This window comes from Escherichia sp. E4702 (genome assembly GCF_963883545.1).
GTDB lineage: Bacteria > Pseudomonadota > Gammaproteobacteria > Enterobacterales > Enterobacteriaceae > Escherichia.
The window spans coordinates 1-102651 of the sequence record NZ_CAWORF010000024.1 but is presented as its reverse complement, the minus strand read 5'-3'; the positions used below and the strand labels follow the sequence as shown (position 1 = coordinate 102651).

At 50.2% G+C, this 102651-nt stretch carries 80 protein-coding genes, 1 tRNA gene and 14 pseudogenes; 65 read left to right on the top strand and 30 right to left on the bottom strand.

From position 1 onward, the window contains the following. Nucleotides 1–355 precede the first annotated feature (355 nt). The 12 genes and pseudogenes from fliD to prfH all read left to right on the top strand — a co-directional run bounded on the left by fliD (nucleotide 356) and on the right by prfH (nucleotide 10045). A complete protein-coding gene (gene fliD, locus AACU94_RS16640) occupies nucleotides 356–1672 on the top strand; it encodes a flagellar filament capping protein FliD (RefSeq protein WP_135489822.1) in 1317 nt (438 codons plus the stop codon). A 22-nt stretch (nucleotides 1673–1694) separates the two neighbouring features. Beyond that, nucleotides 1695–2087: a flagellar export chaperone FliS gene (fliS, locus tag AACU94_RS16635; RefSeq protein WP_000285319.1), complete on the top strand. Its 393-nt coding sequence runs from the start codon at nucleotides 1695–1697 to the stop codon at nucleotides 2085–2087. Nucleotides 2088–2091: 4 nt separating this feature from the next. Continuing rightward, the gene (locus tag AACU94_RS16630; protein ID WP_024042302.1) at nucleotides 2092–2403 is read left to right on the top strand and encodes a hypothetical protein; all 312 of its coding nucleotides are present in this window, start codon (nucleotides 2092–2094) and stop codon (nucleotides 2401–2403) included. Next, nucleotides 2400–3461 carry a flagellar hook-length control protein FliK gene (locus AACU94_RS16625; protein WP_062883168.1) on the top strand — a complete coding sequence of 354 codons (1062 nt, stop codon included), beginning with the start codon at nucleotides 2400–2402 and terminating at the stop codon, nucleotides 3459–3461. The genes AACU94_RS16630 and AACU94_RS16625 overlap by 4 nt, the downstream gene beginning before the upstream one ends. A gap of 7 nt (nucleotides 3462–3468) precedes the next feature. Further along, nucleotides 3469–3937, top strand: a pseudogene (locus tag AACU94_RS16620) (flagellar basal body-associated FliL family protein). A gap of 19 nt (nucleotides 3938–3956) precedes the next feature. Then, nucleotides 3957–4673 (top strand): FliA/WhiG family RNA polymerase sigma factor, encoded by a 717-nt coding sequence (locus AACU94_RS16615; RefSeq protein WP_021563571.1) that lies wholly within the window; start codon nucleotides 3957–3959, stop codon nucleotides 4671–4673. Nucleotides 4674–4685: 12 nt separating this feature from the next. Beyond that, nucleotides 4686–5549, top strand: a complete 864-nt coding sequence (gene motA / locus AACU94_RS16610) for a flagellar motor stator protein MotA (protein ID WP_001169518.1) — start codon at nucleotides 4686–4688, stop codon at nucleotides 5547–5549. A gap of 2 nt (nucleotides 5550–5551) precedes the next feature. Next, nucleotides 5552–6474: pseudogene (gene lafU / locus AACU94_RS16605) on the top strand (putative lateral flagellar export/assembly protein LafU). Nucleotides 6475–6544: 70 nt separating this feature from the next. Further along, nucleotides 6545–7600 (top strand): DNA polymerase IV, encoded by a 1056-nt coding sequence (gene dinB, locus AACU94_RS16600; protein ID WP_001226182.1) that lies wholly within the window; start codon nucleotides 6545–6547, stop codon nucleotides 7598–7600. After that, nucleotides 7597–8049: a GNAT family N-acetyltransferase gene (locus tag AACU94_RS16595; RefSeq protein ID WP_135489819.1), complete on the top strand. Its 453-nt coding sequence runs from the start codon at nucleotides 7597–7599 to the stop codon at nucleotides 8047–8049. The genes dinB and AACU94_RS16595 overlap by 4 nt, the downstream gene beginning before the upstream one ends. Before the next feature lie 245 nt (nucleotides 8050–8294). Beyond that, nucleotides 8295–9434: an RNA ligase RtcB family protein gene (locus tag AACU94_RS16590; RefSeq protein WP_167856192.1), complete on the top strand. Its 1140-nt coding sequence runs from the start codon at nucleotides 8295–8297 to the stop codon at nucleotides 9432–9434. Further along, a complete protein-coding gene (gene prfH, locus AACU94_RS16585; protein WP_135489815.1) occupies nucleotides 9431–10045 on the top strand; it encodes a peptide chain release factor H in 615 nt (204 codons plus the stop codon). Before AACU94_RS16590 ends, prfH begins: the two co-directional genes overlap by 4 nt. Nucleotides 10046–10101: 56 nt before the next feature. Here prfH and pepD read toward each other — a convergent pair whose 3' ends face one another. After that, entirely contained in the window at nucleotides 10102–11559 is a 1458-nt protein-coding gene (gene pepD, locus AACU94_RS16580; RefSeq protein ID WP_135489814.1) for a cytosol nonspecific dipeptidase, read from the bottom strand. A 260-nt stretch (nucleotides 11560–11819) separates the two neighbouring features. On the opposite strand from pepD, the gene gpt reads away from it, so the two are divergent. The 3 genes from gpt to crl all read left to right on the top strand — a co-directional run bounded on the left by gpt (nucleotide 11820) and on the right by crl (nucleotide 14074). After that, nucleotides 11820–12278, top strand: coding sequence for a xanthine phosphoribosyltransferase (gene gpt, locus AACU94_RS16575; protein WP_001291990.1), 459 nt, complete (start codon nucleotides 11820–11822; stop codon nucleotides 12276–12278). 92 nt (nucleotides 12279–12370) lie between these two features. Continuing rightward, entirely contained in the window at nucleotides 12371–13615 is a 1245-nt protein-coding gene (frsA, locus tag AACU94_RS16570) for an esterase FrsA (RefSeq protein WP_135489812.1), read from the top strand. Between the two features lie 57 nt (nucleotides 13616–13672). Continuing rightward, the gene (crl, locus tag AACU94_RS16565) at nucleotides 13673–14074 is read left to right on the top strand and encodes a sigma factor-binding protein Crl (protein WP_130209675.1); all 402 of its coding nucleotides are present in this window, start codon (nucleotides 13673–13675) and stop codon (nucleotides 14072–14074) included. A gap of 38 nt (nucleotides 14075–14112) precedes the next feature. Here crl and phoE read toward each other — a convergent pair whose 3' ends face one another. Then, nucleotides 14113–15168, bottom strand: coding sequence for a phosphoporin PhoE (phoE, locus tag AACU94_RS16560; protein WP_130218396.1), 1056 nt, complete (start codon nucleotides 15166–15168; stop codon nucleotides 14113–14115). Between the two features lie 287 nt (nucleotides 15169–15455). Here phoE and proB point away from each other — a divergent pair, with 287 nt between their 5' ends. The 3 genes from proB (at nucleotide 15456) to AACU94_RS16545 (ending at nucleotide 18014) form a co-directional block, all read left to right on the top strand. Then, complete coding sequence (gene proB / locus AACU94_RS16555; protein ID WP_135489810.1) at nucleotides 15456–16559, top strand: glutamate 5-kinase; 1104 nt, start codon at nucleotides 15456–15458, stop codon at nucleotides 16557–16559. 11 nt (nucleotides 16560–16570) lie between these two features. Further along, nucleotides 16571–17824 (top strand): glutamate-5-semialdehyde dehydrogenase, encoded by a 1254-nt coding sequence (proA, locus tag AACU94_RS16550; RefSeq protein ID WP_135489808.1) that lies wholly within the window; start codon nucleotides 16571–16573, stop codon nucleotides 17822–17824. Nucleotides 17825–17938: 114 nt separating this feature from the next. Then, nucleotides 17939–18014 (top strand) — tRNA-Thr (locus tag AACU94_RS16545). A 14-nt stretch (nucleotides 18015–18028) separates the two neighbouring features. Here AACU94_RS16545 and AACU94_RS16540 read toward each other — a convergent pair. After that, nucleotides 18029–18508 (bottom strand): annotated as a pseudogene (locus AACU94_RS16540) (tyrosine-type recombinase/integrase); the annotation flags it as partial. Here AACU94_RS16540 and AACU94_RS16535 point away from each other — a divergent pair. The 7 genes and pseudogenes from AACU94_RS16535 to AACU94_RS16505 all read left to right on the top strand — a co-directional run. Then, nucleotides 18509–19339, top strand: a pseudogene (locus AACU94_RS16535) (phage baseplate assembly protein); the annotation flags it as partial. Next, nucleotides 19339–19887, top strand: a complete 549-nt coding sequence (locus AACU94_RS16530) for a phage baseplate assembly protein V (RefSeq protein WP_135489805.1) — start codon at nucleotides 19339–19341, stop codon at nucleotides 19885–19887. The pseudogene AACU94_RS16535 and the gene AACU94_RS16530, both read left to right, overlap by 1 nt. Further along, nucleotides 19887–20312 carry a phage GP46 family protein gene (locus AACU94_RS16525; RefSeq protein ID WP_135489824.1) on the top strand — a complete coding sequence of 142 codons (426 nt, stop codon included), beginning with the start codon at nucleotides 19887–19889 and terminating at the stop codon, nucleotides 20310–20312. Before AACU94_RS16530 ends, AACU94_RS16525 begins: the two co-directional genes overlap by 1 nt. Continuing rightward, the gene (locus AACU94_RS16520; protein WP_135489803.1) at nucleotides 20299–21357 is read left to right on the top strand and encodes a baseplate J/gp47 family protein; all 1059 of its coding nucleotides are present in this window, start codon (nucleotides 20299–20301) and stop codon (nucleotides 21355–21357) included. Before AACU94_RS16525 ends, AACU94_RS16520 begins: the two co-directional genes overlap by 14 nt. Next, nucleotides 21348–21932, top strand: a complete 585-nt coding sequence (locus AACU94_RS16515) for a YmfQ family protein (protein ID WP_135489801.1) — start codon at nucleotides 21348–21350, stop codon at nucleotides 21930–21932. The genes AACU94_RS16520 and AACU94_RS16515 overlap by 10 nt, the downstream gene beginning before the upstream one ends. Nucleotides 21933–21935: 3 nt before the next feature. Beyond that, complete coding sequence (locus tag AACU94_RS16510; protein ID WP_135489799.1) at nucleotides 21936–22586, top strand: gp53-like domain-containing protein; 651 nt, start codon at nucleotides 21936–21938, stop codon at nucleotides 22584–22586. Further along, complete coding sequence (locus AACU94_RS16505; RefSeq protein WP_032144283.1) at nucleotides 22558–22992, top strand: tail fiber assembly protein; 435 nt, start codon at nucleotides 22558–22560, stop codon at nucleotides 22990–22992. Before AACU94_RS16510 ends, AACU94_RS16505 begins: the two co-directional genes overlap by 29 nt. Before the next feature lie 772 nt (nucleotides 22993–23764). Here the strand turns inward: AACU94_RS16505 and AACU94_RS16500 are convergent. The 5 genes and pseudogenes from AACU94_RS16500 to AACU94_RS16480 form a co-directional block, all read right to left on the bottom strand. Further along, the gene (locus AACU94_RS16500) at nucleotides 23765–24814 is read right to left on the bottom strand and encodes an acyltransferase family protein (protein ID WP_135489797.1); all 1050 of its coding nucleotides are present in this window, start codon (nucleotides 24812–24814) and stop codon (nucleotides 23765–23767) included. Nucleotides 24815–25138: 324 nt separating this feature from the next. Beyond that, nucleotides 25139–25233, bottom strand: a pseudogene (locus AACU94_RS16495) (IS5/IS1182 family transposase); the annotation flags it as partial. 303 nt (nucleotides 25234–25536) lie between these two features. Beyond that, nucleotides 25537–26998 (bottom strand): annotated as a pseudogene (gtrII, locus tag AACU94_RS16490) (glucosyltransferase GtrII). Beyond that, nucleotides 26995–27924 (bottom strand): glycosyltransferase family 2 protein, encoded by a 930-nt coding sequence (locus AACU94_RS16485; RefSeq protein ID WP_135489795.1) that lies wholly within the window; start codon nucleotides 27922–27924, stop codon nucleotides 26995–26997. Before AACU94_RS16485 ends, gtrII begins: the two are co-directional and overlap by 4 nt. Further along, nucleotides 27921–28283, bottom strand: a complete 363-nt coding sequence (locus tag AACU94_RS16480) for a GtrA family protein (protein ID WP_135384951.1) — start codon at nucleotides 28281–28283, stop codon at nucleotides 27921–27923. Before AACU94_RS16480 ends, AACU94_RS16485 begins: the two co-directional genes overlap by 4 nt. A gap of 290 nt (nucleotides 28284–28573) precedes the next feature. On the opposite strand from AACU94_RS16480, the pseudogene AACU94_RS16475 reads away from it, so the two are divergent. Beyond that, nucleotides 28574–28922, top strand: a pseudogene (locus tag AACU94_RS16475) (tyrosine-type recombinase/integrase); the annotation flags it as partial. Between the two features lie 48 nt (nucleotides 28923–28970). Here AACU94_RS16475 and AACU94_RS16470 read toward each other — a convergent pair. Continuing rightward, nucleotides 28971–29309 (bottom strand): DUF1294 domain-containing protein, encoded by a 339-nt coding sequence (locus AACU94_RS16470; RefSeq protein WP_135384950.1) that lies wholly within the window; start codon nucleotides 29307–29309, stop codon nucleotides 28971–28973. A 116-nt stretch (nucleotides 29310–29425) separates the two neighbouring features. Then, nucleotides 29426–30124 (bottom strand): TetR/AcrR family transcriptional regulator, encoded by a 699-nt coding sequence (locus AACU94_RS16465; protein WP_135489793.1) that lies wholly within the window; start codon nucleotides 30122–30124, stop codon nucleotides 29426–29428. 186 nt (nucleotides 30125–30310) lie between these two features. Between AACU94_RS16465 and AACU94_RS16460 the strand changes: the two genes are divergently transcribed. The 3 genes from AACU94_RS16460 (at nucleotide 30311) to AACU94_RS16450 (ending at nucleotide 33027) form a co-directional block, all read left to right on the top strand. Beyond that, nucleotides 30311–30892, top strand: a complete 582-nt coding sequence (locus tag AACU94_RS16460; protein ID WP_240726494.1) for an O-methyltransferase — start codon at nucleotides 30311–30313, stop codon at nucleotides 30890–30892. Between the two features lie 90 nt (nucleotides 30893–30982). Further along, complete coding sequence (locus AACU94_RS16455) at nucleotides 30983–32278, top strand: PHB depolymerase family esterase (RefSeq protein WP_135489792.1); 1296 nt, start codon at nucleotides 30983–30985, stop codon at nucleotides 32276–32278. Nucleotides 32279–32337: 59 nt separating this feature from the next. After that, nucleotides 32338–33027 (top strand): tetratricopeptide repeat protein, encoded by a 690-nt coding sequence (locus tag AACU94_RS16450; RefSeq protein ID WP_130224183.1) that lies wholly within the window; start codon nucleotides 32338–32340, stop codon nucleotides 33025–33027. A gap of 113 nt (nucleotides 33028–33140) precedes the next feature. On the opposite strand, the pseudogene rpmJ reads toward AACU94_RS16450, so the two are convergent. The 4 genes and pseudogenes from rpmJ to AACU94_RS16430 all read right to left on the bottom strand — a co-directional run. Further along, a pseudogene (gene rpmJ, locus AACU94_RS16445) lies at nucleotides 33141–33242 on the bottom strand (50S ribosomal protein L36); the annotation flags it as partial. A 387-nt stretch (nucleotides 33243–33629) separates the two neighbouring features. Next, nucleotides 33630–33731, bottom strand: coding sequence for a small membrane protein YkgR (gene ykgR, locus AACU94_RS16440; protein ID WP_064530486.1), 102 nt, complete (start codon nucleotides 33729–33731; stop codon nucleotides 33630–33632). A 329-nt stretch (nucleotides 33732–34060) separates the two neighbouring features. Beyond that, nucleotides 34061–34312 carry a YdgH/BhsA/McbA family protein gene (locus AACU94_RS16435; protein ID WP_130210792.1) on the bottom strand — a complete coding sequence of 84 codons (252 nt, stop codon included), beginning with the start codon at nucleotides 34310–34312 and terminating at the stop codon, nucleotides 34061–34063. 133 nt (nucleotides 34313–34445) lie between these two features. Beyond that, nucleotides 34446–34664 (bottom strand): annotated as a pseudogene (locus tag AACU94_RS16430) (SDR family oxidoreductase); the annotation flags it as partial. Nucleotides 34665–34870: 206 nt separating this feature from the next. On the opposite strand from AACU94_RS16430, the pseudogene AACU94_RS16425 reads away from it, so the two are divergent. Then, a pseudogene (locus tag AACU94_RS16425) lies at nucleotides 34871–35317 on the top strand (LysR substrate-binding domain-containing protein); the annotation flags it as partial. 34 nt (nucleotides 35318–35351) lie between these two features. Here the strand turns inward: AACU94_RS16425 and AACU94_RS16420 are convergent. Next, nucleotides 35352–36341: an aldo/keto reductase gene (locus AACU94_RS16420; RefSeq protein WP_135489790.1), complete on the bottom strand. Its 990-nt coding sequence runs from the start codon at nucleotides 36339–36341 to the stop codon at nucleotides 35352–35354. Nucleotides 36342–36367: 26 nt separating this feature from the next. Continuing rightward, a complete protein-coding gene (locus AACU94_RS16415; RefSeq protein WP_135489788.1) occupies nucleotides 36368–37219 on the bottom strand; it encodes an aldo/keto reductase in 852 nt (283 codons plus the stop codon). A 565-nt stretch (nucleotides 37220–37784) separates the two neighbouring features. Between AACU94_RS16415 and fdeC the strand changes: the two are divergent. Next, nucleotides 37785–42037: pseudogene (fdeC, locus tag AACU94_RS16410) on the top strand (inverse autotransporter adhesin FdeC). A 139-nt stretch (nucleotides 42038–42176) separates the two neighbouring features. On the opposite strand, the gene AACU94_RS16405 reads toward fdeC, so the two are convergent. After that, complete coding sequence (locus tag AACU94_RS16405; RefSeq protein WP_135489786.1) at nucleotides 42177–43028, bottom strand: helix-turn-helix domain-containing protein; 852 nt, start codon at nucleotides 43026–43028, stop codon at nucleotides 42177–42179. A 394-nt stretch (nucleotides 43029–43422) separates the two neighbouring features. Here AACU94_RS16405 and AACU94_RS16400 point away from each other — a divergent pair, with 394 nt between their 5' ends. From AACU94_RS16400 to AACU94_RS16385, 4 genes are all read left to right on the top strand, one after another. Then, entirely contained in the window at nucleotides 43423–44292 is an 870-nt protein-coding gene (locus tag AACU94_RS16400) for an aldo/keto reductase (RefSeq protein ID WP_135489783.1), read from the top strand. Between the two features lie 516 nt (nucleotides 44293–44808). Then, nucleotides 44809–45528 carry a (Fe-S)-binding protein gene (locus AACU94_RS16395; RefSeq protein ID WP_130218352.1) on the top strand — a complete coding sequence of 240 codons (720 nt, stop codon included), beginning with the start codon at nucleotides 44809–44811 and terminating at the stop codon, nucleotides 45526–45528. A gap of 10 nt (nucleotides 45529–45538) precedes the next feature. Next, nucleotides 45539–46966, top strand: coding sequence for a LutB/LldF family L-lactate oxidation iron-sulfur protein (locus tag AACU94_RS16390; protein ID WP_135489782.1), 1428 nt, complete (start codon nucleotides 45539–45541; stop codon nucleotides 46964–46966). Further along, nucleotides 46959–47654, top strand: coding sequence for a LutC/YkgG family protein (locus AACU94_RS16385; RefSeq protein WP_135489780.1), 696 nt, complete (start codon nucleotides 46959–46961; stop codon nucleotides 47652–47654). Before AACU94_RS16390 ends, AACU94_RS16385 begins: the two co-directional genes overlap by 8 nt. A 170-nt stretch (nucleotides 47655–47824) precedes the next feature. On the opposite strand, the pseudogene AACU94_RS24775 reads toward AACU94_RS16385, so the two are convergent. Continuing rightward, nucleotides 47825–47978: pseudogene (locus tag AACU94_RS24775) on the bottom strand (hypothetical protein); the annotation flags it as partial. Between the two features lie 597 nt (nucleotides 47979–48575). On the opposite strand from AACU94_RS24775, the gene AACU94_RS16375 reads away from it, so the two are divergent. Continuing rightward, on the top strand, nucleotides 48576–52583 hold the full coding sequence (locus AACU94_RS16375; protein WP_135489778.1) for an autotransporter outer membrane beta-barrel domain-containing protein: 4008 nt from the start codon (nucleotides 48576–48578) through the stop codon (nucleotides 52581–52583). 139 nt (nucleotides 52584–52722) lie between these two features. Next, nucleotides 52723–53811, top strand: coding sequence for an EAL domain-containing protein (locus AACU94_RS16370; protein WP_135489776.1), 1089 nt, complete (start codon nucleotides 52723–52725; stop codon nucleotides 53809–53811). Between the two features lie 41 nt (nucleotides 53812–53852). On the opposite strand, the gene AACU94_RS16365 is transcribed toward AACU94_RS16370, so the two are convergent. Further along, the gene (locus AACU94_RS16365) at nucleotides 53853–54785 is read right to left on the bottom strand and encodes a LysR substrate-binding domain-containing protein (protein ID WP_063069923.1); all 933 of its coding nucleotides are present in this window, start codon (nucleotides 54783–54785) and stop codon (nucleotides 53853–53855) included. Between the two features lie 91 nt (nucleotides 54786–54876). Continuing rightward, a complete protein-coding gene (locus AACU94_RS16360) occupies nucleotides 54877–55374 on the bottom strand; it encodes a DUF1097 domain-containing protein (protein WP_130209780.1) in 498 nt (165 codons plus the stop codon). Nucleotides 55375–55631: 257 nt separating this feature from the next. On the opposite strand from AACU94_RS16360, the gene AACU94_RS16355 reads away from it, so the two are divergent. From AACU94_RS16355 to AACU94_RS24770, 10 genes and pseudogenes are all read left to right on the top strand, one after another. After that, complete coding sequence (locus tag AACU94_RS16355; protein WP_135489774.1) at nucleotides 55632–56237, top strand: ankyrin repeat domain-containing protein; 606 nt, start codon at nucleotides 55632–55634, stop codon at nucleotides 56235–56237. Nucleotides 56238–56276: 39 nt separating this feature from the next. Beyond that, a complete protein-coding gene (locus AACU94_RS16350) occupies nucleotides 56277–57140 on the top strand; it encodes a DUF2877 domain-containing protein (RefSeq protein WP_135489772.1) in 864 nt (287 codons plus the stop codon). Then, nucleotides 57130–58677 (top strand): acyl-CoA synthetase FdrA, encoded by a 1548-nt coding sequence (gene fdrA, locus AACU94_RS16345; RefSeq protein WP_135489770.1) that lies wholly within the window; start codon nucleotides 57130–57132, stop codon nucleotides 58675–58677. The genes AACU94_RS16350 and fdrA overlap by 11 nt, the downstream gene beginning before the upstream one ends. Further along, the gene (locus AACU94_RS16340) at nucleotides 58677–60095 is read left to right on the top strand and encodes a YlbE family protein (RefSeq protein WP_135489768.1); all 1419 of its coding nucleotides are present in this window, start codon (nucleotides 58677–58679) and stop codon (nucleotides 60093–60095) included. The genes fdrA and AACU94_RS16340 overlap by 1 nt, the downstream gene beginning before the upstream one ends. Nucleotides 60096–60248: 153 nt before the next feature. Continuing rightward, nucleotides 60249–61199, top strand: a complete 951-nt coding sequence (locus AACU94_RS16335) for a carbamate kinase family protein (protein ID WP_135489766.1) — start codon at nucleotides 60249–60251, stop codon at nucleotides 61197–61199. A gap of 9 nt (nucleotides 61200–61208) precedes the next feature. Beyond that, nucleotides 61209–62591 (top strand): amidohydrolase family protein, encoded by a 1383-nt coding sequence (locus tag AACU94_RS16330; RefSeq protein ID WP_135489764.1) that lies wholly within the window; start codon nucleotides 61209–61211, stop codon nucleotides 62589–62591. A 319-nt stretch (nucleotides 62592–62910) separates the two neighbouring features. Continuing rightward, a complete protein-coding gene (locus AACU94_RS16325; protein WP_135384943.1) occupies nucleotides 62911–63321 on the top strand; it encodes an ASCH domain-containing protein in 411 nt (136 codons plus the stop codon). A gap of 83 nt (nucleotides 63322–63404) precedes the next feature. Then, nucleotides 63405–63485: pseudogene (locus AACU94_RS16320) on the top strand (hypothetical protein); the annotation flags it as partial. An 86-nt stretch (nucleotides 63486–63571) separates the two neighbouring features. Beyond that, nucleotides 63572–64621: an NADPH-dependent aldehyde reductase YahK gene (gene yahK, locus AACU94_RS16315; protein WP_130218319.1), complete on the top strand. Its 1050-nt coding sequence runs from the start codon at nucleotides 63572–63574 to the stop codon at nucleotides 64619–64621. Between the two features lie 228 nt (nucleotides 64622–64849). Beyond that, a pseudogene (locus tag AACU94_RS24770) lies at nucleotides 64850–64997 on the top strand (hypothetical protein); the annotation flags it as partial. 24 nt (nucleotides 64998–65021) lie between these two features. Here the strand turns inward: AACU94_RS24770 and AACU94_RS16310 are convergent. The 3 genes from AACU94_RS16310 to AACU94_RS16300 form a co-directional block, all read right to left on the bottom strand. Beyond that, nucleotides 65022–65654 (bottom strand): LysE family transporter, encoded by a 633-nt coding sequence (locus AACU94_RS16310; RefSeq protein WP_130218317.1) that lies wholly within the window; start codon nucleotides 65652–65654, stop codon nucleotides 65022–65024. A gap of 133 nt (nucleotides 65655–65787) precedes the next feature. Continuing rightward, complete coding sequence (locus AACU94_RS16305; RefSeq protein ID WP_167856191.1) at nucleotides 65788–68424, bottom strand: autotransporter outer membrane beta-barrel domain-containing protein; 2637 nt, start codon at nucleotides 68422–68424, stop codon at nucleotides 65788–65790. 557 nt (nucleotides 68425–68981) lie between these two features. Continuing rightward, nucleotides 68982–71615, bottom strand: a complete 2634-nt coding sequence (locus AACU94_RS16300) for an autotransporter outer membrane beta-barrel domain-containing protein (RefSeq protein WP_445298353.1) — start codon at nucleotides 71613–71615, stop codon at nucleotides 68982–68984. Between the two features lie 581 nt (nucleotides 71616–72196). On the opposite strand from AACU94_RS16300, the gene yahO reads away from it, so the two are divergent. Further along, nucleotides 72197–72472, top strand: a complete 276-nt coding sequence (yahO, locus tag AACU94_RS16295; RefSeq protein WP_130206111.1) for a DUF1471 family periplasmic protein YahO — start codon at nucleotides 72197–72199, stop codon at nucleotides 72470–72472. A 110-nt stretch (nucleotides 72473–72582) separates the two neighbouring features. On the opposite strand, the gene prpR is transcribed toward yahO, so the two are convergent. Beyond that, on the bottom strand, nucleotides 72583–74169 hold the full coding sequence (prpR, locus tag AACU94_RS16290) for a propionate catabolism operon regulatory protein PrpR (RefSeq protein ID WP_135489759.1): 1587 nt from the start codon (nucleotides 74167–74169) through the stop codon (nucleotides 72583–72585). 238 nt (nucleotides 74170–74407) lie between these two features. Between prpR and prpB the strand changes: the two genes are divergently transcribed. From prpB to codA, 6 genes are all read left to right on the top strand, one after another. Further along, entirely contained in the window at nucleotides 74408–75298 is an 891-nt protein-coding gene (gene prpB / locus AACU94_RS16285; RefSeq protein WP_135489758.1) for a methylisocitrate lyase, read from the top strand. Between the two features lie 254 nt (nucleotides 75299–75552). Further along, on the top strand, nucleotides 75553–76722 hold the full coding sequence (prpC, locus tag AACU94_RS16280) for a bifunctional 2-methylcitrate synthase/citrate synthase (protein ID WP_001285909.1): 1170 nt from the start codon (nucleotides 75553–75555) through the stop codon (nucleotides 76720–76722). Nucleotides 76723–76755: 33 nt separating this feature from the next. Then, nucleotides 76756–78207, top strand: a complete 1452-nt coding sequence (prpD, locus tag AACU94_RS16275) for a 2-methylcitrate dehydratase (protein ID WP_135489757.1) — start codon at nucleotides 76756–76758, stop codon at nucleotides 78205–78207. Nucleotides 78208–78246: 39 nt separating this feature from the next. Next, a complete protein-coding gene (prpE, locus tag AACU94_RS16270; protein ID WP_135489755.1) occupies nucleotides 78247–80133 on the top strand; it encodes a propionate--CoA ligase in 1887 nt (628 codons plus the stop codon). A gap of 422 nt (nucleotides 80134–80555) precedes the next feature. Next, nucleotides 80556–81815: a cytosine permease gene (gene codB, locus AACU94_RS16265; RefSeq protein WP_000076233.1), complete on the top strand. Its 1260-nt coding sequence runs from the start codon at nucleotides 80556–80558 to the stop codon at nucleotides 81813–81815. Next, nucleotides 81805–83088, top strand: a complete 1284-nt coding sequence (gene codA / locus AACU94_RS16260; RefSeq protein ID WP_024232109.1) for a cytosine/isoguanine deaminase — start codon at nucleotides 81805–81807, stop codon at nucleotides 83086–83088. Before codB ends, codA begins: the two co-directional genes overlap by 11 nt. Before the next feature lie 136 nt (nucleotides 83089–83224). On the opposite strand, the gene cynR is transcribed toward codA, so the two are convergent. After that, nucleotides 83225–84124 carry a transcriptional regulator CynR gene (gene cynR, locus AACU94_RS16255; protein ID WP_135489753.1) on the bottom strand — a complete coding sequence of 300 codons (900 nt, stop codon included), beginning with the start codon at nucleotides 84122–84124 and terminating at the stop codon, nucleotides 83225–83227. 109 nt (nucleotides 84125–84233) lie between these two features. Between cynR and cynT the strand changes: the two genes are divergently transcribed. From cynT to cynX, 3 genes are read left to right on the top strand one after another with little or no spacing between them, the layout of a single operon-like run. Continuing rightward, a complete protein-coding gene (gene cynT, locus AACU94_RS16250) occupies nucleotides 84234–84893 on the top strand; it encodes a carbonic anhydrase CynT (RefSeq protein WP_135489751.1) in 660 nt (219 codons plus the stop codon). Between the two features lie 30 nt (nucleotides 84894–84923). After that, complete coding sequence (gene cynS / locus AACU94_RS16245; RefSeq protein WP_000616241.1) at nucleotides 84924–85394, top strand: cyanase; 471 nt, start codon at nucleotides 84924–84926, stop codon at nucleotides 85392–85394. 5 nt (nucleotides 85395–85399) lie between these two features. Further along, entirely contained in the window at nucleotides 85400–86581 is a 1182-nt protein-coding gene (gene cynX, locus AACU94_RS16240; protein WP_135489749.1) for a cyanate transporter CynX, read from the top strand. A gap of 102 nt (nucleotides 86582–86683) precedes the next feature. On the opposite strand, the gene lacA is transcribed toward cynX, so the two are convergent. From lacA to AACU94_RS16215, 5 genes are all read right to left on the bottom strand, one after another. Then, nucleotides 86684–87295: a galactoside O-acetyltransferase gene (gene lacA, locus AACU94_RS16235; protein ID WP_135489747.1), complete on the bottom strand. Its 612-nt coding sequence runs from the start codon at nucleotides 87293–87295 to the stop codon at nucleotides 86684–86686. 65 nt (nucleotides 87296–87360) lie between these two features. Continuing rightward, entirely contained in the window at nucleotides 87361–88614 is a 1254-nt protein-coding gene (lacY, locus tag AACU94_RS16230; RefSeq protein ID WP_135489746.1) for a lactose permease, read from the bottom strand. 51 nt (nucleotides 88615–88665) lie between these two features. Then, nucleotides 88666–91740, bottom strand: a complete 3075-nt coding sequence (gene lacZ, locus AACU94_RS16225) for a beta-galactosidase (protein WP_135489745.1) — start codon at nucleotides 91738–91740, stop codon at nucleotides 88666–88668. 122 nt (nucleotides 91741–91862) lie between these two features. Continuing rightward, complete coding sequence (gene lacI, locus AACU94_RS16220; RefSeq protein WP_130215356.1) at nucleotides 91863–92945, bottom strand: DNA-binding transcriptional repressor LacI; 1083 nt, start codon at nucleotides 92943–92945, stop codon at nucleotides 91863–91865. A 76-nt stretch (nucleotides 92946–93021) separates the two neighbouring features. Beyond that, nucleotides 93022–93855 carry a DNA-binding transcriptional regulator gene (locus AACU94_RS16215; RefSeq protein WP_240726497.1) on the bottom strand — a complete coding sequence of 278 codons (834 nt, stop codon included), beginning with the start codon at nucleotides 93853–93855 and terminating at the stop codon, nucleotides 93022–93024. A 190-nt stretch (nucleotides 93856–94045) separates the two neighbouring features. On the opposite strand from AACU94_RS16215, the gene AACU94_RS16210 reads away from it, so the two are divergent. From AACU94_RS16210 to AACU94_RS16170, 8 genes are all read left to right on the top strand, one after another. After that, the gene (locus AACU94_RS16210; protein ID WP_135489741.1) at nucleotides 94046–95710 is read left to right on the top strand and encodes a bifunctional 3-(3-hydroxy-phenyl)propionate/3-hydroxycinnamic acid hydroxylase; all 1665 of its coding nucleotides are present in this window, start codon (nucleotides 94046–94048) and stop codon (nucleotides 95708–95710) included. 1 nt (nucleotide 95711) lies between these two features. Continuing rightward, complete coding sequence (gene mhpB / locus AACU94_RS16205) at nucleotides 95712–96656, top strand: 2,3-dihydroxyphenylpropionate/2,3-dihydroxicinnamic acid 1,2-dioxygenase (protein WP_130215362.1); 945 nt, start codon at nucleotides 95712–95714, stop codon at nucleotides 96654–96656. A 17-nt stretch (nucleotides 96657–96673) separates the two neighbouring features. After that, the gene (mhpC, locus tag AACU94_RS16200; protein ID WP_001492795.1) at nucleotides 96674–97540 is read left to right on the top strand and encodes a 2-hydroxy-6-oxonona-2,4-dienedioate hydrolase; all 867 of its coding nucleotides are present in this window, start codon (nucleotides 96674–96676) and stop codon (nucleotides 97538–97540) included. A gap of 9 nt (nucleotides 97541–97549) precedes the next feature. Next, entirely contained in the window at nucleotides 97550–98359 is an 810-nt protein-coding gene (gene mhpD / locus AACU94_RS16195; RefSeq protein ID WP_135486608.1) for a 2-keto-4-pentenoate hydratase, read from the top strand. Continuing rightward, nucleotides 98356–99306, top strand: a complete 951-nt coding sequence (gene mhpF, locus AACU94_RS16190; protein ID WP_135489739.1) for an acetaldehyde dehydrogenase — start codon at nucleotides 98356–98358, stop codon at nucleotides 99304–99306. Before mhpD ends, mhpF begins: the two co-directional genes overlap by 4 nt. Further along, nucleotides 99303–100316: a 4-hydroxy-2-oxovalerate aldolase gene (gene mhpE, locus AACU94_RS16185; RefSeq protein WP_001013507.1), complete on the top strand. Its 1014-nt coding sequence runs from the start codon at nucleotides 99303–99305 to the stop codon at nucleotides 100314–100316. Before mhpF ends, mhpE begins: the two co-directional genes overlap by 4 nt. Before the next feature lie 314 nt (nucleotides 100317–100630). Next, nucleotides 100631–101842, top strand: a complete 1212-nt coding sequence (gene mhpT / locus AACU94_RS16175; RefSeq protein WP_135489737.1) for a 3-(3-hydroxy-phenyl)propionate transporter MhpT — start codon at nucleotides 100631–100633, stop codon at nucleotides 101840–101842. A gap of 101 nt (nucleotides 101843–101943) precedes the next feature. Then, the gene (locus tag AACU94_RS16170) at nucleotides 101944–102483 is read left to right on the top strand and encodes a DUF2058 domain-containing protein (RefSeq protein ID WP_130206149.1); all 540 of its coding nucleotides are present in this window, start codon (nucleotides 101944–101946) and stop codon (nucleotides 102481–102483) included. Nucleotides 102484–102651: the final 168 nt, after the last annotated feature.

Here is a 102651-nt window from a genome sequence, read left to right as displayed (position 1 = left end):
GATAAGACGCGTCAGCGTCGCATCAGGCATCGTGCACCGATTGCCGGATGCGGCGTGAACGCCTTATCCGGCCTACGAACGGGTACAAGCATAAAAATATGTGCGGACTCGTAAACCTGATAAGACGCGTCAGCGTCGCATCAGGCGTTGTGCACCGATTGCCGGATGCGGCGTAAACGCCTTGTCCGGCCACGAACAACACCGCCTGCGGGCGGTGTTGTTCTTTCTGCGGCAGGCGTATTTCCGCCAGACCGGAAAAGCCATTTCCGCCCCTTTTTCAATCTATTGATTATTCACATAAAAAATATTGGCACGCCTTTTGCCAATAACCTGACATCGTTACCCGGAGTCATCAATGATCAACCCAAGAACCATTGCGCAAGAAATCGCGTATGCGGATGTTGCCACTCAGGCGGCAAACTTGCAGGAGAAGCAAACAGAGCTGGATGCTGAAAGCAGCGGCCTGGACTCGCTCAGCTCAGCGTTAAGCGATTTCCAGAGCGCCGTTGACGCGCTGAACAGCGATACCGACGGCCCGGTGACGTTTGCCGCCACCAGCAATAATGACTCGGCGACCGTTTCCGCTAACTCGCAGGCGCAGGCGGGAAGCTACTCGTTTTTCGTTGAGCAACTGGCGCAGGGGCAGCAGACCACATTCAGTATGGGCGACGACGCCTTTTCCGCCACCGGCACCTTCGAACTGACGATGGGCGACAGCACCATGGATATCGATCTGTCGGCGGCGGATCAGAACGGTGACGGCGACGGTTTTATCGACGCCAGTGAACTGGTGAATGCGATTAACGACTCCGATGACAATCCGGGCGTGTCGGCGGCGCTGGTAAAAACCGACGGCACCACCACGATTATGCTCACCTCGGATAGCACCGGGGCGCAGAGCGCGTTTTCGGTGAGCGTAACGGGGCATGACGCCAGCAACGATAGCACCAGCGCGCCCGTTGCCACGGATGTTTCCTCCGCTCAGGACGCGATTATTCATCTCGGCAGCGCTACGGGGCCAGCCATCACCAACAGCAGCAACACTTTTGATGATGTGATCCCCGGCGTCACCATGACTTTCACCGAAGTCAGCGATTCTGACAGCGATCTCATCACCTTTAACATCAGCGAAGATTCCAGCGCCAGCCAGGAGAAAGTACAGACTTTTGTCGATGCCTATAACACCTTGATTGATACGGTTGATTCGCTAACCACTCACGGTGATGACAGTACCAGCGCCGGGGTATTTGCAGGCGACGCCGGACTCAGTTCACTGGCGAATCAGCTCGATGACATCGCCCATGCCAGCTACAACGGCGTGTCGATTGTTGACTATGGCATCACCCTCGATTCTCACGGCCACTTACAGATTGACTCCGACCAGTTCAACGACGAAATGGCGAAAAACCCTGACGGTCTGACCTCTATTTTCGTTGGCGACAACAGCATGGTGGCACAGATGGACGACCTGATTAACACCTACACGGACTCCAGCAACGGCATCATCACCCTGCGCCAGCAGAACATTGACGATCAGATGAGCAAAATTCAGGACGAAGGCGATCAGCTTACTGATACCTATAACGCCAACTACGACCGTTATCTCGAGGAGTACACCAACACGCTGGTCGAGGTATACACCATGAAAGCCAGCATGGCGGCATTCGCGTAACTCAGAAGGAATATCCCTAAAGATGTACCAAGTACAGGACGGCTATTCGCAATATAAAGAGATCGATCTCGCGGCGCGTACTGCGGCGGCATCGCCTCTGGAACTGGTGCTGGTGCTGTTTTCTGGCCTGATGGATGAGCTGGAACGCGCCAAAAGCCATATTGAAGGGCGGCGTTTCGAGAAGAAAGCCCAGAGCATCAATAAATGCATCGACATTCTCAATGCGCTCACCAGTTCGCTGGAGTTTGAAACTGGCGGCGAGCTGGTGGTCAACCTTTCGCGCCTCTATGACCACTGCGTTTACCGATTGTATGAGGCCAGCGGCGAACTGTCGGCAGAGAAAATCGATGAAGTGATGCTGATCTTAAGCAACCTGCGCGAAGGCTGGGAAGGGCTTTCGGGCAAGCTGGGTTAAGACGATGGAAAAACAACGCAGGCAACTTTTCGCACTGGTCGAGGCGATGAATGAAGCCCTCGACAAGCAACGCTGGCGACGCCTTCCGGCACTGCATCAGCAGTTGATGCGCCAGTTTCACGATTACGCGGCGGCGGAAACCGACGCGGCGCAGTTGGATGCGGTGAAGGCACAGCTGTACGGCGCGTTTAATGCCCTGATTAAACGGCGCGAGCAGCGCGCAGAAGTGTTGAAAGCGCGTATGGAACAGCATCAGCGGCATCAGGAAGGTGTGCTCGCCTACTCAATTGTTAATTTACTTTCGGAGAAGTCATGAATCCGGCATTGCTTGCCTCGCTCGGAACGCTTGCGGAAACGGCGTCGCTGAAAGCGGATATTTTACCGCCGGTGAGCGGTGAAAACGCGCCCGCGTTTACCTTGCCGAAAATGGCGGTGGCGGCGGTGGCGGAGCGCGTTCATAGCGCTAAAACCAGTCAGCAACAGGCGACGCGCCCGCAGGAGAACGATCCGGTGGCGATGCAGGCGCTAATGGCGCTGTTACTTCCACAACCTGCCGCGCCGCATCAGGACACGCCGCAGCCGCGAAACGTCGCAACATCGCCGGTTATCCAGCAATTGACGAAAGCGGTGGTGCAAAACGCGCCGCAACGCCAGACGCAACAGCAGGAACTCACGCCGTTGCCGCCGCAGTTGCAGGAACTGATCAGTCAGTTGCCGCAGGCGAAGCCCGAACAGCAGGCCAGACTGGCGACTTACGCCAGTGAAGATTTACATGCCATTGCGCCGACGCAGCCGCGCGTCTCAACACAGCCAGCTCGCCCGAAACCTGAACTAACCCGTGTGACCGCGCGCCCGCAGGTCGAGCGTAAAACGGAAAAAGTGCCGGACAGCGAACCGGTTATTGCGCGTGCGGTGTTGCAGGTTAAGACGCCGGAGCTGCTCAGCGATCATCAGGAGATTGTTGCCAAACCAGCCACGCTTTCGATGGACGAACTGGGCGAAAAACTGACGACGCTTTTGAAAGATCAGATCCACTTTCAGCTCAACAAACAACAGCAGATCTCCACCATCCGTCTCGATCCACCGTCGCTTGGCAAGCTTGAGATCGCCGTACAACTCGACAACGGCAAACTGATGGTGCACATCGGCGCGAACCAAAGTGAAGTTTGCCGCGCGTTACAGCAGTTTAGCGACGATCTCCGCCAGCATCTGACGGCGCAAAATTTTATGGAGGTGAACGTACAGGTTTCCTCCGAAGGGCAGTCGCAGCAACAACAACAGTCGGGCCATCAGCAGGAAGAGGTGAGTGCCGCCTTACAGCTTGATGATGCGCCTCAATTTCAACAGAACGAATCCGTTTTGATCAAAGTGTAAAGGCAATATGAAGAAAATCGTGGTGGCGGGCGTGGTCAGCGCCGTTCTGGCGTTGGTGGTGGGGGGCCGGAGCTGGATGGGGTGTCTGGCATCATTATGCCGGAAAAGGAAAACCGACTGCCGCCGCGCAGACGGAAACGGTGGAAACCCTGGATGAAAGCAAAAGCGTGTTTGTGACGTTACCGGAAACCATCGTCACGCTGCATGACAACAACGGTGCGGACCATTATTTGTCGGCGGAATTAGTGATGGTGGTCACCAGTGACAAAGAAGCGGAAAAAATAAAACATCAGGAGCCGCTGTATCAAAGTATTGCGGTTGAATGCCTGACGGAAATGAAATTTGAAGATTTGCGTGGCATGAAAATATCTGCCATCCGCAAACTGATTTCGGATGCGTTAAAGAAAGATCTTCAGCGTCGCAAAATGAGCGCACCGTATAAGGATTTGCTGGTGAAAAAAGTGGTCTTCCAGTAATCACCAGGCGGATATAAATATGCTACAGGATGTATTCGAGTCGGAAGAATTTGCTGCCGCGCCGGTATTAACCCCGCAGCAGGAGAGCCACTACTTGCAGGCCTATTTACCGTTGGTGCGTAAAGTGGTGCGGCAACTTGCCCCGCAGTGTAATTGCATTATTGACCGTCAGGATATGGAACAAACGGCGTTAATGGGGCTGCTTAACGCCATCCGCCGCTACGGGCTGCCGGACGAAGGTTTTGCGGGCTATGCCGTGCACCGTATTCGCGGCGCGATCCTGGATGAGCTGCGCGCTCTCGACTGGCGACCGCGCCAGCTGCGACAGAAATATCATCAGATGAAAGATCTGATTCGCGAAACGCGCAAAAAACTGGGGCACGAACCGGAGTGGTCAGAACTGGCCGTGGAAGGGATCTCGCATGAAGATTATCTCGAATATCAGCAACTGGAAGGGGCGGAAACGCTCGCCAGCCTGGACGAACTGCTGAACGGCGAAGGGCCAGGCATTCCGCTTGCTGGCAGGGAACTGGAAGATCAGTTTGTCACCCAGCAAATGTTGCAACAGGCGCTTTCACAATTAAGCGAAAAAGAGCAACTGATCCTCTCCATGTATTACCAGCATGAGATGAATCTCAAAGAGATTGCGCTGGTATTAGGGCTAACCGAGGCCCGAATTTGTCAACTGAATAAACAGATCGCGCAGAAAATTCGTGATTTTGTCTATCCGAATTAAAGTGAAGAAATCATGCAAAAAATATTAGGTTTACTGGTGGTGCTCGGCTGTGTATTTGGCGGTTATTTTGAAGCGGGCGGGCAATTAGTGGCTATCTGGCAACCGGCGGAGATGATCATTATTTTGGGTGCCGGTTTCGGGGCGATGATTATTGGTAACCCGAAACATGTGCTGAAAGAGATTGCCCATCAAATTAAAGGCGTGATCAGTAAAAAACAGCTCGGGCCGGAGTTTCAGCGCCAGCTATTAATGTGCCTGTATGAGTTGCTCGAAATGGTGCAAAACGGCGGCCTGCGCATGCTGGATCAACATATTGAGCAACCGGAAGAGAGCACCATTTTCCAGAAATACCCGCTGGTGTTAACCCAGAAGCGGCTGGTGACCTTTATTGCCGATAACTTTCGCCTGATGGCGATGGGTAAAATCGACGCCCATGAACTGGAAGGCATTCTCGATCAGGAGCTGGACACCGCGGAAGAGTCGCTGCTAACGCCGTCGCGCTCGCTGCAACGTACCGCCGAAGCAATGCCGGGGTTTGGCATTTGTGCGGCGGTGTTGGGCATCATCATCACCATGCAGTCGATTGACGGTTCTATCGCCTTGATTGGCCTGAAAGTGGCGGCTGCGCTGGTGGGGACGTTTTTAGGCGTCTTCATTTGCTACTGCCTGATGGACCCGCTTGCCAACGCCATGGAACAACAGGCGCGGGCGGAACATTCTTTACTGGAATGTGTGCGCACCGTGCTGGTGGCGCAGGCGGGCGGTAAACCGACGCTGCTGGCGGTGGACGCCGGGCGTAAGCTGCTGCATCTGGCGTCCAAACCGACCTTCGCCAACCTCGACGCGTGGGTGAATGCGATGCTGGAGCAAGAATAAGCATGAGAAAGACGGGCAACCGCCGCGAGCGTGGGGCAAAAACCACCATCGTCCGGCGGCAGATCAAAAAGAATCATGCCGGGCACCACGGCGGGGCGTGGAAGGTGGCGTTCGCCGACTTTACTTTGGCAATGATGGCGCTGTTTATGACGCTGTGGATTGTCAACAGCGTCAGTAAATCCGAGCGTGAAAGCATTATCGCCGCGCTGCACGGGCAGTCGATTTTTAACGGTGGTGGCTGTCGCCGTTAAATAAAATCAGCCCGTCTCATCCGCCAAAACCTGCCACCGTGGCGGTGCCGGAAGAGACGGAGAAAAAAGCGCGTGATGTGAATGAGAAAACGGCGCTGCTGAAGAAGAAATCCGCCACCGAGCTTGGCGAGTTGGCAACCAGTATCAACACCATTGCCCGTGATGCGCATATGGAAGCGAATCTGGAGATGGAGATTGTCCCGCAGGGATTACGCGTGCTGATTAAAGACGACCAGAATCGCAATATGTTCGAACGCGGCAGCGCGAAGATTATGCCGTTCTTTAAAACGCTGCTGGTGGAGCTCGCGCCAGTGTTCGACTCGCTCGATAACAAAATTATTATTACCGGGCATACCGATGCGATGGCCTACAAAAACAATATCTACAACAACTGGAACCTTTCGGGCGATCGCGCGCTTTCAGCTCGTCGGGTGCTGGAAGAGGCCGGAATGCCGGAAGATAAAGTGATGCAGGTAAGCGCAATGGCTGACCAGATGCTGCTGGATGCCAAAAATCCGCAAAGCGCGGGCAATCGGCGTATTGAGATTATGGTGCTGACCAAAAGTGCGTCCGATACGCTGTATCAATACTTTGGTCAGCATGGGGATAAAGTGGTGCAGCCGCTGGTGCAAAAGCTGGATAAGCAGCAGGTGCTTTCGCAGCGAACGCGCTAAATGCTGAATCTTTACGCATTTCTCAAACCCTGAAATCACTGTATACTTTACCAGTGTTGAGAGGTGAGTAATGCGTAAAATCATTCATGTGGATATGGACTGCTTTTTCGCCGCAGTGGAGATGCGCGACAATCCCGCCCTGCGCGATATCCCTATTGCTATTGGCGGCAGCCGCGAACGTCGGGGGGTGATCAGCACCGCCAATTATCCCGCGCGTAAATTTGGCGTACGCAGCGCTATGCCGACAGGGATGGCGCTCAAATTATGCCCACATCTCACCTTGCTTCCGGGGCGCTTTGACGCCTACAAAGAAGCCTCAAATCATATCCGTGAAATCTTCTCGCGCTACACCTCGCGCATTGAGCCGTTGTCACTGGATGAGGCTTATCTCGATGTCACCGACAGCGTCCATTGCCACGGTTCTGCGACCCTCATCGCCCAGGAAATCCGCCAGACGATTTTCAGCGAGCTGCAACTGACGGCGTCTGCGGGCGTGGCACCAGTAAAGTTTCTCGCCAAAATCGCCTCCGACATGAATAAACCCAACGGCCAGTTTGTGATTACTCCGGCAGAAGTTCCGGCATTTCTGCAAACCTTACCGCTGGCAAAAATTCCCGGCGTCGGCAAAGTCTCGGCGGCAAAACTGGAAGCGATGGGGCTGCGGACCTGCGGTGATGTACAAAAGTGTGATCTGGTGATTCTGCTTAAACGCTTTGGCAAATTTGGCCGCATTTTGTGGGAGCGTAGTCAGGGGATTGACGAGCGCGACGTTAACAGCGAACGGTTGCGAAAATCCGTCGGCGTGGAACGCACGATGGCGGAAGATATTCATCACTGGTCTGAATGTGAAGCGATTATCGAGCGGCTGTATCCGGAACTTGAACGCCGTCTGGCAAAGGTGAAACCTGATTTACTGATCGCCCGTCAGGGAGTGAAATTAAAGTTTGATGATTTTCAGCAAACCACTCAGGAGCACGTCTGGCCGCGGCTGAATAAAGCTGACTTAATCGCCACCGCGCGTAAAACCTGGGATGAACGTCGCGGCGGGCGCGGTGTGCGGCTGGTGGGGCTGCATGTGACGTTGCTTGACCCTCAAATGGAAAGACAACTGGTGCTGGGATTATGAATAACATACAAATAAGAAACTATCAGCCTGGCGATTTTCAGCAACTATGCGCTATTTTCCTTAGAGCGGTTACGATGACTGCCAGTCAGCATTATTCTCCACAACAAATTGCCGCATGGGCGCAGATTGACGAATCTCGCTGGAAAGAGAAACTCGCGAAATCACAAGTGCGGGTTGCAATCATTAATGCACAACCGGTTGGTTTTATTTCCCGCATTGAACGTCATATCGATATGTTATTTGTTGACCCTGAATACACCCGCCGTGGGGTTGCCAGCGCTTTGTTAAAACCTTTGATTAAGTCTGAATCCGAACTTACGGTGGACGCAAGCATAACCGCAAAACCCTTTTTTGAACGTTATGGTTTTCAGACAGTTAAGCAGCAACGCGTTGAATGTCGGGGAGAGTGGTTTATTAATTTTTATATGCGTTATAAACAGCAACATTAAATCCAGCTTGCAATGAAAATAACGCAAGCCTAGTATGTGCGCGTTTTCTTATTCCACAAACTGCAAGGAGGTAAATCATGACAAAACCTTTATCAATGACTCTTTGCAGACCTTTCCAGGATTAATTCTTTTTTTCTTGCCCTGGATTCGTCTGCCATTTCCTGATTTTTAAATTGTTACTCTCAATAATTCGAGTCGCAGCACATGCAACTTGAAGTATGACGAGTCTATTTACGGAATGGTACATGGGCAATTATATTCGTCCCTTATCCGATGCGGTATTTACCATCGCATCTGATGACTTGTGGATCGAGAGTTCAGCGATCCAACAATTACACACCACGGCAAAACTTCCCGATATGCAACGCGTTGTGGGAATGCCTGATTTACACCCCGGACGCGGCTATCCGATTGGCGCAGCGTTCTTTTCCGTAGGCCGTTTTTACCCGGCACTGGTCGGCAATGATATCGGCTGCGGCATGGCGCTATGGCAAACAGATATTCTCGCTCGCAAATACAACGCCGATAAGTTTGAAAAGCGATTATCAGATCTGGATGACGTTGCTGAAGAAAGCTGGCTGGAGGAAAACCTGCCGTCAGCATTTGCACAGCATCCCTGGCGCAGCTCGCTTGGCTCCATCGGTGGCGGTAACCACTTCGCAGAACTGCAACAAGTTGATCAAATCATCGACGCTGAACTGTTTGCACTGGCAGGTCTGGATGCGCAGCATCTGCAACTGTTGGTTCATAGCGGCTCGCGTGGTTTAGGGCAGTCTATTTTACAGCGGCATATTGCCTCGTTTTCGCATCATGGTTTGCCTGAAGGCAGTGATGACGCGCTACGTTATATTGCGGAACATGACGATGCGCTGGCGTTTGCGTGTATTAATCGCCAGGTGATCGCTTTGCGCATAATGCAACAGGTGAAGGCCACCGGAAATTCGGTTCTGGATGTGGCGCATAACTTTGTTAGCGCGTGTCAAATCGGCGATCAACAGGGTTGGTTGCATCGTAAAGGGGCAACGCCAGATGACAATGGGCTGGTGATTATTCCCGGTTCACGCGGTGATTACTCCTGGCTTGTACAGCCTGTTGCGAACGAAAAAACGCTCCACTCGCTGGCGCATGGGGCAGGGCGTAAATGGGGGCGCACCGAGTGTAAAGGGCGTCTGGCAGCGAAATACACGGCGACGCAACTCTCGCGTACTGAACTTGGCAGTCGGGTAATTTGTCGCGATAAGCAACTCATCTTCGAAGAAGCGCCACAAGCCTATAAATCGGCTGAAAGCGTGGTGCAATGTCTGGTGCAGGCCGGCTTAATTATTCCTGTCGCGCGGCTGCGTCCGGTGTTAACGCTCAAAAACAATGGAGGGAAAAAAGGATGATCTTGCTACAACTCTCCTCAGCTCAGGGGCCGGAAGAATGTTGTCTCGCAGTGAAAAAAGCGCTGGACAGGCTAATTAAAGAAGCTACCCGACAAGACGTCGCGGTAACGGTGCTGGAAACCGAAGCCGGGCGTTATCCTGACACGGTGCGTTCGGCGCTGATTTCTCTGGATGGCGACAACGCATGGGCATTAAGCGAAAGCTGGTGCGGCACTATTCAGTGGATTTGCCCGAGCCCGTATCGCCCACATCACGGGCGTAAAAACTGGTTTCTGGGCATTGGGCGTTTTACCGCTGATGAGCAGGAACAATCGGATGCGATCCGGTATGAGACGCTGCGTTCGTCGGGGCCGGGCGGTCAACATGTCAATAAAACCGACTCGGCGGTACGCGCCACGCATCTGGCATCCGGAATTAGCGTGAAGGTTCAGTCAGAGCGCAGCCAGCATGCTAACAAACGGCTGGCGCGATTGCTGATTGCCTGGAGGCTGGAGCAGCAGCAACAGGAAAATAGCGCGGCGCTGAAATCGCAGCGGCGAATGTTCCATCACCAGATTGAACGTGGCAACCCACGACGAACGTTCACAGGGATGGCATTTATCGAAGGATAATGAAGGATGAAACTGCCGGAAGGCGATTAAACGCCATCCGGCAGCAAATCAAATAATTACTTCGCCGGAATTTCTTTCAGCAGTTCAGTCAGCAGTGTCCAGTAGTGACCTACGCTTTCGATGTGAACTTGCTCATCCGGAGAGTGTGGACCGGTGATTGTTGGCCCGATAGAAACCATGTCCATTTCCGGATACGGTTTTTTAAACAGACCACATTCCAGACCCGCATGGATAATCTGGATGTTCGGCGTCTTGTTGAACAGACGCTGATAGGTTTCACGTACCAGATGCATCACCGGAGAATTAGCGTCCGGCTGCCAGCCAGGATATGCGCCTTTCGCTTCGGTTTTCGCGCCAGCCAGTTTACCCAGCGAATCCAGCATGCTCACCACGTAGTCTTTACCGCTGTCGATAAGAGAACGGATCAGGCAGTGAATTTCTACGTTATTGTCAGTCATGGTCACCACACCGACGTTCAGGGAGGTTTCAACCACACCTTTGGCTACATCGGAGTTACGAATCACACCGTTCGGGGTGGCGTTCAGCAGACGAATAAAGGTATCGCGAGATTGCGCAACCAGGGCAGCTTTATCGTTCGCAACAGGGTCCAGCAACAAGGCCAGGTTTTTCTCTTTCTCTGCCAGTTCGTTTTTCAGGATGTCCTGATAGGTATTCACCAGAGATTTCAGTGCGTCGACTTTATCAGCTGCGACAGCAATGGTCGCAAAGGCTTCACGCGGGATGGCGTTACGCAGTGTGCCGCCGTTGAAGTCGATAAGGCGCAGGTCCAGTTCTTCTGCATGACCCGCCAGGAAGCGAACCAGCAGTTTGTTCGCGTTACCCAAGCCAACGTGGATTTCGCCACCAGAGTGACCGCCTTTCAGACCTTTTAAGGTTAACTTGAAGGTTTCAAAGCCAGCTGGAACCGCTTCACGATCTAAATGCAGGTTGGAGGTGAAGTCGATACCCCCCGCACAACCCATGTAGATTTCACCTTCTTCTTCGGAGTCGGTGTTAATCAGAATGTCAGCCTGCAACCAGTTGCTTTGTAAACCGAATGCGCCGTCCATACCGGCTTCTTCGGTCATAGTCAGCAGCACTTCCAGCGGGCCGTGAACCACGTTTTCGTCAGCCAGAACCGCCAGCGCAGACGCCATACCAATGCCGTTATCTGCACCCAGCGTGGTGCCGCGCGCTTTAACCCATTCGCCATCAATATAAGGCTGGATAGGATCTTTGGTGAAGTCGTGCACGGTGTCGTTGTTTTTTTGCGGCACCATATCGAGGTGAGCCTGCAGGACAACCGGTTTACGGTTTTCCATACCTGCGGTGGCAGGTTTACGAATCAGGATATTCCCCACTTGATCGCGTTCGACGTGGAAACCTTTTTCTTTTGCCCAACCTACAATGTATTCAGCGAGTTGCTCTTCATGATAGGACGGGTGAGGAATAGAACAGATTTTTGCAAAAATATCCCACAGCGGCTGTGGAGATAATTGAGACAGTTCAGACACGTTAAGTCTCCTTGTCGATCACCCGCAAAACAGTATTGCAGGTCACAGGGTTAGCAGAAAATGTTGTCAGCACAAGTCAGGCTTGCGAGATATGTTTGAGAATACCACTTTATCTAGCGACAGGTAGTAGCAGTGCGTAAAAAGACGCGGACTTATGTGAAATACTGGTTTTTAGTGCGCCAGATCTCTATAATCTCGCGCAACCTATTTTCCCCTCGAACACTTTTTAAGCCGTAGATAAACAGGCTGGGACACTTCACATGAGCGAAAAATACATCGTCACCTGGGACATGTTGCAGATCCATGCACGTAAACTCGCAAGCCGACTGATGCCTTCTGAACAATGGAAAGGCATTATTGCCGTAAGCCGTGGCGGTCTGGTACCGGGTGCGTTACTGGCGCGTGAACTGGGTATTCGTCATGTCGATACCGTATGTATTTCCAGCTACGATCACGACAACCAGCGCGAACTGAAAGTACTGAAACGCGCAGAAGGCGATGGCGAAGGCTTCATAGTCATTGATGACCTGGTAGATACCGGTGGTACTGCGGTTGCGATTCGTGAAATGTATCCTAAAGCACACTTTGTGACTATCTTCGCGAAACCGGCTGGTCGTCCTCTGGTAGATGATTATGTGGTTGATATCCCACAAGATACCTGGATTGAGCAACCGTGGGATATGGGCGTTGTGTTCGTCCCGCCTATCTCTGGTCGCTAATCTTTTCAACGCCTGGCACTGCCGGGCGTTGTTCTTTTTAACGTCAGGCAGGTTACAATAGCTTCCAGTAAGTATTCCTGGAGGTTGCATCCATGACACAGGCTAACCTGAGCGAAACCCTGTTCAAACCCCGCTTTAAACATCCTGAAACCTCGACGCTAGTCCGCCGTTTTAACCACGGTGCGCAACCGTCGGTGCAGTCGGCCCTCGATGGCAAAAATATTCCTCATTGGTATCGCATGATTAACCGCCTGATGTGGATCTGGCGCGGTGTTGATCCGCGTGAAATCCTCGACGTCCAGGCGCGCATTGTGATGAGCGATGCTGAACGCACCGACAATGATTTATACGATACGGTGATTGGCTACCGCGGCGGCAACTGGATTTACGAGTGGGCCACCCAGGCGATGGTGTGGCAACAGAAAGCCTGTGCGGAAGAAGATCCGCAACTCAGCGGGCGTCACTGGCTGCACGCAGCTACGTTGTACAATATTGCCGCCTATCCGCACTTGAAGGGCGATGATCTGGCTGAACAGGTACAGGCGTTGTCAAATCGCGCGTATGAAGAAGCTGCGCAACGTCTGCCTGGAACAATGCGGCAAATGGAGTTTACCGTTCCGGGGGGCGCGCCCATCACTGGCTTTTTGCATATGCCAAAAGGTGATGGTCCATTCCCGACAGTATTAATGTGTGGTGGTCTGGATGCGATGCAAACCGACTATTACTCCCTTTATGAGCGCTATTTTGCACCGCGCGGCATTGCGATGCTGACTATTGATATGCCTTCAGTCGGTTTTTCCTCAAAATGGAAACTCACCCAGGATTCCAGCCTGCTGCACCAACATGTCTTAAAGGCGCTGCCTAACGTTCCATGGGTAGATCACACGCGCGTCGCAGCCTTTGGTTTCCGTTTCGGTGCTAACGTTGCTGTACGCCTGGCTTATCTCGAGGCATCACGTTTGAAAGCGGTGGCCTGTCTTGGCCCGGTGGTTCACACCTTGCTGAGTGATTTTAAGTGCCAGCAACAAGTGCCGGAAATGTATCTTGACGTTCTGGCGAGCCGACTGGGAATGCATGATGCTTCTGATGAAGCGTTGCGTGTTGAGCTGAATCGCTACTCATTAAAAGTGCAAGGATTGCTGGGGCGTCGTTGCCCAACGCCAATGTTATCAGGGTACTGGAAGAACGATCCGTTCAGCCCGGAAGAGGATTCACGCTTAATCACGTCGTCATCTGCTGATGGTAAATTGTTAGAGATTCCGTTTAACCCCGTGTATCGGAATTTTGACAAGGCGCTTCAGGAAATCACCAACTGGATCGAAAGGCGATTGTGTTAAAAATTTGCTAAATTTTGTCAATTTGGTAAAACAGTTGCATCACAACAGGAGATCGCAATGACGTTACCGAGTGGACACCCGAAAAGCAGATTGATCAAAAAATTTACCGCACTAGGCCCGTATATTCGTGAAGGTAAGTGCGAAGATAATCGATTCTTTTTCGATTGTCTGGCTGTATGCGTCAACGTGAAACCCGCGCCGGAAGTGCGTGAGTTCTGGGGCTGGTGGATGGAACTGGAAGCGCAGGAATCCCGTTTTACCTACAGTTACCAGTTCGGTCTGTTCGATAAAGCAGGCGACTGGACGAGTGTTCCGGTAAAAGATGCCGAAGTGGTAGAGCGGCTGGAGTATACCTTGCGTGAGTTTCACGAGAAGCTGCGTGAACTGTTGGTGACGTTGAATCTGAAACTGGAACCGGCGGATGATTTTCGTGACGAGCCGGTGAAGTTAACGGCGTGAATGAAATGTGCCGGATGCATCGCATCCGGCAATATTCATTAAAACTGATACGTCATCCCAACCGCGACAATATCATCATTGTTGATATTCAGCTTATTATCACTATCCAGTTGATTGATTTTATAATCAACAAACGCTGACATATTTTTGTTGAAATAATACGTAGCACCGACATCGATGTAATTGACCAGATCTTCATCGCCGATTCCTTCAATATCTTTCCCTTTCGATAGCACATAACCTAGCGATGGACGCAGACCAAAGTCGAATTGATATTGTGCGACCGCTTCAAAGTTCTGCGTCTTATTGGCAAAGCCGCCAGAGATTGGCGTCATTTTGCGTGTTTCAGAATAGAAGGTGGCCAGATAAATATTATTAGCATCGTATTTCAGGCCCGTTGCCCACGCTTCTGCGCGCTTGCCCGTGCCACGGCTTTGCTGGTTTTGCTCGTTGGTGCGATCAGAGTTGGTATAGGCCCCACTGATGGCGAAATCGCTGCCGCCGAAGTCATAGGTTAACGAGGTGCCGAAGCCATCGCCGTTCTGCTTTTTCACATCGCGGTTTTCGTTTTTCCCTTGATATTGCAAGGTTAAATTCAAGCCATCGATAACACCGAAGAAGTCGGTGTTACGATAAGTCGCCAGCCCGCTGGCGCGTTTGGTCATAAAGTTATCGGTCTGCGCCGAGGAGTCGCCACCAAATTCCGGGAACATATCGGTCCAGGCTTCCACGTCATACAACGCGCCCAGGTTACGACCATAATCGAAAGAACCCAAATCTTTATATTTCAATCCGGCAAAAGCGAGACGTGTTTTTTGCTGTGCGGTATCGCTCTCTGCTTTATTACCAGCAAATTCTGCTTCCCAACGACCATAACCAGTCAGTTGATCGTTAATTTGTGTTTCACCTTTAAAACCAAAGCGGATATAACTCTGGTCGCCATCTTTACTGTCATTATCACTCATATAATGCATGGCTTTAACTTTGCCATAAATATCAAGTTTATTACCGTCTTTGTTATATACTTCTGCGGCCTGTACGGATGCAGATGCCACAATGCCCATCACCACTAATGCCAGAGTGCTCTTTTTCATTTTCATTCCTGATTTTAATTAACGCGCGAATATTCTTCGGGAGAGTCCCGTTGAAAACAGGAAAGTTTTTAACGTGAAATTGTTAAAGATATATTACAGCTTAATAATATTCTTAAAATGTGCTAATTTATTAAATCTGTAATAAAAGCGTAAACAACTGCCGTTACGCTTGCTGATCCCGCGCAACAAAACGCTATGCTTTGCTCGCAGATGGTTGGCAACCGGCGACAGTCCTGCTAAAACGTTCGTTTGATATCATTTTTCCTAAAATTGAATGGCAGAGAATCATGAGTGACAGCCAGACGCTGGTGGTAAAACTCGGCACCAGTGTGCTAACAGGCGGATCGCGCCGCCTGAACCGTGCCCATATCGTTGAACTTGTTCGCCAGTGCGCGCAGTTACATGCCGCCGGGCATCGGATAGTCATTGTGACGTCGGGCGCGATTGCCGCCGGACGTGAGCACCTGGGTTACCCGGAACTGCCAGCGACTATCGCCTCAAAACAACTGCTGGCGGCGGTAGGGCAGAGTCGACTGATTCAACTGTGGGAACAGCTGTTTTCGATTTATGGCATTCACGTCGGGCAGATGCTGCTGACTCGTGCTGATATGGAAGACCGTGAACGCTTCCTGGACGCCCGCGATACGCTGCGTGCGCTGCTCGATAACAACATCGTTCCAGTAATCAATGAGAACGATGCTGTCGCTACGGCAGAAATTAAAGTTGGTGACAACGACAACCTTTCTGCGCTGGCGGCGATTCTGGCGGGTGCCGATAAACTGCTGCTGCTGACCGATCAAAAAGGTTTGTATACCGCTGACCCGCGCAGCAATCCGCAGGCAGAACTGATTAAAGATGTTTACGGCATTGATGACGCACTGCGCGCGATCGCCGGTGACAGCGTTTCAGGTCTTGGAACCGGCGGCATGAGCACTAAATTGCAGGCCGCGGACGTGGCTTGCCGTGCGGGCATCGACACCATTATTGCCGCGGGCAGCAAGCCGGGCGTTATTGGTGATGTGATGGAAGGCATTTCCGTCGGTACGCTGTTCCATGCCCAGGCAACGCCATTAGAAAACCGTAAACGCTGGATTTTCGGTGCGCCGCCGGCGGGTGAAATCACGGTAGATGAAGGGGCAACCGCCGCCATTCTGGAACGCGGCAGCTCCCTGTTGCCGAAAGGCATTAAAAGCGTGACTGGCAATTTCTCGCGTGGTGAAGTCATCCGCATTTGCAACCTCGAAGGTCGCGATATCGCCCACGGCGTCAGTCGTTATAACAGCGATGCATTACGCCGTATTGCCGGACACCACTCGCAAGAAATTGATGCAATACTGGGATATGAATACGGCCCGGTTGCCGTTCACCGTGATGACATGATTACCCGTTAAGGAGCAGGCCGATGCTGGAACAAATGGGCATTGCCGCGAAGCAAGCCTCGTATAAATTAGCGCAACTCTCCAGCCGCGAAAAAAATCGCGTGCTGGAAAAAATCGCCGATGAACTGGAAGCACAAAGCGAAATCATCCTCAACGCTAACGCCCAGGATGTTGCTGACGCGCGTGCCAATGGCCTTAGCGAAGCGATGCTTGACCGTCTGGCTCTGACGCCCGCACGGCTGAAAGGCATTGCCGATGATGTGCGCCAGGTGTGTAACCTCGCCGATCCGGTGGGGCAGGTGATTGACGGCGGTGTGCTGGACAGCGGCCTGCGTCTGGAGCGTCGTCGCGTACCGTTGGGCGTGATTGGCGTGATTTATGAAGCGCGGCCGAACGTGACGGTTGATGTCGCTTCGCTGTGCCTGAAAACGGGTAACGCGGTGATCCTGCGTGGCGGCAAAGAAACCTGTCGCACTAACGCTGCAACGGTGGCGGTGATTCAGGACGCCCTGAAATCCTGCGGTTTACCGGCAGGTGCAGTACAGGCAATTGATAATCCTGACCGCGCGTTGGTCAGTGAAATGCTGCGTATGGATAAATATATCGACATGCTGATCCCGCGCGGTGGCGCTGGTTTGCATACGCTGTGCCGCGAACAGTCGACAATCCCGGTGATCACAGGCGGTATAGGCGTATGCCATATTTACGTTGATGAAAGTGCAGAGATCGCTGAAGCCCTGAAAGTCATCGTCAACGCGAAAACTCAGCGTCCGAGCACATGTAATACGGTAGAAACGTTGCTGGTGAATAAAAACATCGCAGATAGCTTCCTGCCCGCATTTAGCAAACAAATGGCGGAAAGCGGCGTGACGTTACACGCAGATGCTGGCGCAATGGCGCAGTTGCAGGCAGGCCCCGCGAAGGTGGTTGCTGTTAAAGCCGAAGAGTATGACGATGAGTTTCTGTCATTAGATTTGAACGTCAAAATCGTCAGCGATCTTGACGATGCCATCGCCCATATTCGTGAACACGGCACGCAACACTCCGATGCGATCCTGACCCGCGATATGCGCAACGCCCAGCGTTTTGTCAACGAAGTTGATTCGTCCGCTGTTTACGTTAACGCCTCTACGCGTTTTACCGACGGCGGCCAGTTTGGTCTGGGTGCGGAAGTCGCGGTAAGCACACAAAAACTTCACGCGCGTGGCCCAATGGGGCTGGAAGCACTGACCACTTACAAGTGGATCGGCATTGGTGATTACACCATTCGTGCGTAAATAAAACCGGGTGATGCAAAAGTAGCCATTTGATTCACAAGGCCATTGACGCATCGCCCGGTTAGTTTTAACCTTGTCCACCGTGATTCACGTTCGTGAACATGTCCTTTCAGGGCCGATATAGCTCAGTTGGTAGAGCAGCGCATTCGTAATGCGAAGGTCGTAGGTTCGACTCCTATTATCGGCACCATTTAAATCAATAAGTTACACATCATTAGTACCTTCCTTATTTTTTGACTGGGACAAATTTGGGACCGATGGGTTCAGGATCGAGTCTATTTGCCGTGCGTGTTCGGTAAGGTGATTAGGTGCAAGGTGAGCATATCGACGAACCATTTCGATAGACTCCCAGCCTCCCATTTCCTGTAACACTGACAATGGGACTCCGGCTTGAACCAACCAACTTGCCCAGGTGTGTCTCAAGTCGTGAAGTCTGAAATCATCAATACCAGCTCGTCTCAGCGCCGCTTTCCAGGCTGTGTTTGCGTCATACCGCATCTTCCTGACTGTTGGCGCTTTCGTTCCGTCTGGTTTGGTACAGCTTTCCTTGTACACAAATACCCAACGGTGATGATTCCCGATTTGTTTTTTCAATACTCGACATGCAGTATCGTTTAGCGCAACGCCAATAGCGCGGTTTGATTTACTCTCTTCCGGGTTTATCCATGCCACCCGGCGCTGCACCGTTCGGTCAGCACTGGTATTGCCGGACGCAGTCTGACCGCTGACCTGATTGACTGTGCAGCCGAACCGACACAGTTTAACGGACGATCGCTGGTACAGATTGCGCAGGCACTTGCTGCGCCTTTCGGCATTGAGGTGGTGAACAACGGTGCGCCGTCGGGTGTTATTCCTGATGTCCAGCCTGATCACGGTGAAACGGTGATCGAGGTAATCAACAAAATACTCGGTCAGCAGCAGGCGCTGGCTTATGACGACCCGCACGGCAGGCTGGTGATTGGCGGTATTGGCTCAACGCGGGCACATACCGCGCTGGTACTCGGGGAAAACATCCTTTCCTGTGATACGGAGAAGAGTATCCGGGAGCGGTTTTCAGTTTACCAGGTGGCGGGGCTGCGTGCCGGAAACGACGATGATTTCGGTGAGGCCACCACCACCGCGCTGCGGGCCCGTACAGAGGACGCATTTATTGCCCGTTACCGTCCGATGTATATCAGGCAGACAGGGCAGGCCACGGGGGCAGGCTGTATTGCGCGTGCTGACTTTGAAGCCCGACAACGGGCGGCGCGGACGGATGAAACCACCTATGTGGTGCAGGGCTGGCGACAGGGTAACGGTACGCTGTGGCAGCCCAACCAGCGGGTGATTGTCTTCGATCCGGTCTGTGGTTTCGACAATACCGAACTGCTTGTCTCGGAAGTCACGTTTACTCAGGACCAGAACGGCACCCTGACGGAAATCCGTGTCGGCCCACCTGATGCTTATCTGCCTGAACCCGAAGCCCCCGGCGCGCGGAAAAAGAAAAAAGCCAGAGTACAGGAGGATCCGTTCTGATGAGGACGATTGAAGCCATGCAGCGACAACTCCTCGGCCTGATTGGGCGGGCCGTGGTGAAAAGCATCAGTGCCGCCACGAAATGTCAGACCGTGGATGTGTCCCTGATTGCCGGTGAACCCAAAGCCGGGATTGAACATCTTGAACCCTACGGTTTTACCGCAAGGGCAAACAGCGGTGCGGAAGCGGTGGTGTTGTTTCCGGATGGCGACCGTTCTCATGCGGTGGTTGTTACGGTGTCGGACCGGCGCTACCGCCTGAAAGGGCTGCAGACGGGGGAGGTGGCTGTCTATGACGATCAGGGGCAGTCCGTGACGCTGACCCGGGCGGGGATCGTGGTGGACGGTGCAGGTAAAACGATTACGTTTCGCAATGCGCCTAAAGCACGTTTTGAAATGGACCTGGAAGTGACCGGACAGGTGAAAGACCTGTGCGACTCCGGCGGCACCACCATGTCAGCGATGCGGCTTGCCTATAACGGGCATCGTCACAGAGAGAACGGTCAGGGCAGTAACACCGACAAACCTGATAAAGCGATGGAGGCATGATGGAACTGTGGCTGACGGTGAACGGTAAACGCACCTGCGCCAGCGCACCGCTGGATCCACTGACCCGCGCTGTGGTGATTTCCCTGTTTACCTGGCGGCGGGCGGAGCCTGATGACAATGCCGACGTCCCGATGGGATGGTGGGGGGATACCTGGCCTGCGGTACAGAATGACCGTTACGGCTCCCGACTGTGGCTGCTTCAGCGCAGCAAACTGACCAATCAGCTGGTGCAGACGGTAAGGGGGTATATCCGCGAATGCCTGCAATGGATGATTGATGACGGCGTGGTGTCCCGTATTGATCTGGATATCCGCCGCACCGGGATTAATGAGCTGGGTAACAGTGTCACCCTCTGGCGTCGTGACGGACCGATAATGGTTTCTTTTGATGATCTGTGGAGTGCGATAACGCATGGCGGACAGTGAATTTCAGCGCCCGACGCTGGCAGAAAATATCAGTATGCTCCGTAACGATTTATTCGCCAGGCTGGACGTCAGCGACACGCTCCGGCGCATGGATGAAGACGTGCGGGCAAAGGTGTATGCGGCGGCGCTGCATACGGTTTACGGTTACATCGATTATCTGGCAATGAACATGCTGCCTGACCTGTGCGATGAGTCCTGGCTGGCGCGACATGCTGCGATGAAACGGTGTCCGCGCAAGGGGGCCACGGCTGCCAGCGGGTATATGCGCTGGGAAGGTGTCAGCGATGGCCTGAAGGTGACCGCCGGGAGTGTTATTCAGCGCGATGACCTGGTTCAGTACACGGCAACTGCCGATGCAACCAGCTCCGGTGGTGTCCTGCGTGTGCCGATCGCCTGCTCAAGTGCAGGTGCGGTCGGTAACGCTGACGACGGTACGGCATTAATCCTGGTCTCCCCGGTGAATGGTCTGCCGTCTTCCGGCGTGTCAGACACCCTGACAGGTGGATTTGATACTGAAGAGCTGGAAACGTGGCGCGCCCGCGTCATTGAGCGGTATTACTGGACGCCGCAGGGCGGGGCTGACGGGGACTATGTCGTCTGGGCTAAAGAAGTTCCCGGCATTACCCGCGCATGGACATACCGACACTGGATGGGAACGGGGACTGTCGGTGTGATGATTGCCAGCAGCGACCTGATTAATCCCATTCCGGAAGAATCAACGGAAACGGCGGCAAGGCAACATATCGAGCCACTGGCCCCGGTGGCAGGCTCTGATTTGTATGTGTTCAGGCCGGTGGCGCATACGGTGGATTTTCATATCCGTGTGACGCCGGATACACCAGAAATACGGGCTGCCATCACCGCCGAGTTGCGTTCGTTCCTGCTGCGTGATGGTTATCCGCAGGGAGAACTGAAGGTATCGCGTATCAGTGAGGCGATTTCCGGTGCGAACGGGGAATACAGCCATCAGTTGCTTGCACCGGCAGACAATATCACCATTGCAAAAAATGAACTGGCGGTACTGGGGACGATTTCATGGATGTGACAAACGATGATTACATCCGTCTGTTGTCGGCACTGTTGCCCCCCGGTCCGGCGTGGTCAGCCAGCGATCCGTCGATTGCCGGTGCGGCACCGTCATTAACCCGCGTTCATCAGCGTGCGGATGCCCTGATGCGGGAGCTGGATCCACGCACCACCACTGAACTGATAAACCGCTGGGAGCGTCTGTGCGGTCTGCCGGATGAATGTATTCCGGCGGGAACGCAGCCCCTTCGCCAGCGTCAGCAACGGCTGGATGCGAAGGTTAACCTGGCGGGCGGCATCAACGAGAATTTTTATCTTGCACAGCTTGCTGCCCTGGGCAGACCAGATGCTACCATCACGCGATACGACAAAAGCACGTTCACCTGCTCATCGGCCTGTACTGACGCTGTGAACGCGCCTGAATGGCGGTATTACTGGCAGGTCAACATGCCAGCCGCCACCAACACCACCTGGATGACATGTGGTGATCCCTGTGATTCCGCGCTGCGCTTCTGGGGGGACACCGTTGTCGAGTGTGTTCTTAACAAACTCTGCCCGTCGCATACCTATGTGATTTTTAAATATCCGGAGTAATCCATGCATCGTATAGACACGAAAACCGCGCAGAAGGATAAGTTCGGCGCGGGTAAGAACGGTTTTACCCGTGGTAACCCCCAGACCGGCACGCCTGCCACCGATCTGGATGATGACTACTTTGACATGTTGCAGGAAGAGCTTTGTGGCGTGGTGGAGGCATCCGGTGCCAGCCTGGAGAAGGGACGGTATGACCAGCTGCTTACCGCGCTTCGTGCGCTGCTGTTAAGCCGCAAGAATCCGTTTGGCGATATCAAATCGGATGGCACGGTACCAACGGCTCTCGCAAACCTTGGTTTGGGAGAAGCGGCTAAAAGGAATGTAGGTACAGGGGCGAATCAGATACCTGATATGAGCCTGTTCGCGTCAATTAATACCGTAACGGCTGCTGCGCAAAAATTTCCGTCTGGATTAATTTTACAGTGCGGTCAGTTGAATGGTGCCCCGAATGTATCTTCAACATACGGGATGAGGTTTCCGATGACGTTCTCAAGAGTCATTGCTGTCGTAGTTACATTGAACGTTACTGGCGCGGCAGGGCAGCCGACTGTATCGGCGACAAGTGTCCAGAACACTGGATTTAATATTACGGTGTCGCCCGGTTCAGGATATGGTTCATCTGCTGATGCGTATTACATTGCAATGGGATATTAACGAAATGTCATATTTTTATTCTGCATCGACAAACGGATTTTATTCGACTGAATTTCACGGCACCAATATTCCTGATGATGCAGTGGAAATCTCGGAATCAGAGTGGAAAACACTGATTAATTCACAGAGTGTAACAAAAATGATTACCTGTGGTGAGAACGGTCACCCTGTCATTGTTGACCGTCCTTCTCCAACACCAGAACAATTAGCCTTAATAAATAATGAAAAGAAATCTGCACTGATAGCAGAGGCAACGAATGTAATAGCGCCGCTTCAGGATGCGGTTGATTTAGATATGGCAACAGATGATGAAACGAAACTGTTACTGGCATGGAAAAAATATCGGGTGCTGCTTATGCGTGTTAATGTAGTAAAACCCGAGTGGCCTATGCATCCAAATAAATAGACTTGTTAATCTAGGGTGATTGTTGGAATAATACGCATTTTTCAGTAGGTCCAGATAGCCTGGGTATAATGCTCACTTCTACAATGATTTCAACTTATTTTATTTAATTGATATTACGAAACTTAACTCATACATAAACAATATGACTCAATACTGTACTAAATAGCTGCGCAGAAAAGTGCTCCACTTATCGCTCAGCCCTTGCAGGGCGAGGCATCAGGACGGTGTTCTCAGCTAGGTTGTGTTATATCTGGCTTGAGTTTTGTTGCCCATACGCAACACATCACCCATCAGTAAACGATAAGTGTGACAGAATTAGGTGCAGCTATTTAGACTATATCGACGCAGTAACGATAATAGATATCGAAACTGTACTAGATATTAGCTACTTATGATTACCGGGGGGCTTTTGAGCACTGGTGTTATCAATCGACTTCAAATAATTTACCAATAAATTATATTGCGATAGCTCATCACCTTCCAGGCTTTTTATAGCCAGTTTATCAGCGTCACCACCTACTGTTCATGCTTTTATTTCTTTGATTAATAAGTATATGATATTTTAATTCATCTGGTGTATTTCTATCTCATGTGTTGGCCGGCTGAATATCTGTTCAGTGAAGGGGTAATTTTGTGTTTGCACTTCGAACATTCTCTTCAGTTGCCAGGAAAGAAAAACCCGTAACATTTGCGCATTAATTTTAACAGTATAATCTGAGCATAAATATGCGCTATATATCTATAAAAAGGCGCAATTAATTGCGCCTTTTTATCATTTTATCAAAAATGGCCCACCGACTGTCCTCGATAGCCAATGGCCAATTTTATCTGATACATATACACAAATACAGGTATATATGATTGCGCAGATAGGATTTGGAATGGTCACGCTGAAGCCTATGATTGCTAAAGCCATAGGGATAAATAATTTGGTGATATACTCCATTCCACATATGTTAAGAGTATTTCTTCCAGCTCTTACAATAAAGTCATTCCCACAAATTATTTTTGCTATAAAAATATTAAAGATTATCAAGCCTACCGTGGTGATAATAGTATTAATAGCTTGAATATAACTACTTGATATTATGTCTGCATTGAATATTGAGATAATCTTAAAAAGCAAAGGTTTCTGGTTAAGGAGTTGATACGCACTCATTATCGCGGTAATTGAGAAGACAATGAAACCAATTTTAGATTTTCCAAAAAACCTGTCACGTGTTAATTCTAAAAACATACATCTACCGAGAGGCAATAACCACCAGTATGCCATAGCGGAGTCTATGTTCCAAAACCATTGAGGATCTAGTAATGGGTTATGATTGAGCACTGTTTGTGACAACATGAACGATAATAGTGATATGATTAAAACCACTATATTGTTCTTGACTATTTCTTTAAAGATTGCATCAATTGCTATTATAACAAAAAGGCAGTTTATAAACCATATTGTTCCTACAAATTGGTTGTTTCTAACACCATATATTATATCATAAATGTGGCTATATATATAATCAATCGTCTCACCTGAGTTAATTGTGTTTATTATTAATATAGTAAATGCAAAAGTGAAATATGGAATCATTAATCTGTAAAACTTTGACTTGATATAATCGAAAATAGATAAGTCATTTTTTTTGATAGTAAAAAAACCAGCAGCGAAAAAGAATAGTGGGACGTGATAACTAAAAACAAAAGGATACAATTTGCCAGCCCCCAAACCAAGGTGACCTAAATATATAGCAAAAATACCGAGAAATTTTAAAGCATCAACCCAATCATGTCTTATTTTTCTGTTGCTGTCGATTTTGTTATTATACATTTAAAGTAGGATCTCCAGTTTTGTGTGGTTTTCAAACACTCATTGTAAATATGAATGCCTGAAAGTTTATGATTTTAATCAACGACTTCAATATTAATTTATTATTTTTCAAAGTCGCACTATTTAGGCATTTACTTCCGCAGTACCACCGATAGTATTGATTTCAAATCAGCCTGTGGTCGCGATAACTTTCGTAACATCCTGCCAGCGGCTTTGTTGAATAAATCAGGTTCAAGACAATCGTCTCTGCATCAGGTTAGAGTCTCAGGCAATACACACTCTTTCTGGCATAGCTGCCACTCTCGCACCATGGCCATAGCCTGTACGATCTGCATACTCACCAGACCAGAGCCCGCTCCCTTTCGGGGAGGAATGAGGGCTCTGATATTCTTTTGCCGTAGTTCATCGTGAAACCGTCGGATGTTATTTGGCCTGAGTGACCCATGCCTCCCAAAAGCAGAGTCGCTAGTGTTATGTAATTAGGCGGTTAAACTTCAATTCTCAGTGTTAAGTTTGGGTAAGCGCTTGTAAATGGTATTGCTAATTCTTTAATTGACTAATATTAGAAACGGTTAGTGTGATTGTATATAGATATTTGAGTGTAAGGCATTGAAAGGGGCATTCAGCCCCTCCGTCTATTTGTGATTGCATCCATTGATGTGTGTATTATTTTGAGCTTGAAAAAGGGAGGCGCTCTTTAATAATAAATAAATCTATCAAAGCTAAATATTAAATGGAAGCCACCCTTTTTTCTCTGATAGTTTTATTATCACCAAACCATTTATTTCAGTTATCGAATCTGGATTCGGCCAGGAAGGTAAACTCTTCACAATTGGATAAATCTTCTCTATTTGTTCTTTATTTGCTGGTTTGCAATTACAGATTCCATAGTAATTCATAAATGCAACCATCCTAAAATAGTTGCCACCATCCCACCAAAAAAAAGATTTACCAAAAGTGTCTGCGCTCATGGAGAGCATGTTTCCTGAGTCGTTTGAACCATGTATATATATTTTTTTTTCCGTTAAGGGAAATGCCTTTTGTTTGAGATGTGTATGATATTTCTTTAGCTAAAGAGATATCTTTCTGTCTTGCGAGAGTATCATTCAAAAATAGATTTTTGGATATTGAAACGCCATTAAATATAATAAATAAAAAAAACATGCAGTTTAGGTATTTTATAGAGCGAAAATTGCTTAAGCAAGAAAACAAAATTACTGCTACTATTGGCATTAAAACAAACAGGCGAGGTGGTGCCCCTGAGCCAATAACAACGATAAATATAACCGGAAGTATATAAATGAAAATGATTGATGAAATCAAATAAATTGATCTTGTTTTTAATTTATATGTTAGGGTAAATATCAGAATTAATAAAGGAATTAGTAACCACTTGTATAGGTTTAAACCAGTGGGAGGATTGTTATAGAAATTATATATATTATCTATGGCTGATTTAACAAGCCATTTAATATCGCTTGCATTTTGTATATAATTTGAGATGTACTCGTTCGATTCAAGCGAAAAATAATGCTTGATAGCTTTGGTTAATAGCAGGTAAATTAAGGTAGATAAAGCTATGAGGGATAGAGATAAACATGAACTATAAAAAGACTCACGAATATTTTTCTCATTTCGTATTATCGAATTTATCTGCAACCCAATGACGAATGCAATAATATATGTTACGAATGTTTGGTAGATTGCCATTGAAAGAATGGACAGTACTATACCAGAAAATATCACAATCCTATTTTTTTGCGAGTGAAAAATAATTGCTGATATCGCTGCCAGTAGAAAAGCAATTCCCACAGTATCAGCTTGGTTAAGAAACTCTAATTGATAGGAGATCTGAGGGAAGGTAATAAATACTAACATACCTATCAATAATTCATAAGATTCTAGCTTTAGCGATCTGCAGATTATAAATGCTGAAATGATGATAAAAGATAAGGCTATTAATGGTGTTATATAAAGTGAAAAAGGCTCAGGGAGAAAATAATGTCGCAAAAAAGTGTGAAACCACCGTCCAAGCGTGATTGTTTGATAAAAATTATTTGTGAACTCGCCATCAATATTAAGTGTTCCATCGTACAACCACCCCCAATAACAATAAATTGATATTGCAAAACATGATATGAAGGCAAGGAGATTTGCATTTTTAAATAAATTAATTTTAATCATGGGTTACCTCGATGAGATTTTTTTATGATGTATTTGGGTCTATTTTTTACTTCAATATAGATTCTGCCTATATATTCACCGAGAACACCAATCCCGATCAACTGCACTCCACCCAAGAAAAGTATTGATACAAGAAGGGAGGGATACCCGCGTACTGGGTTACCAAAGATAAGAGTGTCTATAATCATCCATGCACCATATAAAAATGAAATGCTTGCAACAAACAAGCCTATATAAGTCCATACGCGAAGAGGAAAGGTTGAAAAACTTGTGATACCTTCCAGTGCCAGATTCCATAATTTCCAGCCATTAAATTTTGATATGCCAGCAACGCGCTCTGCTCGTACATATTCAACGACATCCGTCTGACCACCCACCCAGCTCAGTATGCCTTTCATGAAAAGATTGCGCTCAGGCAACAGTTTAATGTTCTCCACAACCTCACGAGACATGAGTCGAAAATCTCCGACATTTTCCTCGATCTTTGGGGTGCTTATTTTGTTGTGTAATTTATAGAACCACTCAGCTGTCTTACGTTTCAGTCGTCCATCAGTTGAGCGGTCTGAACGTTTAGCAAGCACCATGTCAGCACCAGCCTGCCACTTTTCAATAAGATGAGGGATAACCTCAATAGGGTCTTGCAGATCGACATCAATAGGAATTACAGCATCGCCGCTTGCATGGTCTAACCCTGCAAATAAGGCTGGTTCTTTACCAAAGTTGCGTGTAAATGACAGCGGAACAACTAGCGGGTCTGAAACAGCCAGCGCGTTAATAATTGACTCTGTGGCATCTTTACTTCCGTCATTTATGAATACAATTTCTACTTCATATGGCTTCAACTCTTGGAATTCACGTACCGTTTTATAGAAAACAGGTATCGCTTCTTCTTCATTGAAGACAGGAACGACAAGAGATATTTTCATTTCGCATCCCTAAAGACAATGAACTTTGAATAGACGAAACCGCACACCAGACTGATGGCGGAGAAGGTGATAAGAGTGACTATTGGAGGAAGTGAGCATTTATCAGCTGCCCAACCAACAATCACACTCAATATTCCCATGAATCCCACGTATAACATGTAGCGCATCGCTGTAGTCGATGCTTTGAATGTGAATCTTGCATTCGCGAAGAAGCTAAAGCTCACAGCCACTACGAAACCTGTGAAGTTTGCCAGGGCCTGACTGGTATGCGCGGCATAGATACATACACCAAAAATAACCCAGTGTATAAGTGTGTTCAGCACACCTATAGATGTGTACTTTACAAACAACTCTAACATTTATTTAACCAATGAGTTCCAAAAGACACGAAGTCTATCATCCAAGTCTCAATTGATCGATACTTGGTGTGGCTGATGAGACAAAACTGGGACACATAAGGCCTCACAATGGCTTGCAAGGCTTTACATGTTTTGATGTGGTGGGACGTGTGAGCGCAGTGTTGATGTGGTAATGCTTTGAATTAGAAGCGGATTCTTATAATTCGTAATGCGAAGGTCGTAGGTTCGACTCCTATTATCGGCACCATTTCAAACTCTTCCCAAGTCTATCTAAGTCAATTGACCCCGCACATACTACAGCTCACTGCCCGTTCCTTATCTTCCATTATCAACCGTATTTTCTTTAATGCGTTATCTGGTTACACAGGTAGTCCGCTGGTTGTTTTGGTGGCGAGATTGTTGATTATTACAGGTGTTCGAACCGGAGAGTGGAGAGCGGCGCTCTGGAGCGAATTCAACCTCGATAAAGCGATATGGGAGATCCCTGGGCAACGGATGAAAATGAGGCGACCACATATTGTTCCGCTTTCAATTCAGGCAATTACAATACTCAAAACGCTTCAGATAATGACAGGAAATTATCCTCTAGTGTTTCCTGGTCGTAAGGATCCAAATAAGTGCATGAGTAAAGCGCCGGTGAAATAACATGGAGCTACTGCCTGTAACTCCCGGAGCGGATACCGGGTTTTATGGTTGATACAATCCATATATCACAACTGACAGGATCATCACGTTCAATACGACGCTGATTGCGAAGTAGGTTCTGAATGGCTGTTTCTGTGTTTTATGTCGAAAGACCTGTTGACCAATAATTGCACCAACCCAACCTCCGACAAAGCCAAACACCAGCAGAGTAGCTTCTGGCACTCTGCGCCAGCCTCTACGTGCAGCCAGCTTATCAGTACCATAAATTACCAGGGTGAGCAGGTTTACGCATGTAACCCACGCAGCAAACGGCTCCGCCAGTAACACACTGCTGGCAGCCGTTAAAAGGAGGAGCAAATAGCAAAAACGATTCAGATTCATGGCGTATTTTAGTCATACCAGGCATGCGCTTGCTATCATTTTTGTATATCTCCCTAAACGGAATGGACTCAATTTTGGGGATTATGATGTTGTGTAAGTATCCCGCATAATCGTGGCTAGTTTTTGTTGACCACTTCAATCCCTTGTATAACAGTTTCGATACGCTCTTTTATTTCCTCAAGTTGTTGCTGACGACCTTCAGGTGTTAATGTCTGATCTTCGTTAACATCCAAAACCCATCGACGAGGAAGCAATGCGCCAAAAACAATATCCATTAGCATTCCAGCACAATTACCCGTATTTTTAACAGCAATACGCCCTTGAGATTGCTGAAGATCCAGCCATTCGATTAACAGTTCTCTTGAGCGAAGCGTTTTAGTGGCATATAAATAGTCTGAAAGCTCTGGAAAGAGAATTGATTCACGTGTCATTAATTTTAAGAGTGCTTCTCTCTCTTTAGCTTCTTCTTGACTTATATCTAATCGGAATATACGAAACAGAGTTTCATTAATGGGGAGCATCTCGTTTTCCGGTCTTGGGAGATCGAGGAACAGGGCTTTATATTCTTTAATTACTTCAGAAAAAATTTCCTTCTTATTACTGAATACCTCATAAATTGTTCTTTTTGATACTTTTGCCCGACGAGCAATTTCTGTGGTTGAGGTTTGGGCAAAACCAAGCTCAATGAAGGCACTATACGCGCCAATAACTATCGCTTTCTTACGCTCATCAAGCCCCGCACTTTTAGGTCTTCCCCGTCGCACCTGTGTCCTCACTTCGCTCTTGTTCTTCAAAATATTTACTCCTGCATTCATTTTTGGTACTTGACCAGTACCAAAAATGGTATCACTATACCAACAACATAAGCAATGATCATAACATGGTGTATGAAAACAACCAGGTAACATCACTTCATAAAATACAGGTCCTTATTTATGAGTCGATTAAATAATAGTATCTGCCCCATTCGTGATCCCCAGGTTATACGTGTTCTGGAACGCATGAATAATGAACGCAAACATCCCCCGCAGGAACTGTTTCGCGAAGCTCCGGCACTTGATCCTGAAAAATTTTCCAGTTATGGCTTTTCCATAGCCCCAGAACAGGGGGAACTTATCTACTTACTGTGCCGGGCAATGAAAGCCACTCGCGTTGTGGACTTTGCAACTTCTGTAGGTATGTCAGCGCTCTATTTTGCCGCTGCGATGAAAGATAATGGTGGCGGACTGGTGATTGGTTCTGAAATGGTACGGGAAAAGGCTGAAGTCGCGTCTCGAAATCTGGCAGAGGCAGGTCTTACGTCTTTTGTTGATATTCGTGTCGGTGATGCGAGAGAAACGCTGAAAGATCTCGGTGGTCCTGTCGATTTTATTCTTATTGATGGTTTCCCTCTTGCGGATGGCCCAAGCCTCGCTCGTAAGGTTACTGAGATCGTTGCGCCACAGTTACGAGTAGGAGGATATATATTAAATGATAACGCAGAACCGGATTTTTTATCTTATGTTCGTGATCCACAGAATGGTTTTATTTCTATAACATTGCCGATAAAACGAGGTACAGAGTTAGCACTGAAGATAAGTTAAATACAAGCACGAATGATAAAGTTGAAAAAATATAGTCCTGGTATCATGCTGATATTTATTTAATTTTTATCAAAAGTAAAGAGGGCATTTATGCCGACGCGCAGAGAGTTTTTAATTAAAAGTGTTGCGGGTGCTTTAGTTGTTTCAATGCCTCGCATTGTATTCGCAAACACAAACAACAAGGCAATAAAGGCTACAGCTATTACACAAGTTTTTGGTGACGGAGTTCGACTTATTGCGATAGCTGTAGAATTTGAAAAGCCTATAAATAAGGAAGAACTTTCGTCAACAGAGTTTAGCGTAAAAAATTATCATATCAATAAAGTGTTTATCAGTCAGTCAACAGCTTTGGTTGAGGCAAAATCAGGTAAGTACGCGATTCTTGAACTGGACCACAGCAAACCACAAAATGAATGGCAAGAAACTATAACGGACCCAACAATACAAAAAGCAGTTCCCAAACAAGGGCAAGGTAAACCCTCCTGGGTTGCAGGAGAAAAACTAAACCAAACTATTAGATATAAAGATGCATCTACAACTGTGATTACACAAAATACCACGCTGGAAACTAACGCCGTTTCAAATCTGGTGGTTGATAGTTTTAGATATGGTAAATATAAAGACAATGAAAGCGGAAAAATACTAGAATATAATTTCTTTATTCCTGAAGAACAAAATAAAGCATTACCATTGGTTCTTTTTATGCATGATGCAGGGGCTACCAGTGCACAAATAACAACGACTCTGTTTCAGGGGCTAGGTGCAGTAATTTGGGCAGAACCGGAAGAACAACTGAAACGTCCCTGCTATGTTTTAGCTCCTCAGTATAATGAAATCATTGCTGATGATGACTGGCGTACATCTACATTGCTTGATACAACAATAAATCTTGTTCAGTCTTTGATGAAAGAATATAAAATAGATCCTGAACGTATTTATGTTACTGGTCAGTCAGGGGGATGTATGCTGGCCATCGCTATGAATATCAAATATCCTGACTTTTTCACAGCGAGTTACCTGGTTGCAGGAAAATGGGATGCGGAACAGGTTGCTCCAATAGCTAAAAACAAATTGTGGTTTATGGCCTCAGAAGATGATGCAGGGGCTTTTCCTAGCTTCAACGCGATTACTGAACGTCTTGAGCAGTTTGGGGGAAAAGTTTCTCGTGCAGCATGGAATGGTCAATGGGACCCTGAACAATATCGATTTGCTGCCGACACATTGTTTGAAGAACAAAGTAATATCCGTTATACCGTTTTTATAAAAGACAGTGTATTTGATGAATACTCTTCGCGAGAAGGTGCCAGCGGGCATCGTAACACATGGCGTATTGCTTACAGCATAGAACCAGTTCGTGAATGGTTATTTAACCAACGCAAACAATAAAGTGTAGGCCAGACTGTCATCAGGTATCGTGTTGGCAGTCATTTTTACCGAGAGACAGAATGAAGGCGTTATTATTTGTAATTCTATTTTTTTCTGCATCTGTATATGCAGATACTCCACCAAAAATGAATTTTGATGAAATAATAACGCGCTCTGCTCAGGGAGATGCAGAAGCGCAAGCCAGATTGGGGGAAGCATACCTGAATGGAAACTACAATCAAACGGTGAATTATACTGAGTCTTTTAAATGGTTGACGAAATCAGCAGCCAGCGGAAACCCCCGCGCGAAACTGGATTTAGGGATTTTATATCTTAATGGATATGGCGTACCGTTTGATTATGCAAAAGCCTTAAGCCTTTTTGAGCAAGCTGACTTGGCGGGAGAAATGAAAGCTGCACGTTATCTTGGGATTATTTATGAAAGAGGATTAGGCGTTCCTCAGGATTATAATAAAGCGGCGAAATATTATAAGAAAGGCGATAAAAATAATGATATTACAGCGCAGTATCGTCTGGCTAAACTTTATGAACAAGGTAATGGCGTAAAACGCGATTATCAAAAAGCGATAAACCTTTATCTTAAACATATCAGCAGAATGGATCATATCACTGCTCCCAGTTTTGTGGCTTTAGGTGATATTTATTCTTTGGGATTGGGCGTAGAGAAAAATCCACAACTGGCTAAAAAATGGTATCAAAAAGCGGTTGATGCGGCTCATACACAGCATCAGCAGGTAGCAAGCCATTAATGAGTAAGAAGATACGTTTGCAGGAAAGTTAATGCTGGCGTACTGAATACACCAGCGTTAATCAGGCATGATTATGCAGCCAGCCTGGTGTCGTTGAACCTTCAAACTCAGAGTTAACGCTTTTTCTTGCGCCTCTGAACAGCCTTAAAGCGGGGATTAGATTTGCAAATGACATATAGCCGTCCTTTTCGCTTCACAATCTGACAGTCTGGATATGTGGGATTCCCGCAGCTAACTGAACGTGCCGGAAGTGAGAGATGTTGTTGGCTATCGTTGGTGACGGCACTATTCAGTAGCCGAACTGCTGATTTATGTCACTACCCGCTGATCGGTATGAACGCATTGAGAATGTGGGTGAGCCTTGCTTTACCGGCTGATTATTTATCACGCAGCCAAAGTAACAATTTGGTAAACCAACATGCGCATTGGGTAACTAAAATGCTGACTCAATGCGCAATCTCTTTTAGTGCGGCACAAATACGGTTTCTTTAAACTTCCCTTCGAAACCGTACGAATATCCTTCCCCCCTGGCATAACTCTTACAAAGTAGGTGGAGGATACATATTTTAAATATCACCTAAGGGAATTGTTTTTAGATGTAATTAATAGTAATGGAGGAATAAATAAGCATATTCTACAACTGCAACCAAAACAACAATATTAATCAGCTTATTACTGATTTCTTGTATCTTATTCTCTTTCATTGGTATTTCCTCGCTTTAAAAAAGAGCGCACCTCATAAGCGCCTCTTATATAGATAACGAGTTTGGTCAACCAATTTTTTGAACTGTATCACAAATTTGGAAAGATGTATTACATCAATTATTACTAATCGCACACAAGTGATCCATAGTTTACGCTGAGATTGGCCCTGAGGATTACGCTGCTCTCCTTGTATGATCCCCGCATAATTGTGCTATTCACACTTAGAAATGTACCGTGTTTACAATCTGCTGAGACTGCATTTTCGTCGTAAGGACAAGCCATGGAACCGATGCTCATGATAAACAGTCCATGGCACATCATTTACTATTTACTTATAGATTTCAGCAACTCCGTGCAGTTTGTTATTCCCCGTGGTAGACAGGATTTTGAACGACGTTGCTCCTTGCTCATCAGCCTTACGAGAAAGCGCATTCGATAACTCATCAAGCGTCAAGGCATTGCTGGCTGAGATTACACCAATCTTTTCTTTGCCATCTGTATGATTAATTTCTTGCGCTGCAAATGCAACATTCACCGAAATAAAGCCCATGACTAATGTAGTAACAAGTAGTGTTTTCATAACTAATACCTAATCTAAGTTATATGTTTGAAAATGAATTAATATAGGAGAGAACGTCTCTTTCCTGATAATTGTACAGATTAAAGCTGTCATAATACTGACCGCTATATGATAAAATTGTCATATTTTAAAATTAGTTAACCTTGGTGTGCAGATTCAGGTCATTAATAATACATTCAGGTTCTTCATGCAGAGGCATATTGTCTATATCGAAAACCCCATCGTTTTTTTGAGGATTATCACTCTGCAGGTTTGCAAACAGAGGGGGCAGATCCTGCTGCGCTTCTCCTCGTTCTGCGACCAGTTCGAATGTTTTATTTTTAGCGGCGTCGTTGCTCAGGGTACTGACCAGATCCACGGGCTGATGACCCATTGCAATAGCGGTATTTACTACATGAATACCGATGCATCCTGTTGCTCCTGCAACGAGTATTTTCATGGTAAACCTCATGATAATTAATCTTTATTTTCGATACATACAGATTATCAATTATCATAATTGTCAGTAATGTGGCTAAAATAATTGTATCTATGAACGCCCTTCATGAGTGCGCATTGAAAAGTGTGGATAAGGATATGATTGCAGTGCGGATTGGACCAGATATGTGGATGGCCGTGGTGGGGGCACCGGAGTATTTTGCCGCTAACGCCTTACCTGAAACGCCTCACGAGCTACAAAATCATCGCTGCATCAATATGCGTTTGCCAACCGCCGGTGGGCTTTACCACTGGGAGTTCGAGCGAGAAGGGAAACCACTTCGCGTCAAGGTTGAGGGGCAACTGACGTGTAGCCCATTGCCAGTAAGAATTGATGCCGCGTTATCAGGGTTTGGGATCGCTTTCCCTGAAGACATGGTTCAGAAGTATGTAAAGTCAGGCAAGCTTATTCAGGTGTTGCAGGAGCGGTGTCCAACTTTTCCCGGATATTACCTTTACTACCCCAGCCGCAAGCAGCATCCGCCTGCTTTTGCGCTGCTGATTGATGCACTTCGCTATTCAGAGTAACGGGTCCACATTTTGTTGTGGACCCGTTTGGGCATTAACGGCCTACGCGTGCCTGGTGCTCAGGCGAGTAACGTTCACCGACGATTTTAATTGTTTCCAGTGCCTCGGTTATCTGCTGCGTATCATTGCGCGAAAGAACAATGTCGACGGCACCCAGGTTTTCTTCCAGCCGGTGCAGTTTAGTGGTGCCAGGGATGGGAACAATCCACGGCTTTTGTGCTAACAGCCATGCCAGTGCGATTTGTGCAGACGTTACCCCTTTCTCCGCAGCCAGTTCACCTAACAAGGTGACCAGTTTTTCATTGGCTTCAATGGCTTGTGTCGCGAAACGCGGTACGGTGCTGCGGTAATCATCTTTGCCGAAAGTGGTTCCCGGCTTAATCGCCCCTGTCAGGAAACCTTTACCTAGTGGGCTGAAGGGGACAAAACCAATTCCCAGTTCCTCCAGCAACGGCAGAATTTCCTGTTCAGGCTCACGCCACCACATGGAATATTCGCTTTGCAGGGCGGTGACAGGTTGTACCGCATGTGCACGACGAATGGTTTGTGCTCCCGCTTCAGACAGGCCGAAATGTTTGACCTTACCTTCTGCAATTAGGTCTTTCACCGTTCCTGCAACATCTTCAATAGGAACATCCGGATCAACACGGTGTTGATACAGAAGGTCAATAACATCTGTCTTAAGGCGGCGTAATGAGCCTTCAACGGCTTCACGGATATGCTCCGGGCGGCTGTTTAAAATCTGCTGCTTATTATCATCGCCGAAGGTAAAACCGAATTTAGTGGCAATCATCACACGGTCACGAAACGGTTTTAAGGCTTCGCCGACCACTTCTTCATTCAGATACGGACCATACACTTCGGCGGTATCGAAGAAGGTGACGCCACGTTCAACCGCAGCACGAATAAGTTCGATAGCCTGACGGGTATCGGTCGCCGGGCCGTAGCCGTGGCTTAAGCCCATGCAACCGAGCCCAAGGGCGGAGACTTCGAGTCCGGATTTACCCAGATAACGTTTTTGCATTGAATGAATACCTCTTTTATCGCGGCTTAAACATCAAGTTTGCGGCCAGTCAGCCATTCCACCATTGCGGGATCGCGGTGAGAGAAGAACGCACTGGTTGCGGTATCCAGGGCGGTAATTTGCAGCATATCTTCAGGGCTGAGTTCAAAATCGAGAATGTTGATGTTCTCTTCTATGCGTTCTTTTCGCACTGATTTTGCCAGTGAAACAATGCCTCGTTGGTAGATCCAGCGCAGAACAACCTGGCCCACGCTTTTGCCATACTTCTCGCCAATTGCCGTGAGAACAGGATGCTGGAACAGACCATTTTTCCCTTCCGCAAACGGTGCCCAGGCTTCTGGCTGAATACCACGACTTTGCATCCACGGAACGGCCTGTAATTGCTGGTTGAAGGGGTTAACTTCAATCTGGTTTACCGCCGGAACGACGTTATTAAAGGCGATAAGGTCAGCCAGTCGGTCAGGATGGAAGTTACTGACGCCAATAGCGCGGATCTTGCCTGCCTGTTGCAGTTCTTCCATGGCGCGCCAGGCACCGTGGACATCACCGTAAGGCTGATGAATCAAATACAGGTCAACGTAATCAAGTTGCAGTCGATTCAGAGAGCGTTCGAACTGGGCTTTGGCCCCTTCGTAACTGGTATCCTGCAACCAGAGTTTGGTGGTGACAAAGAGCTCGTTACGCGCAATGCCGCTTTGTTTCAGTGCGTTCCCGACCTGGGTTTCATTTTGATAGGAGGCGGCGGTGTCAATCAGTCGATAACCGGTGTTAATAGCGTCAATGACCGCTCTTTCGCATTCGGCGGCATCGGTCATCTGAAATACACCAAAGCCCAGCAGGGGCATTTCAATACCGTTGTTCAGTTTTACTTTTTGCATGGTGTTATCCTTCCGTTATCGTTCATGAGAAGCATAACCTAAAGGGAAGAGCTCGATTAGACGGCAGGATTTGTCAGGGGTTATGAACGAAATTCATAAATCTGTTTGAGTGTTGAGATGAGCAGTGCAAGTTCGATATCCCCGGAATTTACAGTCCGATGAAGGAAAATGAATATCCATAAAAAATATATTGGTTTATCCTGGCGTATATACCTACTTCGACGTATTGCCAATCGTGGTAAATTAAAGACAGGTCATTATTATTCACTCTGAATAACGAATTATTCACTGTCCGCAGAGTAAGAAATATAACTTAGGTATCTATTTAATGACTTGCACAAAAAGCTAAATTTTCACCCATAAATAAAAATATAATCCCGCGCCCAACCACCTGATGAGTGGCTACAGGCACTGGATATATTAGGTGGCGGTGTACTTTCTTACATAAAGGTATTTCCTTTTCTGCGGAAAAGGAAACCGGGAAATCCCCGGTTTTTCTGACAAGCAGACGCCATTATTTGTGTCTGCCTATGTTCGTTAATTCGTTCATCAGGAAATTATCTCAATGTCACGTTATAAAACAGGTCATAAACAACCACGATTTCGTTATTCAGTTCTGGCCCGCTGCGTGGCGTGGGCAAATATCTCTGTTCAGGTTCTTTTTCCACTTGCAGTCACCTTTACGCCAGTAATGGCGGCACGTGCGCAGAATGCGGTTCAGCCACGGTTGAGCATGGAAAATACTACGGTAACTGCTGATAATAATGTGGAGAAAAATGTCGCGTCGTTTGCCGCAAATGCCGGGACATTTTTAAGCAGTCAGCCAGATAGCGATGCGACACGTAATTTTATTACCGGAATGGCCACCGCTAAAGCTAATCAGGAAATACAGGAGTGGCTCGGGAAATATGGTACTGCGCGCGTCAAACTGAATGTCGATAAAGATTTCTCGCTGAAGGATTCTTCGCTGGAAATGCTTTATCCGATTTATGATACACCGACAAATATGTTGTTCACTCAGGGGGCAATACATCGTACAGACGATCGTACTCAGTCAAATATTGGTTTTGGCTGGCGTCATTTTTCAGGAAATGACTGGATGGCGGGGGTGAACACCTTTATCGACCATGATTTATCCCGTAGTCATACCCGCATTGGTGTTGGTGCGGAATACTGGCGCGATTATCTGAAACTGAGCGCCAATGGTTATATCCGCGCTTCTGGCTGGAAAACATCGCCGGATATTGAGGATTATCAGGAACGCCCGGCGAATGGTTGGGATATCCGCGCAGAGGGCTATTTACCTGCCTGGCCGCAGCTTGGCGCAAGCCTGATGTATGAACAGTATTATGGCGATGAAGTCGGGCTGTTTGGTAAAGATAAGCGCCAGAAAGATCCGCATGCTATTTCTGCCGAGGTGACCTATACACCAGTGCCTCTTCTGACACTGAGCGCCGGGCATAAGCAGGGCAAGAGCGGTGAGAATGACACTCGCTTTGGCCTGGAAGTTAACTACCGAATTGGCGAACCTTTGGCGAAACAACTCGATACGGATAGCATTCGCGAGCGTCGGGTACTGGCAGGCAGCCGCTATGACCTGGTTGAGCGTAATAACAACATCGTTCTTGAGTATCGCAAATCTGAAGTGATCCGTATTGCTCTGCCTGAGCGTATTGCAGGTAAGGGCGGGCAGACGGTTTCCCTGGGGCTTGTGGTGAGTAAAGCAACTCACGGTCTGAAAAATGTTCAATGGGAAGCGCCGTCTTTGCTGGCCGCAGGCGGAAAAATTACGGGGCAGGGTAATCAGTGGCAAGTGACGCTCCCGGCTTACCAGGCAGGCAAAGACAATTATTATGCGATTTCTGCGGTTGCCTACGATAACAAAGGCAATGCCTCAAAACGCGTGCAGACAGAAGTGGTCATTACCGGAGCAGGTATGAGTGCCGAGCGCACGGCGTTAACGCTTGACGGTCAGAGCCGTATCCAAATGCTTGCTAACGGTAGTGAGCAAAAGCCACTGGTGCTTTCTCTGCGCGACGCCGAGGGGCAGCCAGTCACGGGTATGAAAGATCAGATCAAGTCTGAGCTGACGTTCAAGCCAGCTGGAAATATTGTGACTCGTACCCTGAAGGCCACTAAATCACAGGCACAGCCAACACTGAGTGAGTTCACCGAAACTGAAGCTGGGGTGTACCAGTCTGTCTTTACTACCGGAACGCAATCAGGTGAGGCAACGATTACGGTTAGCGTTGATGGTATGAGCAAAACCGTCACTGCAGAATTGCGCGCTACGATGATGGATGTGTCGAAGTCTACTCTGAGCGTGACTGAATCTTCAGGAGACGTGGTTGCCGATGGTCAGCAATCCCACACGCTGATGCTGACTGCGGTGGATACTGATGGCAACCCGGTGACGGGAGAGGCCAGCCGCTTGCGATTTGTTCCGCAGGATAGCAATGGTGTCACCATTGGTACCATTTCGGAGGTAAAACCAGGCGTTTACAGCGCTACGGTTTCTTCGACCCGTGCCGGAAACGTTGTTGTGCGTGCCTTTAGCGAGCAGTATCAGTTGGGCTCATTACAACAAACGCTGAAGTTTGTCGCCGGGCCGCTTGATGCAGCACATTCGACCATCGCCCTGAATCCGGATAAACCGGTGGTTGGCGGTACAGTTACGGCAATCTGGTCGGCAAAAGATGCTAATGACAACCCTGTAACTGGCCTCAATCCGGATGCACCGTCATTATCGGGCGCAGCCGCTGCAGGTTCTAAGGCCTCAGGCTGGACGGATAATGGCGACGGGACCTGGACTGCGCAGATTTCTCTCGGCACTACGGCGGGTGAATTAGAGGTTATGCCGAAGCTCAATGGGCAGAACGCGGCAGCGAATGCAGCTAAAGTGACCGTGGTGGCTGATGCGATATCTTCAGGCCAGTCGACAGTCTCTGTAGCCGCAGATCGCGTAAAAGCAGGCGAAAGCACAACCGTGACGCTTATTGCAAAAGATGCACATGGCAACGCTATCAGTGGTCTTTCCCTGTCGGCAAGCCTGACGGGTGCTGCGTCTGAAGGGGCGACTGTATCCAACTGGACCGAGCAAGGCGATGGTTCCTATGTCGCTACGCTGACCACAGGCGGAAAGACAGGTGAGCTTCTCGTTATGCCGCTATTCAACGGTCAGCCAGCAGCCACCGAGCTGCGCGGTTGACTGTCGTTGCGGGGGAGATGTCATCAGCGAACTCTACGCTTGTTGCTGACAATGAGGCTCCGACCGTCAAAGCGACGACGGAACTCACCTTCACCGCGAAGGATGCGTACGGGAACCTTGTCACCGGGCTGAAGCCAGATGCCCCGCAGTTTAGTGGTGCCGCCAGCACGGGGACAGAGCGACCTTCAACAGGAGACTGGACAGAAACAAGTAATGGGGTCTACGTGGCGACCTTGACTCTGGGATCTGCCGCGGGCCAGTTGTCTGTGATGCCGCGAGTGAACGGCCAAAATGCCGTTGCTCAGCCACTGGTGCTGAATGTTGCAGGCGATGCTTCCCAGGCAGTGATCAGTGATATGACGGTGAAGGTTGATAACCAGCTGGCAAATGGACAGTCGACTAACCAGGTAACCCTGACCGTTGTGGACACCTATGGTAACCCGTTGCAGGGACAAAATGTGACGCTGACTCTGCCGAAAGGTGTGACCAGCAAGACGGGGAATACGGTAACAACCGATGCGGCAGGTAAAGCCGACATTGAGCTGATGTCAACGGTTGCCGGGGAACACAGCATCGCGGCCTCAGTGAATAATACTCAGAAGACGGTTTCGGTAAAATTCAAGGCGGATTTCAGTACCGGTCAGGCGACCCTGGAGGTTGATGGCAGCACGCCAAAAGTGGCAAACGACAAAGATGCCTTTACGCTGACGGCAACGGTTAAGGATCAATACGGCAACCTTCTTCCTGGCGCTGTGGTCGTCTTTAATCTGCCTCGGGGCGTCAAACCGCTTGCAGACGGTAATATCATGGTGAACGCCGACAAGGAGGGTAAAGCGGAACTGAAAGTGGTTTCCGTGACTGCCGGAACGTATGAGGTCACGGCGTCGGCAGGAAATGACAAGCCTTCGGATGCGCAGACTATAACGTTTGTGGCCGATAAGGCTACCGCAACCGTCTCCGGTATTGAGGTGATTGGCAACTATGCATTGGCGGATGGCAAAGCCAAACAGACGTATAAAGTTACGGTGACTGATGCCAATAACAACCTGTTGAAAGATAGCGACGTGACGCTGACTGCCAGCCCGGCAAATTTAGTTCTTGATCCGTCTGGCACAGCGAAAACTAATGAGCAAGGACAGGCTATTTTCACCGCCACGACCACTGTCGCAGCGAAATATACACTCACGGCGCAAGTGGAACAGGCCGACGGTCAGGTATCGACGAAAACTGCCGAATCTAAATTCGTCGCGGATGATAAAAACGCGGAGCTCGTCGCAACATCTAATGTAGATTCTCTGGTGGCGGATGGGGTACAGACCGCAACAATGACGGTTACCCTGTTCTCGGCAAATAACCCTGTTGGGGGGAATGTGTGGGTCGACATTGAGGCTCCGGAAGGAGTGACGGAGAAGGATTATAAATTCCTGCCGTCGAAGGCCGACCATTTCTCGGGTGGGAAAATCACGCGTACATTTAGTACCAGCAAGCCAGGTGTCTATAAGTTCACATACAACGCACTGACGTATGGCGGGTACGAAATGAAGCCTGTGAAGGTGACAATTAACGCCGTTGCTGCAGAGACTGAAAAGGGCGAGGAGGAGATGCCATAATTTGAATAGTATGAAAGTTACGATCTAATAAAGAATAATGGTGTTGAAATATTCAACGCCATTATTCACTGAATACCTTGCCTGATACTGATTAAATAGTATCAGGCAAGGATAAAACTCAATAAGAGATAGCGACAAACTAAACCGGACGAACGGGAATAAAAATTTCGCAAACAACATCATTGCCATCCTTTTCTACGAAATCTTCATTGTAATAAAAGCGCTCAATATCGCTGCCGTTCACTCTGGCTAACCCCCTGGCAGGCAACGCTATCAGATAGATGTTCCGAACCCAGTCAGAGTAATGTTCCCAATTTCCTTCATAACGGAAAGAGGCATAAAGTCCTCGGGTCGTTGTCCACTCTTTCGGCATGTCAGCATATTCACATACCGTACCAGCAAAGGTTTCAACTGTGAGTAAATCGACCGACTTTGTTGATGGTTTAAACGTTGAGACGAAATAGATATCCGTCTTAAAATCCTTCATGCACCTGGCTAAATGATGACGCCGCAATTTGACTTCTTCATCCGGTGATTTATTCGATATTTCAGTATCATACTTAAATGAATTGCCAAAAATACGTGTTTCAGGGAAATGAATTAATGTGCAATCAGTTTTTGTATGTTGGCGTGCTAAAAATGGAGGGAAGATATTTTCCAGATCCCAATAATCACGGAGCCGGTATTCTCGGGGAGAGCATCCGAACAACTTTTTAAATTCGCGACTGAATGACTGCTGTGAATCAAAATGCAAAGATAGTGCAATATCAAGCATAGATTTCGCTGTAAGTCGGACAAGAATAGCTGCCCGGCAAAGTCTTCGTTTGCGAATGTATTCTCCCAGCGGCACATGCATGAAGTTTCTGAACAGGAGCTGGATATTGCGTCTACTGTAGCCAGATTTCTGTGCGATATCTTCGATTGAGATAGGGTTACCGAGATTGCACTCAATCCACTCCAGGAGTTGCTGCAAAATCTTCTGCCTGATCATAACATTCTCCATTTACCCTTCGCCATTTCGTACATTTTTCGTATGACAAAGGCTATTAGTGTATCAAAAACAGAAAGGTCCGAGGCCAGGCGACTGACAGTATCTCAGATTGTTGACAAATGCTTGTTGTGTATGCCGGAACTTATCCAGCCTACAAAATAGCGTAGATTCAATAAATTGCGATTCTCTGGTAGGCATGATAATCATAGCGCATCAGGCAATTTTGTGCTTGTCATCAATCTCATCGTATCTGCTTCATTTTTCCCATAATAGAGAAATTACAGTCCCCTATTATTAATGAAATTTTTACATAAGTGATATCAAAATCCACATACTAATCTGCGGTCATGTTTTAACGTAGACTGATGATTCATACGTAATGGAGGGACTGCTAGTGGAATTTTCCGTATTAAGCAACAATCTGAAAATGCCGATGATGGGATTTGGTGTTTTTCAGGTTACCGATAAAGAAGTATGTAAACAATCAGTGTTGAATGCTATCCGAACCGGTTATCGACTCATCGACACTGCAGCGGTATATGGTAATGAAGACGCCGTCGGCGACGCTATTCGTGAAGCCATTTCGGAAGGTTTCTGTACCCGCGAGGAGTTATTTATTACGTCTAAACTGTGGGTGCAGGACATGGTTGATCAGGATACGGCAAAAGCTGGTATTGAAGCGTCATTAAAAAAATCGGGACTTGAATACTTTGATCTCTATTTATTGCACCAGGCAATGCGCGATTATTTCAGTGCATGGCGTGCACTGGAAGAGGCCTATGAAGAGGGCAAACTGAAAGCGATTGGGGTTTCCAATTTCTATCCTCATGTTCTGGCAAACTTTTGTGAAACAGTCAGAATTAAGCCAATGGTCAACCAGGTTGAGTTGCATCCCTATTTTGCCCAACCAGAAGCGTTGGCAACCATGAAGTACTACAACGTGCAGCCTGAAGCATGGGCACCATTAGGCGGTGGAAGACATAAACCATTTGAAAACAGCCTGCTTCAGGGTATTGCAAATGCACACCAAAAATCGATTTCTCAGGTAATTCTACGCTGGAATATTCAACGGGGAGTGGTTGTTATTCCAAAATCGACTCATCAGCATCGTATTGAAGAGAACTTCGCTATCTGGGATTTTTCACTGACAGAGAAAGAAATAGCGCAAATAAGCTCACTTGATCTGGGGTATGTTGGCGAATCCGTAAAACATTTTAATCCTGAGTTTGTTCGTGGCTGTCTTGGCGTAAAAATACATAACTAATTAGACTTATCAGGATGCTACCTGACCCGCACTCTGAAAATATAACTTATAGCAGATGTTATTATATATTTTCCGAAGGCGGGATCTCATTATAAAAGTAAAAATACACACTGAATCGCTTCAGTAAGATAAAATTACAGTTATTAATGGTTGTGAAATTATTGTTAATAATTTCATTTATACTCATTTGGGGGACTGTTTTAATAGATACCAAATGAGTATCTCTAAATAGGCATTCAAGATAAATCCAATGAAATTCAATACGTTATTTTATCGAATGCATGATTCCGTGTTGTTAGTGGCGATCACTATAAAAATGTGAGCGACGCCGAAAGAAATAGAATTAGCTATTGCATCCAGGTATCCAATGATGGATTATTGATTTGTCATACAAATCAGTTTGAATTTGTATTCTGCTACCCAATAAAAAAGCCGCCATTTTTATTGATGTCTGATAACCCGGAAGGAGTGGTTGCGATCAGGCATAAGTAGAAATGAAGCAATGGAGTATTGGTTGTGAATGTAAATTTCTTTGTTACCTGTATTGGTGATGCCCTGAAATCAAGGATGGCACGCGACTCCGTGCTGCTCTTGGAAAAACTCGGCTGTCGCGTAAATTTTCCTGAGAAACAGGGATGCTGCGGTCAGCCTGCGATCAATAGTGGTTATATCAAAGAAGCGATCCCAGGAATGAAAAATCTGATCGCTGCACTTGAAGATAACGACGATCCCATTATTTCTCCCGCCGGTTCCTGCACTTACGCCGTAAAAAGTTACCCAACATATCTGGCTGACGAACCAGAATGGGCATCACGTGCAGAAAAGGTCGCCGCACGTATGCAGGATCTCACTTCTTTTATTGTCAATACATTAGGGGTAGTCGATGTAGGCGCCAGCTTGCAAGGGAGGGCGGTATATCATCCATCCTGTAGTCTGGCCCGTAAGCTGGGTGTGAAGGATGAACCACTTACGCTGCTAAAAAATGTACGTGGACTGGAGCTGTTGCCCTTTGCCGAACAGGATACTTGCTGCGGGTTTGGCGGTACGTTCTCGGTCAAAATGGCCGAAATTTCCGGCGAGATGGTGAAAGAAAAGGTTTCACACCTGATGGAGGTTTGTCCTGAGTATTTAATTGGTGCCGACATTAGTTGCTTGCTGAATATAAGTGGGCGATTACAACGGGAAGGGCAGAAAGTCAAAGTGATGCATATTGCTGAAGTGCTGATGAGCCGCTGAGGGTATAAAGATGTCGATCAAAACCAGTAATACAGAATTCAAGACACGCATCCGTCAGCAAATTGAAGATCCGATCATGCGCAAAGCGGTGGCAAACGCGCAGCAGCGTATTGGAGCAAATCGGCAAAAAATGGTCGATGAATTAGGTCACTGGGAGGAGTGGCGCGATCGTGCCAGCCAGATACGTGATCATGTTCTGAGTAATCTCGACGCTTATCTGTACCAGCTCTCCGAAAAAGTGACGCAAAACGGCGGTCACGTCTGGTTTGCAAAAACCAAAGAAGACGCTACCCGCTACATTTTACAGGTCGCCCAACGCAAAAATGCCCGGAAGGTGGTGAAATCTAAATCGATGGTGACCGAAGAGATTGGTGTCAATCATGTGTTGCAGGATGCTGGCATTCAGGTGATTGAAACCGATCTGGGTGAATACATTCTTCAGTTGGATCAAGATCCGCCATCTCATGTTGTGGTCCCGGCTATCCATAAAGATCGCCACCAGATCCGCCGGGTGCTACACGAACGTCTGGGCTATGATGGCCCGGAGACGCCTGAAGCGATGACCTTATTCATTCGTCAAAAGATCCGTGAAGATTTCCTCAGTGCCGAAATCGGTATAACCGGCTGTAATTTCGCGGTAGCAGAAACCGGTTCGGTATGCCTGGTGACCAATGAAGGCAATGCGCGAATGTGTACCACGCTACCTAAAACGCACATCGCGGTGATGGGGATGGAGCGTATTGCCCCCACGTTTGCCGAGGTTGATGTATTGATCACCATGCTGGCGCGTAGTGCCGTTGGCGCACGTTTGACGGGATACAACACCTGGCTGACAGGGCCGCGCGAAGCGGGGCATGTGGACGGGCCTGAAGAGTTTCATCTGGTTATTGTTGATAACGGGCGTTCTGAAGTGCTGGCCTCTGAATTTCGGGATGTGCTGCGTTGTATTCGTTGCGGAGCCTGTATGAATACTTGTCCGGCATATCGCCACATTGGAGGTCACGGATACGGCTCAATTTACCCAGGGCCAATCGGCGCGGTGATTTCTCCGCTACTTGGCGGCTATAAAGATTTTAAAGATTTACCTTACGCCTGCTCTTTATGCACGGCCTGTGACAGCGTGTGTCCGGTGCGTATTCCTCTGTCGAAACTGATTTTGCGTCATCGTCGGGTGATGGCTGAAAAAGGGAACACCGCAAAAGCAGAGCAACGGGCGATCAAAATGTTCGCTTATGCCAATAGCCATCCGGGATTGTGGAAAGTCGGGATGATGGCAGGCGCTCATGCGGCAAGCTGGTTTATCAGTGGTGGCAAAACACCACTCAGGATCGGTGCGATTAGCGACTGGATGGAAGCCCGCGATCTTCCTGAAGCTGACGGCGAGAGTTTCCGTAGTTGGTTTAAGAAACATCAGGCGCAGGAGAAAAAAAATGGATAATCGAAGCGAATTCTTGCAAAACGTTGCTCAGGCACTGGGCCGCCCGCTGCGACTCGAACCGCAAACGGAAGATGTGCCGCTTAACAACTATGCTAACGAGCGTCTTACTGAACTTAACCAGCAACAGCGCTGTGACGCGTTTATCCAGTTTGCCAGTGATGTCATGTTGACGCGTTGTGAACTGACCAGCGAGGCGAAGGCGGCAGATGCTGCATTACGCCTGTGTAAAGAGCTGGGAGAGCAGCCGGTGATGATTAGCGGTGACAGGCGACTGGAAGAACTGGGGATCCATGAACGTTTACAACAGGAATGCAATGCCGCCGTGTGGGATCCGCTGAAAGGTGCCGAGAATATCTCGCAGGCAGAGCAGGCTAAAGTTGGCGTAGTGTATGCTGAATATGGCTTAACAGAATCGGGAGGCGTGGTGCTTTTTTCCGCTGCTGAGCGTGGGCGCTCGTTGAGTTTGCTCCCTGAGTCCTCAATTTTTATCCTGCGCAAAAGCACCATCCTGCCACGTGTGGCGCAACTCGCAGAAAAATTGCATCAGAAAGCGCTGTCTGGTGAGCGTATGCCGTCCTGCATTAACATCATTAGCGGCCCTAGTTCAACGGCGGATATTGAGCTTATCAAAGTCGTCGGGGTTCATGGCCCGGTGAAAGCGGTATACCTGATTATTGAGGATTGCTGAGAGAGAGTAACATGAGAGTTACCTCACGTTTTTATAGCAGGATTCGGTCCCGTATCAAAACGGTAACTCTCAACCTTGCAAAGCCTACAGTCAAATCAAGTCGCGACTGAATTTTTAGCTCTAGCAGTATTCTATTCGCCACAAAATACGCAGCCGTGCTTCTCACCAATCATAATTGATGCATCCACCACGCGCAGGCCTTCCGGTTCGTATACGGCCCGCCGTCTCGTCGTAGTCTGTTCTGTACGCATCGCCCGGGGGAAAGGCGGTTTCGGTGCAATTACGCACAAGTTCGTTGAGCTGTTCATCGGTCTGACAATCGACACACAGGGAATAGTGTGATGTTCCAGGACGTGCATAAAACTGCACCATCTCTGCATATGGTACGGGAATCATTGACCCACTGTAGAATTTTATGCATATATTATATATAGTTGTAACTTCATATCTTGTAATTCCTCTTAGTCACTTGGAAATCTTATATTCTATTAATTAACGGTTTTATATGAATGAAAGCTGAATGGATTCAGTCTTATGCGCATATATATTTATTAATAAGACAATTCTTATAATTAAATACCTAATAAGAGTTATCACCTTTGTCGGTTATATATTAAATGTGTAACGCCTGCTTCTTGTTTATATTTTGAGTTGATTTGAGCTCTTAGATACATATAATGCGCATATGTTCGAGACTGGGTGCTAATGTAAGGATAAAGTTAAGATTGTTAATTTGAAATAGGTATCCGGTAGTAAGTTAATCTATTATTACTCTCTGAACTGCATACCCAGGTATGTGGTTATCAATGTTATGCGATTTTTTTGAATTTATATATGCCATGAGCAGCAACCGGGATGGCATTTTATACGTTGCTGTTTATGCAATCTTGGTTTTATTTGGATGTATTGCTGGAGATTGTGATGAATAAAATATATCGGCTAAAGTGGAACAGGTCCCGTAACTGTTGGAGCGTCTGCTCTGAACTGGGAAGCAAAATAAAAGGCAAAAAATCCCGGGCTGTTTTAATTAGCGCGATAAGTTTATATTCATCTCTGGCGTTCTCTGGTGATGTCATCGTGAATAAGGATGAGACTTATGCTTTTGGCAAAACTGACCAGCTCATCGATTACCGTATTACAGTGACCAATAATGCCAATCTGGTAATCGATGCGACAGACTCATCGCGTCCTCGTATGACTCTCGCTTCTGGTGGTGGACTGGATATCACCGGAGGGAAGGTGCGTATCAATGGCCCACTTAACTTTTTGCTGAAAGGTACAGGTTTCCTGAACGTCTCCAATGCTGGCAGCGAGTTATATGCTGATGATTTGTATGAGTCAAACTCAGGCATGAGACATGATAAAGGCTATTTTAACGTCTCCAACGGCGGCAAAATCCATGTTAAGGGCACCAGTCGTCTGACTTATACGCAGGGAAATGTCAGTGGTGAAGGTAGCCAGGTAAATTCCGAAACCTTCTTTATGGGCGTTTACAGCAGTTACGGTGGTGATCAGTACCTGTCAGTTAATAACGGCGGTGAAGTTAATGCCAGGAAGCAAATTAGCCTGGGCTATTATAATCAAAACTCCGATACCACACTTGCCGTTTCGGAAGGTGGTAAAATTTCTGCGCCGACTATTAGTTTAAGTACCAACTCTGAGTTAGCGTTAGGTGCACAGGAAGGAAGTACTGCGAAGGCAGCAGGGATTATTGATGCCGAAAAAATTGAGTTTGTGTGGGCTTCGACATCCGATAAGAAAATCACCTTAAACCACACGGATAAAGATGCGACTATTTCCGCGGATATTGTTAGTGGCAGCGAGGGCCTGGGCTATATCAATGCGCTCAATGGCACGACTTACTTAACCGGTGATAACTCTGCCTTTAGCGGTAAAGTCAAAATTGAGCAAAATGGCGCTTTAGGGATCACCCAAAATATAGGTACAGCAGAAATCACTAACCGCGGGAAATTACACCTGAAGGCTGACGATAGCATGACCTTTGCCAATAAGATTTCCGGCAACGGTACAATAAGTATCGACGGTGGGACGGTGGAGTTGACCGGCAATAACTATGCATTCAGCGGATATATTGATGTTGCTTCCGATGCTGTCGCGGTTATTTCTGAAGAAAAAAACATTGGCAACGCGGATCTGGATGTTGATGGCAAATTGCAAATTAATGCCAACAAAGATTGGGTATTTGATAACGATCTTGAAGGTAGAGGCATTGTTGAAATAAACATGGGGAATCACGAATTCTCCTTCGATGAGTTTGCTTATACAGACTGGTTCCAGGGTTCACTGGCGTTCCAGAACACGACATTTAACCTGGAAAAGAATGCTGAGTTTCTGCAGAAAGGCGGGATCACTGCGGGTCAGGGAAGCCTGGTAACAGTGGGTAAGGGCGCTCACTCCATTAGCACTTTGGGATTCTCCGGCGGAACCGTTGATTTTGGTGCCCTGACAGCGGGTGCACAGATGACAGAAGGGACAGTCAACGTTAGTAAAACGCTGGATTTGCGCGGCGAGGGTGTGATTCAGGTTTCTGACAGTGACGTTGTCCGCTCAGTATCTCGTGATATTGACTCCGCGTTATCGCTTACTGAAGTTGATGATGGTAACAGCGCCATTAAGCTGGTTGATGCGCAAGGTGCGGAAGTTCTGGGGGATGCGGGCAATCTGCAATTGCAGGATAAAAATGGGCAAATCCTCTCCAGCAGCGCCCAACGTGATATTCAGCAGAATGGGAAAAAAGCCGCCGTCGGCACTTACGACTATCGTCTGACGAGTGGGGTAAACAATGACGGTCTGTATATCGGTTACGGCCTGACCCAGCTTGATTTACACGCTACTGACAGCGATGCTCTGGTGCTGAGCTCTAACGGTAAAAGCGAGAATGCCGCCGATCTCAGCGCAAAGATTACCGGCAGTGGTGACCTGGCATTCAGCAGCCAGAAAGGTCAGACCGTATCGCTTTCTAACAAAGACAACGACTATACCGGTATTACCGATCTGCGCAGCGGGACGCTCTTGTTGAATAACGATAACGTGTTGGGTAATACCCAGGAACTGCGTCTGGCGGCGGAGACTGAACTGGATATGAATGGCCACAGCCAGACCGTGGGTACGCTCAATGGCGGCGCCGATTCGCTGCTGAACTTAAACGGCGGCAGTCTGACTCTTGCCAACGGGGGGACTTCAGCAGGTTCGTTAACGGGGAACGGAGAGCTGAATATTCAGAGCGGCACGCTGGACGTCGCGGGCGATAACAGCAACCTGACGGCTAATATGAATATTGCCAGCTCGGCTAAAGTGCTGGTAAGTCATGCACAGGGATTGGGTGGCGCAAACGTTGAGAACAACGGTACCCTGGTGTTGAATAATAGCGCTGAAAAAAGAGCGGCTGTGCCTGTGAATTACACCCTGGGCGGCAACCTGACTAACAACGGTACGCTGATGACCGGAGAGTCTGGACAGCAAGCGGGCAACGCGTTAGTGGTGAAGGGGAACTACCATGGTGATAACGGCCGACTGGTGATGAATACGGCACTGAATGGCGATGATTCAGTGACGGATAAACTGGTTGTTGAGGGCGATACCAGCGGCACGACCTCCGTTACGGTGAATAACGCTGGTGGTACAGGTGCTAAAACGCTTAACGGCATTGAACTTATCCATGTTGATGGTAAGTCTGAGGGGGAATTTGTTCAGGCGGGACGTATCGTTGCGGGCGCATATGACTACACTCTCGCGCGTGGTAAGGGGGCAAACAGCGGAAACTGGTATCTGACCAGTGGTGGTGATTCAGCTGAACCGCAACCGGAGCCAGAGCCGATGCCAAACCCGAACCCGGAGCCAAACCCGAATCCAGAGCCAAACCCGAATCCAGAGCCGACCCCTAACCCGACACCTACGCCGGGTCCGGATCTGAATGTGGATAATGACCTGCGACCGGAGGCGGGTAGCTACATCGCGAACCTTGCAGCAGCGAATACCATGTTCACCACGCGTCTGCATGAGCGTCTGGGTAATACGTACTATACCGACATGGTGACGGGTGAGCAGAAACAAACCACTATGTGGATGCGACATGAAGGTGGTCATAATAAATGGCGCGATGGCAGCGGCCAGCTGAAAACCCAAAGCAATCGCTATGTTCTGCAACTGGGAGGCGATATCGCGCAGTGGAGCCAAAACGGCAGCGACCGCTGGCATGTTGGGGTCATGGCGGGATATGGCAACAGCGACAGCAAAACCATTTCTTCGCGAACCGGTTATCGTGCAAAAGCGAGTGTGAACGGATATAGCACCGGCCTGTATGCCACCTGGTATGCCGATGACGAATCGCATAATGGCGCGTATCTCGACAGTTGGGCGCAGTACAGCTGGTTTGATAACACAGTGAAAGGTGATGATTTACAAAGTGAATCCTATAAATCAAAAGGATTTACCGCTTCACTGGAAGCTGGATACAAACACAAATTAGCTGAATTTAATGGCAGCCGGGGAACGCGTAATGAATGGTATGTTCAGCCACAAGCACAGGTTACCTGGATGGGAGTCAAAGCCGATAAGCACCGCGAAAGCAATGGGACTCTCGTTGATAGCAGCGGTGATGGCAACATTCAGACTCGACTTGGTGTAAAAACCTGGTTGAAGAGTCATCATAAAATGGACGACGGTAAATCCCGCGAGTTCCAGCCGTTTGTAGAAGTGAACTGGCTGCATAACAGTAAGGATTTCAGCACCAGCATGGATGGCGTGTCAGTCACTCAGGATGGAGCCCGAAATATTGCCGAGATAAAAACGGGTGTGGAAGGACAGCTAAATGCCAACCTGAATGTCTGGGGAAATGTGGGCGTTCAGGTTGCCGATAAGGGATATAATGACACCTCTGCAATGATTGGCGTTAAGTGGCAATTCTGATCTGAATAATAAGTAAAAGGAGAGAGCTGAATAGGTGCTAATTCGGCTCTCTGTGTCATTTTCTTGCAGCCAGCTTTTCCTGCCAGAGTGAAGACAAGCAGATTAAGCTGGCGCACAAGATTTAATCAAGGTGTGTTAAATGGCTTCGCATGATTTGAGTGTTTTTTTGGAAGAGTTCGGCGCAACGGTGAATTTGACGTTGCCTGGTATCGTGTCCGAAAAAGAACGGCTTTTACTCAAGCTGCTAATGGAGGGAATGTCGGTTACAGAAATCTCACAGTACAGAAATCGCAGTGCAAAGACAATTTCACATCAAAAGAAGCAGCTGTATGAAAAACTAGGCATCCAGAGTGATATTACCTTCTGGCGGGATATCTTTTTTCAGTATCACCCGCAGGTAACCACTGCCACGGGAAATAAAAATAAAATTTATCTTCCTGACAACCGTTGTCACCATATTGTCACACCTGAAGCCATCAGTCTGGCGCTGGAAAACCATGAATTCAAACCATGGATCCAACCGGTATTTTGTGCTCAGACAGGAGTACTGACAGGTTGTGAAGTGCTTGTTCGCTGGGAACATCCGCAAACGGGAATCATCCCGCCGGATCAATTTATTCCTCTGGCGGAGTCATCTGGTCTTATCGTCATAATGACCCGCCAGTTGATGAAACAGACTGCGGATATTCTGATGCCGGTAAAACATTTGCTGCCGGACAACTTCCATATTGGTATCAACGTCTCGGCGGGCTGTTTTTTGGCTGCGGGATTTGAAAAAGAGTGTCTGAACCTGGTTAAGAAATTAGGTAACGATAAAATCAAACTGGTTCTTGAGCTGACGGAACGTAACCCCATTCCGGTAACGCCAGAAGCCAGAGCGATATTTGATAGCCTTCATCAGCACAATATTACCTTTGCGCTGGATGACTTTGGTACGGGTTATGCGACCTATCGTTACTTGCAGGCGTTCCCGGTCGATTTTATTAAGATCGATAAGTCATTTGTGCAAATGGCGAGCGTGGACGAAATCTCCGGTCATATTGTCGACAATATTGTCGAACTGGCGCGTAAGCCTGGTCTGAGTATCGTAGCGGAAGGGGTAGAAACCCAGGAGCAGGCGGATTTAATGATCGGTAAAGGCGTTCACTTTTTGCAGGGCTATTTGTACTCCCCGCCAGTTCCGGGTAATAAATTTATCACTGAATGGGTAATGAAAGCAGGTGGTTGATGTAAACCGCTATTCACAGCGCATCGGGAGGTTGGCAGCGATTAATTCTCCCGATGCAGTAAATCCTGATAGATCCCCGTTAATATGCCATTTGGCGCAAATTGTTTTTTAATCCACTGCGTCACCTGACCCGTAGCAGAATGCTGAGTCGCCAGTAACATGCGCGAATCCTGGCGCGGATTATGGATTTGTCGGGTAACCAGCAGGGATTGCGTCATCGCCTCACGGACCATGTAATCCGGCAAAAAACCAATCCCTTCACCTAAAATCTGGCACTGACATTTGGTGTTGAAATCTGGCACCAGAATTGACTCCTGCCCGTGCAGCAACCAGCCCACTTTTTTATTAATCGTATGCGCGGTGTCCTCCACCATAATATTAGGGTAGAGACGCAGTTGGCTTTCGGCGATCGGCTCCGGCACAAAGGCTAACGGGTGATCCGGCGCGATAGCAAAAGCCCAGCGAATCGCGCCAATTTCAGTGTAATCAATGCCGCCACCGTCCAGCAGTGTATCGGGTGCGCCGATGGCGATATTTGCCTGATTATTAATAATTGCATCCCAGACGCCGTTATACACTTCGGTCGTCACGGTAATCTGGCAGGTAGGAAACTGCTTTTTCAGCACCTGTAATAAGCGCGCGGTGTGTTTGGGCGTATAAAGCAGCTGATTAATACAAATGCGCACCCGTGCTTCTATGCCCTGCGAAATAGTATCGATACTGCGTTTAATGGCGTGAAAATCATTCAGCAGGTCGGTAGCTTTGCGGAAAAAATAACGCCCGGACTCGGTTAACTCAATGCTGCGGGTGTTGCGAGTGAACAGCACCACATCCAGGCCCGTCTCCATACGCTTGATGGTGTAGCTAATGGCGGAAGTGGTTAAACCCAACTCTTCTGCGGCTTTACTGAAACTGCCAAAACGCGCAGCGGTAGTAAATGCCAACAGATTCTCTTCGGTAAAAATTGAGTTCATTAAACCATTCCCGCCATTATCTACTATGAATTTCTCCAGCTATGACTGTAGAGGTATCGGTTAAAGATAGATAATCATTTTTGAATAACTTTTAATACCCGTCGCGTTTAGTCGTCGCTTCGCTTAATTTTTGTCCGCCATATTCTGAAATTATCCCCACGCAGTTACCCGCCAGAAAACCCAGTAACGTTACCGTCCAGTTCATCCCGCTGGCAAAAAACAGCGTCATGCCGAGAAAGCCACCGGGAATAAATGACAGTAACCAGAAACGCCCTTGCCAGACCACCACCGCCGAGAAGGGTACGGTAGTAATTACGCTCGCCCAGAACGCGGACAGTCCACTTACAGAGGCCAGCCAACCGGCAGCCAGTGCGGCGAAAAACGCCCACACCATCCCGGAATAATTAACCGCCAGACTTCTGATAAACCCCGATTTACCGCCGCCTGCGGCATAAAAACTGCAAAAGGCGACGAACCCAATGGTACCTAATAATTCCCATCCCTGAGAAAGCCCAACATGTGAAGACACTAACTGCCAAAGCCCTGCACAAACACCGACGGTTATACCCGTTGCAGTGAGTCCGTTCATCTTGTTCCCCTCTGGTTAGACATGGACGAAAGCTGCGCTTACATGTGCAGACTATAGAGAAATAAAACCTGATTGAGTGAAAGGGTATCGGGTCAAAGAAACAAATATTGCACTACCGCACACTGCGAAAAGATTGTTGAACATCATTCAACAAAAAGGCGAAATACGGCGAATTAAATTTAAGCGGGTTCTTTTATCAGATTATCGTTGCTATTCTCAATTCATCGAAAACAGCCACAAAAACCAGGGGAATGTGAATGAGTATAAAAAATCTACCTGCCGACTATTTATTGGCTGCACAACAGGGCGATATCGATAAAGTAAAAACCTGTCTTGCGCTGGGTGTCGATATAAATACCTGCGATCGCCAGGGGAAAACGGCAATTACGCTGGCAAGTTTATATCAGCAATATGCTTGCGTTCAGGCATTAATTGATGCCGGGGCGGATATTAATAAACAAGACCTGACATGTTTAAATCCTTTTTTAATGAGCTGCCTGAACGGTGATTTAACGCTGCTACGAATTATTTTACCGGCTAAACCAGACCTTAATTGCGTCACCCGTTTTGGCGGTGTCGGCCTGACGCCTGCCTGTGAAAAAGGCCATTTAAGTATTGTAAAAGAGCTTTTGGCGCATACGGAAATTAACGTTAACCAGACCAACCATGTTGGCTGGACGCCACTACTGGAAGCGATTGTGCTTAACGATGGCGGGATTAAACAGCAGGCGATTGTCCAGCTATTGCTGGAACACGGTGCCAGTCCGCACATGACGGATAAATATGGCAAAACGCCGCTGGAACTGGCGCGGGAACGGGGCTTTGAAGAGATTGCGCAGTTACTGATTGCCGCAGGTGCATAAACCGGGAGGCTTGCTATCAACACACCAGAAAAACGGTGTGTGTGGGCGCTAACTGCGGATGCGGATTTTCTGGCGCAGCGGGGGCAAGGACAGGTTGAACAGGTCTTTGCCAGAGCGGTAAATATCGTACTCCCGGCCTGCCAGCAGTTGCTGACGCTGCTTTGTGAAGAGTACGACAATGCGCCAAACAGTTGTCGGTTGGCACTCACTCACTTTGATGGTCTGTTCCGGCATGGTGATAAGGTTCAGTTTGACGATCAAGGCATTACGGTTGGTCAACATCTTCATATAGAGATGAGTCGTTGTCGGCGTTGGCTGTCCCCAACCTTGCAAATGACCGCTGTGAATTTTCACCTTATCGCCTGGCAACAGTGGCACGACATTATTCATCAGCACCTGGGGGGAAATGAAACCCTGTTTAATTATCGCGGCGATAATCCGTTTTATCAGGCGTTAAATAAAGAACTACATATTAAACGACAAGCAGTTATTCAGGCAGTAAACGATAAACAAAATATCGCCTTAGCAGTCGCCAGTATGATGGGCTTAGGGATTGGCCTTACGCCATCAGCTGACGATTATTTAACAGGACTGGCGCTTATTTTATTTATATCCGGGCATCCGGCGGAAAAATACAAAGAGGAATTTTATCTCGGTCTGCAACGCGGCAAAAATAATACCACGTTATTAAGTGCCATAACGCTGGAAGCCGCATTACAACAACGCCGCCGGGAAAATATTCATCGTTTTATACACGACATTATTTATGACATCCCTGGGAACGCAACTCAGGCAATAGAAAAAATTAAACATATTGGCTCCAGTTCCGGCTGCGACATGCTGTATGGCATGGCCGATGGTTGTGCGCTGAGCCAAACCTACGGAGGGAATTATGTCAGTTAAAATAGTCATTAAACCGAATACCTATTTTGATTCTGTCTCGCTGATGTCTATCTCCACGCGTGCAAATAAACTCGACGGCGTCGAGCAGGCATTTGTGGCGATGGCGACCGAAATGAACAAAGGCGTGCTGAAGAATTTAGGGCTGCTGACGCCGGAGCTGGAGCAGGCGAAAAATGGCGACCTGATGATTGTCATCAACGGCAAAGCAGGCGCGGACAACGAGCAGTTGCTGGTGGAGATTGAAGAGCTGTTCAACACCAAAGCGCAAAGCGGCTCGCACGAGGCGCGTTACGCCACTATTGCCAGCGCCAAAAAGCATATCCCGGAAAGTAACCTGGCGGTGATTTCGGTCAACGGCCTGTTTGCCGCTCGTGAAGCGCGTCAGGCGCTGCAAAACGATCTTAACGTGATGTTGTTTTCCGATAACGTCTCAGTTGAAGATGAACTGGCGCTCAAACAGTTGGCCCACGAAAAAGGGCTGCTGATGATGGGGCCAGACTGCGGCACGGCGATTATTAACGGCGCGGCGCTCTGTTTTGGTAACGCCGTGCGTCGTGGCAACATCGGTATTGTTGGCGCATCTGGCACCGGCAGCCAGGAACTGAGCGTCCGTATCCATGAATTTGGCGGCGGCGTTTCGCAACTGATTGGCACCGGCGGGCGCGACCTGAGCGAGAAAATCGGCGGCCTGATGATGCTCGACGCTATCGGGATGCTGGAAAACGATCCGCAAACTGAAATCATTGTGCTTATCTCCAAACCGCCAGCGCCTGCGGTGGCCCGCAAAGTGCTGGAACGTGCGCGCGCCTGCCGCAAGCCGGTAGTGGTCTGCTTCCTCGGTCGTGGCGAAACGCCAGTGGATGAGCAGGGGCTACAGTTTGCCCGTGGTACCAAAGAAGCGGCGCTGAAAGCAGTGATGCTCTCCGGCGTGAAACAGGAACATCTCGACCTGCATACGCTGAACCAGCCGTTGATTGCTGATGTGCGTGCGCGTCTGCAACCGCAGCAGAAGTACATTCGTGGCCTGTTCTGCGGCGGCACGCTGTGTGACGAAACCATGTTCGCGGTGATGGAAAAACACGGCGATGTCTACAGCAACATTCAGCCCGATCCTGAATTCCGCCTGAAAGATATCAACCGCAGCATCAAACACACCTTCCTCGACTTTGGCGATGACGACTTCACCAACGGCAAGCCGCACCCGATGATTGACCCGACCAACCGTATCAGCCGCTTGATCGAAGAAGCGCGCGATCCAGAAGTAGCGGTGATCGTGATGGATTTTGTGCTCGGGTTTGGATCGCATGAAGATCCGGTCGGCTCCACCATTGAGGCGATCAAAGAAGCGAAAGCGATCGCCGCAGCCGAAGGACGCGAGTTGATCATTCTCGCCTATGTTCTGGGTACCGATCTCGATACGCCATCGTTAGAACAACAAAGCCAGATGCTGCTTGATGCCGGAGTGATTCTGGCGAGCAGCAGCACCAATACCGGATTGCTGGCGCGTGAATTTATCTGCAAAGGGGAGGAAGCCTGATGAGCCAGTCACTGTTTAGCCAACCGTTGAATGTTATTAACGTCGGCATCGCCATGTTTAGCGATGACCTGAAAAAGCAGCATGTAGAAGTGACCCAACTTGACTGGACGCCGCCGGGGCAGGGCAATATGCAGGTGGTGCAGGCACTGGACAACATTGCCGATTCACCGCTGACAGACAAAATCGCCGCCGCTAACCAGCAGGCGCTGGAACGCATTATTCAGTCGCATCCGGTGCTAATCGGATTTGATCAGGCGATTAACGTGGTGCCGGGCATGACGCCGAAAACCATTCTTCACGCCGGGCCGCCCACCACCTGGGAAAAAATGTGCGGCGCGATGAAAGGCGCGGTCACCGGAGCGCTGGTGTTCGAAGGGCTGGCGAAAGATCTCGATGAGGCGGCTGAACTGGCGGCCTCCGGGGAGATCACCTTCTCGCCGTGCCACGAGCACGACTGCGTGGGATCGATGGCGGGCGTTACCTCTGCCTCGATGTTTATGCACATCGTGAAAAACAAAACCTACGGCAACATCGCTTATACCAATATGAGCGAGCAGATGGCGAAGATTTTGCGTATGGGCGCTAACGACCAGAGCGTGATTGACCGCCTGAACTGGATGCGCGATGTGCAGGGGCCAATGCTGCGCGACGCGATGAAAATTATCGGCGAGATCGATCTGCGCTTAATGCTGGCGCAGGCGCTGCATATGGGCGATGAGTGCCATAACCGCAATAACGCCGGGACGACGCTGCTGATTCAGGCGCTGACGCCGGGGATTATTCAGGCAGGTTATTCCGTCGAGCAACAGCGCGAAGTGTTTGAGTTTGTCGCCAGCAGCGACTACTTCTCCGGCCCGACGTGGATGGCGATGTGTAAAGCGGCGATGGATGCGGCGCACGGCATCGAATACAGCACCGTGGTGACCACGATGGCGCGTAACGGCGTCGAGTTCGGCCTGCGGGTCAGCGGCCTGCCGGGGCAATGGTTTACCGGCCCAGCGCAGCAGGTCATCGGCCCGATGTTTGCCGGTTATAAGCCGGAAGATTCGGGGCTGGATATCGGCGACAGCGCCATCACCGAAACCTACGGTATTGGCGGATTTGCTATGGCGACCGCGCCTGCGATCGTCGCGCTGGTGGGCGGCACGGTGGAAGAGGCTATCGATTTCTCTCGTCAGATGCGTGAAATCACTCTTGGGGAAAACCCCAACGTCACCATTCCGCTGCTCGGTTTTATGGGCGTGCCGTCGGCAATCGATATCACCCGCGTGGGCAGCAGCGGCATTCTGCCGGTGATCAACACCGCCATTGCCCATAAAGATGCGGGCGTCGGCATGATTGGTGCGGGCATTGTGCATCCACCATTCGCCTGCTTCGAGAAAGCCATTCTTGGCTGGTGCGAACGTTACGGCGTCTGAACTGTAAAGTGCGCGTTGTTTCTGCCGGATGCGGCGTGAACGCCTTATCCGGCCTACGAGTGGCACGAGAATTTGTAGGCCTGATAAGCGTAGCGCATCAGGCAATTTGGCGTTGGTCATAACCTCATCACCCTCTGTAGCGGACATAACAACATGAAAGAACTTGTGGTCGTTGCCATTGGTGGCAACAGCATTATCAAAGATAACGCCAGCCAGTCGATTGAGCATCAGGCGGAGGCGGTGAAAGCCGTCGCCGATACGGTGCTGGAAATGCTGGCTTCCGATTACGACATTGTGCTGACCCACGGCAACGGGCCGCAGGTCGGGCTGGATTTACGCCGTGCGGAGATTGCCCACGAGCGCGAAGGGCTGCCCTTAACGCCGCTGGCGAACTGTGTGGCGGATACGCAAGGCGGCATTGGCTATCTGATCCAACAGGCGTTGAACAACCGACTGGCGCGTCACGGCGAGAAAAAAGCCGTCACCGTGGTGACGCAGGTGGAAGTGGATATAAACGATCCGGGATTTGCTCATCCCACCAAGCCCATCGGCGCATTCTTTAGTGAAAGCCAGCGTGACGAACTACAAAAGGCAAACCCTGACTGGCGTTTTGTTGAAGATGCCGGACGGGGCTATCGCCGCGTTGTCGCCTCGCCGGAACCGAAACGTATTGTCGAAGCACCTGCCATTAAGGCGCTGATCCAACAAGGCTTTGTGGTGATTGGCGCGGGCGGCGGCGGAATTCCGGTGGTGCGCAGCGAAGCAGGGGATTACCAAAGCGTGGACGCGGTTATCGACAAAGATCTCTCCACCGCGCTACTGGCTCGCGAAATTCACGCCGATATTCTGGTGATCACCACCGGCGTCGAAAAAGTCTGTATCCACTTTGGCAAACCGCAGCAGCAGGCGCTCGATCGGGTGGATATTGCCACCATGACCCGCTATATGCGGGAAGGACATTTCCCGCCCGGCAGCATGTTGCCAAAAATTATCGCCAGCCTGACATTTTTAGAACAGGGCGGCAAAGAAGTGATTATCACCACGCCGGAATGCCTGCCAGCGGCGCTGCGCGGTGAAACGGGCACCCATATTATTAAAACGTAAGGACGTAAGATGAAAGAAAGCAATAGCCGTCGTGAGTTTTTGAGCCAGAGCGGTAAGATGGTTACCGCCGCTGCGCTGTTTGGTACCTCTGTGCCGCTCGCCCATGCGGCGGTTCCTGGCACTACAAACTGCGAAGCGAACAACACCATGAAAATCACTGACCCGCATTACTATCTCGACAACGTGCTGCTGGAAACTGGATTTGACTACGAAAATGGCGTGGCGGTGCAGACCCGCACGACGCGTCAGACCGTGGAGATTCAGGACGGTAAAATTGTCGCCCTGCGCGAGAATAAGCAGCATCCGGACGCCACGCTGCCGCACTATGACGCTGGCGGTAAGCTGATGCTGCCCACCACCCGCGACATGCATATTCATCTCGACAAAACCTTTTACGGCGGGCCGTGGCGCTCGCTCAATCGCCCGGCAGGCACCACCATCCAGGACATGATTAAGCTCGAGCAGAAAATGCTGCCGGAGCTGCAACCCTACACTCAGGAGCGGGCAGAAAAGCTGATCGATTTATTACAGTCGAAAGGCACCACCATTGCCCGCAGCCACTGCAATATCGAACCGGTTTCCGGCCTGAAAAATCTGCAAAATTTGCAGGCGGTGCTGGCGCGACGTCAGGCGGGCTTCGAGTGCGAAATTGTTGCCTTCCCGCAGCACGGTTTGCTGCTGTCGAAATCGGAACCCTTAATGCGCGAAGCGATGCAGGCGGGGGCGCATTACGTCGGCGGGCTGGACCCAACCAGTGTTGATGGCGCGATGGAAAAATCCCTCGACACCATGTTCCAGATTGCGCTGGACTACGACAAAGGCGTCGATATTCACCTGCACGAAACCACTCCGGCGGGCGTGGCAGCCATCAATTATATGGTTGAAACGGTGGAGAAAACGCCACAGCTCAAAGGCAAACTGACCATCAGTCACGCCTTTGCGCTGGCTACGCTCAACGAACAACAGGTCGATGAACTGGCGAACCGGATGGTGGCGCAGCAAATTTCTATCGCCTCGACGGTGCCGATTGGCACGTTACATATGCCGCTTAAACAGCTGCACGACAAAGGCGTAAAAGTGATGACTGGCACTGACAGCGTTATCGACCACTGGTCGCCTTACGGCCTGGGCGACATGCTGGAAAAAGCCAATCTGTACGCGCAGCTCTATATTCGTCCTAACGAACAGAACCTCTCCCGTTCGCTGTTTTTAGCCACTGGCGATGTATTGCCGCTGAATGAAAAAGGCGAGCGTGTATGGCCAAAAGCGCAGGATGACGCCAGCTTTGTGCTGGTGGACGCCTCCTGTTCCGCCGAGGCGGTGGCGCGTATCTCGCCGAGAACGGCGACGTTCCATAAAGGGCAACTGGTGTGGGGGAGTGTGGCAGGTTGATACGCATTTGATATGTCTGCAACGGTGAATAGTGAGAGATTTAAGCCCCAGGGAGTGGGGCTATCTGAATATGAGTGTGTCGGCAGTGGTTTGCTCATGAATCATCCTGAACTTTATAATCTCCAGGCATAATTTTTAGGGGATTATTTGAGAGAAATACACAAAAAAAGAGTGTTAACAAAGATATTTATCAAGCCATAAATGTGACCTGCTTCGGATAAAAAAGATTAAGCGTAGAAAAACCAATGATACTCTTGCTGATTATTATCAAGAGTAATTATGATGTGATTTATTTTTCCATGATTGCGTAAATATTCCCATGTCCATAGAAGAAAATATCTCACAAAAATATCCTCATGCTTCCTGTTGTACTTTTGGCGATTCAGCAGCGTTGGCCGATCACCTCGCAACGTTGATTGCGACTGGTGTTAAAACTGCTTCCTGCGGTTCGCTGGCGGGATGTATTGAGGACAACGCGTTTCCGATGATTGGTGAGTATAAGATTGTGCAAAATAGCGCTGGCGAGCCTGTTTGTGTTATCAGAATTATTGGCCTGCATTTACTGCGCTTTTCTGATGTCACTGAAGAGTTTGCCCGTAAGGAAGGCGAAGGTGATCTCAGTCTTAAATATTGGCGTAATGAACACCGTCGTTTTTTCGAGGCGGAAGGAAGTTATTCGCCAGAAATGGACGTTATCTTCGAAGAGTATGCCCTTATTGACGTTGTGTAGATAATTAATTTATCTGCGCCCAAAAACCAACATAAATATCGCCAGTTTTATTTATTTTGCGCTTTTACGCATGGCAAAAAACACTTCTATTGGCCCTGTGGGGAACGTTGCTGCTCTGTTTCATTCAGGTACGCGGTATGTTGGGGCTGGATCGGGCGGCTTAAATATTGGCTATATTCAATGGACGCGTTTTGCCGCGATGACATATCAGGCATCGCCAAACACACATAGCTAACCAGGAGTAAACGCAATGAAGATCAAAGCTATTGGTGCATATTCCGCTAAACAACCGCTGGAACCGATGGACATCACCCGCCGTGAACCGGGGCCGCATGATGTCAAAATCGAAATCGCTTACTGTGGCGTCTGCCATTCCGATATCCACCAGGTCCGTTCGGAGTGGGCGGGGACGGTTTATCCCTGCGTGCCTGGCCATGAAATTGTGGGTCGCGTGGTGGCCGTTGGTGATCAGGTGGAAAAGCATGCGCCAGGCGATCTGGTGGGCGTCGGCTGTATTGTCGACAGTTGTAAACACTGCGAAGAGTGTGAAGACGGGCTGGAAAATTACTGTGATCACATGACAGGGACCTATAACGCGCCGACGCCAGACGAGCCGGGCCATACTCTGGGCGGTTATTCGCAGCAAATTGTTGTTCATGAGCGTTACGTTTTGCGTATTCGCCACCCGCAAGAGCAGCTTGCCGCCGTTGCGCCGTTGCTGTGTGCAGGCATTACGACCTATTCACCGCTGCGCCACTGGCAGGCCGGGCCAGGTAAAAAAGTGGGCGTGGTCGGCATTGGCGGTCTGGGGCATATGGGGATCAAGCTGGCCCACGCGATGGGGGCGCATGTGGTGGCGTTTACCACTTCTGAATCAAAACGCGAAGCGGCAAAAGCCCTGGGGGCTGATGAAGTCGTTAACTCGCGTAATGCCGATGAAATGGCGGCCCATGTGAAGAGTTTCGATTTCATTTTAAATACAGTTGCTGCGCCGCATAATCTCGATGATTTTACGATTTTGCTGAAACGCGATGGCACCATGACGCTGGTTGGCGCTCCCGCTACGCCGCATAAGTCGCCGGAGGTTTTTAACCTGATCATGAAACGTCGCTCAATTGCCGGCTCGATGATTGGCGGCATTCCAGAAACTCAGGAGATGCTCGATTTTTGCGCCGAACATGGCATCGTTGCTGATATAGAGATGATTCGGGCCGATCAAATTAACGAAGCCTATGAGCGAATGTTGCGCGGCGATGTGAAATATCGCTTTGTGATTGATAATGGCACGCTAACGGACTGAAAAATTAAATATAGCGCATAGTGCTGCATATAACGTCGCTCTCCGGCACTAAGAGAGCGACAACATTCAGCGCAGGGGCAAGAGTTCGCTGCCTGTGTAAAGTGCTCAGCCGACATAAACTCAGTGTTGCTTACTAAATGATCAACAAAGATATTTTGTGAATGTATGAGTTGACATTCATATGAAAAAAATCATAATTCCGTCATGTTCGCGTAGGGCAGTTTCTGTATCTTATGCATCGCACCAGGGCCTGACAGGAAATATGCTGTAAGGTTCGTATCAAAAAACCGCCATTAGCTCATCAGGAAGAGCAGACGACAACCAGGATTGTTGTATGGTACGGGGTTCGAGGCCTCGATGGCGGTCCAATTTCTCAATTGGGTTGGTTACAATTATCAGCTCACCGATGTGTCACTCCTTCATAAATCAGCCGTAGCGCAAAGACACCAATAATCGCACCAATAACCCGACTGGCAACGCGCTGCATACGCCCGTATGCACGACGCACGGCGGGTAAAGAAAACGCCTGACTAAGAAATACACGCCAGATAATAGATGCGAGCACAATTCCCGCCCAGGCCATAAACCGCGCCCAGGTCGGCGTTTCTGCGCTTAACGTCACTGAGAAGATACTGATAAAAAATAAAACTGTTTGTGGATTAGAGAGATCGGTAATGAGTCCACGGCGGAAAAATACATACCAGGGAGCATTAAGCGGCTGCTGTAATGCGCTCATCTGTGGTGTTGATTGTCGGCGCATACTGTTCCAGGCAAACCATAAAAGATAAGCGCCGCCGACGATTTTAATGAGTGAGAATATCTCTTCACACTGGGTAATGAGCGTCGCCATCCCAAACAATCCCAACCCGGAATAGATGGCATCGCCAAGCGCCACGCCAAGCCCGGTGAGTACACCTGCACGACGGCCTGAGGCCAGGCTGGTTTGTACCACGACAAAAAGATTTGCCCCCGGATTAAAAAAGGTGATGACGAACAGTCCGACGGTCAGGTAAACGGCGTGCAAAGGGTCCATAGTGATTTCACCCATAAATAAGCTGAATTAACTTCATCATATTTATAGTAAAAATGACTGAATGCGAGCGCGATCACAAAGACCGTGGATCTCAAAAGAGTGCCACCTGTACGTGACAGGTGGCAAAGTGGCATTAAAAGAGATATTTCATGCCCAGCATTCCCTGGGTATCACTGTAACCATTGTCGCCCAACTGCTGGGCGACGTTACCCCACAGTTGCAGACGCGGAGTAAGCTGACCTTCCACCCCGACTTTTAACTCGCCTGCGTTACGCGCGCCGATGATCTCATCGCTGATGCCATCCATCTTCATGCTGTAATTGCGGGAGTTATAAATCCAGTTGGCTTCCACGAAAGGCTGGAAAGAACGCTCTTTATGATCATCAATAGCATGATGACCCTGCAGATATGCTTTCACCCCCAGACGTGTTTGCAGGTTGCCTTCGGTGCTGTCCTCAACCAGCGTGCCATTGTCTTCCGTATGGTTGTCTGCCTTCACATCCATCCATGTCAGTTGCATTTTGGGCTGCAGCCAGTAGCTGGTGCGGGCATCTGCGCTTTCACCAAGACGGAAGGTATAACCCGCTTCAATGGCGGCGGTGATGCCGTCAGAGTGATACTTTTCACTGGGCAGATACTCGCCGGAGACGGTGTTATCAAACCAGTTATAGAGCAACCAGCTGTCAACGTAAGTCCCTGTTTTGTCTGCTTCATTAGCGTACCAGGTGCCATACACGCCCACGCTGTAGCCGTCGATTTGCCCACGTGAGTTGTACCCGGTCAGGCTGGAGTGCGTGTGACTCTTGCTGTTGGCATAGCCAGCCATCAGCCCGAGATGCCAGCGATCGAGTGCGTTACTGCTCCATTGCGCAAGATCGCCGCCAAGTTGCAGAACATAACGGTTGCTCTGAGTGCTCAATTCATCCGAGCGATCTTTAAAACGATTATGTCCGCCAATGTTACGCATCCACAAGCTGGTCACTTTCTGCTCGCCGGTTAGCAGGTCGGTGTATTGTGTTTCCCCCAGACGGTCATGCAGCCGGGTATTAAACAGCGTATTTGCCGCCTGAATATTGGCCAGATAGCTACCAATTTCCGGGCGATACAGATGTTTTCGTTCTGGTTGTGGAACAGATGGCGTAACAGGCGGCTCCGGTGTCACAGGCGGTTCTGGTGTTACAGGGGGCTCAGGTGTTACAGGTGGCTCAGGATCGGGTTCCGGGATGACGGGCAGTTCTGGTGGAGTATATGGTCCTGCGGGAATTTCACTGGTTAAAAACCAGTTCTGGTTGTCGCTTTTTACCACGTTGTAATCATAAGGACCGGCAACAATACGACCTTCTTTACTGAAAACGCCCTCTGACAGGCCGTCAACCTCGACAATTTTTATCCCTTCCAGAGTATCCGCGCCCAGGCCGCCCGCATTGTTGACCATGACGCGGGTACTACCGGAAGTATCACCTTTTACGATGAGTTTATCCGTTGCGGAATTATCATCGCCTAATACAGTATGCATGACTAACAGGCCGTCATTGGCGGTGTAGTTGCCGTTAATGGTCAGCGTGGTCGGCGTGAACGCGTGACCCTGTTCATACGAAGACAACGTTGTTGTTCCAGCCAGCGTCAGCGTTTTTAACGCTTGCGAATAACCGTTTAAATCGAGATGGCCTTCACTGTTGACAATATAATCGGAGTTGGGGCTGAAGGTATTTTCTTTACCTGCGCGTAGGCTGCCTTTGGTTATATAGGTATCACCAGCATAGTTATTCGAGCCGGATAATGTGGTTGTCCCGGAACCTACCTGGTTAACCTGGCCGTTCCCCTGGATAGGTGAGGCCAGGATAAAATCGGTACTGGAGTGATTAAAGTTTACTATCGAAGAGGAAGAAGCATCTGCGGCTCCCAAATGAATAAATGGCGTATTAATCGAACCAGCAGCCTGTTCAGCCGCACCTTGCGCACCACCAATATTTAAAACGCCTGTGGCGCCAGGTGCGAGAGTAACCCAGATAAACGAATTGGCATTGATTGTTGCACCATTATTAACGGTAAGGATACCGGTAGTATTAAAAGCAACATCTGGACTGAATCCACCAAGATAAACATATTTAGCATTCAATGTTGAATTTTTACCATCAACCAGAACCTCGCCATAACTATCACGATTTTTTGATGCACTATTGCCTGGATAAGAATATCCAATAGCTACCTGAGCTGAGGTAGTGAGTGTACCGCCATTCGTAATACGTAAATTGCCAATTCCCTGATCGCCAACAAGAGCAATGTTAGAGGAAACCGATGAGTTTTCCCCATCAATAACCATCAACCCTTTGGCATCACCATAATACTCACCAATCCTTAGTTCCTGCAGGCCACTTATCTTACTGCCTTCTAACACATATACCGTGCCGGAACCTTCATTTGTACCCAAATACAAGTTGGATGTAGAACTATTAAACTGCCAGTTGGTATGGTTGGATAAAGTGAGGGTACCTTCAGAGTTATTACCTACGGTAGCACTGGCAGTAATAAATGAAAGATTATCAATAAGTAATGAGCCATTAGAGTCTTTACCTACAGTCAAAGAAGTAAAATTATCCCATCCGGGATCGTAACCTTCAGAGGCAATGATTTTTACCTCTTCGCCATTATTAATGATAACAACGCTATCTACATCTGTGGGTGGGGTTACGGCCAGGGATATGGGTGTAAATAATATCGTTGAAATGGCTATGGACAGGGTTGATAAAGCATGTTTTCTTAACTTCATATCACTCACTTTCATCCTTAAAAATTAAACGACGAGATGCTTTCTATTGCACGGGTTTTCTTCCTGAAACCTTGTAAGGCGTAACCATGCAAGTTGCTAAACAATAGTATCTGTAATATTGTCTGTAACAAATTTAATTAAGTACTGGTTTTTTATTGCATCGATAGATTTTTTAGGTTTGTAAGTGATATTAATGTGTTTTTTTTATGTTGTTTAGCAAAAACACATCTAATAATCCTAAAGTTTATGCAAGTGAAATAAAGAAAAGGTATGGAAATCACATTAATAGATGGTTGGTGGCTTTTTTGTTCAGAAAAATAATGCGGCTTATGTGAATTTCATATTGGATTTTAGCGGACGCAGGAATTTGGGATTTTTATGAAAATTAATTTAAGGAACACCAGCGATAATTGTCATGAGCGTTATTAAACAACAGGAGAGATGTGGCTATTGTTGAGAAAAATACAAATATATTCCCTTTTTCTGTAGATTTTTCCTAACAAAGACCGTGGATCTAAAAAGAGAGCCACCTGTACGTGACAGGTGGCAAAGTGGCATTAAAAGAGATATTTCATGCCCAACATTCCCTGGGTATCACTGTAACCGTTGTCACCCAACTGCTGGGCGACGTTGCCCCACAGTTGCAGACGCGGAGTAATCTGACCTTCCACCCCCGCTTTTAACTCGCCAGTGTTACGCGCGCCGATGATCTCATCGCCGATGTGATCCATCTTCACGCTGTAATTGCGGGAGTTATAAATCCAGTTGGCTTCCACGAAAGGCTGGAAGGAACGCTCTTTATGATCATCAATAGCATTATGACCCTGCAGATACGCTTTCACCCCCAGACGCGTTTGCAGGTTGCCTTCGGTGCTGTCCTCAACAAGCGTGCCATTGTCTTCCGTATGATTGTCTGCCTTCACATCCATCCATGTCAGTTGCATTTTTGGCTGCAACCAGTAGCTGGTACGTGCATCTGCGCTTTCACCAAGACGGAAGGTATAACCCGCTTCAATGGCGGCGGTGATGCCGTCAGAGTGATATTTCTCACTGGGCAGATACTCGCCGGAGACGGTGTTATCAAACCAGTTATAGAGCAACCAGCTGTCAACATAAGTCCCTGTTTTGTCTGCTTCGTTAGCGTACCAGGTGCCATACATGCCCACACTGTAGCCGTCGATTTGCCCACGTGAGCTGTACCCGGTCAGATTGGAATGCGTGTGACTCTTGCTGTTGGCATAGCCAGCCATCAGGCCGAGATGCCAGCGATCAAGGTCATTACTGCTCCATTGTGCGAGGTCACCACCCAGTTGCAGAACATAACGGTTGCTCTGGGTACTCAGTTCATCCGAGCGATCTTTAAAACGATTATGTCCGCCAATGTTACGCATCCACAGACTGGTCACTTTCTGTTCGCCAGTGAGCAGGTCGGTGTACTGTGTTTCCCCCAGACGGTCATGCAGCCGGGTATTAAACAGCGTATTTGCCGCCTGAATATTGGCCAGATAGCTACCAATCTCCGGGCGATACAGATGTTTTCGTTCTGGTTGTGGAACAGATGGCGTAACAGGCGGCTCCGGTGTCACAGGTGGTTCTGGTGTTACAGGGGGCTCAGGTGTTACAGGTGGCTCAGGATCGGGGTCCGGGATGACGGGTAGTACCGGAGTATACGGTCCTGCGGGAATTTCACTGGTTAAAAACCAGTTCTGGTTGTCGCTTTTTACCACGTTGTAGTCATAGGGACCGGCAACAATACGACCTTCTTTACTGAAAACGCCCTCTGACAGGCCGTCAACCTCGACAATTTTTATCCCTTCCAGAGTATCCGCGCCCAGACCGCCCGCATTGTTGACCATGACGCGGGTACTACCGGAAGTATCACCTTTTACGATGAGTTTATCCGTTACGGAATTATCATCGCCTAATACAGTATGCATGACTAACAGGCCATCATTGGCAGTATAGTTGCCGTTAATGGTCAGCGTGGTCGGCGTGAACGCGTGACCCTGTTCATACGAAGACAACGTTGCTGTTCCAGCCAGCGCCAGAGTATTTAATGTTTGCGAATAAGTGTTTAAATCGAGATGGCCTTCACTGTCGACAATATAATCGGAGTTTGGGCTGAAAGTATCAACCGTGCCAGCGCGCAGACTTCCGTTGCTAATATAAGTATTACCGGTATAGATATTCGCGCCGGATAATGTGGTTGTCCCTGAACCTACCTGGTTAACCTGGCCTTTACCGTCTATGTACGAGGTCAGAACAAAATCAGCGTTGGTGTGATTAAAGTTTAATATTGAAGTGGTTGACGCATTTGTCCCCCCTAAATAAATTCGGGGAGTATTAATTGAACCAGCAGGTTGGGCAGACTCACCTTGCGCACCTCCAATATTTAATATTCCTGTTCCGTTAGAGGAGACACCAACCCAGATATATGAATTCGCATTGATTACACCATCGTTGCTGACAGTGAGAACTCCGGTAGTATCAGAAGTAGAAGATGTGTTATATCCGCCAATAAGTATATTTGGGGCATTCACTGTTGAATTTTTATCGGCAACCTGAACTTCTCCATAACTACTCTGGTTAGCTGACAGAGGAGAATGGGCGTCAACATACCCAATATTCAGTTGAGTCAGGGAAGTGAGTGTACCGCCGTTAGTAACAGATACTTTCCCTGTTCCCTGATCGCCAACAATAGCAATGTTAGAGGTGACTGATGAGCTTTCCCCATCAATAACCAACGTCCCCCTGGCGTCACCATAAAACTCACCAACTCTTATTGATTGCAGGCCACTTATCTTACTACCTTCTAACACGTATAACGTACCGGAGCCTTCGTTAGTGCCTAAAAAAATATTGGAGGTAGTGGTGTCGAACTGCCAGTTGGTATGGTTTGTTAAAGTGACGGAGCCTTCAGCATTATTACCAATGCTGGCTGCTGAAGTGGTAAGTGAAAGATTATCAATGAGTAATGAACCATTAGAGTCTTCACCTACTTTCAATGAGTTAAAATGCTCCCATCCGGGATCGTAGCCTTCTGACGCAATGAGTTTTATCTCTTCATTATTATTAATGATAACATTACTATCTGAATTTGTAGGTGGGGTAATAGCCAAGGATACTGGCGTAAATAATATGGTAGAAATGGCTATCGCCCGTGTCGATAAGCTTTTTTTTGCTGATTTCATATCACTCACTTTTATCCTTAAAAATTAAATGGCAAGATGCTTTTTATTGCACTGTTTTTCTTCCTGAAGCCTTGTAAGGCACAAACATGCAAGTTACTAAATAAGAATATCTGTAATATTAGATGTAATAAATTTATTAAAGTGTTAGTTGTTCATTGCATTGATTGGTTTTAGTGGTTTGTAAGTGGAGTTAATGCGGTTTTTTTATGTCGTTTAGAAAAAATACATCTAATAATCCTAAACTGCATGTAAGTGAAATAAAGAAAAGGTATGAAAATCATATCAATATATAGTTGGTGGTTTGTTGTTCAGAAAAGTAATACGGCTCATGTGAATTTTATATTGGATTTTAGCGGAAGAAGGAATTTAAGATTTTTATGAAAATTAATTTAAGGAACACCTGCGATAATTGTAGTGAGCGTTATTAAACAACTGGGGGAATGTGGCTATCGTTGAGAAAAATACAAATATATTCTCTTTTCCTATAGATTTTTCCTAACCGCTGAACTACTTATTAATCAACCCTGATGATGACTGTTAGCTTCAGGGCATTGGCCAATCACACATTATGGAGTTCATCGATGAAAACTGGAACTAAGCTCTTAGTTGGTGCGTTAGCTTTTGTTGTCACAAATGTCTATGCCGCTGAATTGATGACCAAAGCGGAATTTGAAAAAGTTGAATCGCAATATGAAAAAATAGGTGATATTTCAACCAGTAATGAAATGTCGACCGCAGATGCAAAAGAAGATCTGATCAAAAAAGCGGATGAAAAAGGTGCGGATGTGTTGGTTCTGACCTCCGGTCAGACTGACAATAAGATCCACGGCACGGCAGATCTTTATAAGAAGAAGTAATTCTGAAGCTCATGTAAACAAGCCCGATGCGCACGTCTATCGGTGAACGCAATATATTGAAATTCATGTTTTTGTCGGCCGGATGCGGCGTTAACGCCGCATCCGGCAATTTAATTTTTTAGCCGCCGCCAGAACGTCGTCCGGCTGATACCTAAATAATTCGCAGCTGCTGTTTTATCACCATTAAATTTCTCCAGTGCCTGTCGTGGTGTCAGCAAGGATGGGGCGATGACGTTACCCGATTTTTGTGTCAGTTCTGGTAATAATTGCTGCAAAAATTGCGGCGTTAAATCCGGTGTCGGTTCCACACTTAAAAACAGCGCCAGCCGCTCCATCATATTGCGCAGTTCACGAATATTGCCCGGCCAGTCGTAGTGCACCAGCACGGTTTCGCTTGCCTGTAACCCCTGGCGTAATGCGGCAGAAAACGGGGCGGAGAGCGCCGCCAGAGACACTTTCAAAAAGCTCTCTGCCAGCGGCAGAATATCCGCCACTCGCTCACGCAGTGGCGGTAATTGCAGACGCAAAATACTCAGCCGATAAAACAGATCACGGCGAAACTGCCCTTGCTGCATATCTTCTTCCAGATTGCAGTGAGTGGCGCTAATAACCCGTACATCCACCGGAACAGGCTGATGCCCGCCGACGCGGGTGACCTCTTTTTCTTCCAGCACTCTTAACAGGCGAGTCTGCAATGGCAGAGGCATTTCGCCTATCTCGTCAAGAAACAGCGTGCCACCGTGGGCAATTTCGAACAGCCCGGCGCGACCTCCGCGTCGCGAGCCGGTAAACGCCCCTTCCTCATAGCCAAACAGCTCCGCTTCCAGCAGCGATTCGGCAATCGCCCCACAGTTAACGGCAACAAACGGATGCGACTTTTTGCCCTGTCGCGCATCGTGGCGGGCAAAATATTCCCGATGAATCGCCTGGGCCGCCAGCTCTTTGCCCGTCCCCGTTTCCCCCTCAATCAACACCGCCGCACTGGAGCGGGCATAGAGCAAAATAGTCTGCCGTACCTGTTCCATCTGTGGTGATTGACCGAGCATATCGCCCAGCACGTAACGAGTTCGCAGGGCGTTACGGGTGGCATCGTGAGTGTTATGGCGTAACGACATGCGTGTCATATCCAGCGCATCGCTGAACGCCTGGCGCACGGTGGCGGCGGAATAGATAAAAATTCCGGTCATTCCGGCTTCTTCTGCCAGATCGGTAATCAGCCCTGCGCCGACCACCGCTTCGGTGCCGTTGGCTTTCAGCTCGTTAATCTGCCCGCGCGCGTCTTCTTCCGTGATGTAGCTACGTTGATCGAGGCGCAAATTAAAGGTTTTTTGAAACGCCACCAGCGCCGGAATAGTTTCCTGATAAGTGACAACGCCGATAGAAGAGGTGAGCTTTCCGGCTTTTGCCAGTGCCTGTAACACATCGTAGCCGCTCGGTTTAATCAAAATAACTGGCACTGACAGGCGGCTTTTCAGGTACGCGCCGTTAGAGCCAGCAGCGATGATGGCGTCGCAGCGTTCGTTTGCCAGTTTCTTGCGGATGTAGGTCACCGCTTTTTCAAAGCCAAGCTGGATAGGGGTAATGTTCGCCAGGTGATCAAACTCGAGGCTGATATCGCGAAACAGCTCGAACAGGCGCGTTACAGATACCGTCCAGATAACTGGTTTGTCGTCATTCAGCCGTGGTGGATGTGCCATAGCGCACCGCAAAGTTAAGAAACCGAATATTGGGTTTAGTCTTGTTTCATAATTGTTGCAATGAAACGCGGTGAAACATTGCCTGAAACGTTAACTGAAACGCATATTTGCGGATTACTTCATGACTTTATTGCTAACAAATTGAAATTAAAGATTTAATTTTATTCAGGCAATTGTGGCACACCCCTTGCTTTATGTTTATCAACGAAAATAACAAGTTGATAACAAAGGATGGGCTATGTCTCTACACTCTCTAGGTAAAGCGTTTCGCGCTGCACTAAGCAAAGAAACCCCGTTGCAAATTGTCGGCACCATCAACGCTAACCATGCGCTGCTGGCACAGCGTGCCGGATATCAGGCGATTTATCTCTCCGGTGGTGGCGTGGCGGCAGGTTCGCTGGGGCTGCCCGATCTCGGTATTTCTACCCTTGATGATGTGCTGACCGATATTCGTCGTATTACCGACGTTTGTTCGCTGCCGTTGCTGGTGGATGCAGACATCGGTTTTGGTTCTTCGGCTTTTAACGTCGCCCGCACCGTGAAATCGATGATTAAAGCCGGTGCGGCAGGATTGCATATTGAAGATCAGGTTGGCGCGAAACGCTGCGGCCATCGCCCGAATAAAGCGATCGTCTCGAAAGAGGAGATGGTGGATCGGATCCGCGCGGCGGTGGATGCGAAAACCGATCCTGATTTTGTGATCATGGCGCGCACCGATGCGCTGGCGGTTGAAGGACTGGATGCGGCGATCGAGCGTGCGCAGGCCTATGTTGAAGCGGGTGCCGAGATGTTGTTCCCGGAGGCGATTACCGAACTCGCCATGTACCGCCAGTTTGCCGATGCGGTGCAGGTGCCGATCCTCGCCAACATTACCGAATTTGGTGCCACGCCGCTGTTTACCACCGACGAATTACGCAGCGCCCATGTTGCAATGGCGCTGTACCCACTTTCAGCGTTTCGCGCCATGAACCGCGCCGCTGAACATGTCTACAACGTCCTGCGTCAGGAAGGCACGCAGAAAAGCGTCATCGACACCATGCAGACCCGCAACGAGCTGTACGAAAGCATCAACTACTACCAGTACGAAGAGAAGCTCGACGACCTGTTTGCCCGTAACCAGGCGAAATAAAAAACGCCCGTTGATTGTATTCGACAGCCGATGCCTGATGCGCCGCTGACGCGACTTATCAGGCCTACGGAGGCGTACTGAACTGTAGGTCGGATAAGACGCATAGCGTCGCATCCGACAACCGATGCCTGATGCGCCGCTGACGCGACTTATCAGGCCTACGGGGTGAACTGAACTGTAGGTCGGATAAGACGCATGGCGTCGCATCCGACAACAATCTCGACCCTACAAATGATAACAATGACGAGGACAACATGAGCGACACAACGATCCTGCAAAACAGTACCCATGTCATTAAACCGAAAAAATCGGTAGCACTTTCCGGCGTTCCGGCGGGCAATACGGCGCTCTGCACCGTGGGTAAAAGCGGCAATGACCTGCATTACCGCGGCTACGATATTCTTGATCTGGCGGAACATTGCGAATTTGAAGAAGTGGCGCACCTGCTGATCCACGGCAAACTGCCGACCCGTGACGAACTCGCCGCTTACAAAACGAAACTGAAAGCCCTGCGCGGTTTACCGGCTAACGTGCGTACCGTGCTGGAAGCCTTACCAGCGGCGTCGCACCCGATGGATGTTATGCGCACCGGCGTTTCCGCGCTCGGCTGCACGCTGCCAGAAAAAGAGGGGCACACTGTCTCTGGCGCGCGGGATATTGCCGACAAACTGTTGGCGTCACTTAGCTCGATTCTTCTCTACTGGTATCACTACAGCCACAACGGCGAACGCATCCAGCCGGAAACCGATGACGACTCCATCGGCGGTCACTTCCTGCATCTGCTGCACGGCGAAAAGCCGTCGCAAAGCTGGGAAAAGGCGATGCATATTTCGCTGGTGCTGTATGCCGAACATGAGTTTAACGCCTCCACCTTTACCAGCCGGGTGATTGCGGGCACTGGCTCTGATATGTACTCAGCCATTATTGGCGCGATTGGCGCATTGCGCGGGCCGAAACACGGCGGGGCGAATGAAGTGTCGCTGGAGATCCAGCAACGCTATGAAACACCGGATGAAGCCGAAGCAGATATCCGCAAGCGGGTGGAAAACAAAGAAGTGGTCATTGGTTTTGGGCATCCGGTTTATACCATCGCCGACCCGCGTCATCAGGTGATCAAACGCGTGGCGAAGCAGCTCTCGCAGGAAGGCGGCTCGCTGAAGATGTACAACATCGCCGATCGCCTGGAAACGGTGATGTGGGAGAGCAAAAAGATGTTCCCCAATCTCGACTGGTTCTCCGCTGTTTCCTACAACATGATGGGCGTTCCCACCGAGATGTTCACACCACTGTTTGTTATCGCCCGCGTCACCGGCTGGGCGGCGCACATCATTGAACAACGTCAGGACAACAAAATTATCCGTCCTTCCGCCAATTACGTTGGACCGGAAGACCGCCAGTTTGTCGCGCTGGATAAGCGCCAGTAAACCTCTACGAATAACAATAAGGAAACGTACCCAATGTCAGCTCAAATCAACAACATCCGCCCGGAATTTGATCGTGAAATCGTTGATATCGTCGATTACGTGATGAACTACGAAATCAGCTCCAGAGTGGCCTACGACACCGCACATTACTGCCTGCTCGACACTCTCGGCTGCGGTCTGGAAGCTCTCGAATACCCGGCCTGTAAAAAACTGCTGGGGCCAATTGTCCCCGGCACCGTCGTACCCAACGGCGTGCGCGTCCCCGGAACTCAGTTCCAGCTCGACCCCGTCCAGGCGGCATTTAATATCGGCGCGATGATCCGCTGGCTCGATTTCAACGATACCTGGCTTGCGGCGGAGTGGGGCCATCCTTCCGACAACCTCGGCGGCATTCTGGCAACGGCGGACTGGCTTTCGCGCAATGCGGTCGCCAGCGGCAAAGCGCCGTTGACCATGAAACAGGTGCTGACCGCAATGATCAAAGCCCATGAAATTCAGGGCTGCATCGCGCTGGAAAACTCCTTTAACCGCGTCGGTCTCGACCACGTTCTGTTAGTGAAAGTGGCTTCCACCGCCGTGGTCGCCGAAATGCTCGGCCTGACCCGCGAGGAAATTCTCAACGCTGTTTCGCTGGCGTGGGTGGACGGTCAGTCGCTGCGCACCTATCGCCATGCGCCGAACACCGGCACGCGTAAATCCTGGGCGGCGGGCGATGCCACTTCCCGCGCGGTACGTCTGGCACTGATGGCGAAAACGGGCGAAATGGGTTACCCGTCAGCCCTGACTGCGCCTGTGTGGGGCTTCTACGACGTCTCCTTTAAAGGTGAATCGTTCCGCTTCCAGCGCCCGTACGGTTCTTACGTCATGGAAAATGTGCTGTTCAAAATCTCCTTCCCGGCGGAGTTCCACTCCCAGACGGCAGTTGAAGCAGCGATGACGCTCTATGAACAGATGCAGGCAGCAGGCAAAACGGCGGCGGATATCGAAAAAGTGACCATTCGCACCCACGAAGCCTGTATTCGCATCATCGACAAAAAAGGGCCGCTCAATAACCCGGCAGACCGCGATCACTGCATTCAGTACATGGTGGCGATCCCACTGCTGTTCGGGCGCTTAACGGCGGCGGATTACGAAGACAAGGTTGCGCAAGATAAACGCATTGACGCCCTGCGCGAGAAGATCAATTGCTTTGAAGATCCGGCGTTTACCGCTGACTACCACGACCCGGAAAAACGCGCCATCGCCAATGCCATTACCCTTGAGTTCACCGACGGCACACGATTTGAAGAAGTGGTGGTGGAGTACCCAATTGGTCATGCTCGCCGCCGTCAGGATGGTATTCCGAAACTGGTCGATAAATTCAAAATCAACCTCGCGCGCCAGTTCCCGACTCGCCAACAGCAGCGCATTCTGGAGGTTTCTCTCGACAGAACTCGCCTGGAACTGATGCCGGTCAATGAGTATCTCGACCTGTACGTCATTTAAGTAAACGGCGGTAAGGCGTAAGTTCAACAGGAGAGCATTATGTCTTTTAGCGAATTTTATCAGCGTTCGATTAACGAACCGGAGCAGTTCTGGGCCGAGCAGGCCCGGCGTATTGACTGGCAGACGCCCTTTACGCAAACGCTCGATCACAGCAATCCGCCGTTTGCCCGTTGGTTTTGTGAAGGCCGAACCAACTTGTGTCACAACGCTATCGACCGCTGGCTGGAGAAACAGCCAGAGGCGCTGGCGCTGATTGCCGTCTCTTCGGAAACAGAAGAAGAGCGCACCTTTACCTTTCGCCAGCTTCATGACGAAGTAAACGCGGTGGCGTCAATGCTGCGCTCGCTGGGCGTGCAGCGTGGCGATCGGGTGCTGGTGTATATGCCGATGATTGCCGAAGCGCATATTACCCTGCTGGCCTGCGCGCGCATTGGTGCTATTCACTCGGTGGTGTTTGGGGGATTTGCTTCGCACAGCGTGGCGGCGCGAATTGATGACGCCAAACCGGTGCTGATTGTCTCGGCTGATGCCGGAGCTCGCGGTGGCAAAATCATTCCCTATAAAAAATTGCTCGACGATGCGATAAGTCAGGCACAGCATCAGCCGCGCCACGTTTTGCTGGTTGATCGTGGGCTGGCGAAAATGCCGCGTGTTAGTGGGCGGGATGTCGATTTCGCGTCGTTGCGCCATCAACACATCGGCGCGCGGGTGCCGGTGGCGTGGCTGGAATCCAACGAAACCTCCTGCATTCTTTACACCTCCGGCACGACCGGCAAACCTAAAGGCGTGCAGCGTGACGTCGGTGGATATGCGGTGGCGCTGGCGACCTCGATGGACACCATTTTTGGCGGCAAAGCGGGCGGCGTGTTCTTTTGCGCGTCGGATATCGGCTGGGTGGTGGGACATTCGTATATCGTCTACGCGCCGCTGCTGGCGGGGATGGCGACCATTGTTTACGAAGGATTACCGACCTGGCCGGACTGCGGTGTGTGGTGGAAAATCGTCGAGAAATATCAGGTTAGCCGGATGTTCTCAGCGCCGACCGCCATTCGCGTGCTGAAAAAATTCCCTACCGCTGAAATTCGCAAACACGATCTCTCGTCGCTGGAAGTGCTCTATCTGGCTGGAGAACCGCTGGACGAGCCGACCGCCAGTTGGGTGAGCAATACGCTGGATGTGCCGGTCATCGACAACTACTGGCAGACCGAATCCGGCTGGCCGATTATGGCGATTGCTCGCGGTCTGGACGACAGGCCGACGCGTCTGGGAAGCCCCGGCGTGCCGATGTATGGCTATAACGTGCAGTTGCTCAATGAAGTCACCGGCGAACCGTGCGGCGTCAACGAGAAAGGGATGCTGGTGGTGGAAGGGCCATTGCCGCCGGGGTGTATTCAGACCATCTGGGGCGACGACGACCGCTTTGTGAAGACGTACTGGTCGCTGTTTTCCCGCCCGGTGTACGCCACCTTTGACTGGGGCATCCGCGATGCTGACGGTTATCACTTTATTCTCGGGCGCACTGACGATGTAATTAACGTTGCCGGGCATCGGCTGGGGACGCGCGAGATTGAAGAGAGTATCTCCAGTCATCCGGGCGTTGCCGAAGTGGCGGTAGTTGGGGTGAAAGATGCGCTGAAAGGGCAGGTGGCGGTGGCGTTTGTCATTCCGAAAGAGAGCGACAGTCTGGAAGACCGCGAGGTGGCGCACTCGCAAGAGAAGGCGATTATGGCGCTGGTGGACAGCCAGATTGGCAACTTTGGCCGCCCGGCGCACGTCTGGTTTGTCTCGCAATTGCCAAAAACGCGATCCGGAAAAATGCTGCGCCGCACGATCCAGGCGATTTGTGAAGGACGCGATCCAGGGGATCTGACGACCATTGATGATCCTGCGTCGTTGGATCAGATCCGCCAGGCGATGGAAGAGTAAGGTATTGTCGGATAAGGCTCGCGGCGCATCCGACACCGTGCGCCGATGCCTGATGCGACGCAGACGCGTCTTATCATGCCTACAGGTCTGAACCGTAGGTCGGATAAGGCGCTCGCGCCGCATCCGACACCGTGCGCAGATGCCTGATGCGACGCTGACGCGTCTTATCATGCCTACGGACCTGAACCGTAGGTCAGATAAGGCGCTCGCGCCGCATCTGACATCGTGCGCCGATGCCTGATGCGACGCTGACGCGTCTTATTATGCCTACCCACTGTTTTTACACCGATAATTTTTCCCCCACCTTTTTGCACTCATTCATATTAAAAATACATTTCCCCGCGAAAACGATTGCTTTTTATCTTCAGATGAATAGAATGCGGCGGATTTTTTGGGTTTCAAACAGCAAACGGAGGAATTTCGTGTCGCAAGATAACAACTTTAGCCAGGGGCCAGTCCCGCAGTCGGCGCGGAAAGGGGTATTGGCATTGACGTTCGTCATGCTGGGATTAACCTTCTTTTCCGCCAGTATGTGGACCGGCGGCACTCTCGGAACCGGTCTTAGCTATCATGATTTCTTCCTCGCAGTTCTCATCGGTAATCTTCTCCTCGGTATTTACACTTCATTTCTTGGTTACATTGGCGCAAAAACCGGCCTGACCACTCATCTTCTTGCTCGCTTCTCGTTTGGTGTTAAAGGCTCTTGGCTGCCTTCACTGCTGCTGGGCGGCACCCAGGTTGGCTGGTTTGGCGTTGGCGTGGCGATGTTTGCTATTCCGGTGGGCAAGGCAACCGGGCTGGATATTAATTTGCTGATTGCCGTCTCCGGTTTACTGATGACCGTCACCGTCTTCTTTGGCATTTCGGCGCTGACAGTTCTTTCGGTGATTGCGGTTCCGGCTATCGCCTGTCTTGGCGGTTATTCCGTGTGGTTGGCCGTTAACGGCATGGGCGGCCTGGACGCATTAAAAGCGGTCGTTCCCGCACAACCGTTAGATTTCAATGTCGCGCTGGCGCTGGTTGTGGGGTCATTTATCAGCGCGGGTACGCTCACCGCTGACTTTGTCCGCTTTGGTCGCAATGCCAAACTGGCGGTGCTGGTGGCGATGGTGGCCTTTTTCCTCGGCAACTCGTTGATGTTTATTTTCGGTGCAGCGGGCGCTGCGGCACTGGGGATGGCGGATATCTCTGATGTGATGATTGCTCAGGGCCTGCTGCTGCCTGCGATTGTGGTGCTGGGGCTGAATATCTGGACCACCAACGATAACGCGCTCTATGCGTCGGGTTTAGGTTTCGCCAACATTACCGGGATGTCGAGCAAAACGCTTTCGGTGATCAACGGTATTATCGGTACGGTCTGCGCATTATGGCTGTATAACAATTTTGTTGGCTGGCTGACCTTCCTTTCGGCAGCTATTCCTCCGGTGGGCGGCGTGATCATCGCCGACTATCTGATGAACCGTCGCCGCTATGAGCACTTTGCGACCACGCGTATGATGAGTGTCAATTGGGTGGCGATTCTGGCTGTCGCGCTGGGGATTGCCGCAGGCCACTGGTTACCGGGAATTGTTCCGGTCAACGCGGTATTAGGTGGCGCGCTGAGCTATCTGATCCTTAACCCGATTTTGAATCGCAAAACGACAGCTGCAATGACGCATGTGGAGGCTAACAGTGTCGAATAACGCTTTACAAACAATTATTAACGCCCGGTTACCCGGCAAAGAAGGGCTGTGGCAGATTCATTTTCACGACGGAAAAATCAGCGCCATTGATGCGCAATCCGGCGTGATGCCCATAACTGAAAACAGCCTGGATGCCGAACAAGGTTTAGTTTTACCGCCGTTTGTGGAGCCGCATATTCACCTGGACACCACGCAAACCGCCGGGCAACCGAACTGGAATCAGTCCGGCACGCTGTTTGAAGGCATTGAACGCTGGGCCGAGCGCAAAGCGTTATTAACTCATGACGATGTGAAACAACGCGCCTGGCAAACGCTGAAATGGCAGATTGCCAACGGCATTCAGCATGTGCGTACCCATGTCGATGTTTCGGATGCAACCCTGACTGCGCTGAAAGCAATGCTGGAAGTGAAGCAGGAAGTCGCGCCGTGGATTGATCTGCAAATCGTCGCTTTCCCGCAGGAAGGGATTTTGTCGTATCCCAACGGTGAAGCGTTGCTGGAAGAGGCGCTACGCTTAGGGGCAGACGTTGTTGGGGCGATTCCGCATTTTGAATTTACCCGTGAATACGGCGTGGAGTCGCTGCATAAAACCTTCGCCCTGGCGCAAAAATACGACCGTCTCATCGACGTTCACTGTGATGAGATCGATGATGAACAGTCACGCTTTGTCGAAACCGTTGCTGCCCTGGCGCACCGTGAAGGCATGGGTGCGCGAGTCACCGCCAGCCACACCACGGCAATGCACTCCTATAACGGGGCGTATACCTCACGCCTGTTCCGCTTGCTGAAAATGTCCGGTATTAACTTTGTCGCCAACCCGCTGGTCAATATTCATCTGCAAGGACGTTTCGATACGTATCCAAAACGTCGCGGCATCACGCGCGTTAAAGAGATGCTGGAGTCCGGCATTAACGTCTGCTTTGGTCACGATGATGTCTTCGATCCGTGGTATCCGCTGGGAACGGCGAATATGCTGCAAGTGCTGCATATGGGGCTGCATGTTTGCCAGCTGATGGGCTATGGGCAGATTAACGATGGCCTGAATTTAATCACCCACCACAGCGCCAGGACGTTGAATTTGCAGGATTACGGCATTGCCGCCGGAAACAGCGCCAACCTGATTATCCTGCCGGCTGAAAATGGATTTGATGCGCTGCGCCGTCAGGTTCCGGTACGTTATTCGGTACGTGGCGGCAAGGTGATTGCCAGTACACAACCGGCACAAACAACGGTGTATCTGGAGCAGCCAGAAGCCATCGATTACAAACGGTAATCGGCTGGGGGACAGCGAGCGTAGTTTATGCCGGATGCGGCGTGAACGCCTTATCCGGCCTACGTAGAGCACTGAACTCGTAGGCCTGATAAGCGTAGCGCATCAGGCAATTCCAGCCGCTGATCTGTGTCAGCGGCTACCGCGATTCATTCCCGCCAACATCCGCGCATTCTTCCAATGCCATGTGCAAAAATGCCTTCGCGGCGGCTGTCTGCCAGCTATTTTTCCTCCGCAACAAAACCGCCGTTCTCTCCAGTAGTGGCGGGGCAAGAGAAATCGCTTTAAGCCCATCATGTTGTGTGGCAATCGCCGCAGGCAGCAAGGTGGAAAGAGAAGTGCGGCGAATCAGCTCCAGAACCGCGCTAATTGAGTTCGCCTCTATCACCACCTGTGGATGCAGCCCCGCTTTCTCGCAGTAGTGGTCAATTTGCTCTCTGGTGGCAAATTCCGCGCTGAGCAGGACCAGTTTTTCATCATGCAAGCGACTCAATGCCACCTGTTCCTGGTCAGCCAGCGGATGATGTTTCGCCACCACCAACGCTAAACTTTCTGTCAGTAAAGGAATTGCCTCCAGCTCCGGCGAATGCACAGGCGCGAAGGCAATCCCAACGTCCAGCTCGTCGCGACAAAGCAGATCTTCGATTTTCTCCTGCGACATTTCCTGTAGCTGGAGCGTGATGCCGGGGTAGCGCGCATAGAAATCCGCCACTAAAGGGCCGATAAAGTAGCTCGTAAAGGTGGGGGTGACGGCGATACGCAGCGATCCTCGCGTCAGATCGGCAACATCATGAATCGCCCGTTTACCCGCCCCCAGTTCCTGTAACGCCCGGCTGGCGTACTGTCGCCAGACTTCCCCCGCATCGGTGAGACGAATCGTTCGCCCGCTACGGTCAAACAGCGGCACGCCTAAACTCTCCTCTAACTGGCGAATCTGCTGGGAAAGCGCAGGCTGGGAGACGTGCAACGCACTGGCTGCACGGGTGAAGCTGCCATGTTCAGCCACGGCAAGAAAGTAATTGATATGTCGAGAGAGCATTCGCCAACCTATAAGTAAATCCAATAGAACTCATCATAAATGAGTCTTTTACCTTATGACAATCGGCGAGTAGTCTGCCTCTCATTCCAGAGACAGACAGAGGTTAACGGTGAAAGAGATTATTGATGGATTCCTTAAATTCCAGCGCGAGGCATTTCCTGAGCGGGAAGCCTTGTTTAAACAGCTGGCGACACAGCAAAGCCCGCGCACACTTTTTATCTCATGCTCCGATAGCCGTCTGGTCCCTGAGCTGGTGACGCAACGTGAACCTGGCGATCTGTTCGTTATTCGCAATGCGGGCAATATCGTCCCTTCCTACGGGCCGGAACCCGGTGGCGTTTCTGCTTCGGTGGAGTATGCCGTCGCTGCGCTTCGGGTATCTGACATTGTGATTTGCGGTCATTCCAACTGTGGCGCGATGACCGCCATTGCCAGCTGTCAGTGCATGGACCATATGCCGGCCGTCTCCCACTGGCTGCGTTATGCCGATTCAGCCCGCGTCGTTAATGAGGCGCGCCCGCATCACGATTTACCGTCAAAAGCTGCGGCGATGGTACGTGAAAACGTCATTGCTCAGTTGGCTAATTTGCAAACTCATCCATCGGTGCGCCTGGCGCTCGAAGAGGGGCGGATCGCCCTGCACGGCTGGGTCTACGACATTGAAAGCGGCAGCATCGCAGCTTTTGACGGCGCAACCCGCCAGTTTGTGCCACTGGCAGCGAATCCTCGCGTTTGTGCCATACCGCTACGCCAACCGACCGCAGCGTAACCTTATTTTTAAACCATCAGGAGATCCACCATGATTCAGTCGCAAATTAACCGCAATATTCGTCTTGATCTTGCCGATGCCATTTTGCTCAGCAAAGCTAAAAAAGATCTCTCATTTGCCGAGATTGCCGACGGTACCGGTCTGGCAGAAGCCTTCGTAACCGCGGCTTTGCTGGGGCAGCAGGCGCTTCCTGCCGACGCCGCCCGCCTGGTCGGGGCGAAACTGGATCTCGACGAAGACGCCATTCTACTGTTGCAGATGATTCCACTGCGTGGCTGCATTGATGACCGTATTCCAACCGACCCAACGATGTATCGTTTCTATGAAATGTTGCAGGTGTACGGCACAACCCTGAAAGCGTTGGTTCATGAGAAGTTTGGCGATGGCATTATCAGCGCGATTAACTTCAAACTCGACGTTAAGAAAGTGGCGGACCCGGAAGGTGGCGAACGTGCGGTCATCACCTTAGATGGTAAATATCTGCCGACCAAACCGTTCTGACAGCCATGCGCGACCATCAAAAGACGTTCACGATGCTGCTGGTTCTGGTGCTGATTGGTCTTAATATGCGACCACTGCTCACCTCCGTCGGGCCACTGCTACCGCAATTGCGCCAGGCAAGCGGAATGAGCTTTAGCGTGGCTGCCCTGTTGACGGCTCTGCCGGTGGTCACCATGGGCGGGCTGGCGCTGGCCGGAAGCTGGCTTCATCAGCATGTCAGCGAACGTCGCAGCGTCGCCATCAGCCTGTTGCTGATTGCCGTCGGTGCATTGATGCGTGAGCTTTACCCCCAAAGTGCGCTGCTGCTTAGCAGCGCACTGCTTGGTGGGGTGGGGATCGGCATCATTCAGGCGGTGATGCCTTCGGTGATTAAACGGCGGTTTCAGCAGCGCACGCCACTGGTGATGGGGCTGTGGTCCGCGGCTCTGATGGGCGGCGGTGGACTTGGTGCCGCCGTGACGCCCTGGTTAATTCAACATAGCGAAACCTGGTATCAAACACTCGCCTGGTGGGCGCTGCCTGCCGTTGTTGCGCTCTTTGCCTGGTGGTGGCAAAGCACCCGCGAGGTCGCCTCTTCCCACAAGACAACAACCACTCCGGTTCGCGTGGTTTTCACTCCTCGCGCGTGGACGCTGGGTGTTTACTTCGGTCTGATTAACGGCGGTTACGCTAGCCTGATTGCCTGGTTACCCGCTTTCTATATTGAGATTGGTGCCAGCGCGCAGTACAGCGGTTCCTTGCTGGCATTGATGACGCTTGGGCAAGCCACAGGGGCATTGCTAATGCCTGCTATGGCTCGCCATCAGGACCGACGCAAACTGTTAATGCTGGCGCTGGTGTTACAACTGGTGGGTTTCTGCGGCTTTATCTGGCTGCCGCTGCAATTGCCGGTATTGTGGGCGATGGTGTGTGGGTTAGGTCTGGGCGGCGCGTTTCCGCTCTGTTTGCTGCTGGCGCTCGATCACTCTGCGCAACCTGCTATTGCTGGCAAGCTGGTGGCGTTTATGCAGGGGATCGGTTTTATCATCGCCGGGCTTGCCCCGTGGTTTTCTGGCGTGCTGCGTAGTATCAGCGGCAATTACCTGATGGACTGGACGTTTCATGCGCTGTGCGTCGTTGGGCTGATGATCATAACCCTGCGTTTTGCACCAGCACGTTTTCCGCAGCTGTGGGTCAAAGAGGCATGATGCGACGCTTGTTCCTGCGCTTTGTTCATGCCGGATGCGGCTAACGTAGAACACTGAATTTGTAGGCCTGATAAGCGAAGCGCATCAGGCAATTTTGCTAATTTAAACTGACGATTCAACTTTGTAATCTTTGTAATAATATTGCTTATCCCGGTCGTTTATTTCGCGAATAACCCGACAAGGAACGCCAGCAGCCACGACGTTTGGTGGAATGTCTTTTGTGACGACACTACCCGCGCCAATAACAGAATTATCCCCGATGGTGACGCCTGGATTAATGACCACATGACTCCCGATCCAGACATTATTGCCAATCGTTATCGGAAAAGAGTACATCTCTCCGTTTTTTCTCAATTCATGGTGTACAGGGTGTCCCGTAACGGAAAGAGTAACGTTGGGTGCAATCAGTACGTTATCACCGATTGTTACCGTGTAGTCATCGACAATGGTTAAATTGAAATTTGCATAAAAATTGCGGCCTATATGGATGTTGGAACCGTAAGAGAAATAGACGGGTGGTTCTATCCAGGCATTTTCCCCTACTGTGGCAAACATTTCTTTAATCAGGCTTTCCCTTTTTTCAACTTCTGATGGATGCGAGTGATTAAACTCATACATTAACGTTTTCCCACGAAGTCTTTTTTCAGGTAAGCCTTCGCACATATCGGTAAATAGCTTGCCTGCTTTTATTCTTTCGGTCATTGGCATGTTCATTGCGATCATTCCGTCCTGATATGTTGGTCGGATAAGGCGCTCGCGCCCCATCCGACATTAATTGCTTAAGCGACTTTATTCACCTGGCGACGCAGTAGAGAAAGCGGGCCGGGGCCGCTAAGTGTGAACACGGAAATCAAGGTGAAGCCCAGCGCCACCAGACCCAGCACCAGATAAGCACCCTGGAAACCGATGCTTTCATACATATTGCCCGCCAGTACAGACATAAAAATCATCGCCAGTTGCTTAAAGAAGCAGAAACAGACCAGATAAATCGTCGCTGAAAAACGCACTTCAAACTGGCTGGTAATATATTTAAAGCAGCCCACCAGCAGGAACGGTACTTCAAACATATGCAGCGTCTTCAGAATAACCACTTCCAGCGCCGAGGTGGCGAACGATGAGCCAATAATACGTACAGACATAATAGTGCCAGCCAGCAGCAGGGCGTTTTTCCCACCGATGCGATTAATGATCAGTGGTGCAAAGAACATAATCGAGGCGTTAAGTAATTCGCCCATTGTTGTTACGTAGCCAAATACCCGCGTACCCTGTTCACCGGTGGCAAAGAACGAAGTAAAGAAATTAGCAAACTGTTGGTCAAAAACATCGTAGGTACAGGAAACGCCAATAACATAGAGCGACAAAAACCACAGTTTGGGCTGTCTGAACAATTCCAGCGCCAGCTTAAGGCTAAAAGCCGAATGGTTGGCACCTACCGCATTGGCAACCGTGGCGGAAGAAGGGGCATCCGTTCTGGCAAAAAAGAGCAAAACGGCGAGGATGAGCGCACAGCCAGAACCCAGCCAGAAAACAAACTGGTTATTGATGGTGAACATGATGCCGACAATCGAGGCACACAGCGCCCAGCCAACACAGCCAAACATCCGCGCGCGACCAAATTCGAAATTACTGCGACGGCTGACTTTCTCGATAAATGCCTCTACTGCTGGTGCACCGGCGTTAAAACAAAAGCCAAGATAAATACCACCAACAATCGACCCTACTAAAATGTTGTACTGTAACAGCGGGCCGAAGATAAAAATAAAGAACGGCGCAAACATCACTAACATGCCGGTAATAATCCATAGCAGATATTTGCGCAGTCCAAGTTTGTCAGAAAGCAAGCCAAACAGTGGTTGGAATAACAGAGAGAACAGGGAAATCGCGGCAAAAATAATACCCGTATCACTTTTGCTGATATGGTTGATGTCATGTAGCCAAATCGGGAAAAACGGGAAATAGGCACCCATGATAAAAAAGTAAAAGAAAAAGAATAAGCCGAACATCCAAAAGTTTGTGTTTTTTAAATAGAACATAATGGATTTCCTTACGCGAAATACGGGCAGGCATAGCCTGCCCGGTTATTATTATTTTTGGCACCAGATCAACTGGTAATGATAGCGACCTGCGCTCAGTTGAAATTCTGCCGACACTGACGGGCTCCAGGAGTCGTCGCCACCAATCCCCATATGGAAACCGTCGATATTCATCCATGTGCCTTCTTCCGCGTGCAGCAGATGGCGATGGCTGGTTTCCATCAGTTGTTGTTGGCTGTAGCGGCTGATGTTGAACTGGAAGTCGCCGCGCCACTGGTGTGAGCCATAATTCAATTCGCGCGTTCCACAGCGCAGACCGTTCTCGCTCGGGAAGACGTACGGCGTATACATTTCTGACAATGGCAGATCCCAGCGGTCAAAACAGGCCGCAGTAAGGCGGTCGGGATAGTTTTCTTGCGGTCCCAGTCCCAGCCAGTTAACCCGCTCTGCGACCTGCGCCAGCTGGCAGGTCAGGCCAATCCGCGCTGGATGAGGTGTATCGCTCGCTACTTCAACATCCACACTGACGACCATCTCACCGTGTCCATCGATACGGTAGGTTTTCCGGCTGATAAATAAGGTTTTCCCCTGATGCTGCCAGGCGTGGGCAGTCGTAATCAGCACCGCGTCGGCAAGTGTATCTGCCGTGCACTGCAACAACGCCGCTTCGGCCTGGTAATGGCCCGCCGCCTTCCAGCGTTCGACCCAGGCGTTAGGGTCAATGCGGGTCGCTTCACTCACGCCGATATCGTTATCCAGCGGCGCACGGGTGAACTGATCGCGCAGCGGCGTCAGCAGTTGTTTTTCATCGCCAATCCACATCTGTGAAAGAAAGCCTGACTGGCGGTTAAATTGCCAACGCTTATTACCCAGCTCGATGCAAAAATCCGTTTCGCTGGTGGTCAGATGCGGGATGGCGTGGGGCGCGGAGGGGAGTGCCACGCTGAGGTTTTCCGCCAGTCGCCATTGTTGCCAGGCGCTGATGTGTCCGGCTTCTGACCATGCGGTCGCGTTCGGTTGCACTACGTGAACCGTTAGCCAGAGTTGTCCGGCGCTCTCCGGCTGCGGTAGTTCAGGCAGTTCAATCACCTGTTTACCTTGTGGAGCGACATCCAGAGGCACTTCACCGCTTGCCAGCGGCTTGCCATCCAGCGCCACCATCCAGTGCAGGAGCTCGTTATCGCTATGACGGAACAGGTATTCGCTGGTCACTTCGATGGTTTGCCCGGATAAACGGAACTGGAAAAACTGCTGCTGGTGTTTTGCTTCTGTCAGCGCTGGATGCGGCGTGCGGTCGGCAAAGACCAGACCGTTCATGCAGAACTGGCGATCGTTTGGCGTATCGCCAAAATCACCGCCGTAAGCCGACCACGGATTACCGTTTTCATCATATTTAATCAGCGACTGATCCACCCAGTCCCAGACGAAGCCGCCCTGTAAACGGGGGTACTGACGAAACGCCTGCCAGTATTTAGCGAAGCCGCCAAGACTGTTACCCATCGCGTGGGCGTATTCGCAAAGGATCAGCGGGCGCGTCTCTCCAGGTAGCGAGAGCCATTTTTTGATGGACCATTTCGGCACAGCCGGGAAGGGCTGGTCTTCATCCACGCGCGCGTACATCGGGCAAATAATATCGGTTGCGGAGGTGTCGGCTCCGCCGCCTTCATACTGCACCGGGCGGGAAGGATCGACAGATTTTATCCAGCGATAGAGTGCGTCGTGATTAGCGCCGCGGCCTGATTCATTCCCCAGCGACCAGATGATCACACTCGGGTGATTACGATCGCGCTGCACCATTCGCGTTACGCGTTCGCTCATCGCGGGTAACCAGCGCGGATCATCAGTCAGACGATTCATTGGCACCATGCCGTGGGTTTCAATGTTGGCTTCATCCACCACATACAGGCCGTAGCGGTCGCACAGCGTGTACCACAGTGGATGGTTCGGATAATGCGAACAGCGCACGGCGTTAAAGTTGTTCTGCCTCATCAGCAGGATATCCTGCATCATCGTCTGCTCATCCATGACCTGACCATGCAGAGGATGATGCTCGTGACGGTTAACGCCGCGAATCAGCAACGGCTTGCCGTTCAGCAGCAGCAGGCCATTTTCAATCCGCACCTCGCGGAAACCGACATCGCAGGCTTCTGCTTCAATCAGCGTGCCGTCGGCGGTGTGCAGTTCAACCACCGCACGATAGAGATTCGGGATTTCGGCGCTCCACAGCGCCGGGTTTTCGACGTTCAGACGTAGGGTGACGCGATCGGCATAACCACCACGTTCATCGATAATTTCACCGTCGAAAGGCGCGGTGCCGCTGGCGACCTGCGTTTCACCCTGCCACAAAGAAACCGTCACCCGTAGCTCATCGCGCAACTCGCCGCACATCTGAACTTCAGCCTCCAGTACAGCGCGGCTGAAATCATCATTAAAGCGAGTGGCAACATGGAAATCGCTGATTTGTGTGGTCGGTTTGTGCAGCAACGAGACGTCACGGAAAATACCGCTCATTCGCCACATATCCTGATCTTCCAGATAACTACCGTCACTCCAGCGCAGCACCATAACGGCGAGGCGGTTTTCTCCGGCGTGTAAAAAGGCGCTCAGGTCAAATTCAGACGGCAAACGACTGTCCTGCCCGTAACCGACCCAGCGCCCGTTGCACCACAGATGAAACGCCGAGTTAACGCCATCAAAAATAATTCGCGTCTGGCCTTCCTGTAGCCAGCTTTCATCAACATTAAATGTGAGCGAGTAACAGCCAGTCGGATTTTCTGCGGGAACAAATGGCGGATTGACCGCAATGGGATAGGTCACGTTGGTGTAGATGGGCGCGTCGTAACCGTGCATCTGCCAGTTTGATGGCACTGATACGCAATCGGCATCAGGAAGATCGCACTCGAGCCAGCTTTCCGGCACCGCTTCTGGTGCCGGAAACCAGGCAAATTGCCACTCACCATTCAGGCTGCGCAACTGCCGGGAAGGGCGATCGGTGCGGGCCTCTTCGCTATTACGCCAGCTGGCGAAAGGGGGATGTGCCGCAAGGCGATTAAGTTGGGTAACGCCAGGGTTTTCCCAGTCACGACGTTGTAATACGACGGCCAGTGAATCCGTAATCATGGTCATAGCTGTATCCTGTGTGAAATTGTTATCCGCTCACAATTTCACACAACATACGAGCCTGACGCATAGAGTGTAAAGCCTTGGGGGCCTAATGAGTGAGCTGACTCACATTAATTGCGTTGCGCTCACTGTCCGCTTTCCAGACGGGAAATTTGCCTTGCCAGCTGCATTAATGAATCGGCCAACGCGCGGGGAGAGGCGGTTTGCGTATTGGGTGGCAGGGTGGTTTTTCTTTTCACCAGTGAGACGGGCAGTAGCTGATTTCCCTTCACCGCCTGCCCCTGAGAAAGTTGCAGCAAGCGGTCTACGCTGGTTTTCCCCAGCAGACGAAAATCCTGTTTGATGGTGGTTAACGGCGGGATATAACATGAGCTGTCTTCGGTATCGTCGTATCCCACTACCGAGATATCCGCGCCGACGCGCAGCCCGAACTCGGTAATGGCGCGCATTGCGCCCAACGCCATCTGATCGTTGGCAACCAGCATCGCGGTGGGAATGATCCCCTCATTCAGCATCTGCATGGTTTGTTGAAAACCGGACATGGCGCTCCAGTCGCCTTCCCGTTCTGCTATCGGCTGAATTTGATTGCGTGTGAGATATTTGTGCCAGCCCGCCAGACGCAGACGCGCCGAGACAGAACTTAATGGGCCCGCTAACAGCGCGATTTGCTGGTGACCTAATGCGACCAAATGCTCCACGCCAAGCCGCGTACCGTCTTCATGGGAAAAAATAATACTGTTGATGGGGGCCTGGTCGGAGACATCAAGGAATAACGCTGGCACGTTACCACAGGCGGCTTCCACCGCAATGGCATCTTGTTCATCCAGCGGATAGTTGATGATCAGACCGCTAACGCGTTGCGCGAGAAGGTTGTGTACCGCCGCTTTACAGGCATCGACGCCGCTTCGTTCTACCATCGACACCACCACGCTGGCACCCAGTTGGTCAGCGCGGGATTTAATCGCCGCGACAATTTGTGACGGCGCGTGCAGGGCCAGACTGGAGGTGGCAACGCCAATCAGCAACGACTGTTTGCCCGCCAGTTGTTGTGCCACGCGGTTGGGAATGTAATTCAGCTCCGCCATTGCCGCTTCCACTTTTTCCCGCGTTTTCGCAGAAACGTGGCTGGCCTGATTCACCACGCGGGAAACGGTCTGATAAGAGACTCCGGCATACTCTGCGACATCGTATAGCGTTACTGGTTTCACATTCACCACCCTGAATTCACTTTCTTCCGAATGCTATCATGCCATACCACGGAAGGTTTTTCGCCATTCGGCGGCGTTAACGCAAATGCACGCCACTTCGCCGTCCGGCCACCAGAATAGCCTGCGATTCAACACCTTCTTCAATCTGTTTTGCTACCCGTTGCAGCGCCGGAAGATGTTTTTCTGCCGCCTGTTCGATGGTCATTGCGCTCGCCATATACACCAGATTCAGGCAGCCAATCACCCGTTGTTCACTGCGCAGCGGTACGGCGATAGAGGCGATCTTCTCCTCCTGATCCCAGCCGCGGTAGTTCTGTCCGTAACCCTCTTTGCGCGCGCGCGCCAGAATGGCTTCCAGCTTTAACGGTTCCCGCGCCAGTTGATAGTCATCACCGGGGCGGGCGGCTAACATTTCGATTAACGCCTGGCGTTCTTTTTCCGGACAAAAGGCCAGCCAGGTCAGGCCCGAGGCGGTTTTCAGGAGCGGTAAACGCCGCCCGACCATTGCCCGGTGAAAGGATAATCGACTGAAACGGTGGGTGGTTTCGCGTACCACCATTGCATCAACATCCAGCGTGGACACATCTGTCGGCCATACCACTTCGCGCAACAGATCGCCCAGCAGCGGGGCCGCCAGTGCAGAAATCCACTGTTCGTCACGAAACCCTTCGCTTAATTGCCGCACTTTGATGGTCAGACGAAAACTGTCATCGGAGGTACTGCGCCGGACATATCCCTCTTCCAGTAACGTCTCCAGCAGTCGCCGCACAGTGGTGCGATGCAGACCGCTGAGTTCCGCCAGCAGCCCGACGCTGGCACCGCCGTCAAGTTTATTTAACATATTTAATAACATTAGACCGCGGGTTAATCCGCGCACGGTTTTGTATTCCGTCTGCTCATCGTTCTGCATATTAATTGACATTTCTATAGTTAAAACAACGTTGTGCACCTGGTGCACATTCGGGCATGTTTTGATTGTAGCCGAAAACACCCTTCCTATACTGAGCGAACAATAAAAAATCATTTACATGTTTTTAACAAAATAAGTTGCGCTGTACTGTGCGCGCAACGGCATTTTGTCCGAGTCGTGAGGTACTGAAATGGCAATACAACACCCTGACATCCAGCCTGCTGTTAACCATAGCGTTCAGGTAGCGATCGCTGGTGCCGGTCCGGTCGGGCTGATGATGGCGAACTATCTCGGCCAGATGGGCATTGACGTGCTGGTGGTGGAGAAACTCGATAAGTTGATCGACTACCCCCGTGCGATTGGTATTGATGACGAGGCGCTGCGCACCATGCAGTCGGTCGGCCTGGTCGATAATGTTCTGCCGCATACTACGCCGTGGCACGCGATGCGTTTTCTCACCCCGAAAGGCCGCTGTTTTGCTGATATTCAGCCAATGACCGATGAATTTGGCTGGCCGCGCCGTAACGCCTTTATTCAGCCGCAGGTCGATGCGGTGATGCTGGAAGGGTTGTCGCGTTTTCCGAATGTACGCTGCCTGTTTTCCCGCGAACTGGAGGCTTTCAGCCAGCAAGATGACGAAGTGACCTTGCACCTGAAAACGGCAAAAGGGCAGCGGGAAACGGTCAAAGCCCAATGGCTGGTGGCCTGTGATGGTGGGGCAAGTTTTGTCCGTCGCACCCTGAATGTGCCGTTTGAAGGTAAAACCGCGCCAAATCAGTGGATTGTGGTGGATATCGCCAACGATCCGTTAAGTACGCCGCACATCTATTTGTGTTGCGATCCGGTGCGCCCGTATGTTTCTGCCGCGCTACCTCATGCGGTACGTCGCTTTGAATTTATGGTGATGCCAGGAGAAACCGAGGAACAGCTGCGTGAGCCGCAAAATATGCGCAAGCTGTTAAGCAAAGTGCTGCCTAATCCGGACAATGTTGAATTGATTCGCCAGCGTGTCTACACCCACAACGCACGACTGGCGCAACGTTTTCGTATTGATCGCGTACTGCTGGCGGGCGATGCCGCGCACATCATGCCGGTGTGGCAGGGGCAGGGCTATAACAGTGGTATGCGCGACGCTTTTAATCTCGCCTGGAAACTGGCGTTGGTTATCCAGGGGAAAGCCCGTGATGCTCTGCTCGATACCTATCAACAAGAACGTCGCGATCACGCCAAAGCGATGATTGACCTGTCCGTGACGGCGGGCAACGTGCTGGCTCCGCCGAAACGCTGGCAGGGTACGTTACGTGACGGCGTTTCCTGGCTGCTGAATTATCTGCCGCCAGTAAAACGCTACTTCCTCGAAATGCGCTTCAAGCCGATGCCGCAATATTACGGCGGTGCGCTGGTGCGTGAGGGCGAAGCGAAGCACTCTCCGGTTGGCAAGATGTTTATTCAGCCGAAAGTCACGCTGGAAAACGGCGACGTGACGCTGCTCGATAACGCGATCGGCGCGAACTTCGCGGTAATTGGCTGGGGATGCAATCCTCTGTGGGGGATGAGCGACGAGCAAATCCAGCAGTGGCGCGCGTTGGGCACACGCTTCATTCAGGTGGTGCCGGAAGTGCAAATACATACCGCACAGGATAACCACGACGGCGTGCTACGCGTGGGGGATACGCAAGGTCGCCTGCGTAGCTGGTTTGCACAACACAATGCTTCGCTGGTGGTGATGCGCCCGGATCGCTTTGTTGCCGCCACCGCCATTCCGCAGACTCTGGGCAATACGCTGAATAAACTGGCGTCGGTGATGACGCTGACCCGCCCTGATGCCGACGTTTCTGTCGAAAAGGTAGCCTGATATGCACGCTTATCTTCACTGTCTTTCCCATTCGCCGCTGGTGGGGTATGTCGACCCGGCGCAAGAGGTACTCGATGAGGTCAATGGCGTGATTGCCAGTGCCCGCGAGCGTATTGCGGCTTTCTCCCCTGAACTGGTGGTGCTGTTTGCGCCAGATCACTACAACGGTTTTTTCTATGACGTGATGCCACCGTTCTGTTTAGGCGTTGGGGCGACGGCAATTGGTGATTTCGGCAGTGCAGCAGGAGAGCTGCCCGTGCCTGTGGAGCTGGCGGAGGCCTGTGCGCATGCCGTCATGAAGAGCGGGATCGATCTTGCCGTTTCTTACTGTATGCAGGTAGACCACGGGTTCGCCCAGCCGCTGGAGTTCCTGCTCGGCGGGCTGGATAAGGTGCCAGTTCTGCCTGTTTTCATCAACGGCGTCGCCACGCCTTTGCCTGGTTTCCAGCGTACCCGTTTGTTGGGTGAAGCCATTGGACGTTTCACCAGCACTCTCAATAAACGCGTGCTGTTCCTTGGGTCCGGTGGGCTTTCCCATCAGCCGCCGGTGCCAGAACTGGCGAAAGCCGATGCCCATATGCGCGACCGTTTGTTGGGGAGCGGGAAAGATTTACCCGCCAGTGAGCGTGAATTGCGTCAGCAACGGGTGATCAGCGCCGCTGAGAAGTTTGTTGAGGATCAGAGAACTCTGCATCCGCTCAACCCGATTTGGGATAACCAGTTCATGACTTTGCTGGAGCAGGGACGCATACAGGAACTGGATGCCGTCAGTAACGAAGAGCTTTCCGCCATTGCCGGAAAGTCGACACATGAAATCAAAACCTGGGTCGCCGCTTTTGCCGCTATTTCTGCGTTTGGCAACTGGCGTAGCGAAGGGCGTTATTACCGCCCAATCCCGGAGTGGATTGCCGGATTTGGCTCGTTAAGCGCCAGAACAGAGAACTGAATATGCAGGAGAAGATGATGAGTTATCAGCCACAAACCGAAGCCGCTACCAGCCGTTTTCTGAATGTAGAAGAAGCGGGTAAAACGCTGCGCATCCATTTTAATGACTGTGGACAAGGCGACGAAACCGTTGTCCTGCTGCACGGTTCCGGCCCGGGTGCTACTGGCTGGGCGAACTTCAGCCGCAATATCGATCCGCTGGTAGAGGCGGGCTATCGGGTGATCCTGTTGGATTGTCCGGGCTGGGGTAAGAGCGATGCGATCGTTAATAGTGGTTCGCGATCGGATCTTAATGCACGCATCCTGAAAAGCGTGGTGGATCAACTGGATATCGCCAAAATCCACTTGCTGGGCAACTCGATGGGCGGCCACAGTTCTGTGGCGTTCACTCTTAACTGGCCGGAGCGCGTCGGCAAACTGGTGCTGATGGGCGGCGGTACGGGCGGCATGAGTTTGTTTACGCCGATGCCAACCGAAGGTATTAAGCGACTGAATCAGCTTTATCGCCAGCCTACTATCGAAAACCTGAAGCTGATGATGGATATCTTCGTTTTTGATACCAGCGATTTGACCGACGCCCTGTTTGAAGCGCGCCTGAATAATATGCTGTCGCGTCGCGATCACCTGGAAAACTTCGTTAAGAGCCTGGAAGCCAATCCGAAACAGTTCCCGGATTTTGGCCCACGTCTGGCGGAAATCAAAGCACAAACCCTGATTGTCTGGGGGCGCAACGACCGTTTTGTGCCGATGGATGCGGGTCTGCGTCTGCTGTCCGGCATTGCCGGTTCTGAACTGCATATCTTCCGCGACTGTGGTCACTGGGCGCAGTGGGAACATGCCGATGCTTTCAATCAACTGGTGCTGAATTTCCTCGCACGCCCTTAAGGAATGGTCATGACGAAGCATACTCTTGAGCAACTGGCGGCGGATTTACGCCGCGCCGCAGAGCAGGGCGAAGCGATTGCGCCGCTGCGCGATCTGATTGGTATTGAAAACGCGAAAGCCGCCTACGCCATTCAGCGCATCAATGTGCAACATGGCGTCGCTCAGGGACGGCGAGTGGTGGGGCGCAAAGTGGGACTGACGCATCCGAAAGTGCAACAACAACTGGGCGTTGATCAACCGGATTTTGGGACGTTATTTGCCGACATGTGTTATGGCGATAATGAAACCATTCCTTTTTCCCGCGTCTTGCAACCCCGCATTGAAGCGGAGATCGCACTGGTTTTGAACCGCGATTTGCCCGCGACCGATACCACGTTTAACGAACTGTATAACGCCATTGAATGGGTACTTCCGGCGCTGGAAGTGGTGGGTAGCCGCATCCGCGACTGGTCGATTCAGTTTGTCGATACCGTGGCAGATAACGCCTCCTGCGGGGTGTATGTCATCGGCGGTCCGGCGCAACGTCTGGCGGGGTTAGATCTGAAAAACTGCGCCATGAAGATGACGCGTAATAACGAAGAGGTTTCCAGCGGGCGCGGCAGCGAATGCCTGGGGCATCCGCTTAATGCCGCTGTCTGGCTGGCACGCAAAATGGCCAGCCTGGGTCAACCGCTGCGCGCTGGAGATATCATTCTTACCGGGGCATTAGGCCCGATGGTGGCGGTGAATGCGGGCGATCGTTTTGAAGCCCATATTGAAGGCATAGGTTCAGTTGCTGCGACATTTTCAAGCGCAGCCCCAAAAGGAAGTCTGTCATGAGTAAGCGTAAAGTCGCCATTATCGGTTCTGGCAACATTGGCACCGATCTGATGATTAAAATTTTGCGTCAAGGTCAGCATCTGGAGATGGCGGTGATGGTCGGCATTGATCCTCAGTCCGACGGTCTGGCGCGTGCCAGACGTATGGGCGTCGCCACCACCCATGAAGGGGTGATCGGACTGATGAACATGCCTGAATTTGCTGATATCGACATTGTATTTGATGCGACCAGCGCGGGCGCGCATGTGAAAAACGATGCCGCTTTGCGCGAAGCGAAACCGGATATTCGCTTAATCGACCTGACGCCTGCTGCCATCGGCCCTTACTGTGTGCCGGTGGTTAACCTTGATGCGAATGTCGAACAACTGAACGTCAACATGGTCACCTGCGGCGGCCAGGCCACCATTCCAATGGTGGCGGCAATTTCACGCGTGGCGCGTGTTCATTACGCCGAAATTATCGCTTCTATCGCCAGTAAATCTGCCGGACCTGGCACACGTGCCAATATCGATGAATTTACGGAAACCACGTCGCGCGCCATTGAAGTGGTGGGCGGCGCGGCAAAAGGGAAGGCGATTATCGTACTTAACCCAGCAGAGCCACCGTTGATGATGCGTGACACGGTGTATGTATTGAGCGACGAAGCTTCACAAGATGATATCGAAGCCTCAATCAATGAAATGGCTGAGGCGGTGCAGGCTTACGTACCGGGATATCGCCTGAAACAGCGCGTGCAGTTTGAAGTTATCCCGCAGGATAAACCGGTTAATTTGCCGGGCGTGGGGCAGTTCTCCGGACTGAAAACGGCGGTCTGGCTGGAAGTCGAAGGCGCAGCGCATTATCTGCCTGCCTATGCGGGCAACCTCGACATTATGACTTCCAGTGCGCTGGCGACAGCGGAAAAAATGGCCCAGTCACTGGCGCGCAAGGCAGGAGAAGCGGCATGAACGGTAAAAAACTTTATATCTCGGACGTCACGTTGCGTGACGGTATGCACGCCATTCGTCATCAGTATTCGCTGGAAAACGTTCGCCAGATTGCCAAAGCACTGGATGATGCTCGCGTGGATTCGATTGAAGTGGCCCATGGCGACGGTTTGCAGGGTTCCAGCTTTAACTATGGTTTCGGCGCACATAGCGACCTTGAATGGATTGAAGCGGCGGCGGATGTGGTGAAGCACGCCAAAATCGCGACGTTGTTGCTGCCAGGCATCGGCACTATTCACGATCTGAAAAATGCCTGGCAGGCTGGCGCGCGGGTGGTTCGTGTGGCAACGCACTGTACCGAAGCTGATGTTTCCGCCCAGCATATTCAGTATGCCCGCGAGCTCGGAATGGACACCGTTGGTTTTCTGATGATGAGCCATATGACCACGCCGGAGAATCTCGCGAAGCAGGCAAAGCTGATGGAAGGCTACGGTGCGACCTGTATTTATGTGGTGGATTCTGGCGGTGCGATGAACATGAGCGATATCCGTGACCGTTTCCGCGCCCTGAAAGCAGTGCTGAAACCAGAAACGCAAACCGGCATGCACGCTCACCATAACCTGAGTCTTGGCGTGGCGAACTCTATTGCGGCGGTGGAAGAGGGCTGTGACCGAATCGACGCCAGTCTTGCGGGAATGGGGGCGGGCGCAGGTAACGCGCCGCTGGAAGTGTTTATTGCCGCCGCGGATAAACTGGGCTGGCAGCATGGGACCGATCTCTATGCGTTAATGGATGCTGCTGATGACCTGGTGCGTCCGTTGCAGGATCGTCCGGTACGAGTCGATCGCGAAACGCTTGCGCTGGGATACGCTGGTGTTTACTCCAGCTTTCTGCGTCACTGTGAAACAGCGGCGGCGCGTTATGGCTTAAGCGCGGTGGATATTCTCGTTGAGCTGGGCAAGCGCCGGATGGTTGGTGGTCAGGAGGATATGATTGTCGACGTGGCGCTGGATCTGCGCAACAACAAATAATGATGACTGCCGAGAACGTGCATTTTGTATGCCCATCCCAGGCATGATAAGACGCGCAAGCGTCGCATCAGGCATCTGTGCACGACTGCCGGATGCGGCGTAAACGCCTTATCCGGCCTACGGATGGCGCGGGAATTTGTAGGCCTGATAAGACGCGTCAGCGTCGCATCAGGCATGGTGCACGACTGCCGGATGCGGCGCAAACGCCTTATCCGGCCTACATTTCGCCTGCAGGCTGTCATTAAATGGTTCTGATTACGCGGCTGGCAATGTATCAGCCGCGATTCACCTGCACTCACAACGAGGTTCATCTTATGTCGACTCGTACCCCTTCATCATCTTCATCCCGCCTGATGCTGACCATCGGGCTTTGTTTTTTGGTCGCCCTGATGGAAGGGCTGGATCTTCAGGCGGCTGGCATTGCGGCGGGTGGCATCGCCCAGGCTTTCGCACTCGATAAAATGCAAATGGGCTGGATATTCAGCGCCGGAATACTCGGTTTGCTACCCGGCGCGCTGGTTGGCGGAATGCTGGCGGACCGTTATGGTCGTAAGCGTATCTTGATTAGCTCAGTTGCGCTGTTTGGTTTGTTCTCGCTGACAACGGCTATTGCCTGGGATTTCCCATCACTGGTCTTTGCACGGCTGATGACCGGTGTCGGACTGGGGGCGGCGTTGCCGAATCTTATCGCCCTGACGTCTGAAGCCGCGGGTCCACGTTTTCGTGGGACGGCAGTGAGCCTGATGTATTGCGGTGTCCCCATTGGCGCGGCGCTGGCGGCGACGCTGGGTTTCGCGGGGGCAAACTTAGCCTGGCAAACGGTGTTTTGGGTCGGTGGTGTGGTGCCGTTGATTCTGGTGCCGCTATTAATGCGCTGGCTGCCGGAGTCGGCGGTTTTCGCTGGCGAAAAACAGGCTGCGCCACCACTGCGTGCGTTATTTGCGCCAGAAACGGCCACCGCGACGCTGCTGCTGTGGTTGTGTTATTTCTTCACTCTGCTGGTGGTCTACATGTTGATCAACTGGCTGCCGCTGCTTTTGGTGGAGCAAGGATTCCAGCCATCGCAGGCGGCTGGGGTGATGTTTGCACTGCAAATGGGGGCGGCGAGCGGGACGTTAATGTTGGGTGCATTGATGGATAAGCTGCGTCCAGTAACCATGTCGCTACTGATTTATAGCGGCATGTTAGCTTCGCTACTGGCACTGGGAACGGTGTCGTCATTTAACGGTATGTTGCTGGCGGGATTTGTCGCGGGGTTATTTGCGACAGGTGGGCAAAGCGTTTTATATGCCCTGGCACCGTTGTTTTACAGTTCGCAGATCCGCGCAACAGGTGTGGGAACAGCCGTGGCGGTAGGGCGTCTGGGGGCTATGAGCGGTCCGTTGCTGGCCGGGAAAATGCTGGCATTAGGCACTGGCACGGTTGGCGTAATGGCCGCTTCTGCACCGGGTATTCTTGCTGCTGGGTTGGCGGTGTTTATTTTGATGAGTCGGAAATCAAGAATGCAGCCGTGTGCTGATGCCTGACGTGCCTTATCAAGCAGGGGCGAAAGGGACTTGCCCCCAATACACCTACGGCGTTTACAGGTATACTCGCTAAAAATTATTCAGCGGGTTTGGAAACAAAGATGGCAAAACTTACCTTACAAGAGCAGTTGCTCAAAGCAGGATTAGTCACCAGCAAAAAAGCGGCGAAGGTCGAGAGAACGGCGAAAAAATCGCGCGTTCAGGCGCGTGAAGCTCGGGCGGCGGTAGAAGAAAATAAAAAGGCACAGCTTGAGCGTGATAAACAGCTTAGCGAGCAACAAAAACAAGCGGCGTTGGCGAAAGAATATAAAGCCCAGGTGAAGCAGCTTATTGAAATGAACCGAATCACCATTGCCAATGGCGATATTGGTTTTAACTTTACCGATGGTAATCTGATTAAGAAGATTTTTGTTGATAAGCTCACACAGGCGCAGTTGATTAATGGTCGTCTGGCGATTGCTCGCTTGTTGGCCGATAACAATAGCGAAGGTGAATACGCCATTATTCCCGCCAGCGTTGCCGATAAAATTGCTCAGCGTGATGCCAGTAGTATTGTGTTGCATAGTGCACTCAGCGCCGAAGAGCAGAATGAAGATGATCCGTATGCCGACTTCAAAGTGCCTGATGATTTGATGTGGTAAACATGGATAAGCCGTGCACAGATGCCTGATGCGACGCTTTGCGCGTCTTATCAGGCCTACGATTTATGGGCGAAATTTAGGCCGGATAAGGCGTTCACGCCGCATCCGGCAGGTGTGCGCCATGCCTGATGCGACGCTTTGCGCGTCTTATCAGGCCTACGGTATATG

Coding starts and splice junctions, on each gene's coding strand:
- fliD (WP_135489822.1), top strand. CDS start 356: ATGATCAACCCAAGAACCATTGCGCAAGAAATCGCGTATGCGGATGTT.
- fliS (WP_000285319.1), top strand. CDS start 1,695: ATGTACCAAGTACAGGACGGCTATTCGCAATATAAAGAGATCGATCTC.
- AACU94_RS16630 (WP_024042302.1), top strand. CDS start 2,092: ATGGAAAAACAACGCAGGCAACTTTTCGCACTGGTCGAGGCGATGAAT.
- AACU94_RS16625 (WP_062883168.1), top strand. CDS start 2,400: ATGAATCCGGCATTGCTTGCCTCGCTCGGAACGCTTGCGGAAACGGCG.
- AACU94_RS16615 (WP_021563571.1), top strand. CDS start 3,957: ATGCTACAGGATGTATTCGAGTCGGAAGAATTTGCTGCCGCGCCGGTA.
- motA (WP_001169518.1), top strand. CDS start 4,686: ATGCAAAAAATATTAGGTTTACTGGTGGTGCTCGGCTGTGTATTTGGC.
- dinB (WP_001226182.1), top strand. CDS start 6,545: ATGCGTAAAATCATTCATGTGGATATGGACTGCTTTTTCGCCGCAGTG.
- AACU94_RS16595 (WP_135489819.1), top strand. CDS start 7,597: ATGAATAACATACAAATAAGAAACTATCAGCCTGGCGATTTTCAGCAA.
- AACU94_RS16590 (WP_167856192.1), top strand. CDS start 8,295: ATGGGCAATTATATTCGTCCCTTATCCGATGCGGTATTTACCATCGCA.
- prfH (WP_135489815.1), top strand. CDS start 9,431: ATGATCTTGCTACAACTCTCCTCAGCTCAGGGGCCGGAAGAATGTTGT.
- gpt (WP_001291990.1), top strand. CDS start 11,820: ATGAGCGAAAAATACATCGTCACCTGGGACATGTTGCAGATCCATGCA.
- frsA (WP_135489812.1), top strand. CDS start 12,371: ATGACACAGGCTAACCTGAGCGAAACCCTGTTCAAACCCCGCTTTAAA.
- crl (WP_130209675.1), top strand. CDS start 13,673: ATGACGTTACCGAGTGGACACCCGAAAAGCAGATTGATCAAAAAATTT.
- phoE (WP_130218396.1), bottom strand. CDS start 15,168: ATGAAAAAGAGCACTCTGGCATTAGTGGTGATGGGCATTGTGGCATCT.
- proB (WP_135489810.1), top strand. CDS start 15,456: ATGAGTGACAGCCAGACGCTGGTGGTAAAACTCGGCACCAGTGTGCTA.
- proA (WP_135489808.1), top strand. CDS start 16,571: ATGCTGGAACAAATGGGCATTGCCGCGAAGCAAGCCTCGTATAAATTA.
- AACU94_RS16530 (WP_135489805.1), top strand. CDS start 19,339: ATGAGGACGATTGAAGCCATGCAGCGACAACTCCTCGGCCTGATTGGG.
- AACU94_RS16525 (WP_135489824.1), top strand. CDS start 19,887: ATGGAACTGTGGCTGACGGTGAACGGTAAACGCACCTGCGCCAGCGCA.
- AACU94_RS16520 (WP_135489803.1), top strand. CDS start 20,299: ATGGCGGACAGTGAATTTCAGCGCCCGACGCTGGCAGAAAATATCAGT.
- AACU94_RS16515 (WP_135489801.1), top strand. CDS start 21,348: ATGGATGTGACAAACGATGATTACATCCGTCTGTTGTCGGCACTGTTG.
- AACU94_RS16510 (WP_135489799.1), top strand. CDS start 21,936: ATGCATCGTATAGACACGAAAACCGCGCAGAAGGATAAGTTCGGCGCG.
- AACU94_RS16505 (WP_032144283.1), top strand. CDS start 22,558: ATGCGTATTACATTGCAATGGGATATTAACGAAATGTCATATTTTTAT.
- AACU94_RS16500 (WP_135489797.1), bottom strand. CDS start 24,814: ATGTATAATAACAAAATCGACAGCAACAGAAAAATAAGACATGATTGG.
- AACU94_RS16485 (WP_135489795.1), bottom strand. CDS start 27,924: ATGAAAATATCTCTTGTCGTTCCTGTCTTCAATGAAGAAGAAGCGATA.
- AACU94_RS16480 (WP_135384951.1), bottom strand. CDS start 28,283: ATGTTAGAGTTGTTTGTAAAGTACACATCTATAGGTGTGCTGAACACA.
- AACU94_RS16470 (WP_135384950.1), bottom strand. CDS start 29,309: ATGAATCTGAATCGTTTTTGCTATTTGCTCCTCCTTTTAACGGCTGCC.
- AACU94_RS16465 (WP_135489793.1), bottom strand. CDS start 30,124: ATGAATGCAGGAGTAAATATTTTGAAGAACAAGAGCGAAGTGAGGACA.
- AACU94_RS16460 (WP_240726494.1), top strand. CDS start 30,311: ATGAATAATGAACGCAAACATCCCCCGCAGGAACTGTTTCGCGAAGCT.
- AACU94_RS16455 (WP_135489792.1), top strand. CDS start 30,983: ATGCCGACGCGCAGAGAGTTTTTAATTAAAAGTGTTGCGGGTGCTTTA.
- AACU94_RS16450 (WP_130224183.1), top strand. CDS start 32,338: ATGAAGGCGTTATTATTTGTAATTCTATTTTTTTCTGCATCTGTATAT.
- ykgR (WP_064530486.1), bottom strand. CDS start 33,731: ATGAAAGAGAATAAGATACAAGAAATCAGTAATAAGCTGATTAATATT.
- AACU94_RS16435 (WP_130210792.1), bottom strand. CDS start 34,312: ATGAAAACACTACTTGTTACTACATTAGTCATGGGCTTTATTTCGGTG.
- AACU94_RS16420 (WP_135489790.1), bottom strand. CDS start 36,341: ATGCAAAAACGTTATCTGGGTAAATCCGGACTCGAAGTCTCCGCCCTT.
- AACU94_RS16415 (WP_135489788.1), bottom strand. CDS start 37,219: ATGCAAAAAGTAAAACTGAACAACGGTATTGAAATGCCCCTGCTGGGC.
- AACU94_RS16405 (WP_135489786.1), bottom strand. CDS start 43,028: ATGATCAGGCAGAAGATTTTGCAGCAACTCCTGGAGTGGATTGAGTGC.
- AACU94_RS16390 (WP_135489782.1), top strand. CDS start 45,539: ATGTCGATCAAAACCAGTAATACAGAATTCAAGACACGCATCCGTCAG.
- AACU94_RS16385 (WP_135489780.1), top strand. CDS start 46,959: ATGGATAATCGAAGCGAATTCTTGCAAAACGTTGCTCAGGCACTGGGC.
- AACU94_RS16375 (WP_135489778.1), top strand. CDS start 48,576: ATGAATAAAATATATCGGCTAAAGTGGAACAGGTCCCGTAACTGTTGG.
- AACU94_RS16370 (WP_135489776.1), top strand. CDS start 52,723: ATGGCTTCGCATGATTTGAGTGTTTTTTTGGAAGAGTTCGGCGCAACG.
- AACU94_RS16365 (WP_063069923.1), bottom strand. CDS start 54,785: ATGAACTCAATTTTTACCGAAGAGAATCTGTTGGCATTTACTACCGCT.
- AACU94_RS16360 (WP_130209780.1), bottom strand. CDS start 55,374: ATGAACGGACTCACTGCAACGGGTATAACCGTCGGTGTTTGTGCAGGG.
- AACU94_RS16355 (WP_135489774.1), top strand. CDS start 55,632: ATGAGTATAAAAAATCTACCTGCCGACTATTTATTGGCTGCACAACAG.
- fdrA (WP_135489770.1), top strand. CDS start 57,130: ATGTCAGTTAAAATAGTCATTAAACCGAATACCTATTTTGATTCTGTC.
- AACU94_RS16340 (WP_135489768.1), top strand. CDS start 58,677: ATGAGCCAGTCACTGTTTAGCCAACCGTTGAATGTTATTAACGTCGGC.
- AACU94_RS16335 (WP_135489766.1), top strand. CDS start 60,249: ATGAAAGAACTTGTGGTCGTTGCCATTGGTGGCAACAGCATTATCAAA.
- AACU94_RS16330 (WP_135489764.1), top strand. CDS start 61,209: ATGAAAGAAAGCAATAGCCGTCGTGAGTTTTTGAGCCAGAGCGGTAAG.
- AACU94_RS16325 (WP_135384943.1), top strand. CDS start 62,911: ATGTCCATAGAAGAAAATATCTCACAAAAATATCCTCATGCTTCCTGT.
- yahK (WP_130218319.1), top strand. CDS start 63,572: ATGAAGATCAAAGCTATTGGTGCATATTCCGCTAAACAACCGCTGGAA.
- AACU94_RS16310 (WP_130218317.1), bottom strand. CDS start 65,654: ATGGACCCTTTGCACGCCGTTTACCTGACCGTCGGACTGTTCGTCATC.
- AACU94_RS16305 (WP_167856191.1), bottom strand. CDS start 68,424: ATGAAGTTAAGAAAACATGCTTTATCAACCCTGTCCATAGCCATTTCA.
- AACU94_RS16300 (WP_445298353.1), bottom strand. CDS start 71,615: ATGAAATCAGCAAAAAAAAGCTTATCGACACGGGCGATAGCCATTTCT.
- yahO (WP_130206111.1), top strand. CDS start 72,197: ATGAAAACTGGAACTAAGCTCTTAGTTGGTGCGTTAGCTTTTGTTGTC.
- prpR (WP_135489759.1), bottom strand. CDS start 74,169: ATGGCACATCCACCACGGCTGAATGACGACAAACCAGTTATCTGGACG.
- prpB (WP_135489758.1), top strand. CDS start 74,408: ATGTCTCTACACTCTCTAGGTAAAGCGTTTCGCGCTGCACTAAGCAAA.
- prpC (WP_001285909.1), top strand. CDS start 75,553: ATGAGCGACACAACGATCCTGCAAAACAGTACCCATGTCATTAAACCG.
- prpD (WP_135489757.1), top strand. CDS start 76,756: ATGTCAGCTCAAATCAACAACATCCGCCCGGAATTTGATCGTGAAATC.
- prpE (WP_135489755.1), top strand. CDS start 78,247: ATGTCTTTTAGCGAATTTTATCAGCGTTCGATTAACGAACCGGAGCAG.
- cynR (WP_135489753.1), bottom strand. CDS start 84,124: ATGCTCTCTCGACATATCAATTACTTTCTTGCCGTGGCTGAACATGGC.
- cynS (WP_000616241.1), top strand. CDS start 84,924: ATGATTCAGTCGCAAATTAACCGCAATATTCGTCTTGATCTTGCCGAT.
- cynX (WP_135489749.1), top strand. CDS start 85,400: ATGCGCGACCATCAAAAGACGTTCACGATGCTGCTGGTTCTGGTGCTG.
- lacA (WP_135489747.1), bottom strand. CDS start 87,295: ATGAACATGCCAATGACCGAAAGAATAAAAGCAGGCAAGCTATTTACC.
- lacY (WP_135489746.1), bottom strand. CDS start 88,614: ATGTTCTATTTAAAAAACACAAACTTTTGGATGTTCGGCTTATTCTTT.
- lacZ (WP_135489745.1), bottom strand. CDS start 91,740: ATGACCATGATTACGGATTCACTGGCCGTCGTATTACAACGTCGTGAC.
- AACU94_RS16215 (WP_240726497.1), bottom strand. CDS start 93,855: ATGCAGAACGATGAGCAGACGGAATACAAAACCGTGCGCGGATTAACC.
- AACU94_RS16210 (WP_135489741.1), top strand. CDS start 94,046: ATGGCAATACAACACCCTGACATCCAGCCTGCTGTTAACCATAGCGTT.
- mhpB (WP_130215362.1), top strand. CDS start 95,712: ATGCACGCTTATCTTCACTGTCTTTCCCATTCGCCGCTGGTGGGGTAT.
- mhpC (WP_001492795.1), top strand. CDS start 96,674: ATGAGTTATCAGCCACAAACCGAAGCCGCTACCAGCCGTTTTCTGAAT.
- mhpD (WP_135486608.1), top strand. CDS start 97,550: ATGACGAAGCATACTCTTGAGCAACTGGCGGCGGATTTACGCCGCGCC.
- mhpF (WP_135489739.1), top strand. CDS start 98,356: ATGAGTAAGCGTAAAGTCGCCATTATCGGTTCTGGCAACATTGGCACC.
- mhpE (WP_001013507.1), top strand. CDS start 99,303: ATGAACGGTAAAAAACTTTATATCTCGGACGTCACGTTGCGTGACGGT.
- mhpT (WP_135489737.1), top strand. CDS start 100,631: ATGTCGACTCGTACCCCTTCATCATCTTCATCCCGCCTGATGCTGACC.
- AACU94_RS16170 (WP_130206149.1), top strand. CDS start 101,944: ATGGCAAAACTTACCTTACAAGAGCAGTTGCTCAAAGCAGGATTAGTC.